Origin of the sequence: Thermaerobacillus caldiproteolyticus (assembly GCF_015326725.1) — a bacterium.
Classification (GTDB): Bacteria; Bacillota; Bacilli; order Bacillales; family Anoxybacillaceae; genus Thermaerobacillus; species Thermaerobacillus caldiproteolyticus.
In genome coordinates this window covers 688,897-804,239 of sequence record NZ_CP064060.1, presented here as the reverse complement: position 1 = coordinate 804,239, position 115,343 = coordinate 688,897, and the positions used below count along the sequence as shown (strand labels likewise).

105 protein-coding genes and 6 pseudogenes (2 of these 111 only partly in view) are annotated in these 115,343 nt (G+C 41.0%); 18 read left to right on the top strand and 93 right to left on the bottom strand.

Going from position 1 to position 115,343, the window contains the following annotated elements; genetic code table 11:
• Nucleotides 1-115: the 3' portion of a DUF2564 family protein gene (locus ISX45_RS04175; RefSeq protein ID WP_181557112.1), read on the top strand. Its footprint begins 146 nt before the window's first position; 115 of the gene's 261 nt are visible here — the last part of the coding sequence; its start codon lies beyond the left edge, outside the window; the stop codon is at nt 113-115.
• A gap of 286 nt (nt 116-401) precedes the next feature.
• Here ISX45_RS04175 and ISX45_RS04170 read toward each other — a convergent pair whose 3' ends face one another.
• On the bottom strand, nt 402-620 hold the full coding sequence (locus ISX45_RS04170) for a zinc-finger domain-containing protein (protein WP_181557113.1): 219 nt from the start codon (nt 618-620) through the stop codon (nt 402-404).
• Between the two features lie 9 nt (nt 621-629).
• Nucleotides 630-1,295 carry a ribonuclease H family protein gene (locus tag ISX45_RS04165; RefSeq protein ID WP_181557114.1) on the bottom strand — a complete coding sequence of 222 codons (666 nt, stop codon included), beginning with the start codon at nt 1,293-1,295 and terminating at the stop codon, nt 630-632.
• Between the two features lie 113 nt (nt 1,296-1,408).
• Here ISX45_RS04165 and ISX45_RS04160 point away from each other — a divergent pair, with 113 nt between their 5' ends.
• The 3 genes from ISX45_RS04160 to ISX45_RS04150 all read left to right on the top strand — a co-directional run bounded on the left by ISX45_RS04160 (nt 1,409) and on the right by ISX45_RS04150 (nt 3,453).
• Nucleotides 1,409-1,897: a VUT family protein gene (locus ISX45_RS04160; RefSeq protein WP_194520029.1), complete on the top strand. Its 489-nt coding sequence runs from the start codon at nt 1,409-1,411 to the stop codon at nt 1,895-1,897.
• A 219-nt stretch (nt 1,898-2,116) separates the two neighbouring features.
• Entirely contained in the window at nt 2,117-2,527 is a 411-nt protein-coding gene (locus tag ISX45_RS04155) for a reverse transcriptase-like protein (RefSeq protein ID WP_181557115.1), read from the top strand.
• Nucleotides 2,524-3,453: a DMT family transporter gene (locus ISX45_RS04150; RefSeq protein WP_194520028.1), complete on the top strand. Its 930-nt coding sequence runs from the start codon at nt 2,524-2,526 to the stop codon at nt 3,451-3,453. Before ISX45_RS04155 ends, ISX45_RS04150 begins: the two co-directional genes overlap by 4 nt.
• A gap of 30 nt (nt 3,454-3,483) precedes the next feature.
• On the opposite strand, the gene ISX45_RS04145 is transcribed toward ISX45_RS04150, so the two are convergent.
• Both ISX45_RS04145 and ISX45_RS19400 read right to left on the bottom strand, forming a co-directional pair.
• A complete protein-coding gene (locus ISX45_RS04145) occupies nt 3,484-3,759 on the bottom strand; it encodes a DUF6123 family protein (protein ID WP_181557117.1) in 276 nt (91 codons plus the stop codon).
• A gap of 210 nt (nt 3,760-3,969) precedes the next feature.
• Entirely contained in the window at nt 3,970-4,146 is a 177-nt protein-coding gene (locus ISX45_RS19400) for a divergent PAP2 family protein (RefSeq protein ID WP_228485620.1), read from the bottom strand.
• 348 nt (nt 4,147-4,494) lie between these two features.
• On the opposite strand from ISX45_RS19400, the gene sspL reads away from it, so the two are divergent.
• On the top strand, nt 4,495-4,632 hold the full coding sequence (gene sspL, locus ISX45_RS04135) for a small, acid-soluble spore protein L (protein ID WP_181557118.1): 138 nt from the start codon (nt 4,495-4,497) through the stop codon (nt 4,630-4,632).
• Between the two features lie 84 nt (nt 4,633-4,716).
• On the opposite strand, the gene acnA is transcribed toward sspL, so the two are convergent.
• Nucleotides 4,717-7,428: an aconitate hydratase AcnA gene (acnA, locus tag ISX45_RS04130; RefSeq protein ID WP_181557119.1), complete on the bottom strand. Its 2,712-nt coding sequence runs from the start codon at nt 7,426-7,428 to the stop codon at nt 4,717-4,719.
• A gap of 204 nt (nt 7,429-7,632) precedes the next feature.
• Here acnA and sspO point away from each other — a divergent pair, with 204 nt between their 5' ends.
• Nucleotides 7,633-7,782 carry a small acid-soluble spore protein SspO gene (sspO, locus tag ISX45_RS04125; protein ID WP_181557120.1) on the top strand — a complete coding sequence of 50 codons (150 nt, stop codon included), beginning with the start codon at nt 7,633-7,635 and terminating at the stop codon, nt 7,780-7,782.
• A 377-nt stretch (nt 7,783-8,159) separates the two neighbouring features.
• On the opposite strand, the gene ISX45_RS04120 is transcribed toward sspO, so the two are convergent.
• Nucleotides 8,160-8,420 carry a hypothetical protein gene (locus ISX45_RS04120; RefSeq protein ID WP_181557121.1) on the bottom strand — a complete coding sequence of 87 codons (261 nt, stop codon included), beginning with the start codon at nt 8,418-8,420 and terminating at the stop codon, nt 8,160-8,162.
• 123 nt (nt 8,421-8,543) lie between these two features.
• On the opposite strand from ISX45_RS04120, the gene ISX45_RS04115 reads away from it, so the two are divergent.
• Together ISX45_RS04115 and ISX45_RS04110 are read left to right on the top strand one after the other, a co-directional pair.
• Nucleotides 8,544-8,690 (top strand): small acid-soluble spore protein P, encoded by a 147-nt coding sequence (locus ISX45_RS04115; RefSeq protein WP_015863578.1) that lies wholly within the window; start codon nt 8,544-8,546, stop codon nt 8,688-8,690.
• Between the two features lie 103 nt (nt 8,691-8,793).
• The gene (locus tag ISX45_RS04110; protein WP_194520027.1) at nt 8,794-9,171 is read left to right on the top strand and encodes an alpha-crystallin domain-containing protein; all 378 of its coding nucleotides are present in this window, start codon (nt 8,794-8,796) and stop codon (nt 9,169-9,171) included.
• Nucleotides 9,172-9,266: 95 nt separating this feature from the next.
• Here the strand turns inward: ISX45_RS04110 and ISX45_RS04105 are convergent, their stop codons facing one another.
• The 7 genes from ISX45_RS04105 to ISX45_RS04075 all read right to left on the bottom strand — a co-directional run bounded on the left by ISX45_RS04105 (nt 9,267) and on the right by ISX45_RS04075 (nt 17,010).
• The gene (locus ISX45_RS04105) at nt 9,267-10,592 is read right to left on the bottom strand and encodes a 6-phospho-beta-glucosidase (RefSeq protein ID WP_194520026.1); all 1,326 of its coding nucleotides are present in this window, start codon (nt 10,590-10,592) and stop codon (nt 9,267-9,269) included.
• Nucleotides 10,589-10,918, bottom strand: coding sequence for a PTS lactose/cellobiose transporter subunit IIA (locus ISX45_RS04100; RefSeq protein WP_194520025.1), 330 nt, complete (start codon nt 10,916-10,918; stop codon nt 10,589-10,591). Before ISX45_RS04100 ends, ISX45_RS04105 begins: the two co-directional genes overlap by 4 nt.
• Before the next feature lie 11 nt (nt 10,919-10,929).
• On the bottom strand, nt 10,930-11,664 hold the full coding sequence (gene chbG, locus ISX45_RS04095) for a chitin disaccharide deacetylase (RefSeq protein ID WP_194520605.1): 735 nt from the start codon (nt 11,662-11,664) through the stop codon (nt 10,930-10,932).
• Between the two features lie 25 nt (nt 11,665-11,689).
• A complete protein-coding gene (celB, locus tag ISX45_RS04090) occupies nt 11,690-13,036 on the bottom strand; it encodes a PTS cellobiose transporter subunit IIC (protein ID WP_194520024.1) in 1,347 nt (448 codons plus the stop codon).
• An 18-nt stretch (nt 13,037-13,054) separates the two neighbouring features.
• On the bottom strand, nt 13,055-13,357 hold the full coding sequence (locus ISX45_RS04085) for a PTS sugar transporter subunit IIB (protein ID WP_194520023.1): 303 nt from the start codon (nt 13,355-13,357) through the stop codon (nt 13,055-13,057).
• A gap of 172 nt (nt 13,358-13,529) precedes the next feature.
• Nucleotides 13,530-16,208 (bottom strand): sigma-54-dependent transcriptional regulator, encoded by a 2,679-nt coding sequence (locus ISX45_RS04080; protein ID WP_194520022.1) that lies wholly within the window; start codon nt 16,206-16,208, stop codon nt 13,530-13,532.
• A gap of 157 nt (nt 16,209-16,365) precedes the next feature.
• The gene (locus ISX45_RS04075) at nt 16,366-17,010 is read right to left on the bottom strand and encodes a cell wall hydrolase (protein ID WP_407649747.1); all 645 of its coding nucleotides are present in this window, start codon (nt 17,008-17,010) and stop codon (nt 16,366-16,368) included.
• A 275-nt stretch (nt 17,011-17,285) separates the two neighbouring features.
• Here ISX45_RS04075 and ISX45_RS04070 point away from each other — a divergent pair, with 275 nt between their 5' ends.
• Nucleotides 17,286-17,720 (top strand): DUF2621 domain-containing protein, encoded by a 435-nt coding sequence (locus ISX45_RS04070; RefSeq protein ID WP_194520020.1) that lies wholly within the window; start codon nt 17,286-17,288, stop codon nt 17,718-17,720.
• Between the two features lie 32 nt (nt 17,721-17,752).
• Here the strand turns inward: ISX45_RS04070 and ISX45_RS04065 are convergent, their stop codons facing one another.
• The 3 genes from ISX45_RS04065 to ISX45_RS04055 form a co-directional block, all read right to left on the bottom strand.
• Complete coding sequence (locus ISX45_RS04065) at nt 17,753-18,235, bottom strand: CcdC family protein (RefSeq protein WP_181557129.1); 483 nt, start codon at nt 18,233-18,235, stop codon at nt 17,753-17,755.
• Nucleotides 18,236-18,293: 58 nt separating this feature from the next.
• Nucleotides 18,294-18,653: a response regulator gene (locus tag ISX45_RS04060; RefSeq protein WP_220129566.1), complete on the bottom strand. Its 360-nt coding sequence runs from the start codon at nt 18,651-18,653 to the stop codon at nt 18,294-18,296.
• Between the two features lie 101 nt (nt 18,654-18,754).
• On the bottom strand, nt 18,755-19,462 hold the full coding sequence (locus ISX45_RS04055) for a cytochrome c biogenesis CcdA family protein (protein ID WP_194520019.1): 708 nt from the start codon (nt 19,460-19,462) through the stop codon (nt 18,755-18,757).
• A 181-nt stretch (nt 19,463-19,643) separates the two neighbouring features.
• Here ISX45_RS04055 and ISX45_RS04050 point away from each other — a divergent pair, with 181 nt between their 5' ends.
• Nucleotides 19,644-19,832, top strand: a complete 189-nt coding sequence (locus tag ISX45_RS04050) for an aspartyl-phosphate phosphatase Spo0E family protein (protein ID WP_181557131.1) — start codon at nt 19,644-19,646, stop codon at nt 19,830-19,832.
• Between the two features lie 15 nt (nt 19,833-19,847).
• On the opposite strand, the gene ISX45_RS04045 is transcribed toward ISX45_RS04050, so the two are convergent.
• From ISX45_RS04045 to yneA, 8 genes are all read right to left on the bottom strand, one after another.
• Nucleotides 19,848-21,632, bottom strand: a complete 1,785-nt coding sequence (locus ISX45_RS04045; RefSeq protein WP_194520604.1) for an ABC transporter ATP-binding protein — start codon at nt 21,630-21,632, stop codon at nt 19,848-19,850.
• Nucleotides 21,632-23,380: an ABC transporter transmembrane domain-containing protein gene (locus ISX45_RS04040; protein ID WP_194520018.1), complete on the bottom strand. Its 1,749-nt coding sequence runs from the start codon at nt 23,378-23,380 to the stop codon at nt 21,632-21,634. Before ISX45_RS04040 ends, ISX45_RS04045 begins: the two co-directional genes overlap by 1 nt.
• 117 nt (nt 23,381-23,497) lie before the next feature.
• Nucleotides 23,498-23,710 carry a YneF family protein gene (locus ISX45_RS04035; protein WP_181557133.1) on the bottom strand — a complete coding sequence of 71 codons (213 nt, stop codon included), beginning with the start codon at nt 23,708-23,710 and terminating at the stop codon, nt 23,498-23,500.
• A gap of 84 nt (nt 23,711-23,794) precedes the next feature.
• Entirely contained in the window at nt 23,795-24,232 is a 438-nt protein-coding gene (sirA, locus tag ISX45_RS04030) for a sporulation inhibitor of replication protein SirA (protein ID WP_194520017.1), read from the bottom strand.
• 310 nt (nt 24,233-24,542) lie between these two features.
• Nucleotides 24,543-26,549 carry a transketolase gene (tkt, locus tag ISX45_RS04025; protein ID WP_194520016.1) on the bottom strand — a complete coding sequence of 669 codons (2,007 nt, stop codon included), beginning with the start codon at nt 26,547-26,549 and terminating at the stop codon, nt 24,543-24,545.
• 132 nt (nt 26,550-26,681) lie between these two features.
• Nucleotides 26,682-26,912: a DUF896 domain-containing protein gene (locus tag ISX45_RS04020; protein ID WP_194520015.1), complete on the bottom strand. Its 231-nt coding sequence runs from the start codon at nt 26,910-26,912 to the stop codon at nt 26,682-26,684.
• An 88-nt stretch (nt 26,913-27,000) separates the two neighbouring features.
• Nucleotides 27,001-27,645 carry a YneB family resolvase-like protein gene (locus ISX45_RS04015; RefSeq protein ID WP_194520014.1) on the bottom strand — a complete coding sequence of 215 codons (645 nt, stop codon included), beginning with the start codon at nt 27,643-27,645 and terminating at the stop codon, nt 27,001-27,003.
• A gap of 18 nt (nt 27,646-27,663) precedes the next feature.
• The gene (gene yneA, locus ISX45_RS04010) at nt 27,664-27,969 is read right to left on the bottom strand and encodes a cell division suppressor protein YneA (RefSeq protein WP_181557138.1); all 306 of its coding nucleotides are present in this window, start codon (nt 27,967-27,969) and stop codon (nt 27,664-27,666) included.
• Between the two features lie 153 nt (nt 27,970-28,122).
• On the opposite strand from yneA, the gene lexA reads away from it, so the two are divergent.
• Nucleotides 28,123-28,746 (top strand): transcriptional repressor LexA, encoded by a 624-nt coding sequence (gene lexA / locus ISX45_RS04005; protein ID WP_194520603.1) that lies wholly within the window; start codon nt 28,123-28,125, stop codon nt 28,744-28,746.
• A 186-nt stretch (nt 28,747-28,932) separates the two neighbouring features.
• Here lexA and glnA read toward each other — a convergent pair whose 3' ends face one another.
• The 4 genes from glnA to hflX form a co-directional block, all read right to left on the bottom strand.
• Nucleotides 28,933-30,267: a type I glutamate--ammonia ligase gene (glnA, locus tag ISX45_RS04000; RefSeq protein ID WP_181557140.1), complete on the bottom strand. Its 1,335-nt coding sequence runs from the start codon at nt 30,265-30,267 to the stop codon at nt 28,933-28,935.
• A 62-nt stretch (nt 30,268-30,329) separates the two neighbouring features.
• Nucleotides 30,330-30,710, bottom strand: a complete 381-nt coding sequence (locus ISX45_RS03995) for a MerR family transcriptional regulator (RefSeq protein ID WP_181557153.1) — start codon at nt 30,708-30,710, stop codon at nt 30,330-30,332.
• 103 nt (nt 30,711-30,813) lie between these two features.
• Complete coding sequence (locus tag ISX45_RS03990) at nt 30,814-32,082, bottom strand: methionine gamma-lyase family protein (protein ID WP_181557141.1); 1,269 nt, start codon at nt 32,080-32,082, stop codon at nt 30,814-30,816.
• 13 nt (nt 32,083-32,095) lie between these two features.
• Entirely contained in the window at nt 32,096-33,400 is a 1,305-nt protein-coding gene (hflX, locus tag ISX45_RS03985; RefSeq protein WP_181557142.1) for a GTPase HflX, read from the bottom strand.
• 112 nt (nt 33,401-33,512) lie between these two features.
• Here hflX and ISX45_RS03980 point away from each other — a divergent pair, with 112 nt between their 5' ends.
• Nucleotides 33,513-34,133, top strand: coding sequence for a trimeric intracellular cation channel family protein (locus ISX45_RS03980; RefSeq protein ID WP_181557143.1), 621 nt, complete (start codon nt 33,513-33,515; stop codon nt 34,131-34,133).
• 51 nt (nt 34,134-34,184) lie between these two features.
• Here ISX45_RS03980 and ISX45_RS03975 read toward each other — a convergent pair whose 3' ends face one another.
• The 3 genes and pseudogenes from ISX45_RS03975 to ISX45_RS03965 all read right to left on the bottom strand — a co-directional run.
• Entirely contained in the window at nt 34,185-35,342 is a 1,158-nt protein-coding gene (locus ISX45_RS03975; RefSeq protein WP_194520013.1) for a thiolase family protein, read from the bottom strand.
• 18 nt (nt 35,343-35,360) lie between these two features.
• A complete protein-coding gene (locus ISX45_RS03970) occupies nt 35,361-36,212 on the bottom strand; it encodes a 3-hydroxyacyl-CoA dehydrogenase family protein (RefSeq protein ID WP_194520602.1) in 852 nt (283 codons plus the stop codon).
• Nucleotides 36,213-36,237: 25 nt separating this feature from the next.
• Nucleotides 36,238-37,273 (bottom strand): annotated as a pseudogene (locus tag ISX45_RS03965) (AMP-binding protein); the annotation flags it as partial.
• A gap of 317 nt (nt 37,274-37,590) precedes the next feature.
• On the opposite strand from ISX45_RS03965, the gene ISX45_RS03960 reads away from it, so the two are divergent.
• Nucleotides 37,591-37,743 carry a YjcZ family sporulation protein gene (locus tag ISX45_RS03960; RefSeq protein WP_181557147.1) on the top strand — a complete coding sequence of 51 codons (153 nt, stop codon included), beginning with the start codon at nt 37,591-37,593 and terminating at the stop codon, nt 37,741-37,743.
• 94 nt (nt 37,744-37,837) lie between these two features.
• On the opposite strand, the pseudogene ISX45_RS03955 reads toward ISX45_RS03960, so the two are convergent.
• From ISX45_RS03955 to ISX45_RS19395, 18 genes and pseudogenes are all read right to left on the bottom strand, one after another.
• A pseudogene (locus ISX45_RS03955) lies at nt 37,838-38,678 on the bottom strand (IS3 family transposase); the annotation flags it as partial.
• A 484-nt stretch (nt 38,679-39,162) separates the two neighbouring features.
• The gene (locus tag ISX45_RS03950) at nt 39,163-39,630 is read right to left on the bottom strand and encodes a GNAT family N-acetyltransferase (protein ID WP_194520012.1); all 468 of its coding nucleotides are present in this window, start codon (nt 39,628-39,630) and stop codon (nt 39,163-39,165) included.
• Between the two features lie 414 nt (nt 39,631-40,044).
• A complete protein-coding gene (locus ISX45_RS03945) occupies nt 40,045-40,500 on the bottom strand; it encodes a GNAT family N-acetyltransferase (RefSeq protein WP_194520011.1) in 456 nt (151 codons plus the stop codon).
• A gap of 622 nt (nt 40,501-41,122) precedes the next feature.
• Entirely contained in the window at nt 41,123-42,202 is a 1,080-nt protein-coding gene (locus ISX45_RS03940; RefSeq protein ID WP_194520010.1) for a CaiB/BaiF CoA transferase family protein, read from the bottom strand.
• Nucleotides 42,203-42,217: 15 nt separating this feature from the next.
• Nucleotides 42,218-43,366 (bottom strand): acyl-CoA dehydrogenase family protein, encoded by a 1,149-nt coding sequence (locus ISX45_RS03935; RefSeq protein WP_181557289.1) that lies wholly within the window; start codon nt 43,364-43,366, stop codon nt 42,218-42,220.
• Nucleotides 43,367-43,378: 12 nt separating this feature from the next.
• Nucleotides 43,379-44,938, bottom strand: a complete 1,560-nt coding sequence (locus ISX45_RS03930) for a fatty acid--CoA ligase (protein ID WP_194520009.1) — start codon at nt 44,936-44,938, stop codon at nt 43,379-43,381.
• A 209-nt stretch (nt 44,939-45,147) separates the two neighbouring features.
• The gene (gene spoVK / locus ISX45_RS03925; RefSeq protein WP_181557287.1) at nt 45,148-46,080 is read right to left on the bottom strand and encodes a stage V sporulation protein K; all 933 of its coding nucleotides are present in this window, start codon (nt 46,078-46,080) and stop codon (nt 45,148-45,150) included.
• Between the two features lie 382 nt (nt 46,081-46,462).
• Entirely contained in the window at nt 46,463-46,687 is a 225-nt protein-coding gene (hfq, locus tag ISX45_RS03920) for an RNA chaperone Hfq (protein ID WP_181557286.1), read from the bottom strand.
• 33 nt (nt 46,688-46,720) lie between these two features.
• The gene (gene miaA, locus ISX45_RS03915; RefSeq protein ID WP_181557285.1) at nt 46,721-47,668 is read right to left on the bottom strand and encodes a tRNA (adenosine(37)-N6)-dimethylallyltransferase MiaA; all 948 of its coding nucleotides are present in this window, start codon (nt 47,666-47,668) and stop codon (nt 46,721-46,723) included.
• Nucleotides 47,669-47,841: 173 nt separating this feature from the next.
• Complete coding sequence (locus ISX45_RS03910) at nt 47,842-49,527, bottom strand: methyl-accepting chemotaxis protein (protein ID WP_228485690.1); 1,686 nt, start codon at nt 49,525-49,527, stop codon at nt 47,842-47,844.
• A gap of 171 nt (nt 49,528-49,698) precedes the next feature.
• Nucleotides 49,699-51,054, bottom strand: a complete 1,356-nt coding sequence (locus tag ISX45_RS03905) for an MDR family MFS transporter (RefSeq protein WP_194520007.1) — start codon at nt 51,052-51,054, stop codon at nt 49,699-49,701.
• A gap of 202 nt (nt 51,055-51,256) precedes the next feature.
• Nucleotides 51,257-52,795 carry an MDR family MFS transporter gene (locus ISX45_RS03900; RefSeq protein ID WP_194520006.1) on the bottom strand — a complete coding sequence of 513 codons (1,539 nt, stop codon included), beginning with the start codon at nt 52,793-52,795 and terminating at the stop codon, nt 51,257-51,259.
• Nucleotides 52,796-52,813: 18 nt separating this feature from the next.
• Nucleotides 52,814-53,545 carry a polymer-forming cytoskeletal protein gene (locus ISX45_RS03895; protein WP_194520005.1) on the bottom strand — a complete coding sequence of 244 codons (732 nt, stop codon included), beginning with the start codon at nt 53,543-53,545 and terminating at the stop codon, nt 52,814-52,816.
• A gap of 13 nt (nt 53,546-53,558) precedes the next feature.
• Complete coding sequence (locus tag ISX45_RS03890) at nt 53,559-54,263, bottom strand: polymer-forming cytoskeletal protein (RefSeq protein WP_194520004.1); 705 nt, start codon at nt 54,261-54,263, stop codon at nt 53,559-53,561.
• A 4-nt stretch (nt 54,264-54,267) separates the two neighbouring features.
• Nucleotides 54,268-54,897 (bottom strand): YhbD family protein, encoded by a 630-nt coding sequence (locus tag ISX45_RS03885; RefSeq protein ID WP_181557280.1) that lies wholly within the window; start codon nt 54,895-54,897, stop codon nt 54,268-54,270.
• A gap of 142 nt (nt 54,898-55,039) precedes the next feature.
• Nucleotides 55,040-55,534 (bottom strand): ferritin family protein, encoded by a 495-nt coding sequence (locus ISX45_RS03880; protein ID WP_220129582.1) that lies wholly within the window; start codon nt 55,532-55,534, stop codon nt 55,040-55,042.
• Between the two features lie 459 nt (nt 55,535-55,993).
• Nucleotides 55,994-56,551 carry a DJ-1/PfpI family protein gene (locus ISX45_RS03875; RefSeq protein WP_181557279.1) on the bottom strand — a complete coding sequence of 186 codons (558 nt, stop codon included), beginning with the start codon at nt 56,549-56,551 and terminating at the stop codon, nt 55,994-55,996.
• A gap of 215 nt (nt 56,552-56,766) precedes the next feature.
• Nucleotides 56,767-57,406 (bottom strand): annotated as a pseudogene (locus ISX45_RS19395) (chloramphenicol acetyltransferase).
• A gap of 910 nt (nt 57,407-58,316) precedes the next feature.
• Here ISX45_RS19395 and ISX45_RS03860 point away from each other — a divergent pair.
• Nucleotides 58,317-59,108 carry a GNAT family N-acetyltransferase gene (locus ISX45_RS03860; protein ID WP_194520001.1) on the top strand — a complete coding sequence of 264 codons (792 nt, stop codon included), beginning with the start codon at nt 58,317-58,319 and terminating at the stop codon, nt 59,106-59,108.
• Nucleotides 59,109-59,696: 588 nt separating this feature from the next.
• On the opposite strand, the gene ISX45_RS03855 is transcribed toward ISX45_RS03860, so the two are convergent.
• On the bottom strand, nt 59,697-60,581 hold the full coding sequence (locus tag ISX45_RS03855; protein WP_181557276.1) for a YitT family protein: 885 nt from the start codon (nt 60,579-60,581) through the stop codon (nt 59,697-59,699).
• Between the two features lie 1,245 nt (nt 60,582-61,826).
• On the opposite strand from ISX45_RS03855, the gene ISX45_RS03850 reads away from it, so the two are divergent.
• Entirely contained in the window at nt 61,827-62,798 is a 972-nt protein-coding gene (locus ISX45_RS03850) for an alpha/beta hydrolase (RefSeq protein ID WP_194520000.1), read from the top strand.
• A gap of 20 nt (nt 62,799-62,818) precedes the next feature.
• Nucleotides 62,819-63,367 (top strand): helix-turn-helix domain-containing protein, encoded by a 549-nt coding sequence (locus tag ISX45_RS03845; protein WP_181557274.1) that lies wholly within the window; start codon nt 62,819-62,821, stop codon nt 63,365-63,367.
• Nucleotides 63,368-63,966: 599 nt separating this feature from the next.
• On the opposite strand, the gene ISX45_RS03840 is transcribed toward ISX45_RS03845, so the two are convergent.
• The 4 genes from ISX45_RS03840 to ISX45_RS03830 form a co-directional block, all read right to left on the bottom strand.
• Nucleotides 63,967-64,941 (bottom strand): S8 family peptidase, encoded by a 975-nt coding sequence (locus tag ISX45_RS03840; RefSeq protein WP_181557273.1) that lies wholly within the window; start codon nt 64,939-64,941, stop codon nt 63,967-63,969.
• A 672-nt stretch (nt 64,942-65,613) separates the two neighbouring features.
• The gene (locus ISX45_RS19390) at nt 65,614-66,336 is read right to left on the bottom strand and encodes a TGS domain-containing protein (protein WP_228485618.1); all 723 of its coding nucleotides are present in this window, start codon (nt 66,334-66,336) and stop codon (nt 65,614-65,616) included.
• Nucleotides 66,329-67,018 (bottom strand): HD domain-containing protein, encoded by a 690-nt coding sequence (locus tag ISX45_RS19385; protein ID WP_228485617.1) that lies wholly within the window; start codon nt 67,016-67,018, stop codon nt 66,329-66,331. The genes ISX45_RS19390 and ISX45_RS19385 overlap by 8 nt, the downstream gene beginning before the upstream one ends.
• Nucleotides 67,019-67,087: 69 nt before the next feature.
• Nucleotides 67,088-67,315: a hypothetical protein gene (locus ISX45_RS03830; RefSeq protein WP_181557271.1), complete on the bottom strand. Its 228-nt coding sequence runs from the start codon at nt 67,313-67,315 to the stop codon at nt 67,088-67,090.
• Between the two features lie 102 nt (nt 67,316-67,417).
• On the opposite strand from ISX45_RS03830, the pseudogene ISX45_RS03825 reads away from it, so the two are divergent.
• Together ISX45_RS03825 and ISX45_RS03820 are read left to right on the top strand one after the other, a co-directional pair.
• Nucleotides 67,418-68,546: pseudogene (locus ISX45_RS03825) on the top strand (IS110 family RNA-guided transposase).
• 368 nt (nt 68,547-68,914) lie between these two features.
• The gene (locus tag ISX45_RS03820) at nt 68,915-69,547 is read left to right on the top strand and encodes a LysE family transporter (RefSeq protein ID WP_194519999.1); all 633 of its coding nucleotides are present in this window, start codon (nt 68,915-68,917) and stop codon (nt 69,545-69,547) included.
• Between the two features lie 719 nt (nt 69,548-70,266).
• On the opposite strand, the gene ISX45_RS19380 is transcribed toward ISX45_RS03820, so the two are convergent.
• The 39 genes and pseudogenes from ISX45_RS19380 to ISX45_RS03625 all read right to left on the bottom strand — a co-directional run.
• Nucleotides 70,267-70,449, bottom strand: a complete 183-nt coding sequence (locus ISX45_RS19380; RefSeq protein WP_228485616.1) for a hypothetical protein — start codon at nt 70,447-70,449, stop codon at nt 70,267-70,269.
• A 259-nt stretch (nt 70,450-70,708) separates the two neighbouring features.
• Nucleotides 70,709-72,058, bottom strand: a complete 1,350-nt coding sequence (locus ISX45_RS03810) for a YeiH family protein (protein ID WP_194519998.1) — start codon at nt 72,056-72,058, stop codon at nt 70,709-70,711.
• A gap of 884 nt (nt 72,059-72,942) precedes the next feature.
• Entirely contained in the window at nt 72,943-74,766 is a 1,824-nt protein-coding gene (gene mutL, locus ISX45_RS03805) for a DNA mismatch repair endonuclease MutL (RefSeq protein WP_181557266.1), read from the bottom strand.
• A 13-nt stretch (nt 74,767-74,779) separates the two neighbouring features.
• The gene (mutS, locus tag ISX45_RS03800) at nt 74,780-77,365 is read right to left on the bottom strand and encodes a DNA mismatch repair protein MutS (protein WP_194519997.1); all 2,586 of its coding nucleotides are present in this window, start codon (nt 77,363-77,365) and stop codon (nt 74,780-74,782) included.
• Between the two features lie 84 nt (nt 77,366-77,449).
• Nucleotides 77,450-77,995 (bottom strand): outer spore coat protein CotE, encoded by a 546-nt coding sequence (locus tag ISX45_RS03795; RefSeq protein WP_181557264.1) that lies wholly within the window; start codon nt 77,993-77,995, stop codon nt 77,450-77,452.
• A 377-nt stretch (nt 77,996-78,372) separates the two neighbouring features.
• Nucleotides 78,373-78,801, bottom strand: coding sequence for a YlbF/YmcA family competence regulator (locus ISX45_RS03790; RefSeq protein WP_181557263.1), 429 nt, complete (start codon nt 78,799-78,801; stop codon nt 78,373-78,375).
• A 1-nt stretch (nt 78,802) separates the two neighbouring features.
• Nucleotides 78,803-80,392, bottom strand: coding sequence for a tRNA (N6-isopentenyl adenosine(37)-C2)-methylthiotransferase MiaB (gene miaB / locus ISX45_RS03785; RefSeq protein ID WP_181557262.1), 1,590 nt, complete (start codon nt 80,390-80,392; stop codon nt 78,803-78,805).
• 175 nt (nt 80,393-80,567) lie between these two features.
• Nucleotides 80,568-81,434, bottom strand: coding sequence for a 2-oxoacid:ferredoxin oxidoreductase subunit beta (locus ISX45_RS03780; RefSeq protein ID WP_181557261.1), 867 nt, complete (start codon nt 81,432-81,434; stop codon nt 80,568-80,570).
• Complete coding sequence (locus ISX45_RS03775; RefSeq protein WP_181557260.1) at nt 81,434-83,173, bottom strand: 2-oxoacid:acceptor oxidoreductase subunit alpha; 1,740 nt, start codon at nt 83,171-83,173, stop codon at nt 81,434-81,436. The genes ISX45_RS03780 and ISX45_RS03775 overlap by 1 nt, the downstream gene beginning before the upstream one ends.
• A 219-nt stretch (nt 83,174-83,392) precedes the next feature.
• Nucleotides 83,393-84,316 carry a dipeptidase gene (locus tag ISX45_RS03770; protein WP_194519996.1) on the bottom strand — a complete coding sequence of 308 codons (924 nt, stop codon included), beginning with the start codon at nt 84,314-84,316 and terminating at the stop codon, nt 83,393-83,395.
• Between the two features lie 83 nt (nt 84,317-84,399).
• A complete protein-coding gene (gene spoVS / locus ISX45_RS03765) occupies nt 84,400-84,660 on the bottom strand; it encodes a stage V sporulation protein SpoVS (RefSeq protein WP_027408762.1) in 261 nt (86 codons plus the stop codon).
• A 131-nt stretch (nt 84,661-84,791) separates the two neighbouring features.
• A complete protein-coding gene (locus ISX45_RS03760) occupies nt 84,792-85,586 on the bottom strand; it encodes a TIGR00282 family metallophosphoesterase (protein WP_181557258.1) in 795 nt (264 codons plus the stop codon).
• Between the two features lie 84 nt (nt 85,587-85,670).
• Nucleotides 85,671-87,236 (bottom strand): ribonuclease Y, encoded by a 1,566-nt coding sequence (gene rny, locus ISX45_RS03755; RefSeq protein ID WP_181557257.1) that lies wholly within the window; start codon nt 87,234-87,236, stop codon nt 85,671-85,673.
• Between the two features lie 417 nt (nt 87,237-87,653).
• Nucleotides 87,654-88,094: pseudogene (locus ISX45_RS03750) on the bottom strand (recombinase RecA); the annotation flags it as partial.
• Nucleotides 88,095-88,503: 409 nt separating this feature from the next.
• Nucleotides 88,504-89,121 (bottom strand): annotated as a pseudogene (gene recA, locus ISX45_RS03745) (recombinase RecA); the annotation flags it as partial.
• Nucleotides 89,122-89,623: 502 nt separating this feature from the next.
• Entirely contained in the window at nt 89,624-90,868 is a 1,245-nt protein-coding gene (locus tag ISX45_RS03740) for a competence/damage-inducible protein A (RefSeq protein ID WP_181557256.1), read from the bottom strand.
• 30 nt (nt 90,869-90,898) lie between these two features.
• Nucleotides 90,899-91,477, bottom strand: coding sequence for a CDP-diacylglycerol--glycerol-3-phosphate 3-phosphatidyltransferase (gene pgsA / locus ISX45_RS03735; RefSeq protein ID WP_181557255.1), 579 nt, complete (start codon nt 91,475-91,477; stop codon nt 90,899-90,901).
• A gap of 56 nt (nt 91,478-91,533) precedes the next feature.
• A complete protein-coding gene (locus ISX45_RS03730; RefSeq protein ID WP_181557254.1) occupies nt 91,534-92,409 on the bottom strand; it encodes a helix-turn-helix domain-containing protein in 876 nt (291 codons plus the stop codon).
• A gap of 36 nt (nt 92,410-92,445) precedes the next feature.
• Nucleotides 92,446-93,237, bottom strand: a complete 792-nt coding sequence (locus ISX45_RS03725; RefSeq protein WP_181557253.1) for a DUF3388 domain-containing protein — start codon at nt 93,235-93,237, stop codon at nt 92,446-92,448.
• A gap of 195 nt (nt 93,238-93,432) precedes the next feature.
• A complete protein-coding gene (locus ISX45_RS03720) occupies nt 93,433-93,681 on the bottom strand; it encodes a DUF3243 domain-containing protein (RefSeq protein WP_181557252.1) in 249 nt (82 codons plus the stop codon).
• Nucleotides 93,682-93,752: 71 nt separating this feature from the next.
• Nucleotides 93,753-94,469, bottom strand: coding sequence for an elongation factor P 5-aminopentanone reductase (gene ymfI / locus ISX45_RS03715; RefSeq protein WP_194519995.1), 717 nt, complete (start codon nt 94,467-94,469; stop codon nt 93,753-93,755).
• Between the two features lie 40 nt (nt 94,470-94,509).
• Nucleotides 94,510-95,802, bottom strand: a complete 1,293-nt coding sequence (gene yfmH / locus ISX45_RS03710) for an EF-P 5-aminopentanol modification-associated protein YfmH (RefSeq protein WP_181557250.1) — start codon at nt 95,800-95,802, stop codon at nt 94,510-94,512.
• 1 nt (nt 95,803) lies between these two features.
• A complete protein-coding gene (yfmF, locus tag ISX45_RS03705; RefSeq protein ID WP_181557249.1) occupies nt 95,804-97,084 on the bottom strand; it encodes an EF-P 5-aminopentanol modification-associated protein YfmF in 1,281 nt (426 codons plus the stop codon).
• A 155-nt stretch (nt 97,085-97,239) separates the two neighbouring features.
• The gene (locus ISX45_RS03700; protein WP_194519994.1) at nt 97,240-98,199 is read right to left on the bottom strand and encodes an ABC transporter permease; all 960 of its coding nucleotides are present in this window, start codon (nt 98,197-98,199) and stop codon (nt 97,240-97,242) included.
• On the bottom strand, nt 98,200-99,246 hold the full coding sequence (locus ISX45_RS03695; RefSeq protein ID WP_194519993.1) for an ABC transporter permease: 1,047 nt from the start codon (nt 99,244-99,246) through the stop codon (nt 98,200-98,202).
• Nucleotides 99,246-100,772, bottom strand: a complete 1,527-nt coding sequence (locus ISX45_RS03690; RefSeq protein ID WP_181557246.1) for an ABC transporter ATP-binding protein — start codon at nt 100,770-100,772, stop codon at nt 99,246-99,248. Before ISX45_RS03690 ends, ISX45_RS03695 begins: the two co-directional genes overlap by 1 nt.
• A gap of 366 nt (nt 100,773-101,138) precedes the next feature.
• Nucleotides 101,139-102,224 (bottom strand): BMP family lipoprotein, encoded by a 1,086-nt coding sequence (locus tag ISX45_RS03685; protein ID WP_194519992.1) that lies wholly within the window; start codon nt 102,222-102,224, stop codon nt 101,139-101,141.
• Nucleotides 102,225-102,308: 84 nt separating this feature from the next.
• Entirely contained in the window at nt 102,309-103,040 is a 732-nt protein-coding gene (locus ISX45_RS03680) for a GntR family transcriptional regulator (RefSeq protein WP_181557244.1), read from the bottom strand.
• Nucleotides 103,041-103,604: 564 nt separating this feature from the next.
• Nucleotides 103,605-105,908, bottom strand: coding sequence for a DNA translocase FtsK (locus ISX45_RS03675; RefSeq protein ID WP_407649745.1), 2,304 nt, complete (start codon nt 105,906-105,908; stop codon nt 103,605-103,607).
• 103 nt (nt 105,909-106,011) lie between these two features.
• Complete coding sequence (locus tag ISX45_RS03670) at nt 106,012-106,236, bottom strand: YlzJ-like family protein (RefSeq protein WP_181557241.1); 225 nt, start codon at nt 106,234-106,236, stop codon at nt 106,012-106,014.
• The gene (locus ISX45_RS03665) at nt 106,233-106,973 is read right to left on the bottom strand and encodes a ClpP family protease (protein ID WP_181557240.1); all 741 of its coding nucleotides are present in this window, start codon (nt 106,971-106,973) and stop codon (nt 106,233-106,235) included. The genes ISX45_RS03670 and ISX45_RS03665 overlap by 4 nt, the downstream gene beginning before the upstream one ends.
• Before the next feature lie 115 nt (nt 106,974-107,088).
• Nucleotides 107,089-108,756, bottom strand: coding sequence for a ribonuclease J (locus ISX45_RS03660; protein ID WP_181557239.1), 1,668 nt, complete (start codon nt 108,754-108,756; stop codon nt 107,089-107,091).
• A 476-nt stretch (nt 108,757-109,232) separates the two neighbouring features.
• On the bottom strand, nt 109,233-110,105 hold the full coding sequence (dapA, locus tag ISX45_RS03655; RefSeq protein WP_181554877.1) for a 4-hydroxy-tetrahydrodipicolinate synthase: 873 nt from the start codon (nt 110,103-110,105) through the stop codon (nt 109,233-109,235).
• Nucleotides 110,106-110,110: 5 nt separating this feature from the next.
• Nucleotides 110,111-111,358: an aspartate kinase gene (gene dapG, locus ISX45_RS03650; RefSeq protein WP_181554878.1), complete on the bottom strand. Its 1,248-nt coding sequence runs from the start codon at nt 111,356-111,358 to the stop codon at nt 110,111-110,113.
• Nucleotides 111,359-111,385: 27 nt separating this feature from the next.
• A complete protein-coding gene (gene asd / locus ISX45_RS03645) occupies nt 111,386-112,432 on the bottom strand; it encodes an aspartate-semialdehyde dehydrogenase (RefSeq protein ID WP_194519990.1) in 1,047 nt (348 codons plus the stop codon).
• Between the two features lie 134 nt (nt 112,433-112,566).
• Entirely contained in the window at nt 112,567-113,166 is a 600-nt protein-coding gene (locus ISX45_RS03640) for a dipicolinate synthase subunit B (RefSeq protein WP_194519989.1), read from the bottom strand.
• Nucleotides 113,167-114,069, bottom strand: a complete 903-nt coding sequence (gene dpaA / locus ISX45_RS03635) for a dipicolinic acid synthetase subunit A (protein ID WP_181555234.1) — start codon at nt 114,067-114,069, stop codon at nt 113,167-113,169. It lies immediately after the preceding gene.
• Between the two features lie 140 nt (nt 114,070-114,209).
• Nucleotides 114,210-114,449: a YlmC/YmxH family sporulation protein gene (locus ISX45_RS03630; protein ID WP_181555235.1), complete on the bottom strand. Its 240-nt coding sequence runs from the start codon at nt 114,447-114,449 to the stop codon at nt 114,210-114,212.
• A gap of 182 nt (nt 114,450-114,631) precedes the next feature.
• Nucleotides 114,632-115,343: the 3' portion of a M16 family metallopeptidase gene (locus ISX45_RS03625; RefSeq protein WP_194519988.1), read on the bottom strand. 533 nt of this gene lie beyond the right edge of the window; the window shows 712 of its 1,245 coding nt (coding positions 534-1,245); its start codon lies beyond the right edge, outside the window; its stop codon occupies nt 114,632-114,634.

The following is a 115,343-nucleotide window of genomic DNA, read 5'->3' as shown; positions in this document are numbered from 1 at the left end:
CGCACAACTTGCCCGCGCCCGCAGTGAAGCAACTGGCGTTGACGAAGAGTTTCTTGCCCGGTGTGAACAGCAACTGCAACAAGCGGAACATCAATTAAACGAAGCCCTACGGTAATATGAAAAGCGGAAGTGGTCCGCCTAGCCGCCATGGGCAAATGTTCTTCACCCGAAAGACGGCTTACCCTCTGAGGAAGAAGGGTATTTACGAACTACCAAACTGGACAATCAAGGAAAGTAAAGGCGCCGCAGGTAGGATACTCTTCCCCCCCTTTCCTCCATAGAAAGGCTGACAGTCCAAGAAGAGAAAAAATAAAGCCCTGGACAATGACAAAAAAGAGAATCATCACATCTTTTTCAAAAAGGGATCTCGTTTAGCGTGAGATCCTTTTTTACTTGCTGCACTATTCAACTGAACGAGAAGAAGATTCAAGTAGCATCTCTCCATATTGTTTCATCATTTCACCAACGGTACAATGATTAATGCAAAACGATTGGGCGTACGTTTTCCCCATTTCTTTGCGAAACGTGCTTTTTAAGAAACATCCTTCGCAATACATATGGTGAAGTTCATTTAGTTTTGCTAATATTTCTTTTCTCTTGTTTGCTTTCTCTTCTCTCATTATTTGCTTCTACTCCTTCTTTCCAAGTTCCATCGTGCTTGCGATTGATTTTCCTTCTAGCGCTTGACGAGCGAGCTGATCCGCTTCCTTATTTTGTTTGCGAGAAATCGGCTCGTAAACCGGCTGAATGCCTAACTCCGCCAACTTTGCTTCAATACGATCAAGCCATGCATTATAATCGTCTTCAAAACATGGCCACATTCCCGAAAGCTGATTAAGTACAACATGAGAATCGCCACGGAATACAACCGGCAAATGATGGACACCCAACTCTTCAAGCATTTGCACTAAAAACCAAAATGCCGCATATTCCGCTTCGTTGTTCGATTTTAATTCATCAAGCTGGCGATTGGCGCGAAAACGATATTGATCGTTGTTTTGTTTATAATAAATGACGACACCGACGCCCGATTGCAGCGTTTCATTGTCAAAGCTGCCGTCAAAATACGCAATGACGTCGTGTGGCTCAGTTTCTAACTCTTTTTGTAATTTAATCAACTCTTTTTTCGTCCATGTCACATGTTGGCGGTCAATAAATGTTAACTCTTTGACACGCCCAGTTTTCTCAAAATCTTCAGCAAGAAGAAGCGCCTGTTCGACCGGAAGAAGGTCCGAAGTTAACACTACTTCTTGCTTTTTTGGTGTAACATATACCCATCGAATCATGACATCCACATCGTTTCATCCTTCCACGACAAATTCCTCTACCGTACATTTACGTTTATGCAGTTATAATGACAATCGTTGCTTATATTTATTATACAATACAGAGGGGAAAAACATGTGGAATGAATGCCTCGGGTTATCGCAATGATGGTGACGTTTTCCCTTGTATTGCTCATCTATCACCTTTTTGGCCTCCTAGGATTGTTTGGATCAGGGTTTCAACTGTCGTCGCTAATATACAAGTTGAAAAATTCGGATTAACAGCAATGCTCGACAATATTTATTATGTCCGGTACTTCATTTCTTGCTACACAAATATTTTAAGCGAAAAATATAGTAAAAAGAGACTTAAAAGCGGTTTTGTCTCGGATTTTTACGCCCATCTCCTTAACTGTCATTATGCAGCTTACCTTAATTATATTAACCGCATGCAAATGATTATGCGCAACTCATCGCTTGAAACAATTTTTGCCCTCCTGCCGCGAATTGCGCTTGAAGAGTGTATGCGCTTTTCTTGTGAGTCAGTGGATGTCTATCTTTTTCATTGGTTCAAAGAACGCTTTCTACGCGATGCACAGTTTTGGATTCGCAATAATGAAAGCACACAATGACAAGTCAGCTTATCGATACACTAATTTTTACTTCTATCGCATTTTTCGATGTATTCCAACGAACGAATGATGGAAAATTTTTTATATACTCTCAAATAGACCGTTACTCTTTGTGCACTCCCTTTGTTTTATAGCAAAACGATTTCCGAAAAAAAGATATGTAAATTTTTTGATAACTATGGTACACTACCATTAGTTTTCATATTGGAGGAGTAACTATTGATCGAAGTATATATTGATGGCGCAAGCGCCGGGGATCCAGGGCCTTCAGGGGCAGGAGTGTTTATTAAAGTTAACGGAACGGTCGAGCGATATTCGATTCCTCTTGGTGTGATGTCAAACCACGAAGCTGAGCTCCATTCTCTCATCAAAGGACTGGAAATTTGTCTTGAAAAAGGATATCAAGCCGTTTCATTTCGCACCGATTCCCAATTAGTTGATAGGGCGATCGAAAAAGAATATGTGAAAAACAAAACATATGCACCGCTGTTAGAACAGGCTCTTGCACTATCCAAACAACTCGATTTGTTTTTTCTCAAATGGATACCAAGTAAAGAAAACCGTGTCGCCGATGAACTGGCGCGAAAAGCAATCCAACAATTTCAAAAAACGGGGGAGAGAAAGAGTTGAACAAACAGTGGATAGCGGATGTAAGCCTTCTTGCTGTGACATTCGTTTGGGGAGCCACATTCGTTGTTGTTCAAAACGCCATTTCATTTCTTGAACCGCTCTCATTTAATGCGGTACGCTTTTGGCTAGCCGGTTTGTTTTTGTTATTGTGGCTTTTGTTGTTTTACCGCTCACTTCTTACACAATGGAGCTCCTCTCTCTTGCGTGCCGGGGGATGGATGGGGCTTTGGCTATTTAGCGGTTACGCGTTTCAAACGATTGGGCTTCTGTATACAACATCATCAAAAACCGCGTTTATTACCGGTCTTAGCGTTGTGTTAGTGCCGCTATTTTCATTTCTTTTTTTAAAACAAAAACCGACGGCTAACGCTGTGTTTGGCGCACTTATCGCGACGGCCGGCTTATATTTTTTAACAATGAATGGCGGCGAATGGTCGATGAATCGCGGCGATGTGTTTGTGTTCTTTTGCGCGATTTCATTTGCCATGCACATCATTGTGACCGGAAAGTATTCATCGCGTTACCCGACGCTGTTGCTGACGGTGATACAAATTTTTACCGTTGCCATCATGTGTTCCGTGTTTGCATTCTTGTTTGAAGATGGAACACAAATGTGGAACGTGGCGGTTTTGCGGCAACAAGAAGTATGGACGGCGTTAATGATTACCTCTTTGCTAGCAACAGCGCTTGCGTTTTTGATTCAAACCAAATTCCAAAAATACACGACAGCTGCACGCGTCGCGCTTATTTTTGCGATGGAGCCGGTATTTGCTGCGATCACTGCATACATATGGGCTGGAGAACGACTTTCGCCCGCTGGCATCATCGGTTGTATCGGCATTTTATCCGGCATGATTTTGTCAGAGTTTCGGTTTTCATTGTCTTTTGGAAAACGGTTATCAACAAAGCGGCACCTGACACGATAAAATCCTCGAAGCAATTAGCCTCGAGGATTTTTAACGGCCCACAAATCCTTTTTCTTTCATAAACATTAGGACCTGCTCGCGTGTGATTGTTTGTCGCTGGGTTAGCTCTTCAAGTAATGATAAGTAAAAACTTCCGTCAAAGTGCTTTTGAATTTTTAACGTCCACTCTAACGCCATAATCGTTAGCCAATCGTTTGCCCCCGTATACTGTTGGCCAAAGCGAATAAAATTGCGTGCATCCTCGCCTAAGCGAAATCCTTTGCTCGCTAAAAAATCGAAATATTGTTCTACCGTCTGCTTTCCCATACTCCCTCTCCTGAATGAGATCTTCGCTACCATCTTAACGCATTTTTAACGCTATAGCTAGCCATTTTTTGCATGTACATAAGTAAGAAAGCGCTCCTGTCTTCATCCCTAGTAAACCCCCGCCAATGACTTTGATCGGCTGATGACCAAGACACTCACGAATCCGTTTTTTTGTCTCTCGTACACCATTTGTTTCGGATCATTTTCCAATCATTTAGTCTCTTCGGCTAAATCCATGTTTAGGTGAATCGCCAGCTCTCCAGCCTGTCTGCGCACTCCTTGCGCACATATATCACAATGAAGCCAAATAAAGCGGCTAATGCGAATCAATGGTAAGACAATAAAGGTTGCAAGTGAAGTAGCTCCTGCAGAATGGGAGCTCGGCATTCCTCCGTTTCAAAAAAGTGATCATTGCTAACGTCCCCGTCTCACATTTCTTTGACGAGATTTTTTTAAGCTGTGCAAGCGCGATTGTCCATAATGCTGTTTTTAAGCCCGGTTCATGCCTCCTTCTCCTTTCTCAAACGGTCATTTAATCAGTGTCTAACTTCAACGGCTGCCTCCTCTTTTTCTTATTGTTTAGCTTCAGACACCATCAGCTCGCGCCTCTTCGGTGCCGCTGCGGCAGGCGACAGTCTCCGCAAAAGTCCTCGATAAGCAGGGGTCTTTCGCTGTTCTTGTGATGTAAACATATTTTTTCACAAAAAGGCAACACTATCCTCGGAGGTGAGTGCGATGGCGAAAAATGGCGGCAAAAATCGTGGAACAAAAGCACCCGGTGTGAATCCACAAGGATTCGGGCAAGATGCGACCTTTACTCCCGATCCGAAAAGCGAACTCGAAAATGCAGCGAAAAAAAGTAATACAAAATAAGATCAATTAGGCAATATGCATAAACTTTAACAATCAAACAAGCAGGCAAATAAATTGCCTGCTTGTTTGATTTCTGTTTCTCTATTATTTTTTCAATTTTTCCCGCAATACCATTTGCAAAATACCGCCGTGGCGATAGTAGTCGATTTCGACTTCGCTGTCGAAACGAACTAATACTTCGAACTCTTTCGTTTCTCCTGTTTCTGGATTTGTAGCGGTTACTTTTACATAATCGCGCGGTTTGACGTTTTCGTCAATGTGCACTTCGAACACTTCTTTTCCTGTTAATCCTAATGTTTCTGCATTTTCCCCTTCTTTAAATTGAAGCGGCAATACACCCATTAGGACAAGGTTCGAGCGGTGAATACGCTCAAAGCTTTCGGCAATGACGGTCTTAATTCCTAATAAGAATGTACCTTTTGCTGCCCAGTCGCGGGAGCTTCCCATTCCATAGTCTTTACCAGCGATAACCACAAGACCTGTGCCGTCTTGTTTGTATTTCATGCACGCATCGTAAATGGACATCACTTCGCCTGTCGGCCAGTACGTTGTGTAACCGCCTTCTGTTCCTGGCGCAATTTGGTTGCGAATGCGAATGTTCGCAAACGTACCGCGCATCATGACCTCATGATTGCCGCGGCGAGATCCGTATGAGTTGAAATCTTTTGGATCGACGCCTTTTGATATGAGGTACTGACCAGCTGGTGTATTTTTGCCGATCGAGCCGGCTGGTGAAATATGGTCAGTTGTGACGGAATCACCGAATTTTCCAACAACTCTCAAGCCTGTAAGCGGCTGTACTTCGCGAACGTCTGGAGATAGTCCTTCAAAGAACGGCGGATTTTGAATGTATGTGGAATCCTCGTCCCATTGATAAAGCGGCTCATCCGTTGTTTCGATCGCATTCCAGCGCTGATTGTCATCGAACACGCGCTCATATTCTTTGCGGAACAGTTCTGGTGTTACCGTTTGTTTGACGACTTCTTTGACTTCTTCCATGGATGGCCAAATGTCATTAAAGTACACATCATTGCCATCTTTATCTTTGCCGATTGGCTCATTTAATAAGTCAATATCCACCGTACCGGCTAGGGCATACGCCACAACAAGCGGCGGTGAAGCAAGATAGTTCCCTTTTACAAGCGGATGAATGCGACCTTCGAAGTTGCGGTTACCAGAAAGCACACTTGTAACAAGCAAATCGTTTTCCGCAATCGCTTTTTCTAGTTCAGGAGCTAACGGTCCTGAGTTACCAATACATGTCGTACAGCCATAACCGACAATGTTAAAACCGATTTGCTCTAGGTATGGAAGCAAGCCGGAGTCTTTTAAGTAGCCAGTAACTACTTTAGAACCCGGTGCGAGTGATGTTTTTACGTATTTTGGAACTTGTAATCCTTTTTCTACGGCTTTTTTCGCCACTAAACCAGCACCGATTAATACATATGGATTTGAAGTATTCGTACAGCTTGTGATCGCCGCGATGGCAATTGCTCCTGTTTTCATCGTCACTTCTTCGCCATTCAAAGTGACCGTGATTTGTTTATCAAGATCCGCTTCTGTTAATCCGAAGCCTTGGTTTCCTTGCGGCGCTTTCACCGCTTCACGGAATGCCTCTTTCATTTTGGAAAGCGGAATCAAATCTTGTGGACGTTTCGGACCAGAAAGGTTTGCTTCGATTTCAGAAAGATTGATTTCTACCACATCAGTGAAAATAGGTTCTTCCGCATCTGGCGTATAGAATAAGCCGTTTGCTTTACAATATGCTTCAACGACTTGAACATGATGCTCATCGCGACCTGTTAAACGTAAATATTCAAGCGCTTCTTCATCCACCGGGAAGAAACCACATGTTGCTCCATATTCTGGCGCCATGTTCGCGATAGTCGCACGGTCAGCAAGCGGCAATGTCGCTACACCTGGCCCAAAGAATTCAACGAACTTGCCCACAACGCCTTTTTTGCGAAGAACTTGCGTAACTTTTAAGGCAAGGTCCGTTGCGGTTGTACCGTTTGGTAATTTTCCGGTTAAACGTACGCCAATTACCTCTGGTACTGGGAAGTAAGAAGGCTGTCCAAGCATTCCTGCTTCCGCTTCAATTCCGCCGACTCCCCAGCCAAGAACGCCAAGACCGTTAATCATCGTCGTATGAGAGTCCGTACCGACTAATGTATCCGGGAACGCTTCATATTCGCCGTTTTCCCCTTCAATGGTATGAACAACATTGGCTAAATATTCGAGGTTTACTTGGTGAACAATTCCCGTCGCTGGAGGAACAGCACGATAGTTGTTGAACGCTTTTTGTGCCCATTTTAAAAACTTATAGCGCTCTGCGTTGCGCTCAAACTCTAGGTTCATGTTGTACTCAAGCGCATCATCCGTTCCAGCTTTATCGACTTGCACAGAGTGGTCAATAACAAGGTCAACCGGAATTTCCGGATTGATCTCATATGGGTCACCACCTATATCTGCCATCGCTTTGCGCATCGACGCTAAGTCAACGACAGCTGGTACGCCTGTAAAGTCTTGCAAGATGACGCGTGATGGCTTAAACGGCACATCGATGTCTTTGAGTTCAGACGTTCCCCATTTTGCTAGGTTTTCTACATGCTCTTTCGTAATGACACGCCCGTCTACTTGTCGAAGTACTGATTCTAATAGCACTTTAATGGAATACGGTAAACGGGAGACGTTGCCGATCCCTGCTTCTTCAAGCGCTTGCAAACGGTAGTAATTATACTTTTTACCGCTTACTTCAAATGAAGAACGGGCTTGAAATACGTCTTGTTTTGCCATATGTATTACCCCCTCATACAATACTATACTATTTTTTCGAGCGAAAGTCGAAAAAATAGAATGAATTCTCCCAAAACCCGCAAAATTGTTACGCTTTTATCTTATTATAAGGGGCCATGCATTGTAAATAATAAATCCGCTCTTTCTTTTGATAAAAGAATAAATTCCCCTTCCCGTCACAAACTAGTAGCGGAGGTGAAGAGAATGGCAAAACGTAAGGCCAATCATGTCATTCCAGGGATGAATGCCGCAAGTGCGCAAGGGATGGGAGCAGGCTACAATGAGGAGCTGGCAAATGAACCGTTAACAGAGGAACAGCGCCAAAATAATAAAAAAAGAAAAAAGAATCAATAATACTTTTGTCATCTAGCATAACCATAGACGCCCGCATAAGAAAAGCGCCCTATTTCGTCTAAAAACTGCCACGTTCTATAGGCAAACAGCGAAATGCCGTCATCCTCACTCCCGAGATGGGCAAATGCCCTTTACTTGCACTTCGAGGGAGAAGGTTATTGATGCCAGAACGGCTTAAAGCATCACTTTTCAGATCATGCTTTAAGCAAATTCTGCATGGATGTTTATTCAAAAATCAAACTAGTTGGCCGCCGAGCTAGTCAAAACGACCGAAGAAATTTCCAGAAAGCGTTGCGGGCCAGTCCAGACAGCGGTTCAAACTTTATACTTCTTATTAACAATAAGGGAATGTCTCCATACAGGACATTCCCTTTTTGTTATTCTATTTCATTCACTTCGTCAACGATCGCTTGTAAATCGCTACGAAATTGTTCGAGTTGAGCACGTTGCTTTTCGGAGGCGACTTCAAGAGCATTGTTAATTTGTTCGAACGCTTCATTCACTTCTTGTTTTAAATGTTTCAACTGACTTCCATAGTCAGCACGGTCACGTACTAAATGATCGTACCATTCTTTTGCTTCCATCGTCCCTTGCTGCGCTGCTTGAAACGCCTGTTGTTTGTCTTTATGATACGGCATGTCTGTTCACTCCTTCGCAAGTTGCATTCCGCATTTATTATCGTTTCAAATGCGGCACAAATTATACCGCGAATAAACAGAGAAAATGCTGTTATCCTAATGAATAGAAGGAGGAAGATCAAAATGACGAATAAAAATACAAGTACAGATATGCGAAAAAATGCACCAAAAGGTGATAATCCCGGCCAACCAGAACCTTTAAGCGGATCAAAAAAAGTGAAAAACCGCAACCATACGCGTCAAAAGCATAATTCCAGTCACGATATGTAATGGAAGATTTTTTCTACAACTCCCGCCGCGAACGCTTTCAAATGCGATGCATATGATAGAAAATAGCCATTCTATCGGTGAATGCGGAGGGAGTTGTTATAGAGTGGAAAACGATAAAAAGTCTGAATTGGAACAATGGCTTGAGGCATTATGTAGCGATCCATTTTCCAGCATTTTAGACGAGACGGTATTTCGTGTCGATGTATTTGAAACGGAAACCGAATATATCGTAGAGTCAGAGCTTATCAACTGTACAAAAGAGCAAATATTCGTCACATGTGAAAACGATGCTTTAATTATTCAAGTACACGAAAACGAAAACATTAATAAACAACGGGTCGTTCATTTGCCGTTCCCTCTTCTGAATAAAAACATTCGTGCTTATTTTACATCGCCTATTTTGGAAATTCACATCAGCAAAGAAATAAGCGCGAATCATCCCAATCGTTATATGATCACTATTCATGAAATAGATTTGTAAAGCTCTTCGAAATAAGAGCTTTTGTTTACATAATATTTTTATGGTGTAAAAATTGCTCTGCCGTTTCGGCAGAGCAATTGAATGTTACGAGGTTTTCACCCTTTAAAAAACTGCGGTAAATACTCTTTATGAGCTTCTAACATTTCATCTAAAATTTGTTTAGCAATCGTATCTGATGGAACAAGAGGGTTAATCGTCATCGCCACAAGAGCGGTATTATAGTCACCTGTTACAGCTGCCTCCGCAGCGACTCGTTCAAATGACTTAATTTGCTGAACAAGTCCTCTTACTGCGACTGGAAGATCACCAACCGCAATCGGTTTTGGACCTTCTTTTGTAATCACACAATTCACTTCAACAGCTGATTCGTTCGGAATACTGGCAATCGCTCCATTATTTTGCGTATTCACTGGCTGAATATCGCGCTTATCATTGTAAATCGAGGTAATGAGGCTGCATGCAGCATCGCTATAATAAGCACCTCCCCGCTTCTCAAGTTGCGGCGGTTTGATATCAAGATTCGGATCTTTGTACAGCTCAAATAGCTCGTCTTCTAGCTTTTTTACGACTTCCGCACGCGTGCCAACCGTTTTTTCTGCTTCCATTTCTTCAGCGAGCATTTTGCTCGTTTGGAAATAGTAGCGATGATACGGGCACGGAAGAATTTTTAATCCCTTTAAAAAACCGGGTTCCCAACCAAGATCGACGATATTTCGCATCGTGATCCCAGACGCTTCACCGCTTGTTAATCGATCAATCAATTCCTCTGTCATATTGTTACCGTCTACATAGATATTTACCCCAAATACCATATGGTTAAGCCCGGCAAAATCAATATGCACACGACGAGCATCAACACCAAGCAGTTTGGCGACTCCCATGCGCATCCCGATTGGCACATTACATAAACCGACGACTTTTTTATAGTTGCCGTAACGCAGTACCGCTTCTGTCACCATTCCTGCTGGGTTCGTGAAATTGATGAGCCATGCGTCTGGACAAAGCTCTTTCATATCCTTAATAATGTCAAGAATGACTGGAATCGTTCGTAACCCTTTAAACAATCCGCCCGGTCCGTTTGTTTCTTGACCAATAACGCCATATTTTAATGGAATTTTTTCGTCTTTCATGCGCGCCTCAAGGCGACCGACGCGAAATTGTGTCGTGACAAAATCTGCTCCTTCTAGTGCTTTGCGTCGATCAAGCGTCAAACGAATGTCCATCGGCACGCCTGCTTTTTTGACCATTCGTTTCGCTAGTTCGCCGACAATGTTTAGTTTTTCCTCTCCCTCTGGAATGTCAACGAGCCATAACTCACGGACGGGAAGCTCATCATACCGTTTGATAAATCCCTCAACTAATTCAGGTGTATAGCTAGACCCTCCGCCGATGGTGACAATTTTCAATCCTTGTATGCTCATATTTTTCTTCCCCCTTTGTTTTGCAATGACTCATATAAATCAACAAACTCAGCGGCCAGCTCTTTTAGCGTGATCGCGTTCATTAAGTGATCTTGCGCGTGTATCATCAACAAAGTGACTTCTTTTCGCTTCCCATTCGCTTCGTTTTGAATGAGCGAGGTTTGGACATGGTGAGCAGCATTTAACTCTTCGCTTGCCTTTTGCAGATGGTTCCTTGCTGTTATAAAATCTCCCTTTTTGGCGGCAGCAATAGCTTCCATCGCATGACTTCTCCCGTTTCCGCCATGAAGAATGAGTTGAAACACAATTTCTTCATAAGTTTCCATATCCTTCTCTCCTACGTATGTTTTAATTCGCGATAAGTGATGAGTTCGATGTTTCTTTCTGAGATTGCCTGACGTATCTCTGGATCAGTTAAAATCGCTAGTTCGTTGATACGCCCAAGACAATACGAGCTGCCTATTTGTAATGGAAGGTCAATGTAAGCAGGATGGCACATGATTTCTGCTGTTTGCCCGTCGCTGATTTGATTGACCAATGATAAAAAATATTCCTTTGTCAAATCGTTACCGTAAAATTGATGAATAAACACATCCACCGTCTGTAAATCAAACATATCCGTAGAAGGTACAGGCCGAGCAGGCAAATGGTGCTGCTGAGCAAGTTTTTTTACAATCGGAAATACCTTCTCGTGAGCATGAACATGATGATGGCTATCGATATGAGTCGGCGTTAGTCCAAGTGAGAAAAATTTTTCAAGCTGAGCCGTTAATTCCCTCTCAATCTCATTGATATCCGCATGAAGAAGCTGTTCATCGCGCTTACGAAATTCACCGTTTTCATTCACTAATGATGAAACATCGGAACAAACGGGTTTTCCGCATGTTAGCACAAAATGAATTCCTACTCCTAAATCTGGATTCTCTTTTGCCAGCTGGGCGGCATGTTCCGCCCCCGGCATATTCACCATCATCGTCGTAGATGTCACGACTCCATGTTGAAATGCTTCTAAAATCCCTAAATTAACACCTTTGGAATAACCAAAGTCATCCGCGTTAATAATGCATCGAATCGACATCGTTCTCGCCTCACCTTTGCTATGTCATCGTTGAATCCATTTTTGCGTCAGTGATATCGCCTTCTTCGGCTACTTTTTGTTTGTCCCACATCGCAAAAAACGGATAATAAATCGCTAAAGCAATCAAGAAATTAATAATTTGCAAAATACTACCAGATATTTTCCCTCCTGTTGCTAAATAACCGCTAATAATCATCGGTGTCGTCCACGGTACCGCCACTCCGCTCGGCTTGGCAACAAGACCTGTCGCCATCGCTACATAAGAAATGATTGTCAACACAATTGGCACAAGAATGAACGGGATAATGAGTAACGGGTTCATCACGATCGGCATGCCGAACGTAATCGGTTCATTAATATTAAAAATGCCTGGCGCAATCGAAAGACGTCCAAGACTTTTCAGCTGCTGACTTCGTGAACGAAGCAACATCGCCACTGCAAGCGCCAATGTCGCTCCAGAACCACCAATATAAATCCAAAGGTCAAAAAACTGCTGAGTAATGACATTCGGCAAATCTGCGTTCGGATTCGCTTGGAAAACCATCCGATTTTCGTCCATGAGCGAAAGCCAGATGGGACCCATGATGCCACCGACAATTGCCGCTCCATGCAAGCCGACAGACCAAAGAAGCTGAACAAGGAGCACAGCAATAATCGCTCCAAATAAACTGCCGCCTAAGGTGCTGAGCGGTTTGTTTAACAATACGGTAACGATATTATGGAAGCTTTCAAACGGCGTGAGTTCTAAAAGTAAACGGGATACCCAAATAAGGCAAATGACCGCAAATCCCGGAATCAGTGCAACAAATGAGCGAGATACCGCTGGTGGCACTCCGTCTGGAAGCTTAATGACGATATTTTTTTGAATGATTTTTCGATAAATCTCCGTTGAAATAAGTGCCAAAATCATTGCGACAAACAATCCTTTACTGCCAACCCATTGCACTGGAATACCGCCGCCAACCATTATCGTCTCTTTGGAACCTTCAGGAACAAAAGGCACCTTATAAGGAGTCGCTAGCAAAAACGCTGCAAGTGAAATCGCGCCGGCCGACAGCGCATCTACCTTGTATTTTTCGGCAAGCCGATAAGCAACCCCAAAGCTAACGACAAGCGCCATAATATCAAAGGTGGCTCCAACGGGATAAAGAAGCTTTTCCAGCCACTTTTCTCCGAATATTCCAGCCATAAATTCGTTATAGCCGGGAATTGGAAGGTACCCAAGAATCAAAAATAAAGAACCAATAATTAATAATGGCATCGCTAAAATAATTCCATCACGAATCGCTTGAAGATGTTTTTGTTCAGCGATTCGACCGGCGACTGGCATGACATATTTTTCTAACACACTGATAAACGCATTCATTCGCCCGTCCCCCCTTTTTTATTGTTTTAATCGCAGCGCAAATTCAAGAACACCTGCGCCATTGACACGTCCGTAATCCGTTGGGTTAATGACATCAACGGGAATACCGCGCGCTTCGCCTTCTTTTTTAAATTGCGACAGCTTGTAACGAACTTGCGGTCCAAGCAGCAACACATCAGCACGATCGAGATGTGCTTTTGCTTCATCGGCAGAAACCGCCCAAATGTTTGCTTCGATGCCTTTTTCTTTAGCAGCTTGTTGCATTTTTGTTACTAACAAACTTGTCGACATGCCAGCGGCACAAACTAATAAAATGTTCATCGAATCATTCCCCCTTATGAGTTCTCACTAACATACTGCTGCAATATTCATGCCAAGGTGCAAAAAAAGCGTGCGAGTAAGCATAAAACATCAGTGTGTTATAAAAACAGAAATTGTTTTTGAAAACGTTTACAATAGTGTTCGGAAAAAACAAAGAATCATATATTGTGTGTTAACAATTTGTTTTACAATATTCAAAAAATTTCATAATATAACACAGCTCATCCTTAGTAATGTTGACACGATATTTCTTTTCAAGAGAATGCAACTCTTTTTTCACAAGATGATATAGCCACTCGTTCTCTTTTATATATTTTTCCTTTTGTTCATATTGAACAGAATTGTCGCCTGCGATGAGACGGTCAAGCATACAGCACGTATGAAGGACCATCCCGATCATATCGTGAGGATGGACATTGATTTGCAGCTTCTGCTGAATGTTTGCAAAACAACAGCGAATCGCAGCAATCCCTTCGCTTGCTCGAATACGTTGAAGATGATTGGTCAGTATTTCAATCATTTTTGTATATGTTTCTTCTATATCAATCAGTTTTTGAATTGATTTGATAGCCCGTAAACTTAACACCTCTTCAATATAAAAATATGGGGTTTTACCTAAAAATGGGACATTACTAATCACACATAACAAGCGGTAATGTTTTTCAATTTGAGACAACCTCATCTGCATATCTTTTTCACTAGCGACATGAATCGGAATGATATCTACAAACTCATTATCAAAATGCAAATACGTCTCAAGCACTTTTTTTATCGCTAAAGCGCTTCCTTTTCCGGTTACACAAGCAGTAATAATTACAAACTTTTCTTGTTTTTGCTCATCTCCATTCCATAGTGGGCGGTTTACATAAAATGGGGTAACATTTTTCACATCTTCATAAATTTCTTCGAGCGAATAGCCTACTATTGCTTTCCGCGCTGCTTCGAGAACGTGTGGGGTGCTAATGGCGGATACGACTTTCACAGGAATACCAACCTCTTTTTCTAGCAGTTCTCCAAATGTAGTAAGCGAGCCCATATCAACTAAAAGAAGAAGACCTTTCTTCGAAGCGATTTGTTTCACAAGCATTTTGGCTCGTTCAAATATTTCTTTGGGCTCTAAATGCAACGGCATATCAATCGCTTTCACGTGATCGGTGGCAAGCAAATGGTTGGTGACATCGGCCATTGCTGCGGCTGCTCCGTTTCCATGCATCATGACTAAAATGGACACATGTTCTTCATGATCGTTGATTGCTTCATTATCCAGCACAAAAAACATTGTTAGAAAACTGGCTTCATCAATGGGAAGGTCAAGCCCCGTATGTTCTTCAATCATTTTCATGCAATCTAAAGCAAGGTTAAATTCGTTTTTGTACATCATTCGTACTTTATTGAGATGCGGGTTCATAATCTTTTTGCCGCTTTGAATTCGCTGAATCGATGTTTGAATATGCAAAGCAAGACCATACACGACTTTTTTCGCAAACCGTTTACGAAGGGCTCTTTCTGCCTGCTGGATTATCGTTTCCGCTAATTGAATGATCGGCGGATCAATAATTTTCGCTAAGTCATTGCCAGTATGAATGCGCCTGTTTACTCCTTTCATATATTGGGTAAAATAATTTTCCACATCAATTTCCATTAAAAGTTCAAGCTCATCATCATTTACACCATGCGCCTTCAGCTCGTTAAACTTTCTTTCAATGCTTTCGTATATATTTTGGTAGTCTGCCTCGTTTGGTTCAAAACTCATCTCTTCACGATCCGGAGAAAAAATATAGTAACGATATTGAAAAACAAGAGATCTTGCTTGCTTTTTGGCAATGAAAAGACCTTCTTTTATATAATGAGGTAAATCCGGGCTATTAATTTGAACTTTCTCCTTTTTCGCTGTGACATAATCGGCATATGCTTTGGCACACGCTAGCTGAATGTCTGCTTTTAATTGGCCAACGTTATTCGGACATGGATAGCATAAAAACGCTCGAACCGTATTAGCGGAAACGTAAATTTCTTTTCCTAATCGAATCGCTTCCTCTCTGAAAAAATGAAAAATTAAGTGACATCGTTCTTCTGTCGTTCGTTCTCGCAACGGAGGCAAATAAATATTCATCGGGATTCTACGCCGAAATGTGGTTAGTAGACTCGATTCCGGGTTTTCCGTCGTCGCACAAATAAGCAATACATTCGCACTTCGCACTGTCTCCGTTTCTCCTAGCCGGCGGTACACCCCTTTATCGATAAAAGTAAATAGCATTTCTTGCCCCTCAGCCGGCAGCCGATGTACTTCATCTAAGAATAAAATACCGTTGTTTGCTTTTTCAATGAGCCCTTTTTGTTCAGCCGCTCCAGTGTATGCTCCTTTTTTGACGCCAAACAGTTGGCCAAGCAATAATTGCGGATTATTGGCGTAATCGGCGCAATTAAATGCAATAAATGGAGCATCTTGTGAACATTTACGAATTTCGATGGAAAACTCATGAAGAAGCTCGGCAAACATTGATTTTCCGGTCCCTGTTTCACCGAGGATAAGCATATGCATTCCTTTTGGAGGATAAAGAATCGCTGCTTTTCCTTGTTCGACAGCGATCGCTAAACTTGGTTGATGATACATTAGTTCATCCAATTTTGTTAAAAACATCTCACTGGATTTTTGTCGCACAACGGAAAAAAGAACAGGTCTTCCATTTCTTTTTTGTACTTTTCCCTTCTTCCACAGCTTGTTTAAATCGCTACTGACGTTGGCGCGGTCTAGCTTCAATATGCTCGCTAGCTGTTGAGCACTAATCCACTCGTTGTTGCTCGATGTTAACTCCTTTAATTTTTCATAGACGATATCAATCCGTTTCACATCACACTCTCCCCTATCAATTATTGTTTACTAGACAGTCAGTAAAAAGCTGTTTTCTTCTCCATCTCTTTACTATTTTATTGCCAATAATAAAAGAGGATGCTCCTTTATAAAGGAACATCCTCATCAATGGTTTATCATTAAGCAAGCGGCATGTTTACTTCGCAAACACATGATGACCGATGCGAATCGTTACCGGTCTTGAAAGAATCCATTTGTCTTTAGTGATTTTTGGATTGTAGAAGTAGAGGGAACCGCGGCGATCTTTTGGAAATAACGCTAATGCTTCATCGACAGCCGCATAATCTTGTTTCGTTGGCTGAATGCGAGTCAGCTTTCCTGTTTTCACAGGTACAAATGCATAGCCTGTTTTCGTTTTTTGATAAATCACGCCTTTAATGCTATTAGGAAATGCAGGGTTTTTTACACGATTTAAAATTACTAAAGCTACTTCTACTTTTCCGGCGAACGGTTCACTTGAGCCCGTTTCCGCTTGAACGAGCTGCGCCATTAATTTCCGTTCCTCCGCCGTAATCGAAGGTTTCGCTGTTGATACTGTCTTGGTTGCTTTCACCGTTACAGGCACTTTTAACGTTTCGCCAGCGAAAATTTGATCACTTTTCCGTTTGTTTAACGTTTTTATTGTGGAAATCGTAGTTTTATATTTTTTAGCAATTTTATAAAAAGAATCACCTTTTTGTACTTTATAGTATGTATACGTCGTTGCCGCATTCCCTTGTTGTGCTGTAAACGCTCCAACCATACAGCAAACTACTGCGAGTGTTGAAAAGACTTTTTTCATCATTTTGTCCTCCTCATAGTTGCTTGTTGGCTCTCTCGTTGGCATTTCCTAGATTAGCATGTTCATAGACGCATATCACTGGTCGGAATTACCATTTCATCTCTATGACATATGCAAACACATTGATAGATAAGGGATCACGGCTCTTCTTTACAGTTCTATTACAGTTTCGTAACAATCAACGACATATCAGCCAAAAGCAGCCCTTCTTGCCAAACATAGCTATTTTCGCGATAATGATTGATAGAGATGGAAGTTTGCGTTGAGGTGAAAGTATGTTAACAGGTTGGTTTCTTTGGTTTATTTTGTTTTGGGTCGTCTTTTTGTTGATCACGATGTCAATTGGTGGTTTTTTTATGTTTCGCAAATTTTTAAAGAGATTGCCGAAAGCAGATGGAAAGTCCGAATTGGACTGGCAGGAATATTACATCGAACAGACACGGCACTTATGGGGCGATGAGGAAAAAGCGCTTCTTGAAGATTTAGTAAAGCCTGTACCAGAGCTGTTTCGCGATGTTGCCCGGCAAAAAATCGCCGGCAAAATCGGCGAACTAGCCCTTCAAGAAAATGCATCCTGTATTACAAAAGATTTAGTGATCCGCGGCTATATTATCGCCACACCTAAACGCGATCATAAATTTTTAGTCAAAGCCTTGAAAGAAAAACAAATTAATTTAGCCCCTTACGAACATTTGCTCCAAAGCAAATAAAAAGCGGTGGCATCTCGCCTCCGCTTTTCTTTTTACGTTGACCATATCGTTGGATTATGATTAAGCTGTCTTTCTAATTTTTTGTAAGAAATATACATAGCAACTCGCCACGGCACAATCATGGAAAACGCCAGCAAGTAAAACATCCCGCTTAATTGACGATAATCAATCGTTCTTCCTAAATATGATTTTAAGCCAAGGCGAATGACGAGTAAGCTAATTAAAATCCACACAAATGCTTTTGAGCGTTTTAAATAAATGTGTCCATCTTTAATTTCAAACTTTGATGTTTTAATGAGAAAAATAGAGAAAAAAGCCCCTAGCACAATTGCTTCTAACAGCTCACCTTTTGTAACTCGAAACGGTGGGTCTAAAAACATAAGTGCACCTGTGCTCATAAAAATGGGAGGTAAAATAATTTTTCTTGCATTTGTCGGCCTTTTCGACGCTTTCAATCTCACAAATAAAATGAACACTGCCATACACACTGCGATAATTGAACTAATTATTGCCACAATCATCATCCTTTACCATTAATTTACTCATTGGTATACTTTTTATTATTATGCATCGCTACATTAACGCGCGATTCACTGCTTCGATGACGCGACTTTCTTCAAACGGTTTGACGATAAAATCAATCGCCCCTGCTTCGATCGCTTCCACAACCATTTTTTGTTGCCCCATCGCTGAACACATAATAATTTTTGCGTTCTCATCCTCGCGCTTAATTGCCTTTACCGCTTCCAATCCGTTCATAATGGGCATTGTAATATCCAAAGTAACGACATCGGGTTTTAATGTTCGATACAGCTCCACAGCTTCCTGCCCGTTTTCTCCTTCCCCGACAATCTCATGATTTGCTTTCCTTAAAATGTTCGATAACGTCATTCGCATAAACTTTGCATCGTCTACAATGAGTATTTTGGCCATGATCATCCCCCTACTCAGCTAAGAATCATATGTGCATAACGGGTCGTCGGTCCTATCAAACAATGTAACGAATTTGACGATGAAATTCAACTTGCCGGAACTTAAAAGCCGGTGAATCCCCCGAAAATACTTGTTGTATAAACAATAATTTTGGTCATCCAGTCAAAAAATAATACAACTCCCATCACGATCATTGTATATCCGCCTACTTTCACGATTTTGACATGATGGCGACGGATCCACTGCATCTTGCCAATAAAAAAGGAAAGAAGAAAAAACGGGATAGCAAATCCCAATGAATACGCTAACATATAAATCATTCCTGAACTTGGGTTCGTTGCTGCTAGCGCGATGACAGATACTAAAATCGGCCCTGTGCACGGCGTCCATCCTGCAGCAAAGGCCATACCAATCAGAATCGAACCGACATAACCGGAAGGCCGCTTCTGGAAGGAAAAACGTCGATCTTTCATCAAAAAGCTTGGCTTAAATACTCCAACAATGACAAATCCAAAAAAGATAATAAGAATTGCACCAATCTGGCGAATAAAATCTTGATATTCGTTAAACCACTGACCAATGAACGATGTACCGAACCCGATCGAAATAAAAATAAACGAAAAACCAAGCAAGAAAAAAAACGTATGTAACAAACTGCGCTTTTGTAACATCGCATTCTCCGATTGTAACTCTGCGACCGATACGCCGGTAACATATGATAAAAACGCTGGATAAAGCGGCAAACAGCATGGCGAAATAAACGACAAAAATCCGGCTCCAAATGCCAAAAAAACATTGACATCAGTCATGTTATTCAGCTCCTAAACTCTTTTTTATTTTCATTTTACCAAAAAAATGAGTACCTTGGTGATACTTCGATTGAATTATCTAATGGTGAAACAAGAAAAATAGTTATTTCTCTTTTGAATTAATTACCAAAATAGTTTACAATACCTATATAATCCTTGAAAAGAAAGGACTTGACCTCTCGTGTCAAAGCAAAAAATTCTTACACTCATTGAACAAAAACGGAATGAGTTAATAGAAATCGTTGCGAAAAACGGCTTAAATGCAACGGTCACACTTCAATTAAGCCAAGAGCTAGATTTGTTGTTAAATCAATATAACGAATATAAGTTTAAGAAGAAAAAACGCTCCTCCCCTCACTGGCAAGAGTGAAAAAGCGCTTTTTCCTTATACATATTCTTCAACATCCGTTAGCCCGTTTTGCAATAAATACATTTTATAGTAAAGTCCTTTTTGCGCCAATAGTTCTTGATGCGTCCCTCTTTCAACAATTTCACCGCGATGAAGAACGAGAATTTGGTCAGCATCTTGGATGGTGGACAAGCGATGGGCAATCGCGATCGTTGTTCGTCCTTTTCGCATGTTGGCAAGCGCCTCTTGAATTGCTTCTTCCGTTTCTGTATCAATATTGGCTGTCGCTTCATCAAGAACGAGAATTTTCGGATTCATCGCTATCGTGCGCGCAAAAGCAATTAATTGCCGTTGTCCGCTTGAAAAGGTAGCGCCCCGTTCAACGACTTGATGGCGATATTGTTGCGGAAGTTTTTTAATAAATTCATCCGCTTGCACGAAACGTGCAGCTTCAACAATATCTTTATTGGTTAAGTCGCGATTGTACATGCGAATGTTCTCTTCGATCGTGCCGTAAAACAAAAACGGATCTTGCAAAACGAGACCGATATTCTTGCGCAGTTCTTCGTTCGAATAATGACGAATCGATACACCATCAATGAGAATATCGCCGCGGTCAAATTCATAAAATCTCATGAGCAAGTTAATAATCGAGCTTTTTCCACTTCCGGTATGCCCAACTAACGCTACTGTTTCGCCTGGTTTTGCGATAAAGGAAATATGCTTTAATACATCGCGTTTTCCATCATAAGAAAAGCTGACATTACGAAATTCAATCGTCCCTTTGGAAATTGTTGTGCCTCTTTCTTCTGCCGCTCCCGGTGCTAATTCTGTATGGTCAAGAAGTGCAAACACGCGCGCACCGGAAACGATCGCTTGCTGATATAACGACAGACGCATCATCATTTGAGTTACCGGTTCAAAAAAGCGCTCCAAATAGTTCACAAAGGCATACAGCACCCCGATTTCTACCGGGCTTTCCATTGCAGAAATACCGAAAAAACTGAGCACGACAATAATCGACAAAATGTACACAACATCAATGGCTGGTCTTAAAAGCAAGCCATCAATTTTAATATTTTTCATCCCTGCTTCATAATGTTTGTCATTAATCATCGCAAATTCTTGACGCAGCCGCTTTTCTTGACGAAATACTTGAATGATCGCCATTCCCTGCAGTGATTCATTCAATTTCGCATTCAATTCGCTTAATCGTTCGCGCATTTCTTTGTAAAAAATCGGACTATAATGGCGATACAGTTTCATAATCCACAGTATCACCGGCAAAATAAATAGACAATACAGCGCCAGTTGAACATTTAACAAAAACATCGCGATAAAAATCCCAATCACAAATACACCGTTTTGAACAAAGCTAGAAAGCACACTCACAAACATGTCTTGAATCGCTTCCGTATCGTTTGTGACGCGCGAAACGATGCTTCCTCCCGGCGTTTGGTCAAAATAGCGCATTCCAAGCTGATGCACTTTTGTAAACACGTCGATACGCAACGATTGAATAATATTTAATGCTAGCTCTTGAAATTTGACAAGCTGGAAATACGTAATGACCGTTTTGGCGACAAGCACCCCTAAGTATGCGCCAGCTATCCAAAGGAGCGGGCGTGCCTCAAGACGACGCGGCGTTAAATAATCGTCAATAAACACTTTGACTAAATACGGTCCAATAAGTTCCCCTGCCGTTGCAAAAATCAATAAAATAAACGCAACGATCGCCTCTGTTTTATAACCCTTTATGTAGGAAAGCAATCTCCATAATACTTGCCGTTGCTCTTTCGGAGTTAATAATTTGTCCATGATTACCCCCCGTGTTCGACTAATGATTCCAGCTGCTGACGATAATACATATCGCGATACCAGCCGCGCTCATTCATCAGCGTTTCGTGTGTTCCCATTTGGGCAATTTGCCCATTGTCTAAAACAAGAATCAAATCGGCATGTTGAACCGCACTTAATCTGTGTGAGGCAATGATCGTTGTTTTACCAGCACGATTTTCTTTTAAAGCGGATAAAATCCGTTCCTCCGTTTTTGCATCAACAGCCGACAATGAGTCGTCAAGAATAAGAACTTCCGGATTCATTAACAGCGCACGTGCAATGGAAATGCGCTGTTTTTGGCCGCCGGAAAGGGACACCCCTCTTTCACCGACGATCGTGTCATAGCCGTCGGTAAACTGTTCAATATCTTCATGAACACTTGCTAATTTCGCCGCTTCAATAATTTTGTCCTCGCTCGCTTCTGGACAAGCAAAAGCAATGTTTTCTCTAACGGTTACTGAAAATAAGAAGTGGTCTTGCGGCACATAGCCGATGGAAGCGCGCAATGCATTTCGTTTGTATTGGCTAATTTCATGACCAGCGAATCGAATCTGTCCATCATATTGATCAAATTCACGAATCAGCAGCTTTAATAACGTTGTTTTTCCTGTTCCTGTTTTTCCGACGAGGCCAAGCGTTTGACCGCGCTTTAACGTAAAAGAAATATGTTGTAACACAGGAGCTGTTTCGTTTGGATATGTAAATTGCCTGATATCGTATACAATATCCCCTATCGGCGGTGTGGAAATCGCATTTTCTACCTCTTGTATTTCCTCTTGTTCGCTCAACAAGCTCCGAACGCGATCGTAAGAGGCACGTCCCCGTTCGACGATGTTGAACAACCAGCCAAACGCCAGCATCGGCCAAATTAAAATGCCTAAATACGTTGTAAACGACACGAGTTGCCCAATCGTTAGCTCCCCTGCTAACACCATTTTCGCTCCAAACACGACCGCTAAGAAAAAAGACAGGCCAACAATAAACGAAATCGTCGGATCAAACAAGGCATCAATTTTTGCAACATCCATATTTTTGGAAACCACTTTATTGGATTGCCTGCGAAATGATTCAACATCTTCTAGTTCATAACCAAACGTTTTTATCACTTTCATTCCGCTAATGCTTTCTTGTACTTTATCGTTTAACGAAGAAAACGCTTCTTGTGCTTTTAAAAACCGCTTATGGAGTAACGTCCCATAATGACTTGTTGCCAATGCCATGAACGGCATCGGAATTAAGCTAATGAGTGTTAACTTCCAGCTAATCGTAAACGCCATGGCGATCAAAACGAAGCTTCCTAACGTTAGTGAGTCAACAAGTGTCAATATACCGTTTCCGGCCGTTTGTTGAATCGCCTGTAAATCGTTTGTCGCATGTGCCATTAAATCGCCAATCCGTTTTCTCTGGTAAAAAGAGGATGACATTTTTGTAAAATGCGCATACAGTTCATTGCGAAGTTGACGTGATAGCTTCACCGCAGAGCCGAAAATTAAAATGCGCCACAGATATCGCAAACCATATAGTGCTATAGCGATAATAAGCAAAATCCCAATCCATTGACCGAGATACGCTTTCGTCATCGTTCCGTTCTTAATGTGGTCAATGATAATGCCAATGACTTTTGGGGGAACCATCTCTAATAATGCAACGATTATCAATAAGATAATCCCAGTAATGTATGCCTTTTTCTCTTGATAAAAAAACCACATTAAGTCTTTAAATACTTTCATAACGTCTCTCCCATCCATAACATCTTGAAAACGGGCTAAATTATTGTAACAAAAATAGAAAAATTTTGAAAGTTTTAGTGAAATAAAAAGACACTCAATCGAGTGCCTGTCCAATATTTATTTTAGTTGGTTGTTCATTGCCTTCATCATTTGATTAATTTTCTTTTGCGATGGCGTCATTCCCATCTGCATCATCATCATGCGAATCATTTGTTCATTAATCGGTGGATTTTTCTTTAAGTAGTTCATCATCGTTTTGCGGGCAATGAAAAATCCTAGCGCTGTTCCAGCGATAAGCGCTAGAATGCCAACGAGAATCGTCGTCAACATACTTTTTCCTCCTTCATGTTGTCTACCTAACAGTGTACTAAACAATGTGTTATTATACAATATTTCCCCGTAAAAATCTTTTATTTACGCAAATTTTCTGCTGCTTTGAGAAAAATTGAGCCATTGATAATGACAAAACTGTGTGTCAACAGCTAAAAAATAAGGAGAAATGGTAGCCAACGCATGAAAAATAGGACGGACGATTGCATCATTGTCTGTCACAAGAAGCAGACGGCGCTTTTGAACAATCAATAATGCTTCCTCATTTTCCTCTCCTTTAAAAATCAACATATTTCGTTCTAAGTTTTTCTCTACTTGTCCAGGAAAATTCTCTTTTAATCCCATTTCAATTCTCGAAAATGAAATACGTTCCGTAATAAAGGCAACTTGTTTGTCACAGACGTTTTTAAACGTCGCTTTGGCATATTGATGTTCACGCAATAGTTCGACGATTTTTTCTGCGCGAGGATAATATTCGTTTCCTACTTCCTCATTGAATAAATAAATCCAATACCGAATCATCTCCGTCCCCCATTTCTTTTTTCTCTTATCTTCATTATAAAAAAAGAAACAGGAAAAACTTGTCTATTAGCGTAAAAATTCACCACTAATTTTGTCGATTGCTAGAAAAACAGAGGTGAGCGGTTAACTCCGAAGGAAAATGTTCTTCCGCTGGGGAATAGTTACATTTCGACTTTGGAAGGCTATTTTCCGCTAAAAGTCGCGAGCTGATCTAGAAATAAAAAAGCAGAAGCGGTGCTTCTTCTATTCCTGAAACGCGTTGAGAGATCTAAAAAAGCTGCCTCCTGATCAGAGACAGCTTTTCCAACGGTTATTTGTTTAGTAATGCTTTGACACGTTTCACAACGTTTTCTACCGTAAATCCATATTCCTCCATAATTTTTTCACCTGGAGCCGAGGCACCGAAGCGGTCAATCGCTAAAATGTCACCTTCATCGCCAGTGTAGCGTTCCCAACCAAGAGAAGCAGCCATTTCAATTGCTAAACGTTTTTTCACTGCAGGTGGTAACACTTGTTCTTTATATTCGTTCGGCTGTTTCTCAAAGCGATCCCATGATGGCATGCTTACAACGGAAACATGAATTCCTTCTTCGGCTAACGCTTTTTGCGCATTCACAGCAAGACTTACTTCCGAACCGGAGGCAAGCAGTAAAGCTTCTGGAGCTCCATTTGCTGCTTCCGAAACGACATAAGCACCTTTTTTCACGCCTTCATAGGCCCGTTCAGCTGTATTCGGCAATGTTGGAACATTTTGGCGTGTTAGCACTAACGCAGTTGGTTGATTCGTCGATTCAACAGCTAAGCGCCATGCCGCTGCCGTTTCATTCGCATCAGCCGGACGAATGACGGATAAATTTGGCATTGCTCGAAGTGACGGCAACTGTTCGATTGGTTCGTGTGTTGGACCGTCCTCTCCTACAGCAATACTGTCATGGGTAAGAACGTATGTGACCGGCAAGCCCATCAGTGCGGCAAGACGAATGGCAGGACGTAAGTAATCAGAGAAAACAAAGAACGTGCCTCCAAACACCTTCACTCCGCCATGAAGCGCCATGCCGTTCATCGCAGCCCCCATCGCAAATTCGCGAACACCGAACCAAATGTTGCGGCCCTCATAGCTTTCCGGAATCAAGTTCCCTGCTCCTTTAATAAGTGTTTTGTTGGAACCGGCTAGGTCAGCAGAGCCTCCAATAAATTGCGGAACCGCTTTGGCAATAGCATTTAGCACTTCTCCTGAAGAAGCGCGAGTGGCTAGACTTTTCCCTTCTTCATAAACTGGTAAGCTTTTTTCCCATCCTTCTGGCAATGTGCCTTCAATTGCTAACTGTAACTGTTGCGCCAACTCTGGATAAGCCTTTTCATATTGCGCAAACAATTCGTTCCATTCTGCTTCTTTTTTCTCTCCTGCTTCTTTCACGACTTTGCGGAAGTGCTCATACACCTCTTCCGGTACATAAAAATCTTCTTCGAACGTCCATTTGTACGCTTGTTTTGTCAATTTTAACTCATCGGCACCGAGCGGAGCACCGTGGACATCAGAAGTACCCGCTTTATTCGGCGATCCGTAACCAATCGTTGTTTTCACTTCGATCAATGTCGGACGAGTTGTGTCCGCTTTCGCTTCCTCCAATGCTTTGGCGATCTCTTCAATGTTGTTGCCGTCTTCCACGCGTAAATATTGCCAACCATACGCTTTAAAACGTTGTCCAACATTTTCTGAGAACGAAAGATTCAATTCGCCGTCCAGCGAAATATCGTTTGAATCATAAAGAACAATAAGGCGACCAAGCTTTAAATGTCCGGCTAATGAAGCCGCCTCAGAAGCAACTCCTTCCATTAAGTCACCGTCACCGCAAATCGCGTATGTGTAATGGTTAATAATTTCAAAATTGTCTCGATTGTATGTAGCCGCTAAATGTCTTTCCGCCATCGCCATCCCGACTGCCATCGCAATTCCTTGACCGAGCGGCCCCGTCGTCGCTTCTACTCCCGGCGTATGACCGTATTCCGGATGCCCCGGTGTTTTGCTTCCCCATTGACGGAACTGTTTAATATCTTCCATGGAAACATCATAGCCGCTTAAATGAAGCAAGCTATACAAAAGCATGGAGCCATGGCCTGCTGATAACACAAAGCGGTCGCGGTTAAACCATGTTGGATTGCTCGGGTTATGATTCATAAACTTCGTCCAAAGCGTATATGCCATTGGTGCAGCACCCATCGGCATTCCCGGATGTCCGGAATTTGCTTTTTCAATCGCATCAATGGACAATGTACGAATCGTCGTAATGGCTAATTGGTCAATCGTATGTTCCATTCGTCTTCATCCTTTCGTTCAAAAACGTTCTATCAACACTATCATATAGAAAAGGAGGAAACATGTACAACTATTGTTTTGAAAAAAGAAAGCATCTGTATGCGTAAGATGCTTTCTTTTTCACTATCGTTATTAATGAAGCCGTCTTTTTTGACTCTCTTTTAGTTTCTTTGGGGTGACATCGTTTCCGTTCGGATCAATGATCTTAACGGAATGAAGCGTATCGGTCATGGCTTTGCGAAATGCTTGTAAATACTCTTGGCGAAGCCGCTGTTGTTCTTCGCGCTCCGCTGCTGTCAAACCTACCGTTTTAGATTTTTTTGCCAGCTCATTAATCCGTGATAATTTTTGCTTCGATAACATTGTTTCACTCCATATCATTGATATGCTCTTATCTTACTAGAGAAATCGAAAATTGACAACTGCTTTGCTTCTCCATCTGCTGACAGTTCTATGTGCCTGACTGAACGTATTCTTGATATCGGCGATGAACAGTCGCCTTCGAGACGTCATAGCCGAATCCACGCAACGTTGCGGCAATTTCCGCAAACGTCAGACCGTTATGGCGCAAACGGACAATTTCTTCAACTGGGAGCTCGATTCGTTCTCTTCCAGCATGTTCTCCAACATGCTTTAAGTTCCGCTCCGGTCGGTATCCTCTTTCAATCGCTTTTTTCATGCCTCGTTTAATTTTTAAGTTATGTATTTTACGTTGATATTCTTCAACAATGCTAATGATATCGAGCACCATCGAATCCGCCTCGGATAATTGCATCTCTCCGTTATGGCTGATCGTATATATTTTGACCCCTTCTTTTTGAATACAGTGCAACAAAGCAATTCTTGCATGCCCTCTTCCTAATCTTGTCTCATCTTGAATGAGAAGCGCATCGATTCGTTCCTGTTTTAGCGCAGCCAGCAACTCTAAAACCCCGTCCCGCTCAATTTCATAGCCGCTCGCCTGTTCAGTAATAATTTTAACGACTTCAAATCCATACCGTTCAGCGAGGCGCTCTAATTCTTCCCGTTGCCGCTCTAACGATGTTTCTTGCGCCTCTTTCGTTGTGCTTACGCGACAATAAATAATCGCTTTCACTTTCGATCATCTCCGTTGTTATTTGCTTACTACTAGCGGGTCATCTGCTTTTGATTTTAACACAGGAATAACCAACTTTTCACCCGCCATAATTTGTTGGCTCGACAAATGATTCACATCGATGACCCATTCAATAAACTCATTGGTTGAAAGCTGATGTGATTTCCGGTATTTATTTGCTAATTTCCAAAGTGTATCGCCGGGTGTGACGGTGATTTCTAGATAATCTTCTTTATGAATCGGTTTGCTTGCATACGCAAATCCAGCTAATAACATAAATGAAAGAATCGAAAAAACAATATAGTGAGCAAGCTTTCGTTTCATCGTTTATCACCTCATAAGAATATTTGTTCGCCTTTGTGCTTTTATTATAATCAAGAACATTTGTTTGTGTCAATAGATTTTCGAACTTATGTTTGTTTTTTAATAATGAACATGCTATAATGTAGGCAAACGATGAGGTAAGAGGTGTATATGATGACAAAGCTATCAAAACGGCAGCAGCAAATATTAGATTTTATTAAGAAAGAGGTACAGACGAAGGGATACCCTCCTTCCGTTCGTGAAATTGGTGAAGCTGTTGGACTTGCCTCTAGTTCAACCGTACACGGACATTTAGCAAGGCTTGAAAGCAAAGGGTATATTCGACGTGATCCGACAAAACCGCGCGCCATTGAAATATTAGATGCTGATTTTACTTCCTCGATGCAAAAAAACAATGTCGTCAATGTTCCTATCATTGGCAAGGTGACAGCCGGACAGCCAATTACTGCCGTTGAAAACATTGAAGACTATTTTCCGCTCCCGGAGCGCTTTGTTTCACCGGAAGATCATGTGTTTATGCTTGAAGTGATGGGAGACAGCATGATTGAGGCAGGCATTTTAGATGGGGATTACGTCATTGTACGCCAACAACAGTCAGCCAATAATGGAGATATTGTTGTAGCAATGACCGAGGAAAACGAGGCAACCGTTAAACGCTTCTTTAAAGAGCAAGACCATATTCGTTTGCAACCGGAAAACCCTCATTTAGAGCCGATTATTGTCCGTGACGTGACAATTCTTGGAAAGGTCATTGGAGTTTACCGTATGATTAACTAAAATCAAGAAAAGTGCAAGCGCACCTATTTCACTATCTTGACTCCCACGATGGGCAAATGCTCTTCACTCGAAAGACAGTTGACCACCTGATATAGATGGAGTAAGACAGTTTTCTTTTAAACTTTATACTTTTCTGACCTTACAAAAAAGGCTATCTCGTTCAATACGAGATAGCCTTTTTCTTTTTTAGTATAACTCCATATATTGGTCGCGTTCCCATTGGTGAACAGCGGTACGGAACATATCCCATTCGATTTCTTTTGCTTCGACAAAATGTTCGAATAAGTGTTTCCCTAATGCGTGAATCATGACTTCATCTGATTTTAAGTTTTCCAATGCTTCTGCTAATGTCGCTGGTAAATCAACGATTCCTTCCTCTAAACGTTCTTCTTTTGTCATGACGTAAATGTTACGATCAACCGGAGCTGGAGGAGTTAATTTGTTTTTAATACCGTCTAATCCAGACGCAAGCAGCACCGCCATGGCTAAGTAAGGGTTTGCTGAAGGGTCAACGCTGCGCACTTCAATGCGTGTGCTCATGCCGCGTGAAGCTGGGATACGAATGAGCGGGCTTCGATTGCGTGCAGACCACGCTACATAACAAGGTGCTTCATATCCTGGCACAAGACGTTTGTAAGAGTTAACCGTTGGGTTTGTCACAGCTGTAAAGTTTGGTGCATGCTTTAATACGCCGGCAATAAATTGACGAGCGATATCGCTTAATTGCAAATCGCCGCTTGGATCGAAAAACGCATTTTCGTCGTTTTTAAATAAGGACAAGTTGCAGTGCATTCCTGAACCGTTCACACCGAACAATGGTTTTGGCATAAAAGTTGCGTGTAAACCGTGCTTACGAGCCACTGTTTTCACAACAAGCTTAAATGTTTGAATATCGTCGCATGCTTTGACGGCATCAGCATATTTAAAGTCGATTTCATGCTGTCCCGGCGCTACTTCGTGGTGAGAAGCTTCAATTTCAAAGCCCATTTCTTCTAATTCTAACACGATATCGCGACGGCAGTTCTCTCCTAAGTCCGTTGGGGCTAAGTCAAAATAACCGCCATTGTCATTCAATTCAAGCGTAGGATGACCTTTTTCATCGAGCTTGAATAGGAAAAACTCTGGTTCTGGACCTAGATTAAACGCTGTAAAGCCTAAGGCTTCCATTTCTTTTAACATTCGTTTCAAGTTGTAGCGCGGACATCCTTCAAACGGAGTACCGTCTGGATTGTAAATGTCACAAATGAAGCGAGCCACTTTTCCTTTTTCCGATGTCCACGGAAAAATAACAAATGTATCTAAGTCAGGATATAAATACATATCGGATTCTTCGATGCGGACAAACCCCTCGATAGAAGAACCGTCAAACATAATCTTGTTGTCTAATGCTTTCTCCAATTGGCTAATTGGAATTTCCACGTTTTTGATCGTGCCAAGGATATCCGTAAATTGCAAACGAATATACTTGACGTTTTCTTCTTTCACAATACGCAAAATGTCTTCTCTCGTGTACTTTGCCATTATAAAACTCCTCCCCGGTTCATCGTCTTAAATATTTATGTGAAAAACAAAAACAAACGCTATTAATGGAAAAAACGAGCGATATCTCCTTGGCGAAGCGATGCACGATTAAATCGCCCTGCTTGCATCAATTCCGCCCGTAATACATTCCGCAATTCCTCGTCCGATAGCTCTTGTTTGACTACTTTTTCGACCTTTTCTGTCGGCTCATGGGAAGCTGTCGATTGACGAGAAGCGAAAATTTGTTTAATGCCGGCTAAGTTCACTCCTTGATCGATTAAGTCTTTAATTTCAAGAAGGCGATCGATATCATTAAACGAAAATAAGCGTCGATTTCCTTCTGTACGTGCAGGAGAAACTAATCCGTGTTCTTCGTAATAGCGGATTTGACGAGCAGACAACTCAGTTAATTGCATCACAATGCCAATCGGAAACAACGGCATGGAACGACGAATGTTGTTGCTACTCACGTCAATTCCTCCTTATATTAGATTATTTTTATTTTACATCATGTAACATATTATGTCAATTGAATGTTATATTTTCTCACACGCCAATGAGCTGTTTTTCTATCAATTGGTCAATAGCGGTACAAATCGCGATTTTGACATGTGAATACGTCAATCCACCCTGAACATAAGCGACATATGGCGGACGAATCGGACCATCCGCCGTCAGTTCAATGCTAGCCCCTTGAATAAACGTTCCCGCTGCCATAATGACGTCATCTTCATAGCCCGGCATGTAGTTCGGATACGGAGTAAAATGCGAATTTACAGGTGATGCAAATTGAATGGCTTGGCAAAATGCGATCATTTGATCCGGATCATCGAATTGCACCGATTGAATTAAATCCGTACGTTTGGCGTTCCATTTTGGGTGTGTATTCATGCCGAGACGCTCTAGCATTGCTGCTGTAAATACAGCGCCTTTTAACGCTTGACCAACAATATGAGGAGCTAAGAAAAAACCTTGATACATTTCTTGTAAACTATATAATGATGCCCCTGCTTCGGCACCGATTCCCGGAGAGGTCATTCGATATGCGCACGCTTCCACGTATGCTTTTTTCCCAACGATATAACCGCCTGTTTTCGCGAGACCGCCACCTGGGTTTTTTATGAGTGAGCCGGCGATTAAATCGGCGCCAACGTGGCACGGTTCCTTGTCCTCGACAAATTCTCCATAGCAATTGTCAACAAATACGACGACATCCGGTTTGATGGCTTTGACAAACTCAATCATTTCTTTAATTTCTGCGATAGTAAACGACGGGCGGGTTGCGTATCCTTTTGAACGCTGAATGCCGATCATTTTTGTACGTTCATGGATGGCGCGTCTGACCGCTTCAAAGTCCACTTTCCCTTCTTTTGTTAATGGTACGCTTTGATAGCCAATATGAAATTCTTTTAGTGAACCAACCCCGCTGCCGCGAATACCGACAATTTCTTCCAATGTATCGTACGGCTTTCCCGTAATGTAAAGAAGCTCATCACCAGGACGAAGAATGCCAAATAACGCAATCGAAATCGCATGTGTCCCAGAGATAATTTGCGGGCGCACAAGCCCTGCTTCACCGCCAAACACATCGGCATACACTTGTTCTAGCGTATCACGCCCTGTATCATCATATCCGTATCCTGTCGACGGGATAAAATGGGCATCGCTGACTTTATGGCGGCGAAAACTTTGCAAGACGCGATATTGATTGTCATCAATTCGTTCATCGATTTCTTTATGAAGCGGTGCGATTTGTGCTTCTACTTCTTTCACAATTGGTGCGATTTTTTTCCCATGTCGTAAATGCTGAAACATAAAACAACCCTTTCTAGTTTTGATATTTTCTTAACTGTCCGTTAAGCGGATGTGAAGGCAATATATATCCTTTGCATTCGTACATGCCGCTTTGTTCATTGTAATGTAAATCGCGCAAAATCGTTTCTGCTTTCAACTGAGCGAGCAGCTTGCCTTCAAAACTTGGAATAAATACATAATAGCAATCCATTAAGTCAATTACTATTTTTTCAATAAATTGGCGGAGTTGTTGTAAATCATTTGGATCTAATGCGCTGATCGTTACCGAAGGCGTTTGGGCACCCGGCACAAAATCAGGATGGATCATATCACGTTTATTATAAACGGTAACAATCGGAATGGATGACACATCAAGCTCGTCCAATAGCTCATAAACTGTCTTCTCATGATGATAATAATCAGGGTTCGACGAGTCAACGATATGTAAAATTAAGTCAGCCTCTTTTACTTCTTCGAGCGTCGAGCGAAAGGCAGCAACTAATGTCGTCGGCAAGTCTTGAATAAAACCAACGGTATCGGTTAAAAGTGTCGTGTAGCCGCTCGGAAGTGTCAATTTTCGCGTTAGCGGGTCAAGTGTCGCGAACAATAAATTTTCTTCAAATGAATCCGCATCTGTCAAACGATTGAATAACGTTGATTTACCCGCATTCGTATAGCCGACGAGAGAAATTTGAAATACATGATTTTTTTTACGGCGCTCACGGTAACGTTCGCGATGTTCGGCAACCAGTTTCAACTGCGCCTTGATTTCATCAATCCGACGGTAAATATGGCGGCGATCTGTTTCAAGTTTCGTTTCCCCCGGACCTCTTGTTCCAATTCCACCACCAAGTCGAGACAGCTCTGTGCCTTGTCCGCTTAGACGCGGCAATAAATATTCCAACTGTGCCAACTCGACTTGCAGCTTTCCTTCCTTTGATCTAGCACGCTGGGCAAATATATCTAAAATGAGTTGCGTCCGATCGATGATTCGAGCTTCAAGTTGGCGAGAAAGATTGCGGTTTTGACTTGGCGACAATTCGTCATTAAAAATAACGACATCTGGGGCGAATTGTTCCACAAGTCGGCTGAGCTCTTCCACTTTCCCTTTTCCGATATAAGTAGCTGGGTGGATCGTCTCGCGCTTTTGTGTAACAACCATAACGACATCGCCATTCGCTGTATGAGCAAGCGATTTCAATTCTTCCATTGAATAGAAAAACCGTTCATCATCTACATGAGGCAGTTGGCAACCGACTAAAATGACTTTTTCCCGCTCGTTTGTTTGTCTCTCTCTCAATCCAACACCTTCTTTCTTTTGGACGAAATGAATCTTCATTAATCATAGCAAATCTCGCACAAAATCGCTATATTTCAAAAATGATGATTGATTTTCAAACGCGTTCCTCATAAAATTTTTACAGTGAAACGAAGTAGAAAGGGCTACGCGTATGACATGGGAAGTATTAAGCATTATCGGCACCGTTGCTTTTGCGATTAGCGGAGCGATTGTCGCAATGGAAGAGGAGTATGACCTTCTTGGTGTCTACATTCTTGGTATTGTGACCGCGTTTGGTGGTGGAGCGATTCGCAATTTGCTCATCGGCGTTCCTGTCTCTGCGTTATGGGAGCAAGGAATGCTGTTTCATGTGGCGCTGTTTGCTATGACGATCGTCTATTTATTTCCTCATAAAACATTGATACATTGGAAGCGCTGGGGAAATTTCTTCGATGCGCTCGGGCTTTCAGCCTTTGCCATTCAAGGTGCGCTTTATGCTGTGAAAATGAACCATCCGCTAAGTGCAGTAATCGTTGCCGCGGTATTAACGGGAAGCGGTGGCGGCATTATTCGCGATGTGCTTGCAGGACGAAAACCTCTTGTACTTCGTGCAGAAATTTATGCTGTATGGGCAATTGTCGCCGGCTTAGCAGTCGGTACAGGGCTGGCTGATTCACCTATTCGGCTCTATATGTTGTTCATCGTTGTTGCGGTATTGCGCATTTTATCGTACACGTATAAATGGAAGCTGCCGAATCGATCGTTACAAAAAGAAACAAGCGAGAACATGTAAGTAAAATCATCCAAAAACCGGCGCGGAAGAACTTGCGCCGGTTTGTTCATTTTACTCATTTTGTACACGTTCAATAATCGTTGCTGTCGCCATGCCATGCCCGATACAAATAGTTAATAGACCGTATTTAGCTTGTCTTCGCTCCAGTTCATGAATAAGTGACGTCATTAATTTCACGCCTGTTGCCCCTAACGGATGACCTAAGGCGATGGCACCTCCGTTGACATTGACTTTCGAAAGCGGCGCACCGATTTCCTTTTGCCATGCTAAGACGACAGGAGCAAACGCTTCGTTAATTTCCACAAGGTCAATATCATCAATCGTTAGTCCTGCCTTTTGTAATACTTTTCTCGTTGCTGGAATAACGCCATCAAGCATGTACGTCGGGTCAGAGCCGACGACCGTTTGCGCGATGATTTTCGCTTTTGGTTTTGCTCCTAATTTCTGTGCTGTTTGACGCTCCATTAATAATACGGCTGCCGCTCCATCACTCATTTGGCTAGCATTTCCTGCTGTAATTTTTCCATCTTGCTTAAAAACGGGTTTGAGTGAAGCTAATGCTTCTAACGACGTATCTTTGCGAGGTCCTTCGTCAATTGTCACCGTAATAGCGTTTCCATCTTTATCAATTCCTTGGACAGGCACGATTTCTTCATCAAATATTCCTTGTTCTTGAGCACGAATCGCGCGCCGATGGCTTTCATACGCATACTCGTCTAACTGCTCACGCGTCAAACCATACTTTTCGGCGATAAGCTCTGCGGAAATGCCTTGATGGACAAACTCGTATTTTTCGTGTAACGACAGCGGGATCGTCCGTTCGTTTCCGTCGCTTAATATCGGTACTCTTGTCATACTTTCGACACCGGCAGCAATCGTGATATCCATATCTCCTGATCGTATCTCTTGTGAGGCAAAATGGATAGCTTGTTGGCCGGAGCCGCACATCCGGTTAATTTGTACAGCCGGCACTTCGATCGGAAACCCCGCTTCTAACGCAGCGAGACGTCCGATATTATATCCTTGCTCAGCAATCGGAGTCACGCAACCCATCACAATATCTTCCACGAGAGATTTCGCAACTTGTGCTCGCTTTACAACTTCATCCAAAACAACAGCAGCAAGGTGGACGGGATGAACCTCGCGAAACATACCGTTTCGTTTCCCGACAGGGGTGCGGACCGCTTCAACAATGACAACTTCTCTCATACTCGGCTCTCCCTTTCTTTATTCGTTGTAGGTGTAAAATCCTTTTCCTGTTTTTCTTCCTAAATGTCCGGCTTCGACAAGCTTTCGTAACGTTTGAGGTGGACGGAATCGATCCCCATACGCCTCTGCCATATTTTCACTGACAAATAGCATCGTATCTAAGCCGACTAAATCAGCCAGCTCAAGCGGTCCCATCGGATAATTCAAACCGAGGCGGACGGCTTTGTCGATATGCTCGGCTGATGCCACCCCTTCTTCATACATGCGAATGCATTCAATCATATGTGCGGCAATCGCCCGGGTCGTGACAAACCCTTGCATATCTTTGACGATGACGGTTTCCTTGCCGATTTCTTCGGACAACTGTTGAATCACTGCAATCGTTTCTTCCGATGTCGTCATCCCTTTTACAATCTCAATTAATTTCATCACTGGAGCGGGGTTAAACCAATGCATGCCGATAACTTTGTCTGGGCGTGTCGTCGCAGCGGCAATAGCGGTTATGCTTAGTTCCGATGTATTTGTTGCTAAAATCGCCCCGCGTTTCGCATAGCGGTCCAGCTCTTGAAATACTTGCTTCTTTAACGATAAATCTTCCGGCACTGCTTCAATAACGACATCGGCATTTTTCACCGTTTCTTGCAAATCTGTGCTTGTTTGAATACATTCAATCGCTTGTTTCGCTTCTTGTTCCGATAATCTCCCTGCTTTAACAAAACGAGTGAGGCTTTTTTGAATCGCGGCTCTTCCTTTTTCAAGAGCCTCTTCAGAAATGTCATATAAATAGACGGTTTTATTTCCCATTGCTACAGATTGGGCAATGCCGCTTCCCATCAATCCTGCGCCAATGACAGCAACTATTTGTACCATCATCATTCCTCCTATTGATCACGCATTATTGAACATTAGAAACATATTCACGCAATGGCTCGCGTAGTTTTAATTCCAAAAATTTTCTGACAATCGTTTTTGGAATTTCGTCCATAAATACAACGTCATCAGGCTGCCACCATTTTGCAAATTACGGTCGTAAAAAGTCATAGAGCTCCCCTTTTGCCATCGTCTTTCCTTCTTCGATGACGGCACAAGCGATTGGGCGCTCTCGCCACTCAAGATGCGGCACAGCGATGACCACCGCTTCCTGTGCCATTAAGTTATTTTCTAAATCAACAGAGGAAATCCATTTCCCACCGTTTTCGATGATATCTTTTATGCGATCGACAATTCTTACAAATCCTTCTTCATCGACTGTAACCACATCGCCTGTGCGCCTGTGTGTAGCAAGCCGTCACGAAAGGCTTCTTTGCTGCGCTCGTCATCATAATATTCAGCAGCAATCCATGCTACGCAAGCATAATTCTCCCATTCCGTTCCATCCCATTGCACGTCACCATCTTTCTCAATCACTTTCATCGCAACACCCGGGACAAGAAATCCTTGTTTCGCCCAAACCTCTAATTTTTATTCGTCATTGGATAGCATTTTAAACAGGAAAGAATGACAAAAGGATTCATTCCTTCATCCCGTAGGCGTGTACAAACGGTATTTTTCTTCAACCTCGCGAATCATTCTTTTGGTGCTGCTGAACCACCGCATAAAATACGTTTCAACCTGCTTAAATCATAGTTTCCTTTTTCCAGCTCAACTTAACAATCCAAGCCACATCGTCAGCACTCCCGCTGTAATTGTCACTTTTTCCGTTTCGATTAATTCCGCAAGCAGTTTTGGTGTAAACGCTGGTTCAGGCATCACTAATGTCGTGCCAAACCATGTGGCAGCAAACGGAAGCCCCCCTGCGTTTGCATGAAACATCGGCGCAACCGGAATAGCGACATCTTTGCAAATAGTGCCGCACTATCCGTTAATCCATGCTCCATGCTATGTAACGCAATGCCGCGATGGGAATACATAACTCCCCTTTTTGGATTTCCAAAAATAATAGAACATGTGAAAGGAGAAGGCAGAACGATATTTTTCTGCCTTCTTAATTCTATTCTGTAAGCGCTTTTATAATTCCTGCTTACATAACACCTCACACGCCACTCCGTACTCGTTTTCTTGTTCAACTCCCATGGAAGAATGAATTCACTTCCATCATCTGTGATGAAGCTCACTTCATCATTGGCTAACGGAGCAGTATAATTCAATAACAAATAATCAGCATTCGCGGAAAATGATAAGAGTCCAATCAAACTGATAAAAAGTCCCGTATTATAAACTGTAGGCTAATAAATGGAGGTGTCATTAAATGAGTGGTGGAGGATATGCAGGTGGTGGCCTTGCATTTATCGTCGTTCTGTTCATCTTATTAATCATTGTTGGTTGTGGCTGCTTTGGCGGTTTCCGGGGAGGATATGGCTTCGGCGGTGGTTATGGACCAGGATCTGGATTCTGGTACTAAACTAACCCTTCTTATGAGACTGTCAAGCTTGTAGCCAATTAAAAGAGGCAGGGTGTACAAAACCTTGTCAAGTAGACAATGAAAAAAAGAGTATTTAAGCTGCGGTCTTTTCTCTATATTCTATCAGGGAAAGGCCGTTCAGTTTTTCTTGAAAACGACTGTGACTGTAAAAATGAAGATACTTAGCCTGATAAGCCTGTTCGATCGTTTTTGGGCGCACTCAACACAACTTCTCTGTCTTTCAATGTAAGAAGAAACATTCGATACATACATAAGCAATTTCCCCTTCGAGAATGACTTCCTTGAATCTTGAGTTCTTTGAGCTGGTTCTCATATGATTTTATTGTGTATAGAACCCTTGGCCTGAATAAAGAAGAACATTCTTGTCAAACGGCTTTCCATCCAATTGTTTCATTGTATTCCATGCCCATTCAAGATCATTTCTTTCAGATAACTCCCACGCAACAATCTCATTGTTATATATCTAAAACGTTATATATCTAAAACCGCAGACAAGTAAGAGTATCTCCTACACGCACATAAGTAATATCCGTTACGAGCTTCTGGAACAGATTCTTGGCACAGAACTCGCGGTTTAGGACATGAGGAAATTCCACAGATCCTCTTCATCCGTAGAAAGGTCGTTTCTTGCAAATCATCGATTTTATACCTAGCTCTCTCATAAAGGTCGCACACGCTTATGATTTACCATAATCTCTTCTCTGGATAATGCCCTTGTCATTCAGTTATATCCAACGTACGGATGTAACTGATGAACAGACCATATATATTCTTTCAGCAAAAAATCTTCTTGATCTTTTGGTCTATTTTTTGCGTCACTTGTCATATCCGGCTTTTGAAACCTCGCCAATTTTGAGTAACCATGCAAGTGAGTGCCTTTTTCGCAGTTCATCAAAAATAAGAAACCTTTCCGCTGCTCTTCGTCTTGATATCGTTCCATCCCTTTCACCTGATTTTTCATTTAGAACATACTTTACTTAGAGAAATATTTGTCATTTAGCTTCAATTCTTTCCTTCAATGCTTTGCTTTGTTCTTCAATTCCTTTGCGGATTGCTCACTATCCATTGCATCTTTATTGTTACTTTCGTCACAAAATTGATAACATCACGTTCTTTTGCCTCTCGAACCTTCTCAAGAGCCTTCAATGTCTTCTTCTCGTCTTAGTGATTTTAACCCTTTTAGCATATCTGATACATCAACATCCGCTTTTACTTTTAGTCCACCTAATTTGCTTGACTCTCTCACTTCTGCCAGATCGCAACACCCCTTTAACATTTTTTAATGACTTTGTTAAATTTCATTGTTGATTCTTGACTAAAAAGAAAAAGACCACTGTATGGCGGTCTTTGGTTGTTCTTATTCCATTAAAGCTCTCGTTCCGGAAGAAAAATTACTCATTACAATACTTTCTCCATATCCAGCATTGGGGAAAATCCAATACTTTCATAGATTCTCCTTCCCTGTGAACTGGCCCATAGTCGAGCTCTTTTTGCCCCTCTCTCTTTTAGCCAAGAACAGACTTCTTCCACCAATTGAGAAGCCAAGCCTTTTTTTCGGTGATTGTTTATTGTATAAACACAAATTACCCAACCAAAAAGAGTTTGCTCTTCACTTAGAGGAGTGGCATATTCCATTCTAATAAGTCCCCCTGCACACGCCACAATATTTCCATTCTCATCAATCGCAACCCTAAAACCCAGATTATTCTCTTCACTCTCCTTAATAAATAAGTTTCTAACTTCGTGAACACGTTCAATGTTTGGTATAGGTATACCATCCTTTTCTCCCATCTCACATGCCATTTTAAACCAATATTCTGCAAGCAACGGAAGTTCACTTTTTGTTGCCCATCTTGTTATATACATCACATATTCCACCTGTATATTCTTAATTTCACTTAGATATTGATATTCAATATTGTTTCTTTTAATCCTCCTTCTTCAACCAGACTGATCCATTAGTTAAAGCAGAAAATAACCCTCATTTCTTTAATAGATTATTTAAAATAAAAAACGCCACCCCGATTGGAGTGACGCCCTGCTTCAAACAAAATATCCATGACACAATCATAACACGTCGAAAACAAAAAAATCTGTCGTCTTTCTGTCATTTTTCTTTCAGTCCTCCGTCACTTTAATAAGCTTTGTAAAATTTCAATGTGGATTTTTTAGATATATGAAAAAGACCGTCGTAAAAATTGACGGCGATGCTTTTTCTTATCTCTTTTCATTTACATGATTCTCGTTACTTGAATAATGTATCTTCAAAATTTGGCTTTATTACTTAAAAGGTTTCTCCAATTCCCAATATAACATTTCACCTTTAGCAGAGGTTCTTTCCATTCTCACCTTTTCAAGAACCCTGATGGATGCAACGTTGTCTTCTAAACATTCAGCAATAACTTTCTCTACTTGTCCAGAAGAAAATGCCCAATCAATTAGTCCTTGAACTGCTTCTGTTGCAAAACCTTGATTTTGTGCAGTTGGAATGATACCGTACCCTATCTCCACTGTCTTCTGGTCATTAGGTTTTCCCTTGAATCCAATATCACCAATAACTTGATTATTCTCCCTAAGTATGACAAACCAAACCCCCCAACCTTCAACGGAAGAATCTCTCTTTAACTGCTCCAAATACATTTCAATATGAGGTCCCGTATCATATTGATTGGATAATTTATAGTAATTTTCTAAAGTACACGGAACAATTAATAAACGTTCAGTATTAATTTCCAAAACTCTCCCCCCAAAAAAGTTTCTTGCTTGATTTTATCACATACATTTTTATTAAATAATATTACCCGTTAGCCAACCATGAAGCAGCCTTCACCACGGATGATGGAAGTTCATTCGTTCTTCCATGGGAGTTGAAGAAGTAAATTTAGTAAACCACGCTACATAAATAGCACCTAGAATAAGCACTATGCAAGTAGTGGTCCTAATAACCGTGATGTAATCATCATAAGAGAAACCCCTTTAAGAGCACCCCCTATACATCATTTAGTTTCGTGGGGGAATGTATTGTAATTCCCTCCTATTCCCTATTATTCTATATGTCATACTCCACACACTATGTTGTATAGGGGGTGAATCATAATGCCAAATGGAAACTCTAATAGACCTATTCGCGTACCGGCCACCGACTCCGAAACAGGGGGGAGGAAATGGACGTGGGGCACTTGACTTTGTAACGGGCGCGTTTGAAAGGTTAAGCAGTGGTCCCAGTTCCTCCGATTATGCATCACAGGTGTGCCAAACGATACCATGTTCCATTCGTAAATGACTTGCTTTTTTGAAAAAATGTTTCTGCTCTTTCAGGCATTGTGGAAATATTCAGCGGAGCATCCATCATCGTCATTCACTCCTTTTGCCATTTTTCAATGATCTCTTGTCGATGCTCATCTAGCTGCGGCGCCTGCTTCCTCTTTGTAAATATCTGATCATCATAACGGGTCGCAACATCAATCCGCTCTTTCGTAATATGAATCATTTTTCGATAGTCCTCTTTAGAAAACCATGCTTTCGCCTCTCCTGCCTCCAAAACCGGAGTGAGACAGCAATCGACAGTTTGGCTAAATTCAATCCATTCTGGAAGCGTTTTTGTTTTAAACCATTGTACGATTTCCTGAAAAACGGGATTTTCTTTTCTGGCAGGGGAATGATGGTAGTTGATCCATTCCGGTTTCCCGGCAGCAAGGCAAAAGTTTTTCCAAAATTTCTTTTCAAGCGCGGCTAGACTCATGTATCGCCCGTCTTTTGTTTCGTATATATAATAAGAAATAATCGTTCCGGCAAGCTGTTCAATTCCGTTTTTCTTTCCGGTATAATGCTCGATAACAAAATGGCTGTTCATCATCGCCAGCAGCCCATCTAGTAAAGAAAGGTCGATGTACATTCCTTTTCCCGTTCGCTCGCGGTGATAAAGCGCGGCAACAATTTGCTCGACAGCTACGATGCTGCCGATCAAATCGGCGAATGTAAGCGAAGGATGAACTGGACGTCCTGTTTTGTCTTTCAGCTGAGCCAATACACCGGTTACTGCCATATAGTTGAGATCGTGACTGCCGAAAGAGGCCCATTTTCCCTGTTGTCCATAACCGGTAATAGAGCAATAAATAATCGCTTCATTGATCAAGAGAACGTCCTCATAAGCAAGTCGAAGCCGGTTCATCACTCCCGGACGAAAACTTTCGATGACGATATCCGCCTGTTTAATAAGATCTTTAGCGATTTGTAAGTCGGCTTCCTTTTTTAAATCGAGAACAATGCTTTTTTTGTTTGCGTTATTTGCTTCAAATAGATAAGCTAGCGAGCGCCCCAAATCGCCGGTCGGTGGTTCAACTTTTACGACTTCAGCGCCTAAATCGGCTAAACGAAGGCTTGCAAACGGACCGGGAAGGTAGTGAGAAAAATCAATGACTTTAACGCCTTCCAGCAAACCATCAGCTCCCTTCTAGACTAAATCGAGGTTTTTTGCAATAATCATTTTCATAATTTCGTTTGTTCCAGCGTAAATCGCGCTGACCGGAATGTCACGGTATCGTCTAGCAATCTCGTATTCTTCCATGTAACCATAGCCGCCATGAAGCTGCATACTTTCAGCAGCCACACGTTTTGCCATTTCGGTAATCCACCATTTGGCCATCGATACTTTTGTTACGACATCTCGCCCAAGTATATGTTGTTCAATGACATCATCGAGAAACGTTCTTCCTAACGCGATTTCTGTCGCCATTTCCGCAAGGCGAAACTGAACAGTTTGGAACTCGCTAATTCTTTGTCCAAACGCCGTTCGCTGTTTCACGTATCGTTTCGTTAAGTCAAACATCACCTCTGCCGCTGTTTGCGCAGCAATCGCCACAACAAGCCGTTCTTGTTGCAGCTTTTCCATTAAATAATAAAATCCTTTTCCTTCTTCACCGAGCAAATTTTCCGCTGGAACTTTCGCATCAGTGAAAAATAATTCTGCGGTATCTTGGGCGTGCAGCCCGACTTTTTCTAATTTTCTGCCACGCGTAAATCCGGGGGTATCGCGCTCGATAACAAGCAAGCTAATTCCTTGATGGGCCGGTTTGGCGTTCGGATTTGTTTTACAGACGACGATGACTACATCGGCATGAATGCCGTTTGTAATAAACGTTTTTTGTCCGTTGACAATATAGAAATTGCCATCTCTGATTGCCGTTGTAGAAATCCCCGCTAAATCAGAGCCGGCCCCAGGCTCTGTCATCGCAATCGCTGTAATGATTTCACCGGAGACACACTTCGGCAACCATTTTTGTTTTTGCTCTTCTGTTCCATAGGCGGCAATATACGGAACGGCAATATCATTATGCAAACCAATTCCGACCATGCTTGAACCAACTTTCTCTAATTCCTCGTTGATAACGACAGAGTAAGCGAAATCGGCGTTCAATCCGCCATAGGTTTCATCGACCCAAGGACAGAGAAAGCCATTTTCCCCCATTTTCGTCCAAAACGCTCGCGGAATGATTCCTTGCTTTTCCCATTGCGAGAAGTACGGGTATGCTTCTTTTTCTAAAAATTTGCGAAAAGCATAACGAAACATGTGATGTTCTTCGCGTAAATAAGCGGCCGTCATTTCTTTCCTCCTCTACGATGACGTTGCTTTTTTCATTTGTTCACGAAGCAAAAACTTTTGAATTTTCCCGCTTGCGTTACGCGGCAATGCGCCAACAAAGTAGTAAGCACGCGGCCGTTTGTAAGCAGCTAGTTTATCGCTGTTTTTACAAAACTCTTCTAACTCTTCTGCTGTTAAGTGCGGATCTTTTTTCACGACAAACGCGACAACTTTTTCTCCCCATGTTTCATCTGGCTCTCCAAGAACGGCGACATCAAGCACGCCTTTATGTTCATATAAGACATCCTCCACTTCGCGCGGATATACGTTTTCACCGCCGCTAATAATCATGTCATCGACACGGTCAGCAACATATAAATAGCCGTCCTCGTCCATATATCCTAAATCTCCAGAATGGTACCAGCCTTTATACATCGCCTTTGTGGTGGCTTCTTCACGATTGTAGTAACCGATCATCATGCACGGACCTTTCACAACAATTTCCCCCACCTTCCCCGGCGGCAATACGTCATCCGGGTCGGACGGTCCTTCCTCTCTCGGCTTTACGATACGAATTTCGTGGTTTAAGCAAGCACGCCCCGCAGAACCGGCTTTTGTCAATTGTTCATTTTCAAATAAAAACGTCACCGCAGGTCCCATTTCGGTCATTCCATATGCTTGAATTAAGTCGATTCCTAATCGTTTCTTACATTCTTTTACAAGGACTGGAGCCATGGGAGCAGCGCCGTACAATCCGACACGAAGCGATGACAAATCATAGTCTTCAAGCCTCTCTTGCAAAAGCATATTCCACATTGTCGGGGCGGCAAAGAAAACGGTAATGTTTTCTTGTTCAATTACACGCAATACTTGCTTCGGATCAAAATGATGGAGGATGATGTTTGCTGCTCCGGCATGAACGCGCGGCAAGAAACAGCAATGCAATTCTGCGCAGTGGAACATCGGAGCGCTGACAAGCCCGCGATCTGTATCGCGAATGTGCATTACTGAATTACAAATAAGACTTTGTTCGATCATATCGCGATGGCGATGCATCACTCCTTTTGGCCTTCCCGTTGTCCCACTTGTATACATAATCGCGTAAATATCGTCTTCTGATACGCCGATGCGGGGAGATGTTGCTGGAGCTTGTTTGACGCGTTCGTGGTAATTCATTGCATAGTTTGGTGTGTCTTCGTCAATGTACCAAAACGAAATGTGAGGGAATGTTTCGTGAATGCTTGTTATGTGCGGCTCAACCGCTTTTTCAAATAGAACGATTTTCGGTTCGGCATCGCTAAAAATGTAAGCGATTTCTTTTTCCTTCAACCGAAAATTAATCGGATTAAAAATCGCTCCGATTTTGGCGCAAGCAAAAAAAGTCGTTGCCAATTCGCTCGTATTAAACAGAACAGTGGAAACGCGATCCCCTTTTCTCACGCCGGCCTCGATCAAGGCGTTGGCCAATCGGTTTACTTCCGTTTCCCATTGTTCATATGTGTAGCGAAGTCCTTTGCTGACATCGACAAGCGCTTCCTTCTTCGGAAATTTTCGTACCGTCTGTGAAAATACTTCACCAATGGTTACATACAACTTTCTCTTCCCCCTTTACCGTTTCATCGTATAAAAGAGCCATTACCATCTTATCGAGAAGGGAAAACGAATATTACACAATCGAATATCTATTTAAATTATTCCGAATGTTTAATATGCACCTTCCCTCATTTATCAAATTCTACGTACCAGCGAAAAATCCTTTTATACAACAAAAATAAGGAAGGTCATAAACAAACCCTCCTTTCCTATGAACCGACGATTAGATCACGGTCACGAATAAGCATGAGTTCTTTTTTATCGTAACGTCCTTCATGTAACAAGCGTACCGCTTGTTTGCGAATTGCTTTTTCGATTAAGTTTCGCACATAGCGACCATTACTAAACTTTTTATGGTTTTTCGCTTCAAGCAACTCTTCAATATGGTAATACAGTTTCCGTTCCGCTTCAAACGTAAATTCATACTCGCGCTCGCGCAACATTTGTTTGGCGATGTTCACTAATTCATCCACGGTGTAATCAGGAAACTCAATAATTAATGGAAATCGCGACGGTAGTCCTGGATTTAAGGAAAGAAAATAATCCATTTCTGCTGGATATCCGGCAAGAATGACGACTAAATCTTCACAATAATCTTCCATTCCTTTTACAAGGGTGTCGATCGCTTCTTTTCCAAAATCTTTTTCCCCTCCGCGCGCCAATGAGTACGCTTCATCAATAAACAAAATGCCGCCGCGAGCCTTCTTAATTAAATCTCTTGTTTTATTGGCTGTATGTCCGATATATTCTCCCACTAAATCCGCACGCTCTGCTTCGATAAAATGTCCTTTTGAGAGAACATTCATTTCGAAAAACAATTTTCCTAATAAACGCGCCACCGTCGTTTTGCCTGTGCCGGGATTGCCTTTAAAAATCATGTGCAGCGCTTGTCTGTTTGACTTCAAACCATTCTCTTTTCTTATTTTATTAATGTATAACCACGCATAAATTTCTTTAATAATTTTTTTGACGTTTTCTAATCCGATGAGCTGATCTAATTCTTTTTGAATTTCTTTTAACACAATATGTTCTTCGTAATTAAATTGCTCGTTCCGCTCATCTTTTACTAAATGACTGCTATTCTTTGAGTTTAAGACGATATTAATTTGTCCTTTTGCCTTATTCATCGTTAATTCTGACAAAGGAACGTCACCTCACTTTAACAATTTCAGTCCTTGGGCGCATATCAAGATTACATTCTTCGATATACGTTCCATCCCGTTTGTAAACACTATATACCATATCCCCTTTTCGTTCCTTATCAGTATACGTACATCATCGCGAATTCGTGACAATCGCCTAGGAACAAGGAAACGACGACACATTCCGACATTCACTGTCTATTTTTGCGCTTTCCCGAGAAATATTTTTTGTATATTGTATTCGTCCACATTTGTTTTTACGAATAAAAAAAGTATCCGCCTTTCACAGGCAGATACTTTGAAACATGTATACCAATGATAGAGAAATTGCCTTCCATATGAATTCCTCTTTATCTAGGCAACTCTCCGCTTTTTGTATCGTTTATTCAGTTTCAAACTGAACATTCTTTTCTGGGGCAAACGTAGAAATAGCATGCTTATAAATAAGCTGCTGTTTGCCTTGTACTTCCAAAAGAACCGTAAAATTATCAAACCCTTTTACAAAGCCGCGAAGTTGAAAGCCATTAAGCAAAAATACAGTTACTTGTGTGCCATCCTTACGCAATTGGTTTAAAAATTGGTCTTGAATGTTAATTGAATTTTTCATGAATCGTCCTCCTCTTTTCTCTCTACCTACTTTTTATATATTCGCTTCTAATCGAAGCTTTCCTGCTATGTAACGCAAAATTTCCTCGGTTTTCTCCGCAAAGGCTGAGAGATCGGTCATATCAAACCATTGGACAGGCATTTTATTGCGAAACCATGTAAGCTGTCGTTTCGCATAACGACGCGAATTTCGTTTTAACTGTTCCACTGCTTCCTCCCAAGACATGTGTCCATCTAAATATGCATAAAATTCCTTATACCCGATCGCTTGAATCGATTGGCAGTCGCGAATTCCCTGCTCATATAAGGATTTTACCTCTTGAAGCAATCCTTCAGCGATCATTTGATCAACCCGCTCGTCAATGCGACGGTACAATTGCTCCCGCTCCATTGTTAACCCAACTAATGCGACGTCATAAAGAAGCTCGGGAGTTTGTGTTTTTTGCCATTCCGTCATCGTTTTTCCCGTGCAATGGTAAACTTCTAGCGCACGGATGACACGACGTACATTATGTGGATGAATTCGCTCTGCGCTTTGCGGATCGATTTTTTTTAACCTTTCATGAAGGGTCATCCCCCCTTTTTCCTCAGCGATACATTCTAGATGACGGCGATACGTTTCATTAGAAGGAGCATCAGAAAAACGATAATCGTAAATCACGGATTGTATATAGAGACCGGTTCCGCCAACGATCATTGGCAAGTTTCCACGCCTCGTAATCTCGCGAATTAACGGGCGAACGAGCTGCTGAAATTCAGCAACAGAAAATGATTCATCCGGCTCTTTAATATCAAGCAAATGATGCGGGATTCCTTCCATTTCTTCCGGTTTGATTTTCGCTGTACCAATGTCCATTCCTTTATAAATTTGCATCGAATCGCCGCTAATGATTTCCCCATTTAACCGTTTCGCAAGTTCGATGCTCATTTTTGTCTTCCCTACAGCCGTCGGACCAATAATAACAACCAATTTCTCTCCCATAAACGAAACCACTACTTTCTATACAGTTGTGTAACACTTATTTATTATACCCAAGCATAGCAAAAAATATCACGATGTTTTCTACGAAACCATTAATCATAGAAAGCAATAAACAAAGATACATAAAAGGATCCCGCCTACAGGCAAGATCCTCAAGTGAACAAACCATACCATTATATTTTGAATTTCTGAACGAGGTGTTGTAAGTCTTCCGCCATTTTGGATAGCGAAACAGAAGAGGAAGAGATTTCCTCCATGGAAGCTAATTGCTCTTCCGTTGCTGCTGATACTTCTTGCGTTCCTGCAGCCGCTGATTCGGCGATGTTACTAATCAATTGCATAGACTGAACAATTTGCTCGGCCCCTGCAGACAGTTGTTGGACCGAGGAAGAAACTTCTTGGATTTGTGCCGCCACTTCATTAATGGCTTCTTTAATTTGACCAAATGTTTTCCCGGCTGTATGAATAACATGAATTCCATTCGCTGTTTCTTTTGTCGCTATTGCCATCGATTGAACGGCTTCATTTGTTTCTTGTTGAATCGTCGCAATAAGCGCCGAGATTTGTTGCGCAGATTCCGCCGATTGCTCCGCTAATTTTCGAACTTCATCTGCTACGACAGCAAAGCCTCGTCCGTGTTCACCTGCCCGTGCTGCTTCAATCGCTGCGTTTAATGCCAACAAATTCGTTTGCTCCGCAATCCCTGTAATGACTTCAATAATTTTCCCGATTTGTTCAGAACGTTCTCCTAGCCCTTTTACAACGCTTGCTAAATTCGTTACCGTTTCGTTGATGGAGTTCATTTGATCAACAGCTGTTCGAATCGTTTCTCCGCCTTCTAACGCTTTTTCTGAAGTATTTCCAGCGATTGCGGCTACATTTTGAGCCCGCTCAGCAATGTGGTGAACACCTTTTGACATGATTTGAACCGTTTCCGATGTTTTTTCTACGCTTTGGACTTGTTTTTCTACTCCTAAAGCTACATCCTGCATTGTTACAGCAATTTGCTCGGTCGCTTTGCTTGTTTGTTCTGCGCTTGCTGTCAACTGCTCAGACGATGCTGCTACCTGCTCTGCATTCATCACCACTTCTCGAATTACTTCTCGCAAATGTTTCGCCATTTGGTTAAATGATGTTGCTAATTCACCAATTTCATCTCTATTTTTCACCTTAATTTCAGCACCTGTAAGATCTCCAGCAGCAATTTGTTTTGCAGCTTCCGACAGCGCCATCACAGGACGGGAAATGATCTGGCTAATATAAAAAGCAACGAATGCACCGACTAACATAGCAACAAGTCCATAAATAATGATCCAATTCTGAATAGATTGCGCTCTTAAAGTGGTTGAACGACTGCCTTCGTCTAATGAACGTTGCTGCAATTTTGTTAATTGATCAGCCGTTTCGTCAAACTGCTTCATGATTTCTCGACCTTTTGTAGCAACTAATTCCGTATAGCGTTGTACATTATTTTGGCGTTTTAGTTGAAACACTTCTTTCCCAAATTGGTAAAATTCCAGTTCCAATTGATCTAAACGTACAAGCAGCTCCTTTGCTTCGGTTTGAGTGAGCGTTTTTGCTAATTCATTACTTAATTGTCCATATTCATCATGAGCTTTATTAAAGTTTGTTAATGATGTATCGTCACCAGTAATTAAATACCCGCGCATACTTCCCTGTTCTTGCTTAATGATAGTTTCCAATTCTTGGACTGACACTAATTTTTTTACTTTATCATCAACTAAGTTTATATAACGATTGTCTATTAATTTAATTTCATAATAAGCCATCGCAACGATTACAGCTAAAATAGCTAAAACAGCCGAAAACCCAGCAAACAACTTTTTTCTTACTGTCATCTTCACAGCGAGGTCCTCCATTCACCCATATCTTTTTTTCTTCAAGCAACTCAGACTTTGTTGAAACATGAATAGAAAGAAACCAACTAGGCGAAAACCGTCAAATTTTTTAAAGATTCCTTCCTATTCTATCTTTTTTATCGGAAAAGAGCTATTGAGTTTTTCCATGCTTTATTGAATCATTTCTTTGCCTTCCGCGATATTTTTCTTGTTTGTTGTTGGCTCATCTTGGATCAAAAAGGATGTCAATAAGGCAACAAGACTGCCGGCAAATCCAAATAAAAATAAATGGTGGATTCCAGTCATAAAATCAACCGCTTTTGTTAAGAATGCTCCCATAATCGTGACCCCGATCGCGGTTCCGATATTCCGGCAAAACATGAAAAATGACGTGGCAATTCCTTTTTCATGCGCCTTCGCTAACTGTTGTGAGCCGATAATACCGACAGTCGAAGTAAGACCGAACGACAATCCTTGAATGAACATCACAAAAAACACATAAAAGAAACCATGATGTTCATTTAAAAGTGCCAGCAATAATCCACATATCACGAGAAGAAGGTTGCCGATGATCAATAAGAAACGATAGCCATATTGTAAGATCCATTTTCCGGCTGGTACAGCGGCGATCATCCAGCCAATCGATGCCCCAAGAAGAGCAACACCGCTTACAAATACAGATTGATGTGCGATATTTTGTAAAAATAGCGGGATGTAGCTCGATGTTCCAAACAGTGCAACACAACTGACAAACCCATTGATATTCATCCATTTCAATGTTTGATGATGAACTAACGATAACGGAACAAGAGGCGAGACTTGCTTTTTCTCATACATATAAAAAACAACAAGCACCAATGCTCCAATGACAATGTAAATCCATTGGTTGCTTTTGACAACCGTAACAAGCAGAAGCAAGCTAATCGCCAGCGCAAACAATACAGCACCGATATAGTCAATCGCTGCTTTTTTGGGCTCGTACACTTCCTTATACGGCAACAACGTCAATAAAGAAAGAAGACAAATCGGAATGTTGACATAAAAAATCCAGCGCCATGACATATACTCCACGAACAAAGAGCCTAATAGGGGCGCAAGAACAGCAGAAATCCCCCACATCGCGGTAAAAAATGCTTGAATTTTTCCGCGCTTTTCAACAGGAAATAAATCTCCAGCAATAATCGCAGGAAACGGCATCATAAATCCAGCGCCAATCCCTTGAATCGCACGGAATATAACAAGTTGTATCATGCTTTGTGACATCCCGCAGAGGAGTGACCCGATTAAAAAGAGTCCAATTCCAAAGCTAAACACTTTCTTTCTACCAAAAATGTCGGATAGTCTCCCTGCGATTGGGGAAAGAACGGTCGTCGTAATCATGTATGAAGCAAACGACCAAGCATAAAGCGAAAAACCTCCTAATTCCTTTGCAATAATTGGCATCGTCGTATTCATAATCGTCGTATCCATCGATGCCACTAACATCGCCAGAACGATGCTTACCATAACCGAAGTCCGACTGTTCACGTTATGTATCCTCCTCTTTTTCTCTGTTATTGGAATATTTTATTTTACATGATGAATTTGTTTTTCTACAAAAAAAATGCTTAAAACATTCCTCAGAAAAAAAGAGCCCCTTCTATTTATTATAGAAAGGGCTCGGACTATTTTTGGATCCGATCTTTCGACTAGATATATGACGCCTCGCTGAGATAGATGAAAAAATATATTAATTTACATTTTCTTCATTTGCTTTAAATGATTGTGTAGTGTAAGTCATCGTTAATCGGTCATTCGTCATGAAAAACACAAATAAAAACGTAAGCAATGCCGGAATAAGGCTCCACATAAACGTATGAGCAATGGAAGAAGATAACGCTGCTGTGATTTTTTCAAGCACAGGGGCTGGAATGTGCGCACGTGCTTCCGGAGAAAGAATCGCTCGAGGATCTTGAACATTCATGCTTTGCACTCCATGCGACATTCCCTTAAACACGTCAGTTAATCGATCAGTAAACAGATTTCGTTGGATGATCCCAAATATTGTAATACCAATCGTCATTCCAAGTGACCGTAAAAAGGAGCTAGTCGAGCTAGCCGCTCCTCTTTCTGTTTCTTGAAAATGGTGGATCGCCGCCATCCCTAATACGGAAAAAGAGGCCCCAATCCCTAATCCCGTAATAATCATATACCACGTAACCGTAAGGCGTGACGTTTCGGTCGTAATGGTGCTAAGCAAAAACATACCAATCACAAACACCGCTGTAAAAATGATCATGACGTTGCGGTAACTCATTTTACTCGCCAAAAACCCACCTAATTGCGCAGATACGGTCGTCGCTAACATCATCGGCAACAAAATTAATCCAGAATTCGTTGCCGAACCGCCCGTCACCCCTTGAATAAAGAGCGGAATGTAGACAGTTGCGACAATAAATGTTGCTCCAGAAAAAAAGCCAACAAGATTGCTGGCGGCAAACAAACGCTTTCTAAACATATGATAGGAAACAATCGGCTCTTGTGCTTTCGCCTCCACATAAAGAAACAGCAAAAATAAAACAGCAAAAGCAGAGAATAAACTAATGATGATATGAGAATCCCATTCATATTTATTTCCACCTAGTTCAAGGGCAAACATTAAACATACAATCGCTGGAACGAGCGTCATAACTCCCAACCAATCAATTTTTTGCTTCGTATGTTTCGGTGACTCGCGATAAAAAAAGGCCAACAATAAGAATGATAGAAAACCAAGCGGGATGTTAATATAAAACACCCAGCGCCAATTCAAATAATCAGTAATATAGGCACCGAGCAGCGGACCAAATATACTGGACAAGCCAAATACCGCACCGAAAAGACCGCCCATTTTCCCTCGTTGTTCCGGCGGAAAAATATCAAACATAATCGTAAACGCAATCGGAACTAGGGCACCGCCACCAATCCCTTGAATTGCTCGAAAAATGCTAAGCTGTACAATGTTTTGGGCAATACCACATAACATCGAACCAATTAAAAAGACGATTAATCCAAATATAAAAAACCGTTTTCGCCCGTACATATCCGATAGTTTTCCAAAAATAGGCATACCCGCCATCTCAGCAACCATATAAGCGGATGTAACCCAAACAAACTTGTCAAGTCCTCCTAAATCAGCGACAATCGTCGCCATCGCTGTCGCAACAATCGTATTATCCATGGACGCCACGAAAATTCCTAATAATAAACCAACAACAATCCATCCGATTCTCGGTTCTTTCCTTTCCATAACAATCCCCTTCTAAATTTATATTTTTTTGCTTTCTCTCACCGTTGCTTTTTCATCTTGTTGAAAACTTTCTTGATATTCTACAAGCTCTATATCGCAGCCGGGACCAATGACGATGTGGTTGCCTCTTACGATTTTGGCGTTTGTATGCTCTAAATAAATCTCATCTCCTTCAATCGTTTCTACCCATAGCTTTGCCGAATCATGAGACAATCGTTTCAGAAAATGAAGAACATTAAATACCTTACTCTTTGTAACACGAATTGTTTTTCCACCAATTTCAGCAATGCGGCTATCTGCGACATGAAGATAAAGATCAATGTGTTCGGCATTTAACGTCTTGCCAACCTCAACAACTCCTTTTACAGAAAAAGAGTCCGCTTCACAATCATGGTCTATCTTTATTTCCCCATAACCATGAATCGCTCCACCCACTAAATTTTCACTAATACGAACCACTCCGCGAAGGTTTAAATCCTTTATGACAGAATATCCATGTATATCCATCTCACCAAAAATTTTTATTGATCCTACTTCAGCATTCCCTCTTATATTTGCTTGACCGAAAACGTCTACCGTCTTCGCTTCGACATTTCCGCTTACATTAGCATTTCCAAATACCTTCCATTGATCACAACGCAAGTCACCATTGATTGTGCCATCTCCACGAATTTTTACTTTGTTGAACGTTCCTCCAGAAGTCATGGCCGAGCCATTCACCGTTAGATGACGCGGATGATGATTTCCCATAACTGTCTCTCCTTCATATTTTTTTATAGCTGCCGACTTTCGCTCCTTTATCACATTGAAACGCATCTTTATATTCAACAAGCTCTATGTCGCAACCAGGACCGATTGTCACTCGATTGCCTCTGACTACGTTCGCTTTTGTATGTTCTACATAAATCTCGTCCCCTTCGATACTTTCTGCAGTCAATCCGACATGAAGAAATAACTTTTTAAAAAACGTCATTCCTTGTTGTTTTACTTCAATCTTCTCCCCTCCAATTTCTTTTGCTCGGCAATTTCCGAACAGTTTGATATGAATGTTTCCCGCATTTAATAATCCTCCGATCGTAAAACTACCGCTTGCATCAAACACTTCTGCGGCACAATCTCCAACGATTTCCGTTTCTCCATGAATGCACACTTCTTCTGCCATTACATTCCCTTTCACGTCCCCTCTTCCGTGGAAACGAATTTCTTTACACTCTATGTCGCCATGAATGCTGGCATTTCCTTGAATTTTAATCTGCTCCGATCGCAATGTTCCGATCATATGAGCCCGACCAGATATGTGCGTAACTTTCGCTTTCACATTTCCGTGAATCGTGGCATTTCCTTGAATGTTAAAATCAATACAATCAATGTCACCGTGCAACTTTCCATGTCCAGCGATTTTTACTAAGTTGTAAACTCCTCCTGAAGCATTACCAACACCTGCGATTACTAAATCCGGCCTTTCCACCTGTTTATCCCTCCGAAATTTTCATTTTTAATTCCTCTATACAACTTGGTAAATGAAGTCGGACGACGACTTTAACCCCTTCTTCAAAGTACACATCGCTTCCATTTGCAACTAACATCCATATCGATATCCCCATCTTGCGTATGAAAAGTAACTCACAACTTCGTCCTTGAATCTTTGAGTAATGATTCTCTAATACATCTAATAAAAGTTTTCCCTCTTCTAAACTCACGTCTCCTGTTTGAAGAAGTTTTTCAAGTACATACATTTGTAATAGTTGTGCAAACGAAAATGCTCCCTGTTCTCCTTTTTGTTCTATATAAAAACGAAACGTCGTTAACGAAACAATGTTGCGTTTTGTGAATTCCTCTTTACTGAGAGTAATTGCCGCAGGATTAGGAGAAAACATACTCGCTAATTCATCCAATGATAAATCATCTTTCATATTTTTAATTTTTTCTATTCTTGATAGTATTTTTTCTTTCGGAAAAAACGTTTCTTGCCCTGTAAACGTCGATTTTCGAATGAACCATTCTTCAGGAATTAATTTTTTTCTCTTCCATCGGTAAAGCTGTCCATAAGAAATCCCTGTTAATTCTAATAATTCTTTTTTCGAAATTAACTCTTGTTCCATTTTTGAACACCCCCTTCACGATAAAAATGTAACATAACAATGTTACGTTGTAAATAAAAAAATACAAACAGGAACTCCATTGTGTGCAAAATTCCCATTTGTATTATATTCTCACTATATGAGAAAACCGCGATTTGCGTATTTAGTGTGGTTTCAAAATCAAAAAACCAAAACGAATCGCATGTTCGATTTCGTCCGTAAACGCTTTGAAAAATACATCTCTTATAAGAGGATCTTGAGTTAATAAATAACTATTTCGGTATTCCTCATAAGCTTCTAATTCATCTTTATAGGCTATTTTAAGACCTTCTTCATAAGAGTGAAACGTTGTTTTTTCTACATTGTAAACAGGCTGTTGACCTGTAAGATTGATGTAAAGTTCGGTAAACTGCTTTAAATGAATTTTTTCATCTTCTAACGCATGGCGAATATCGTTTTGATGCTGTGCATTTGGTGCCAATCGAATTAGTCGAGTGTAAAAATCAATCGCTGCCGCTTCGGACTTGATTGCGTCAAGTATAGCCCGAAAAACTCTTTGCGACTTTCCCCCATGATTTCTTTCCAAAAAGCTATTTTGTTGTACGCTATAATAAGTAGAATAAGGATTATATCCGTATATTTGATGATAATGGTACAACCTTCTCCCCCTCCTTCTTGTCAATATCCGTCAGTTTATGCTATGAATCACATTAAAATAGGTGTACGTCCATATGAATGAACGTCTTACGCCTAATCAAGTGTTACCAATTTAAAAATAAAGCGCAAAACCTTGGTATAATAAGGGTTTAGCGCTTATATGTTTACCTCTTCTGTTTCATTAACGACTGTCGTATCTTAACAGAATAATTGATTTTGCACTGAATTCCAGCAATTTTGTTAACTCAAACGCTAAAAAAACCATACATCTTCATGATTTTTTAACGCTCCCGGTGCGGTCATTTGGTGGACACATAATCAAGTCGAATGACTCCTCCTTCTTTTTATTTGGATTCATCCATCTCTCTGACTGATAAAACAGCGTATCAAATGAACAAAAAAGAGCCTTCTCAAAACAATCAGGCTCAGCTTGCCAATAAAAGTTATCCCCGCAGGATAACTAAGATGTCCGATAATCCATCTGAATTCGAATTTTTTCTTTAGCTTCGTAGCCTGCAAGTTTTTCGCATAGATATAATCCTAAATCAATTGATGAAGAAACACCTCTTGCTGTGATAATATTTCCTTCATCAACAATTCTTTGATCCAAAACAGTGCAATATTTTTTTAGATCGTTAAAAGCATTCGGATGTGTAGTTGCTGTTTTCCCTTCCAAAAATCCTGCACTTCCAAGAAGCAGAGCCCCCGTACAAACGGAAGCTTTTAATTTGCAAGATTCCGACGTTTTAAGCCATTGAATAAAATCATTATCCTCAACCAACTTCCTAGTACCAAATCCACCTGGAACAATAATGATATCATAATTTTGGAGGGATTGTCCCACTTTTGTAGGCGTAAAACGCAGACCCGTACCATCTTTTACTTCTTCAGAATATGAACAGACATCCCACTCTAAGTCTGGTATAAAACCCATTGTTTTTAGTCTAGTTACTGAGTCATAGACACCAACAAAATCTAAAGCCGTTACCCCTTCAAAAATAATAAAAGACACCTTCATCTTCTTCTCCACCTTTTGTTACACTGTCGTTCATTGAATTAAGAAAACCAGCAATATCTTCAATGAAACCCTTTAAATAAAAAAACGCCGCCCCGATCGTGGTACAACGTATGATCTGCTTCACGGGGTTCGTCATTTAAAAATCTCAACATAAATTTTGGCTCTTTTCGCAAGTGAAACCACAAACTAAATCCATCAATAAATATAAAAAATTTTTAGGCTTTATTATTCGTTGACCATTCTACAATGCCATCGAATAAATTTAATGAATAAGGAGTTTTCCAATCTGAACGATAAGATATATTCTCCATAATTGCCTCAACATTGTTATCAACACTTTCGGCCTCAATCAGTTGAACATAATTTGGTACAATATTGTTTAGAGATTCATAATATCGTTGATGCGATGCCGCAATTCCTAAATGTTTTTCAAAATTACCTCTTTTGCGAGATATATCATTTTCTTTACGATGTCTCAAATTTTCGTGATTAGTAAAAAGGTAAAAATATTTATCAGGAAACCCGATTTTCTTTTCAAGAATTTTTTTTTCGATAAAAATCTGCAAGGAACTCCAAACTTTGATTAAATACTTGAAAATCAAAGCACCAATTATAACTAAGCGGCTGAAAAATATCTCCATCAAAAATCACTATATCGTGTGTAATGAGTTTTTCTTGAGCAATCTGCCAACGTTCAACTTGACGTTCAACATACCAAGTCCGGCTCTCGACTTTGGGTCGTTCAAATAAAAAATTCACCTCCGGAATAATGTAAGCATGGTATCTCTTTTCAATTTCGCTACACGTTGTTGTTTTTCCGACTGCACTTGCACCTTCTAAGCAAATCAAGGGCATAAAAAACACCTCCTATTTATTTTATTCTTTTTGATATACACACCCCCTTCTTCCACTAACACTCCGCTCATTAATGTAATATCGCAAATCACGATTTAAGGAAGAAAACAGACAATCTTTTCATGCATCGGATACATCAACATCCACTTTAACAACCAATCCGTTTCACTCGTTCATGCCTGTCATGCCCAACATCTCCTTTTATAGAACGCCGCTCTTATGAGTGACGCCTAACCAATCTATGGACAATATCATCGTTAAAGCAAGGGGCCTTCCGAATCCTGATAAAAACCTACCACTATTTCTTAACCTGCAAACCATGCTTTTCTTTTACCTCTTCTAACAATAAAGTTCCAAATTTGATTTACATTAGTACTAGCCCAATATATCCGTTAAAAAGACGTTCATCCATTGGACATTCCAGTCTCAAATACTTTTCGATACCTCTTTCCTTGGTATCTTTTAAACTATTTTCTGTCTTCAAAATTCAAGCATAGATGCAAGGTTTTTCTAAATGCTGCAAACACACTATAACAAGTAATAAACATCGATTGATTTAAAGTAGAATTAAGTTCCCTTCACCTCGAGTATCTTGTATTGCTTCATCCACTAGAAACGTTTTTTGAATGTTCCATTATTACTTGATGTTTCATTTTTGGCTTACAAAATTATTGAAATAATTCTATATCTTCCTCCTTCACAAGGATATCTAAGTATTTCCGGATAATTATGAAAATCATAAGCTTTATTCAATGTGAGTTGTTTCAATTTATAGGTAATCCGCTCCTCCTATTATTACTGTATTTAACAAATTACATAAAAAATGAATTACACACTTCATATTTTATGTATAATAATTCATAAAAAACAAAAATTACTTAATTTTTGTCAATACGGATGGTGAGTTGAATTGGAAGAATTAAAAGATAGTGAATTTAAAAAGGTATTACCGTTAGTAAGCAACCATGCACAGACTTGTCCAACATTTTGTTACTCTGTCTTGAATTGTATTATCCCAGGAGTTGTTTATGTAGATAACTCAGAATGTCCGCAATCAGTGTTAGTCGGAACAAAGTCTGGTATTTATTTTATTGTTGGCGATGAAACTAACAATAACTTTAATCATTCACTCCAAGCGTTTTATATAAATAAAGTACAGGAAAAGAAAGCTCGATTTACTTTATTTTCGTCCGCTAAAAAATGGGATAAAGTAATCAATAAATTATTTGAAGACAAAACAATACAAATGAAAAGATACTCATTTGCTTTTAGTCCGAATCAATATTCTTTTGAACAATTACAAATTCCCAAAGAGTTTACTGTAACAAGAATAGACGAAAATACGATCAAAAATAGCTTTGAATTTACTCATACCTACTATGAAGAATACTGGGGGTCCGTATCAAATTTTCTTGCAAATGGCTTTGGGTATTGTGTTTTACATAACGAAAGAGTTGTGAGTGAATGCACATCGATATTTGTTGGTAATACAATAGCTGAAATTGATATTGCAACCCGCAAAGAATATAGAGGGAATGGTTTAGCTTCTATTTCTGCTAAGGCATTTATTGATCATTGCTTAAAAAATGATTTTATTCCAAGATGGGACTGTGACGTTAATAACCTAGCCTCAATAAAGTTAGCAAAAAAATTAGGGTTCGATACCCCTACCGAATACTCGATATTTGTTAGAAGAATGTAGTTCTCTTATTCACCGTCCAACAAACGAAAGAAATAATGAAGAAGAATGCTAAAAAAAGACCGATTAAATCGGTCTTTTTTCGGTGATCTAAAAATCAACACTGAAATGTAACAGAAGCCTTACCAGCCAATATCCTTTAGATCTTAGATTTCGCCATGGCTCGGCCCATTGAACTTGATTGAGACAGATGTGTTTTAATGCAATTTTTGTTAATTAATGGTTAAATATAGCCGAATGTTTGACGGAGTATGTGGTTCCGATCTCTTCTAAATGGTATCGTTCAGCACCCTTCCGCAAAATGTTGTAAGACATGCTTCGGCCGATTGCTTTATTACATCCGTTACCACTTTTGATGAGATATTCTTCATCACCTTTTCCTTCTGCTATATACCATTTGAGTTACCGCTTTAATTGAAGGGCATTTAAAAGCCTTCTATATAAGCGTGTATAACATGTAAAAATTGCGAATATCTAAGTTCTATCTAAAATAAGCGAGAAGACACCCACTTATAATGTGCAGGGGAGGATTACAATGAAATTAGGAGTAGTTCAATGGTAGTTTTGTTAGTAATTTAGGAAAAAGACACATCAATGAATATCTCTTTTCTTAAAACGTCCGCCACGTACTTCAGCCATATCTGCTATAGCTAAAAAAGCATTCGGATCATTTTCCTCGACAATTTCTTTAAGTTTTGCTTCCTCAAGACGAGTAATTACACAAAATATCACTTTTTTATCGTCACCAGAGAATGCTCCTTCTCCGCTCAAATATGTAACACCGCGCCCTAATCGGTTCATAATGGCGTTCCCAATGGTTTCAGGGCTATCACTAATAATCCATGCCGATTTTGATTCATCTAATCCTTTAATGACAACATCAATCGTTTTAAAAGCGATCACATAGGCTAAAATTGAATACATCGCTCTATCCCAAGTAAAGACAAACCCGGCAGCACCAAGAATAAAAATATTAAAAAACATGATGATCTCGCCAACGGAAAAAGGGAGTTTTTTGTTCATGAGTATAGCGAGTATTTCAGTGCCATCCAAAGCGCCACCATAACGAATGACGAGACCTACTCCTATTCCGAGAATCATTCCCCCAAAAATGGTAGCTAATAAAATGTCTTCTGTGAAGGCGGGAACAGGATGAAACAGAGAGGTAAAAATGGATAAAACGGTAATCCCAAACAATGTGGAAACAGCAAAAGTTTTTCCAATTTGCTTATATCCCATAAAAAAGAACGGAAGGTTTAAAAGAAAAATAAAAATTCCAAGACGCAAACCCGTAATATGCGAAAGCATAATTGAAATGCCTGTTATTCCCCCATCAATAACCTTATTAGGGACTAAAAAGATTTCCAGTCCTACTGCCATTAGAACAGCACCGATAAAAATGGCAGTTGCCCTTTTAACGATTTTAGCTTTAGATAAGCGTTGATGTTGAATCTGTACCTTGCTCAGTTCAGTCAATTGTGTTCCTCCTTTTTATAGAATAATTCTGTACATTTTATTATAGCAAAAATTTATTATGATGTTAAAAATGTTGCACATGCGATTCTCATCGCTTCCTTTTTGTACATTTATTCCCGCTACCGTGCTTTCACTGGGAATTTCCAGCGTCTCTTCCATTTCTACAGTTAATTCAACAGGTGATTCGCAAAATCCCAATTATGTTTATAATCGCTTCGACAAGATGATTGAAAAGACAGAAGTAAGGAAAATTCGTTTCAACGATTATTCTTCAGTCGGTGGAATACCCGAAAATCGTTTCTAAACGTCTTGGCCATTCATCTATCGAGATGACCGTGGACATCTATCCTCTCGTTACTCCTGATATGCAGCTACAATAGTACAATCATGTTGAAAGAGCACTAAGAACTTCACGAAGTCAAGCGGTGTGATCAAAATATGGTCAAATCACAAAGAATAAAGCGCAAAGTCTTAGGATAATAAGATTTTTGTGCCTATATGTTTAACATCACCCGCTTGATTAACAACTTTCGCATTTTATTTTGCGCTGAATTCAAGCAATTTAACTAACTCAAACATTGTACATCTTCATTATTGTTTATCATATGTGTGGTCAATTCGGTAGTCACGTGCTCAAAAAAACAGGAGTCCTACTCTTCCCTTCTTTTTCCTAAAAAATTTTACTCATCTCTTTCAAGATTTTCATTTGGCTTTAAAGTTCATCGTAACTCCAAAATATTGAGATGCCATTGTAAAACAAATAAATGCACACAGCTCACTTATTTCCTGATCACTAAATTTCTTTTTTATTCAAAAAGACAGGAAAAACCCGGTCATAGGCATCTTTCCGTTCCTTACTATGCGGCCGTTGATGGGGGAACCCAGTATAATTCCTGCTTATTTAGAACTATAAATGAGAAATATAATTGTCTGAATTGATGTATCAAAATAATGTTTCTAAAAGAGGATTGATTTCGTGATTCATTACATGTTCCGTAACTAAATTAAAAATCATGATAGTATTCTCTCCTTGGTTTTGGTCACTGTATATAATTTACAAGGCGGTGGGCTTTTATGGGCATGATTCATACGTTATGTGTTTGGCAACACGTTCTTATTTGCAGAGAAGTTACATTTTTTGAAAAAGGTAATTATAAAAAGTTGACTTCAAAGCAATAATCGGAATATATTATTATTATCATTATCGATAATAATAATAATAATAATAATAAAGGGGAATTTCAAATGATTGAACAATCTATTTCTTTTGAAAGCAGTGGTAACGTATTAAGAGGGACGCTATCAATGTTAAATGAAAAAAAACAAAACTATCCTGCTGTTTTGATTCTTTCTGGATCAGGTCCGTTGAACCGAGATGGTAACGATGCAAAAGGAAAGTTACAATTGAATTTGTATAAGCAATTAGCATCATTTATCACTTCATTAGGTTTTATTACTTTACGCTATGATAAAAGAGGAATTGGCGAGAGTGAGGGAGATTATTTTTCAGCAGGAATGTGGGATCTCGTCCATGATGCAAAAAGCGCTGTCCAATTTTTAAAAAACCATCCATTAGTGGACGATCAGCGAATTATTGTATTAGGGCATAGTGAAGGAACCACGCTTGCAGTAGCATTAAACACAATCGAGCGAATACATGGACTTATTTTGCTAGCTGGTGCAGGGGAACGGTTACAAGAAGCGTTATTAAGACAAAGAAAACTCGCTTACCAAGCATTAAACAATCTAAAAGGGATTAAGGGAAAGCTTATGCGAATGTTAAATATTGAACAAAAAAATGAGAAAAAGGCAGAAGCACTTTTTAATAAAATATTGCAAACAGATAAAGATGTCATAAAAGTTCAATTCCGGAAAATCAATGCAAAATGGTTTCGGGAGCATTTACAGTATGATGTTCTTCAATATCTCGAAAAAGTAGAATGTTCAACTTTAGCGATTACAGGGGATAAAGACATCCAAGCGAATCCAGAAAAATTAAATAGACTGCCGAAATTAGTGAAGGGAGATTTAGAGTATTATACAATAAAAAATATGGATCATGGGCTAAAGAAACAAGAGGATGAAGTCAATATTTTAAAAATAAAAAAGATATATAAGGAAAACGCGAGTAAACCATTACATGATGAGCTGTGTTTTTATTTACAAAAATGGTTAAATGACCATTACAAAAGTGAACAATCGTCACTTATTGAATAAAAAACGATGAGGTGCTTTATATGAAAGAAACAAAAGCAGATCTTATTTTACATCCAATTCGAATCCGGATCATTCAATCACTTATTGGTGGGAAACGTCTAACTGTGCAAGAGATGATGGAATTTCTCCCAGAAGTTCCACAAGCCTCTTTATATCGTCATTTAAAAAAACTAGAAGAAGCAGAATTGATTAAAATCGTTGAAAAAAGAAAAATACGGGGAACGATTGAAAAAGTTTATGCTTTGCCAAATGAGTCAAGTGGATTGACAAACGAAGATTTGCAGTCATTGAGTCGTGAAGAACATATGAACATATTTATGAGATTTATCGCAAATATTTTAGCAGATTATGAAAGATATTTAAGCCGAGAGGAAATCGATTTAGTAAAAGATGGAGTGGGCTTTCGGCAAGCCCGATTTTATGCAAGTGATGAAGAGTTTTTCCAGTTTGCTAAAACCGTTAGTGAGGCGATGAAAAAGTTAATGAATAACAAACCATCGCCACAACGCAAAAAAAGAATTTTCACTTCGATTACCATGCCAGAATCAGAAGAAAGAGTAAAATATTAATAATTTAGGTTCTTTTCCAAATATAGCAGTGGATAAAATACACCAAAAATCCACTCTTTTTTTAGGTAAGTGCTCATGAAGCACTTGCCTTCTTCGTATGAAAGGACAGATGTTCCAAGTTACATTTCAGAAATAGTTAGCAAAAGGTTTGAAGCAAAGAAAAATCTTATCTTCAATTTGAAAAATGAATATTTTTGAGCATCTTCTTGAAGAGGGCTTCATCTTTGATTAAGAGTCAGCATTGTGGGAATTTGAGGTGAATGACGGTGTTTAATTTATCGTCTATCCTAATCGGCTCCGAACATGCAGGACCACTCATTTCGCCGATAAGTTCAAACATGGGCTCGCCTCCTAAATAATACTACGCAAAAAAGAAAAACCCCTGCCAAACAGCGGAGATTTAATTAAACGCCAAATTGTTCAATCTCTTTCATAAGTTGTTCCGTACCCTTCTACCCGCCTGCGCACAAAAATTCCTACTTTTTCAAGGGGGAACAGATGAAAGAAGTCGTTGCCATTACTTTCATCTTACTTGCAGTAACACTCTTTCTTATGTGAATACCGCAGTTTATTTAAAATCAAAAACTTCAAATTCTGTTTTATATGCTTGAGACTTGTGTTTTTTCATAATGTCTGCTTAAAAGATTCGGTGCTGTTAAGTAAACGAGCCCGTTTCCTTCCAATGCTTTCGGAAAGCCTAGCGGCATTGTACGTTTGATTAATTGAGCATAGAGCTCAGGCTCTGTAAGATTTCGTTCAAATTCTTTCTCAGATAATTGCTTGATTAAAGCCAAAGCTCCCGAAACATGAGGAGTTGCCATTGATGTACCACTAAAAACAGCGAATTTTCCGCCTGGAATAGTGGAAAGAATTTTTTCTCCTGGTGCAACAACATCAATTTCCTTATTGGAATTTGTAAATCGTGATATTTGACCATCGAGGCTGATGGCTCCAACTGAAATAACTTCATTGTAGGCTGCTGGATAAGAAAGTTCTTCCGTTCTTTCGTTTCCGTCTCCTTCATTTCCTGCTGCACATACAACTAAAATATTGTTTTCAACAGCTCTTTTGACTGCTTGATGTAATTCCGGCACATCGGAAGGGCCGCCTAATGACATGGAGATAATATCTACTTTTTGATCTATCGCGTAGTTAATTGCATTTACAATCCATTCATATTTACCAGTTGCTGACCCCGGGTTGTTTGGATCATTTGCCAACACTTTTAAAATTAATAGTTTTGCTTCAGGGGCAACACCGACTACACCTTGATCATTTTCTGTTGCAGCGATTGTTCCAGCCACATGTGTTCCGTGACCGTTATAATCTGAATAATTATCAACATCACCGTTATCATCTGTAGTGAAGTTTCTACCGCCAATAATTCTATCTTTTAAATCAGGATGGTCTCTATCACATCCAGTATCAATGACAGCAATCACAATGTCTTTTCCTCTTATGCCTTCTTTCCAAATCTCAGGTGCTTGTACCATATTGACGCCTTCAGGGATTTCCTTTACACTCTCAAGCTTTTCTTCAATCTTAAACGGAATCAAACGAATAGTATTTTCCATACTAATCCCTCCTAAAAAATTAAATGGCTAAAACAGGTACAACTCCACCAACAATCGAAGAAACAATCTGAACTTTCTGTAAATAAATAATATCATAAACATGTCCCATAAAATAGATTCTTTAGTCTATTTTTTGATGATTTGATTTATAAGCCAAAAGTTATACGAGTTTTATTAGAAATCTGTAAACTACGGAGCGAAATTTCTTCCTCTTGAATCCATCATTAAATGAAAATGTCACCGAATTTTTCATTCTATCAGCTATTTTTTCTTCGATTGGATTGTGTCAAACAGGTATTCTCTCAAGTAAATAAGTTTAACTCTGCCCTTCTCTTTTAAAAAACAATTGGGTTACGTCTAAAACGTTATCTATGCCATATGACCTATTTTTTCCAATAATAGATGTTGCTTATCATCAACCTTGATAATGACGTTACGTGCAGGATTTGTATATTAAATATCTATGGAATTACTTAATATAGAAGGTTTAACATTGTAGACTGCTGTGTGTTTTTTATCTTAACTATGAGGAATTGAAACTCATCATACCTATTCCAACCAGTTTCTAGCGCAGTCAAGTTCTTAATCTTGACTATAAGGATTCAAAGCTTCCCATTCGCATCTGCATAAGCAGCAAGAATAAAAGCCCTTGCATAGCGGTCTTTTCACACGTTAGTTGAACAATGCTTCATTAATTGCTTTAATTGCTTTAGAGGTATAAGCATAATTTAGCCAATTTGAATTAAGCATCTCTCTATTTGCTGTAATTACTTCTACAATATCCATATCTTTTAATGCTGTATTAATTGGTTTATACTTACCGTTCACTTTCGCAAGAGACATCCTTTTTGCTAAAGAAGGATTTAAAATGAAAGCAAAATCAAGTGCTGTTGAACCTTCTGGCAATAAAAAAATATCCATCTTAGGTGTAAAAACAGCAATTTCTCTTTGAAATAATTCAAATGAAGCCAAATCATAAAATTCAATTGGATTATTAGAGATTGACTTTACAGCATTGATTGAGTTTCTTAATAGCGTTGAACTTACATTCCTTATTTCTTCTTGGGATAAATCATCTCGCAATAAGTGAAATATCCCTTTTTCATTTGAAGCCCTATCAGATTCTGTTTGTATAGTGACTTTGACCTCCATACCATTAATTATTACCTTTGTTTTAAGGTATCTTGAGAAATTGCTTTTTTCGATTGCGATGTTATCTTCAAACTGACCTTTTATCGGTTTAAACAAATTATGCAGAATTCCCAAAGTAGAATAACAGTTAATCGTTGAATCGGTAACAATTTTTACACTAAATAAATCAGATAACGAATGACCTTCTTGCAAAAGAGAATAAGCCTTGTATAGAGGCATTCTATCCCAATCCACTTTAGCCACAAACGAAATAACCGTTACTTTCCAAATTCTCTTTACACTCATGAAAAAGCTTTATAAAAACGTTGGTATAGCTATTTATTAGTTTTTTCATTTTTTTATATTTTGGGGGATTAAGATAACTAAATCCCAAATCCTCTAATTCATCTTGAATTTTAAGTAGACCCAATTTCTTAGCTAAAGGAGAAAATAGAATTAAAGTCTCGTTCGCATAGGGAACCTTCTTTTCAACCTTTTTCACAGCGAGAGTTCTCATGTTATGAAGTCTATCTGCAATTTTTATAATTGCAACTCTAATATCCTGTTCAGACGCTGTCAGTAGTTTTTCAAAATTAATTGCATTATATTCATCCTTCTGCAAATTACCTCTTGTTATTTTTGTTAGCCCATCTACTATTAATGAAACCTGTGGACCAAAATTCCTCTCTATATCAGATAGCGAAGTATTTGTATCTTCAACAACGTCATGTAATAATGCTGAAACGAGTGATATGATATCAGCTCTATAGTCAATTAGGATTTCACAAACAGTTAATGGATGAATGAAATATGGTTCTCCAGTCGCTCTCTTTTGTCCTTGATGAGCTTCTTCCGCAAAGCTAATTGCTCTTTTTAACAACTCAATATGACTTTCAGATAAGTAATTGGATTTTTTAAGTATCCTCTCCTTAATTATATCAACCAACTGCATCCCCCCCAGTTTTTCGATAATTATAACAACTAAGATATAATTTTCCAACACACATTTACATTTTTATCCTACCCTTCTAACCGTTAGCTGAACAAGAAAATCAACAGCATTCTTTAACACAGCCAAATAATAAAAACATCCATGAGTAATTTTACTCCCCACCCATGCATGAAAATCCATCATTCCTTCCCATAATGGATATGAACGCAAACAGTTTTGAAAGACGTTCTCTTTAATGGTGGTTCGACCCTGTAATAAAAACTGTTTGAGTCCATTTGGTGTTCCACCCATTGTCAGCCCTTTTCGTGTGAAAAGGTGACTGCGAACAGAAAAATGCCTAACGTGCAAATGGACTCCCTGTTTGCGAATTTATGGATGGAAGGAGTAAGTATCATGGATGTTCTTTATCATCGTTGTGCGGGATTAGATGTCCATGCCGAAACAATTGTCGTTTGTGCGCTTCTTGGAGAAGAAGAACACATTCAAAAGGAAATCGAAACATTCCCTACTTTCACGAAAGACTTGTTTCGTCTTCTGAAATGGTTAGAGGATCGTGGTGTCACTCATATTGCGATGGAGAGTACGGGCGTTTACTGGAAGCCTGTGTTCAATATTTTGGAAGATTACTTTGACATTACACTTGCCAACGCTCAGCGAATCAAAAATGTACCGGGGAGAAAAACCGATGTTTCCGATGCAGAATGGATCGCCAAATTGTTGCGTTACGGATTGATTGAGAAGAGTTTCGTCCCTCCTGAGAACATTCGAGAATTACGGGATTTAACTCGCTTACGCAAAAAATGGATCGGGCAGTTAACCGCGGAGAAAAACCGCATTCAAAAAGTGTTGGAATGTTCCAATATCAAGTTAAGTTCCGTGATTTCGGATGTATTTGGTGTATCTGGGCGAAAGCTACTGGAACGTTTAATGAAACAGGGATACATCGAAGAAACCGAAGGCGATGCTTGCATTCACAGGAGTATGAAGAGGAAAAGACAACAAATTCAGGATTCTCTCTTTGGTACATTGACCAACCATCAACTGTTCATGATTCGCCAATCGTGGAAGCACATCGAATCGTTGGAAAGTTTACTTCGGGACATCGAAGAACGAATCAACCAACTCTTACAAGTATACAAACAAGAGATGGAGCTTCTTGTGACCATACCGGGGGTCAAGAAGGAGACCGCTGCCGTGATTATCGCTGAAATCGGAGTCGATATGGGACAATTTCCAACGTCTCAACACCTCGCTTCATGGGCGGGAGTCGTGCCGGGAAATCATGAAAGTGCTGGAAAACGAAAAAGTACCCGAACGACGAAGGGGAATCCGCATATCAAGTCGGCGTTATGTGAGACGGCTTGGGCTTTGTCCTCGATGTAGGAATCAACGTTTGGCAGCGAAATATTGGTCATTGGCGGCACGCAGGGGAAAGAAAAAAGCACTCGTTGCGATCGCGCACCGAATGCTTACCATCATTTACTGCATCATTTCTCGAAAAGAACCGTTTCGAGAGCAGTAAATAAATCAGTATAACCAAAAAGGTTCAGAAATATACGAGATACCTAAAAATAAGGTAGCTCTGCTTTCCTATTGCCTTTTTTTGGTCATTAATAGGGTATCCAATTTGATTGTGGGGTATACCGCTTCAGCCATGGTTAATTGATTTTCACAGAAAAAGGGTGAAAATCAACATCCATATTTAACAAATGGGAAAATAAAAAACACCACCTTGATCGGTAGAGCAGCAAGTAATCAAATAGCATAAAGTTGTTTAATGAAGAAAAACAAAGTCGCTGAAGATTTTATACTTTGATTCACAATATTCTGTTCTTGCTAACTGAAAATTTTTGTATAATTCAAATATATAAATTTTCTAGAGGTGTGCTTATGAATATAGAAACATGGTTAACCGTTTTAAGTGTCGGTATACTCATTGTGTTATCTCCCGGCCCCCAATGGGCTATCACCATTAAAACTAGCTTATCTTCGAGAGAATGTGGTTTCTATACTGTTTTAGGAATGTGTACCGGGAGTATTGCTCATATTACATATTGCTTATTAGGAATAGGTGTGATCATTTCCCAATCGATTTTATTATTTAACGTTGTGAAATGGATTGGAGCTGTTTATTTGATTTATTTAGGATTGAAATCACTCTTTACCAAAAAACAACAGAACGATTTTCTGGATAAAATTAATAATGTTTCTAATCAATTAACTAGGTGGAAATCCTATCGTACGGGTATGCTAACAAGTTTGTTGAACCCAAAAGCGACTTTATTTTATCTGTCTTTGTTTACTCAAGTTATACAACCTGGGACTTCAATCTTTGCACAGTTGTTTTACGGTTTTTCGGTTGTAGAAATCGAAATGATATGGTATTCACTCATGGTTATTTTCCTTTCCCACAATTATATCCGAAAAAGATTTATGGCGATTTCCACATGGGTGGAACGCATTTCCGGTGCCATTCTTGTCTTATTAGGAATTCGTCTTGCCATTTCAAAACCAAACAGCTAATCATTTTTTAGTTTTGAAACAACTTTTTGTTGCTGATTAAGATATTTAAACTATTTCATGGAATATTAGACCATTAATGATAAACACCGTCCGGTAATCCGAACGGTGCTTTGTATGGTTATTAAATGACTTTATTGTTACTGAACAACAGGAGCTCTGCTTCAACAAAATCTCCACGATACTATCATAATACGTCTAAACAGAACTATTCTGTCACCTTTCTTCCAAAAGTCTGCCACTATTTTAAAATATTTAATCAAAAGTTTACTAAGAAGCTGTGATTGGGTGAATATTCATCAATACCACTTCGATGAACATATACTGTTTCTGAATTTACATCAACATCTGCATCTATATCTGCAAGGTCATACCTATTCACTCGCTGTGAAGAAACAGATTTTTCGATAGTCAATTGTAAACTTTTATAATTAACTCCTTTTTATTCGCCATATTTCCTTAAACCGGTTAATAAATTGATTCTTGGAATTAATATATTCATAAATAATGATCTAAATTCTTATCAAAAAGATTTGAAAGAGCATTGATCCAAATTAATTTTTCGTGTTCCAATGAACCTCCTTTTGAAACTATTGAATGTAAGATTACTCCCCATTATCAAACATGATTTACTCGAGTTTGCCAACTAAAGCTCTTATCAACAATCCAAACTATTCTAAGATTGAGCAGGAATCAGAGAAAATGGCGAAAAGTCAACAGGATTAAAGCATTCCCCATTTTCGTTCATATTCCACTCTTAATATATAATCATCCTTGTTGAACCCGTGACTGGACAAAATATCGAGCGCTTCGCCAAAATCATACGTATCCGTTTCCATTATAATTTTGTTCTTTTTTCCGTAAACAATCCAATGATCATGCGCTTCCTGTAAAAGGTCCATCATGCAGGCAATCCTCTCCAAACGAACCGATAGAAAAGCATTGAGCTCTCTGACGGAGCGGGAATTCATTTGGTGAGTATGGAGCGACTTTTTTAAAGGCATTACATGACGAGGAAAAATCTCAAAAATAAAACAAATTTTCTGCTTGCAAGTGCATTGATTCTTCTTCATCGCTTCCTCCGTAACATTCATGTTTATCTAAAGGAAAGAAGGGGCTATGAAGAGGTGCACTTTCTTCCATAGCCCCTTTCTTTCATCAGTATTATAGATTTGCCCAGTAAGAGCCCAAGAGAAGAATGGACAGAATGTATCCCAAAACTACGTTCACCGCAACCCCCGAACTGAATGCGACAAAAGGTTTCCAACCAACCGATGTCAATTGTTTGAAGCGGGTTGTCAATCCAATCGATAAAAAGCAAAAAGTAAAAGCCCATGTTCGCAATTCTTTGATCGGTGCAACAATATCCGCATTAATCACATCAGCGTTGGCTGTTGAAACGCTGGCAAGAATGATGGTCACAATGGCTGAAGCGGCAAAAAAGCCAAGCACAAACTTTGGAAACCGACGCCATATTTCAGAGGCATCTGCTTTTGTTCCTTCTTCTTTCTTTTCCCACCGAGTGATAGAAATGAATGCAAGAATAAAGCACCAAACACCAATAAATATGTCTCGTCCAACAACCTTCATGAGTGTAAACGCCGTGAGCGCTTTATCACCAAATGCACTGGCTGCCGTGATTCCTGCGGCATCGGCAAATTCCGATGTGCCGATCCACGCTCCTGCCGGTCCTGCTGGTATTTTGAGCCATTTTATCATAAGTGAGAGAGCAAAAATCATGACAATCGCCCAAATCACAACAAGTGATATCGAAACAGAAACGTGCTCTTTCTTTGCTTTTATGGAGCTACCTACAGCGATCGAAGCAGAGACACCGCATATAGAACCTCCTGCACCCAATGTGGCTGCAAATCGTTTATCCAAGCCTAGCTTAGATCCGACGAAGTAGATGGTAAAGAAAGTAACCACAGCAATAATCGTCGCCTGTAGAATAGCAACAGGTCCAGCTTTTACAATAAGCGTAAAAGGAAGTGTCGCACCAAGAAGCACAATACCTACTTTCACGTAAAATTCTGTTCGCAATGCTGCTCCAAACCAGTCGGGAATCGGAATAATATTACTAATAACAAGCCCTATAGCAAGGGCAATGAGCGGCGCTTCCAAAGTATATCGTTGCGCCCATTCCCATGAACTAAAAATATTAATCAATACACTAAGTACAAATAAAACGATAAATCCAGAAATAAATTGACTAAGTTTAACACGCAAAAAAGATACGGCAATGGAAAATAAAATTAAGAAAGTGATAAATAAAAGAACAATGGATCCAAAATTATGACTTAATGCAGTCGTTAAAGTATGAATGTCCCCCCATTTAGGAATCTGTGCAGTAAGCACTTTAATAGAATTTCCCGCTGACCAAAAGGCTACGGCCAAAATGACCAGAAAAAGACCAATCCATACAGCCCACCAATCTTCTTTTCTAATGAATTCCGCCCATCCGCTTTGAATAGTCGGCAATGCTCTTTCATCTGATAAATTCGTTTTAAGCATCCATTAACACCCCCTTATCAATTTGGAAAAGCTTTAATTCGATGTAAGGTCCATTGCATCGTTTGTCTTTGGAATGATAAATTTTTCTTTCAAAACACTAAAATAATTTAAATTATACCTATATGTTTACTGGGATTAAGTGCAGCAAAGAATGTTCCACCATCGGATCACTCCTCTCATTTTTTTCAATAAAAATGAGGACTTATTACACGCTTGTCGTGTACATTTAAACTTTGATTGGATTGGCGCTTGCACTTTTTTAAAGTGAAGTATAACATGATCGCGCACTGAAATCAACATAAAATTTAGAATAGATAAAAAATTAATTTCTATCTAATATATATGATGAATACGTGGTATTAGAATTTTATCAACCTTATACGGAGCGTACAACCGGCCAGGCACGTGACCGTGTTTGATGTTAGGATATTTAATCTTTAGCACTCGTTATTTATCGTGTATTTTAGCGTGTGGGACAAGTTATCACCGACGGTCATCCCTTGCGCGAAAGTAGGAGGATCTTTAGAAAACCGACGATGCAGGCAATTGTTCAGTTGTTTGCGTACATGCAGGTGGTGGCCCGATCGTTGACATATAAACAGCAACGATTGTGAAGAAATTTAAGTGGTGGGAAGGACATTTATATATAAAAAGTAATTCACCAGCGATATGGTGTGAAAACGAATCTGATTACAATTATTTATATGATCCCAGAAGGCGGGCCATTTATCCATCAAGATGACCATGAACCGCTGATGTACAACAAAAATCATCCGCCCGTTTTGAAAGAGCACTGAAAAACTTCAAGAAGTTAAAGCATATAGACAAATGACAAAAAATACAGCGCAACTCCTTGATAGAACAAGGGTGTTGCGCTGATGTCTTTACATTACCCGCTTAAACATTTTCTCCAGTTCGTAGGTCGAAAAATGGATGATAATCGGACGGCCGTGCGGACAGGTGAACGGGTCGGATGTTTTCCGAAGTGATTCCAACAGAGCAAAGATCTCGTCATTTCGCAAATGATGATTTGCTTTTATTGACTTCTTGCAGCTCATTAGAATCGCTGCTTTTTCGCGCAGCTGTTTGATGTCGACCTTTTTCATCGTTACTACTTGCTGTATCATTTCTTCAATAATTTCCGCTTCTTCTCCTTTCGGAAACCATTGTGGATGTGAGCGGACGATGAACGTATTGTGGCCGAATGGCTCTAAGAAAACACCGCATTGGGCCAGTTCTTCACGATGGGCGTCAATAAGTACATATTCATCCGTCGGGTATTGGAACGTCAGCGGGACAAGCAGTTCTTGTACCTCGTTCGTTACTTCACCGACCTTTTCGCGGAAATATTCGTATTTAATCCGTTCTTGGGCAGCGTGTTGGTCAATGATGTAAAGTCCGTGTTCATTTTGTGCCAAAATGTAGGTGCCATGCATTTGTCCAATCGGGTAAAGCGGCGGAATTCGATCTTCGATTTTTTTTTCTTCTTCTATTTGCTCATGTACGGAGGCTGTATCATCATAATCCATCTGTTCCTGCTCTGTTTCATAATCTTCTTCTACAGCTGAAAAATCGGGCTCTTTTTCGTCTGGCAGTATCGGAACAACCGTTGTCGGGACAGCCGGTTCTTTTACTACATGTTCAAATGTAAATGTGGGCTGTTCCGCTTTTAGTTTTTCTTTTGGTTTTTCCGGACGATGAAGCGTCATAGCCGGGATAAGTGTACGTGATTGAAACGCCTGGCGAATAGCTGTTTCCACTAACTCATTTAATTCAGCTTCTTTGCTGAAACGAACCTCGAGCTTTGCTGGATGAACGTTCACATCGACTAAAATCGGATCCATGCGGATGCTTAGAAACGCGATCGGATAACGGCCAATCGGCAATAGCGTATGGTATCCTGATTCGATCGCTTTCATAAGCGGAATGTTCCGCACATAGCGCCCGTTAATAATTGTTGAAATGTAATTTCGCGAGGCGCGCGTGACTTCCGGCAGCGAAATGTAACCATCAATCGTAAAATCAAGCGATTCGGCATGAAGCGGAATCATGCTTTTCGCGATGTCCATGCCATAAATAGCCGCTAACACTTGGCGAACATCGCCATTGCCATTTGTATAAAGAAGTTGTTTTCCATGGTGGCGCAATCGGAACGAAATGTCTGGATGAGCAAGAGCGAGCCGATTGACCACGTCGGTAACGTGCCCAAGCTCTGTATGAACCGTTTTCATATATTTCAAACGTGCGGGCGTGTTGAAAAACAGATGGGATACCGTAATGTCCGTCCCTTTCCGGCTGTTTGTGCGCTCGTGCTTGATCAGCTGGCCGCCTTTCAGCACCACAAGGGTGCCCGGTCCATGGCCCGTGCTCGTTTTCATTTCAACTTCGGATACGGAAGCGATACTTGGAAGCGCTTCGCCGCGAAAACCGAGCGTGCGAATACGAAACAAATCATGCTCATCTTTAATTTTGCTTGTCGCATGCCGTTCAAAGGCAACAAGGCAATCCTCTTCTTCCATTCCTTCTCCGTTATCAATGACACGAATTCTTGCAAGCCCGGCTTCTTCAAGCTCGACTTCAATGACCGTGCTGCCGGCGTCAATCGCGTTTTCGACGAGCTCTTTGACGACGGAGGCGGGGCGCTCGACGACTTCCCCCGCAGCGATTTTGTTGGAAAGATGGTCATCGAGCTTGCGAATTTTCCCCATTGTTTCGCCCCCTTTACTTCAGTAATTTTTGAATTTCATATAATTTATTCAGCGCTTGAAGTGGTGTCATATCAAGCAAATTCAAAGATTGGATCGATTTGATAACCTCTTTTTCTTTTTTCGAGAGAGACGGCTCTTTCGGGCTTGTCTCTTCGACAAACATGCTTAACTGCTCAAACTGCTCGTTCTTCTTTGTCGTCATATCAGTTGACATCTCGGATGTTTCGCGATGTTCCAATTCCGCCAAAATCTCTTTTGCACGCACGATAAGGTCGTGCGGCAACTCTGCCAATTCAGCGACATGAATACCGTAGCTTTGATCGGCTGGACCGTCTTCAATTTTATGGAGAAATACGACTTTTCCGTGTTCTTCTACGGCGCTGACATGAACGTTTTTTAGCTTATGCAACGATTGCTCAAGTACCGTCAGCTCATGATAATGGGTGCTAAATAATGTTTTGGCACCAATGTTATTATGAATGTATTCAATGATCGCCTGTGCCAAAGCCATACCATCGTATGTTGACGTACCTCGACCAATTTCATCAAATAAAATGAGACTGTTTTGCGTCGCATGAACAATCGCATTGCGTGCTTCCAACATTTCGACCATAAATGTACTTTGACCGGAAATTAAGTCATCAGCTGCACCAATTCGTGTAAACACTTGGTCAAAAATAGGCAGCACCGCTTCTCTTGCCGGAACGAAGCAGCCGATTTGCGCCATGATTGCCGTCAAAGCAATTTGCCGCATATACGTACTTTTTCCCGACATATTCGGCCCTGTAATTAATAACATTTCCCGCTCTTTGTTCATATAACAATCGTTCGGAACGTATACTTGAGAGCCAAGCACTTTTTCAACAACCGGATGGCGGCCGTCTTGAATGAACAGTTCACGGTTGTCAGAAAAGCATGGTTTAACATAATGACGCTCTTCACTTACGGTCGCAAAACATTGCAATACGTCGAGCTGGCTAATCGTTTTCGCTAATGTCTGCAAGCGCGGAATGAATTGCTTCACTTGCTCGCGAATATCAACAAAAAGCTCGTATTCCAGTTCCATGCTTTTTTCTTCCGCTTCTAAAATGAGCGCTTCTTTTTCTTTTAATTCTTGGGTAATAAACCGCTCAGCGTTCGCAAGTGTCTGCTTTCGCTCATAGCGCCCTTTCGGCAATAAATGAAGGTTCGCTTTCGTCACTTCAATATAGTAGCCAAACACGCGGTTATAACCGATTTTTAGTGATTTAATCCCCGTCAATTCCCGCTCTTTGCTCTCTAACTGAGCAATCCATGATTTTCCGTTACGGCTTGCGTCCCGAAAACGATCGAGCGTTTCATTGTAGCCGTCTTTAATGATGTTTCCTTCTTTGACAGATAGCGGCGGATTATCTTGAATCGCTCGTTCAAGAAGATCGACAAGCTCGGTGCACGGGTCAAGTTGTGACGCTAGCTCTTGCGCATCTTCATTGTTCAGATTGGCGACAATGTCTTTTAAAGCTGGTATTTGTTGAAGTGATTTTTTCAATTGAATGAAGTCGCGCGCATTGACGTTTCCATATGCGACACGTCCCGCTAATCGTTCTACGTCATATACTTCGCGAAGAAGCGTACGCAATTCTTGACGTTCAAAATATTGATTCATCAGCGTTTCAACCATGTTTAAACGCCGCTCGATCTGTCTTCGGTCTAACAGCGGACGGTCCAACCACTGCTTTAATAGACGTCCTCCCATCGCTGTGACCGTCTCATCTAAGAGCCATAATAGAGAACCTTTTCTTCCTTTCGCCCGAATCGTCTCTGTTAATTCTAGATTTCGCTTTGAATATAAATCGATTTTCATATATTGATCGACTTGATACACTTGAACGGGCTGCATGTGGTCAAGGCTTCGCTTTTGCGTTCTGATTAAATAGTTCACTAATCGCGCGAAGGTAATTTTCAATTTCTCTTGTTCCAAAGCGCAGGCAATCGGTTGAAACGCTTCAGGAAGGGTAACCTCTTCCTCATAGGAGAGCGTCACATCATAGCGTTCCTTCATGTTTTGACGCCATTTTTCCGGAAGTTGCGAAGAGATGACCACCTCTTTTGTGCCGATTGCATACATTTCATTCATCACATCTTCGAACGAAGATAGAAGGGTAATTCGATTTTCTCCTGTGGATAAATCTGTGTAAGCAAACCCATATGTACCATCTTCAAATGCTGTTAACGTGGCCAAATAGTTGTTCTCCTTATCAAGAAGCCGCTTTCCTTCCATAACAGTGCCCGGTGTGATAAGCTGAACGACTTCGCGACGAACGACGCCTTTAGCGGTTTTCGGATCTTCGACTTGCTCGCAAATTGCGACTTTGTATCCTTTTGCAATAAGCTGCTCAATATATCCTTGCGCCGAATGGTATGGAACACCGCACATCGGAATGCGTTCTTCTGCCCCGCCATCACGGCTAGTCAACGTAATTTCTAACTCTTGCGCCGCTTTGATGGCGTCATCAAAAAACATTTCATAAAAATCTCCTAGACGAAAAAATAAAAAGGCATCTTGATATTGTGCCTTAATGTCCAAATATTGCTGAATCATCGGCGTATACGTTGCCATGTTTCTCCTCCAACCCTAACAATCTCACTTTTTTTATTATAACAAGGGATAAAAGAAAAAACTAGGAAGAAACGCTTCCTAGTTTTATTCTTCATCACCAAGAAGTAAATCTGGACTTAAATCTTCCAACTCTTCATCATCGACATCATAATCAAAGTCATCTTCTTCACCGCGTCCATCTGGGTGAATGGCTACCCACACTTTCGTTTCACCAATCACTTCAGCGATAAATTCTCTTTCGACTTGTACGACAATTTTGTTGCCATTTGGAGAAATCGTGCATTCTAAGCAATTTGGCTGTTGGATGACACGCACAACAATATCGGTGTCATCGCTAATGATGTCCTCATCATCGCGATATTTGAGTTTGACGACATCCGTATACGAGACCGTTTCTGTAACGACCTCTGTTTTTGTATTATTTTGGTATGAATACCATACGTTAATGTCGTAATGCCCGTAAATTTCGACGGTTCTGTCGCTTTTTTTTGCGTCATAGCGATGATTAATAATCCAGCAGCCTAAAATGCTTGACGGACGATTTGGAGCGGTAATGGTGTGAGTCGATTGTGTGAATTTGCGCCCTTTTCCAACAACCGCTTTTGAAATAATCTCTCTGTATTCAGACATACGAGCAAACCCTCCTCAAATGAATCTTCACTTCATCCTATGCATGACTTCGCCTAATGTGCACATAAGTTTATAAATCATTCCGTATAGTTCATTGTATGCGGGGTTGCTCCATTATGTGCCTATTTTTTCAACGTCAAGCGGCTTCGCTTTTATCTGAATAAAAAAGACGCTTTGCCTAACGACGATGGGCAAAGAGGTTTGGTTGTTGGACCGCAAACTGCTTAAATCATCTCTTGGCAAGTTATGCTTTGCATAAGGTTTGGTTTGTATGGATGTATAGTCAAAAAAACAAAACTGGTTGAGAGGGGAAGTTAGACAATGTTCTTTTAATAAAAAAAGACGCCCCTATTAAAGGAGGCGCCTTTATCGTTAACTTAGTGGCAGCCGCAGTCGTGGTTTCGCATTTGTGCACCAGTTTCTCCACGCAACAAATCGCCGCCTGTGGACGTAATGATTTCATCGGTGACCGTCTTTGAAATGGTAGAAGCGACTAGTTGAAGAAGATCATTCACTTCTAGCTGAGATTGTTTAAATTCATCGACGATCGGAATTTGTGAAAGCTCTTCGTAAATCTCGTCAATTTCGGCTTCTACTTTTTTCAAAGCTTCATGTTTGCCATAGTGTTGAAGATTAACGGCTTGCTTTTGTAATGATTTAATTTGCTGAATCATGGTACGCACTTTTTCGTTTTGATTAATTTTTTCTTCCGCCCGCTTAAAAAAATCGACTTCTTCCGTTTCGGCAATCATTTTCGCCAGTTCTTTTGCGCGTGCTAAAATGTCATCTCTCGTATATTTGGCCATTTTATTTCACCTCAATCGCTTCTTCTACCATTTCCCCGTTTAATGTCCATGTTTTCGCTTCAGTAATGCGCACTTTGACAAGTTTGCCGATCGCTGATTTCGGACCAGTGAAGTTGACAAGCTTGTTTTTGCGTGTATAGCCAGCAAGCACATCTGGATTGTTTTTGCTTTCGCCTTCTACTAATACTTCGACAACTTTACCTTCATATTCCTTCAATTTCTTCGCAGAAATTTCATTAACAAGCGCATTTAAGCGTTGCAAACGCTCTTTTTTCACTTCCATCGGCACATTGTCCACCATTTTTGCAGCTGGCGTTCCTTCGCGCGGTGAGTAAATGAACGTATAAGCAGAGTCAAACTCCACTTCGCGGTATAGAGATAACGTTTCTTCAAATTGCTCATCGGTTTCGTTCGGGAAGCCAACGATAATGTCGGTTGTTAGCGCGACATCTGGAATTGCCGCTTTAATTTTGCGAACAAGCTCTAAATATTGCTCACGCGTATATTTGCGAGCCATGAGCTTTAAAATTTCAGTGCTTCCCGATTGAACTGGCAAATGGATATGTTCAACGAGATTGCCGCCTTTCGCTAACACTTCGATTAAGCGGTCGTCAAAGTCGCGCGGATGGCTTGTTGTAAAACGAATGCGGGCAATATCAATTTTGCGAAGCTCATCCATCAAATCGCCAAGGCCATATTTCATATCGGTAAAGTCTTTGCCGTATGCGTTCACGTTTTGGCCAAGAAGCGTAATTTCTTTATAGCCTTGCGCCGCTAAATGACGCACTTCTTGAATGATGTCTTCTGGACGACGGCTGCGCTCTTTTCCTCGCGTATACGGAACAATACAGTACGTACAGAACTTGTCACAGCCGTACATGATGTTGACCCATGCTTTAATGTTGCCTTTGCGTACTTTCGGAAGGTTTTCGATGACATCTCCTTCTTTTGACCATACTTCGACAACCATTTCCTTAGACATGTATGCTTCTTTTAAAATGTAAGGCAAGCGATGAATATTGTGCGTACCAAAAATCATGTCGACATATTGGAACTGTTTTAAAATTTTGTTGACGACTGATTCTTCTTGAGACATACAGCCGCAAACGCCAAGTAACAGATCCGGATTTTTTTGTTTCAATGGCTTTAAATGACCGATTTCTCCGAATACTTTGTTTTCCGCATTTTCACGAATCGCACAGGTATTTAACAGAATAACGTTCGCATCTTCTGGCTGGTCAGTTGGCTCATAGCCTAACGCCATAAAAATACCAGCCATGACTTCTGTATCATGCTCGTTCATTTGACAGCCATATGTGCGAATATAAAACTTACGGCCGATTCCCATTCCCCTGAACTCTTCTGGAATGGTGAAATCCTTATGATACTTGACTTCTTCTTTCCCACGTTTTTTTGCTTCTTTTAAGCTTGGTGGGATAAAGACCGTTGAAAAATATTTTTCATAGTCTTTGCTTGTTTTTTGTTTTAAACGGTTTAAATTTTCTCCTGCATCCAAAGCGGATTTTTTGTCCGTTGGATGATCAGCTGTTTGAATGTGTCCTGTTTGTTCTAAACGTTGTTTTTCGTTCATAACAATCTCCTTTCTATAAAAAAACGAATGTCTCGTTTCATATACACATTATCATAGTATATAATTTGTGACAATTTTAAACAATACTTTTCTTGTTCGAATTCATTTCGAACAGTTCATCATAACAAAATCACTCCCAATCAGGCAATACCTGATTGGGAGTGAATGATTTCCATTACATAAATTCAGAGATTAATTCATCAAATTTCTCTTTGCTTAATTGAAGATCGGCATGGGCAAGCGGAGTTTCACTATAACCATGAATTAAGTCTTGGTACGATTTTTGTTCTTTATTTTGATAAATGAGCCCTGTTACTAAGCCTTTATGTTTCATTAACGTTTGCATTGCTATGTCGCGATCAGATGGATCGTACCCTTCAATCGTGCTTAAGTTGACTAAGTTTTCTTTGAACCAATCATAAGTGTTCACTTTATTGTAAGTGACACATGGGCTAAATACGTTAATGAGAGAGAATCCTTTATGTTTAATACCTTCTTCAATTAAATGTGTCAATTCTTTTAAGTCGCTCGAGAAGCTTTGGGCAACAAATGTCGCACCAGCGCTAAGCGCCATTTCCATAATGGAAAGAGCTGGTTCAACAGAGCCCTGCGGCGTACTTTTTGTTTTAAATCCAACATCGCTTCGCGGTGATGTTTGTCCTTTGGTTAAACCGTAAATTTGGTTATCCATAACAATATATGTGATGTCGATGTTGCGACGAATCGCATGAATCGTATGCCCCATTCCAATCGCAAATCCGTCACCGTCACCGCCGGCGGCAATGACCGTTAAATCACGGTTTGCCATTTTGACACCTTGAGCAATCGGTAGCGCGCGCCCATGAATGCCGTGGAATCCGTAAGAATGAATGTAACCGGAAATACGACCAGAACAACCGATACCAGAAATAACAGCTAATTGATGTGGCTCTAAACCAACGTTTGCCGCGGCGCGTTGAATCGCTGCTTGAACGGAGAAATCGCCACAGCCTGGACACCAGTTCGGTTTCACATTGTTACGGAAATCTTTAAATGTCGCCATTATTGAAACAACTCCTTGCATTTTGTATGAACTTCGTGCGGTAAGAATGGGTTGCCGTCGTATTTTAATACGCTATAAATTTTATCAGCATGTCCCACATTCATTTTTAAGAGGTTCGCAAGCTGTCCCGTTGCGTTATGTTCCACGACGACGACTTTTTTCGCCGATTGTACTAATGGTGATACTTCCTCTGTCGGGAACGGATGAATGAGACGAATATGCGCATGGTTCACTTTTAAGCCGTCTAATTCTAGACGACCGATAGCCTCTTCAATGGCTCCGCGCGTAGAGTTAAAACCAATAATGAGCAAGTCCGCTTCCTCATGTTTCACGTTTTTATGGACTGGCGTATTGAAGCGAACATGTTTTAGTTTACGTAAACGTTTATCCATTTGTGTTTTTCGGTTTGCTGCTACTTCAGACGGTTTTCCTGTTTCATCATGCTCAACGCCCGTTACGTGGTGAATGCCGTTTGGCATACCAGGCAGCACGCGCGGTGAAATGCCGTCTTCTGTCACTTCGTATCGTTTGAAGTATCCTTTATTTTCAAGCTGTGGAAGTTCTCCTTTTACTAATTTACCGCGACGAATTTCAATTTTGTCATACTCCAGCGGCTCTACCGTTTGTTTACCAAGCGAAAGTTGCAAATCCGATAGAACAATAACTGGGCATTGATATTCTTCAGCAAGGTTGAACGCTTCTACCATATCGTAAAATGCTTCTTGCACCGTGCTTGGCGCCATGACGATTTTCGGAATTTCTCCGTGCGTTCCATAGATTATCGCCATTAAATCCGATTGTTCTTGTTTCGTTGGTAATCCTGTACTTGGGCCGCCACGCTGCGTATCCACAATCACGACTGGCGTTTCCGTAATCCCCGCAAGACCGATCGCTTCCATCATTAAGGAAAGACCCGGTCCCGCTGATGCAGTTAATGTACGTACGCCCGCATAGTTAGCACCAATCGCCATCGTACAGGCAGCAATTTCGTCCTCAGTTTGGATAACCGCACCGCCTAATGCAGGAAGCTTTTTAATTAAGTACTCCATAATTTCGGATGCTGGAGTAATCGGATATGCAGCCATAAAGCGGGCACCGCCAGCAAGAGCGCCTAACGCAATCGCATCGTTACCAATCATGTACATGCGCTTTTTTCCGTCTGCTTTTTCTAATTTCATCGTTTGGATGCTATCGCCAAGTTGCTCTTTCATAAATTGAGCGCCTGCTCGAATCGCTTCCATGTTTTTCTCAACAACTTGTTGCCCTTTGCGACCGAAAATTTCCTCCACCACTTCTTGATAAACGCCAATATCAAGATCAAGTACGGCACTTGATGCACCGACCGCCACCATGTTTTTCATCAACGATGTCCCTAAATTCGTTGCAATATCTGTAAATGGAACCGCATACAATGTCACGTTCGATCCTTCCGGAATGGTCGGGTTAAACTTCGAGTCTGCAATGACAATACCTCCATCGCGAAGCTCGTGAAAGTTAAAATCGATGGACTCTTGGTCAAATGCTACTAATATATCAAGATCGTCGGCAATCGAACGAACTTGTGTTGTGCTAACACGAATTTTATTGTTCGTATGGCCGCCTTTAATACGAGAAGAGAAATGCCGATAGCCATACAGGTAATAACCCAGGCGGTTTAATGCAATGGAGAAGATTTCACCGGTACTTTCAATACCTTCCCCTTGTTGTCCTCCAACTTTCCACGAAAGTTGACTAATCATTTCTTACACCCCTTTAAATTGCGTCAATGATAGCATGTGTTCTACGATTATAAGTGTAGCACTTTTCCGATAAAATCACTAGAATTTCAACTTGTGATTTTTTAAAAAATTTCATCATATGGGAATATACTAAACATATAGGAATATACTAAACGATTTCATTCTAGACCCATCAAAAAGAAAATGCAACCCTTTACGAAAAAATTATTCTTTCCTACTCTACCGCGGCAAGTGTTCATAGAAATTCCGAAAAAGAAAACGTTCCACTTCCGTCTCAGAATAATGTTTTTGCAGCTCATTCACTAAATTCTCATAACAGCGGACATTTTCAAGTCCGGCTACCGTTTCTTCAATTCCGTCAAAATCGGAGCCAAAACCGACATGATATTCCCCTCCAAGAGAACAAACATGCTCTAAATGGCGAAGCACATCCGAAATCGTTGCTTTTTCTTTTTCTTTCTTTACAAAGTATGGGACGAACGTGATTCCAATCATACCATTTTTATGAATCAACGCACGAATTTGTTCATCGCGTAAATTGCGGGGATGCGGGCATAACGCATATGTATTTGAATGAGATGCAATAGGAAATCGCGCCATTTCGAGAACGTCCCAAAACGCTTTTTCCGATAAATGTGACACATCGACCCAGCAGTTCGCTTCGTTCAGCTGTGTTACTACTTGCTTGCCAAATCGAGTCAAACCGGCACCTCGCTGTTCCCATGCTCCATCGGCTACAGAATTCGCCCAATTCCATGTAAGACCGACCGATGAAACCCCCAGACGAAGCAATGTTTTTAGTTTAGCAAGGTTTGTCCCAATCGCCTCGCATCCTTCAAGCGTTAACATCGCGCCAATCTCGTTGTCTGCTAATGCCTTAATCTCTCGTTTCGACTGAACAAATTTCATATTTGGAAAACGATTGATAATCTGTTCAAAAAAAATGTCAATCATTTCTAAAGCGGCTGTAAAACGGGCTTCCTCGGGGACATTTTCCGGTATGTAAATCGCAAAACATTGCACTTTGGTTTTCGCTTCGACAAGCGACTGAAATGTGACATGGAGACTTTTTCCATCTTGAAACGATAGGGTTCGATCCATCCATAGCTTCATTAATGCATCGCAATGAGCGTCAAAAATCATAATGATCCCCCTCAAAATGAATAAAATAACCTGCTTGCTGTACGGAAACTGCAAACAGGTTACATGCATATCATGTCACTAAATTAGCGAGGTTCGACGATTAATTTAATCGCTGTACGCTCTTCACCATCAATGATAATATCCGTAAATGCAGGAATACAAATAAGGTCAACTCCACTTGGTGCCACAAACCCTCGTGCGATAGCTACTGCCTTAACGGCTTGGTTTAATGCACCTGCGCCAATGGCTTGAATTTCGGCAGCTCCTCGTTCACGCAACACACCAGCAAGTGCACCAGCTACAGAGTTAGGATTAGACTTTGCTGAAACTTTTAATATTTCCATTTCTAGTTCCTCCTTAATTCCCCTAATGGTTCATTCATGATAAAGTTTGTTCCATTGTTACTATATTCACTGTTTTCGGGGAGTATTCCTGCTATAATAAAAAATATTTTAAAAAATTCTCAAAAAGTAGATTATTCAAAATAAGGGTGATCATCGTTAATGATAATGCGCTCGATCGCGTTGGCTCGTCCCGTTTTTGGATCAATATCAATCATGACCGCATTCAGTTGTGTTCTTCCCTCGGTCACCTCAAATCGGACGGGAAGGGCTGTCAAAAATTTTCTTAGCACCGCTTCTCGATCAACACCTAAAATTCCATCGTATGGTCCCGTCATGCCAACATCGGTAATATAAGCAGTTCCTTTTGGTAAAATGCGAGCATCAGCTGTTTGCACGTGCGTATGCGTACCAACAACCGCGGAAACTCGTCCATCTAAATACCATCCCATCGCTTGTTTTTCGCTCGTGGCTTCCGCATGAAAATCGACAAAAATGATCGGCGTTCTCTCGGATGCTTCAGCAATCAGTTCATCGGCTTTTTGAAACGGACAATCAATCGCCGGCAAAAATGTCCTTCCTTGTAAATTGATAATAGCTACTTCAAATTGATCAATTTGTACGTATACAATTCCCCTCCCCGGCGCACCAGACGGAAAGTTGGCAGGCCGAACTAGAGCTTTTGCATTGTCAATAAATTCGAATATGTCGCGATTATCCCATGCATGATTACCAAGCGTCACCGCATGCGCTCCCTGCTCGAGAAAACCGCGATATATTTTCCCTGTAATTCCTTTTCCTCCTGCGGAATTCTCACCGTTGATAATAATGACATTAGGCTTATGCTTGTCCTTTAATTTTGGCAGATATTGTTCTACCATTTTTCGTCCCGGTGAACCGACGACATCGCCAATAAACAATAGTTTCATCGTATAACCCTTTCTAAATGTAAAATTCCACTAATTCAAGTTTGGCATAAAACGATAAAAAAATAAAGTGGCAATACCGCCACTTTATTTTGCATATTCAACCGCTCTCGTCTCACGAATTACCGTAATTTTAATATGTCCCGGGTAATCAAGCTCTTCCTCAATTCGCTTGCGAATATCGCGCGCTAATCGATGCGCTTCGAGATCATCAATCGCATCTGGTTTTACCATGATGCGCACTTCTCGCCCCGCTTGAATCGCATAAGATTTTTCCACACCTTCATATGATTCCGCAATTTCTTCAAGTTTTTCAAGGCGGCGAATATAGTTTTCTAACGTTTCGCTGCGCGCTCCCGGTCTCGCTGCAGAAAGAGCGTCTGCCGCTGCCACTAATACGGCAATCACAGAAGTCGGTTCGGTATCCCCATGGTGAGAGGCAATACTATTAATGACAACCGGATGCTCTTTATACTTCGTCGCGAGCTCTACTCCGATTTCCACATGGCTTCCTTCGACTTCATGGTCGATTGCCTTTCCGATGTCATGAAGCAAGCCAGCACGTCTTGCTAACATTTCATCTTCACCTAATTCTGCAGCCATAAGCCCTGCTAAAAAGGCGACTTCCATTGAATGTTTAAGCACGTTTTGACCGTAGCTTGTCCGGAATTTCAACCGACCTAAAATTTTGATTAAGTCTGGATGTAAACCGTGAACACCAACTTCAAACGTCGTCTGCTCTCCAACTTCGCGAATATGTTCGTCGACTTCGCGTCTTGCTTTTTCAACCATCTCTTCAATTCGTGCCGGATGAATGCGTCCATCTTGAACAAGTTTATCTAACGCAAGTCTAGCAGTTTCGCGGCGAATTGGGTCAAATCCAGATAAAATGACTGCTTCCGGTGTATCGTCAATAATTAAATCGATACCGGTCAATGTTTCGAGCGTGCGAATGTTTCGTCCTTCACGACCGATGATGCGTCCTTTCATTTCATCATTCGGTAAGTTGACGACAGACACGGTTGTTTCAGCGACATGGTCAGCCGCACAGCGCTGAATCGCAAGCGACAGAATTTCTTTCGCCTTTTTATCAGCTTCTTCTTTCGCACGTGTTTCTGCTTCTTTAATCATAACAGCAATTTCATGCGATAGCTCTTTTTCAACACGCTCTAAAATAATTTGTCGAGCCTCTTCGCGTGTTAAGCTAGAAATACGCTCCAGTTCCGCTTGCTCTTTTTGAACGAGTTCTTCCACTTTGCTTTCCATCTCTTCAATATGCTGTTGTCTTTTGTTAAGAGAATCCTCTTTCTTCTCTAAAAGCGCCTCACGTTTATTAAGCGCTTCGTCTTTTCGGTCGAGATTCTCCTCTTTTTGCAATAAACGGTTTTCCTGTTTTTGTAGCTCACTTCTTCGGTCACGAATTTCTCGTTCTGCCTCTGTACGAAGCTTATGAATTTCATCCTTTGCTTCAAGAAGCGCCTCTTTTCTTAGCGCATCAGCTTCACGTTTTGCTTCTTCAAGAATTTGGTTCGCAGCCATTTGTGCGCCACCAATTTTCGCTTCCGCAATGGATTTACGAACAAAAAAGCCAACAACTGCACCGACGACTAGGGCAAGCAAAGCGGAGATGACTATGACTGTAATGACATCCATCCATTTCACCTCCTCTTGCTATGAACTTGTTTGTTGCTAAATGAATGTCGGCATGTACATTGTTACAAACGTTTCAATATACAGCACAAAGGCTCTTCACAGTTTCGATGAATCTCTACACAACCGAAGCCAGCAAGTCTTGGTGTACAAAAGTGCTTTTTCTGTATGCCCCCACAGACATTGACTCTTGTTCCACAAGACTTTCATCTAGGGAGATCCGTTACCCCTTTATGCCCGATTCAAGATCCATCTCAATGACTGAGATCATAGATTTCCATAGTTAGTTTTTTGTAAAATATACATGTTAATTTTAAAGGTGGCAAAATTTATTGTCAAGATAATAGGTTGTCCAATAGACAGAATGTTAGAAAAATAAAAGAAGAGACAATGCACGCATTGTCTCTTCTTTTCATGAGCTTATTCATCAAAGATGCTTAATTCTTCTTGCGGCTCTGTATCCGGATCAGATACACGTGCTGGAGAATCGATACCATAATGCTTGCGAATCTCCTGGGCAATCTCCTCCATGACATGCGGATTTTCTTTTAAAAACTGTTTTGCATTTTCACGGCCTTGACCAAGGCGTTCGTCTTTGTATGAATACCAAGAGCCGCTCTTTTGAATGATATCTAACTCTGAGGCCATGTCAATAATTTCACCTTCACGGGAGATTCCCTCACCATACATAATGTCAACATCCGCCGTTTTAAACGGAGGAGCGACCTTGTTTTTCACGACTTTAATTTTCGTTTTGTTTCCGACCATGTCGTTGCCTTGCTTAATTTGCTCAGCGCGGCGCACTTCAAGACGAACAGAAGCATAGAATTTTAATGCTCGTCCACCGGGAGTTGTCTCTGGCATAAACCTATAGATTTACCATCTCTATAGCTTGGACTATATCTTCATCTCCAAATTGGAGAGCCTTGCGCTTCCAGCAGTAGCCTATCCTCTGCTGTACCCTACTCAGTGACAAACGCACTTTTCGGTAGTCTCTACACCTTCCTTACTATAAGTAGTAAGGCTTGGCACGGTATTACCCCTTGAACATGATTGGAGGGCTCCACCGTTAGCACGAAATGACTTCGCACACCCCTAGGCAATCGGGTTCACAAGGTTTTTTTCTTGCTATCACTAGCAAGGGAAACCCAGAGTAAACTCCTTAATCTGCTGAATTACACGTTCTATATTCTGCAGCTCTCTTTCGTGGTCAATCTTGATCAATTTAAAGCTACAGAACCGTGTAAAACTCAGATTAAGCAATTACTCTCTGTTGATTTCCAAACATAACTCCCACTTTTTCACGAATTTGGTTAATGAAAATCGCAATCGTTTTTGATTTATTAATGGCCCCTGATAATTTACGCAACGCTTGTGACATTAAACGAGCTTGTAAACCAACGTGAGCGTCTCCCATATCACCATCGATTTCTGCCTTTGGCACAAGCGCCGCGACAGAGTCAATGACGATAATATCGACCGCGCCGCTTCTCACTAACGCTTCGGCGATTTCTAACGCTTGCTCCCCTGTATCTGGTTGGGAAAGCAACAGCTCGTCAATGTTCACTCCTAATTTTTGGGCATAGACCGGATCAAGCGCATGTTCTGCGTCGATAAAAGCAGCTTGACCACCTAATTTTTGCACTTCAGCAATCGCATGAAGCGCAACGGTCGTCTTACCGGAAGATTCGGGACCATAAATTTCGATAATGCGGCCGCGCGGATATCCTCCAACACCTAATGCAATATCTAACGCTAGTGAGCCACTTGATACCGTTGAAATTTGTCGGTCAGTTTGCTCTCCTAGCTTCATAATGGATCCTTTACCAAATTGTTTTTCAATTTGTTTTAACGCCTGTTCCAAGGCCGCTTGACGATCTTGATTCACTGATTAATTCCTCCTTTTTCTCATCTACTTATACTATACCGTTTTTTCACGTTCCTGCCAAGAAAAAAATCGAACGTTCATTCGTTTTTTCTGTGGTGAAAATAGCAATTTTATCCTAAGGAAATAAAGAGAAAGGGAAGATATGATGATGCGGAATGAGGGGAAAGCAGCCACTATGAACTGTTACCATTTACGCTAACGATGAGAAATGGGAGCTTCCCAACTCCCCGAAGAAAGCAGCTTTTCTCCTCCTTGGGAGCTCCCTGCCCTAGATGTCGACAAAACAGAGTTCTTTCATACCTCGAGTCTTTTACACATGGAAGGGTTAGCTTGGTTTTCGCATTTGTATTTTTCCATACAACCTCTTATATTCAGTTGTCAAAGAATGTTTCATAACAGAAATTATAGCGCATATGTTCGCTTTCGCCAACTAAAATTCATCTCCCACTTCAAACAAAACGTTGTCATCTTTTTGAAGCAGGAGACTTTTTTCAAGATTATACTAGAAAGCAGCTGCAAGTTTTTTTAATACGGCAAAACAGCCGTATTTGGCAGTGCGGGTGCGAATCGTTTCACGGTCACCGCCAAATGTTAAGCTATACACTTCTGTTTCACGTCCATCCATTGCGATCCCTACGTATACAGTCCCGACTGGCTTTCCTTCAAGAGAACTCGGTCCTGCCACTCCAGTAAAGCTAACACCAATATCTGCTCGACAAAGAGTGCGGACATGTTCTGCTAACAGTTTCGCACATGGCTCACTAACCGCTCCGTCTGTTTCTAACACGGAATGAGGAATGCGGAGAACATGCTCTTTCACTTCGTTTGTATAACAGACAATCCCTCCACGTACAACTTCAGAGGCGCCGGAAATGGCAGTCAATTCCGCTAAAAATCGCCCACCAGTAAGGCTTTCCGCTGCGGCAATCGTTTTATTATTCCGCTTTAATTGCTCGATGACTTTTGTAAATAACGTATCATCGTTATAACCGTAAAAGTAATGGCCTACGCGCTCGAGAATCGCTTTTTCTATTTTGTCTAAGCTTTTTTTTGCCTCAACAGCCGAGTGATGTTTTGCTGTTAGACGCAACGTCACTTCTCCGTCTCCTGCAAGCGGTGCGATCGTCGGATTCGATTGACCATCAATGAAATCTTCAATCTCTGTTTCTAGCTGTGATTCTCCGATACCAAAGAAGCGCAACACGCGCGATTCAATACGTTCTTGTCGTTCCAGCCTGTTCATAAGAAGCGGGCGCCCGTATTTCAGAAACATCGGTTGCATCTCTTTCGGTGGTCCGGGAAGAAGCATGTAAGTGATGTCATCGATCGTCACCACCATTCCTGGAGCCATTCCATGTTCGTTTTTCAATACTTCGGCTCCTTTTAGCACAAGTGCTTGCTTTTTGTTATTTTCGGTCATCGTCCGATTCGTGCGGGCAAAATATTCTTCAATCGAACGAAGCGATTCTTCATCGATAACAAGCTCCCGCTGTAATATGCGAGCGATTGTTTCTTTCGTTAAATCATCTTTTGTCGGACCAAGCCCGCCGGTGAAAATAATAAGATTTGCGCGCGTTTGTGCGATTTCAATCGCTTTTTGCAGCCGTAAAGCATTGTCGCCAACGACCGTATGAAAGTACACATTGATGCCCAGCTCGGCCATTTGCTGTGATAAAAATTGCGCATTTGTATTGGCGATTTGTCCAAGCAACAATTCTGAACCAACCGCAATGATTTCTGCGTTCAACAAAAGCGCCCCCTTTGTTTTTTGCCCGTCTTATTTTGAATGTAAAAAAGCATGCTTATTTTTCGCAAAATAGTCCCAGCCAGACCAGATTGTAAATATGACTGCCACCCAAAGCGCTAAATCAGCAAACGGAAATGAGATAAGAGAAAATGGTAAATTATGAAGGAGAAGGGCGGAAATTGCGACGATTTGTGTCCATGTTTTAATTTTTCCAAGCATATTCGCAGCGACGACTTCTCCTTCTCCAGCTAACACAAGGCGCAGCCCTGTTACTGCAAACTCGCGACTAATAATGACGATGACCATCCAAGAAGGCGCATAATGAAGCTCAACAAGAACGACGAGTGCTGCTGACACAAGCAGTTTATCAGCAAGCGGATCTAAAAACTTTCCTAGATTCGTAACGAGCTGATATTTTCGGGCATAGTATCCATCAATCCAGTCGGTTGCCGAAGCAACAATGAAAATCAGCGCCCCAACAAGATGAGAAATAGGGAGTGACTCCGTTCCTATTTGTATACTCCCCCAATGAAATGGAACTAACATTACCACTAAAAATAGAGGAATTAACATAATGCGTGCTACTGTAATTTTATTAGGCAAATTCACTACAAATACCTCCGCTATCTAATCAATATGTAAAAGCCATCTACAAAATAGATGACTTACGATTCTTTAAATATGATTTTGAGCTTTTGGTATACTTCATCTTTTGGATCAAACGGGTACGTAAATGGTTGTCCATTAATTTTCATGTCCACATCCAATGTTCGTCCAATTTTTACGAACACTTCAGATTCTGACGTTAAATCAAACGTCTGTGTTTGCCCGTTTGTTAAATTTCCTCTAAAGAAGAAGTGACCTTTTCCATTAAACACTTCTACCCAAGACGCACCTTTTGAAGTTAATTCGATGGTGAATTGATCTGCATTCGTTAATTCAATTGTTGCTGTGTTCCCTTGTTTCTCGGTGACCGTATACGTTGGAGTCGATGGCTCAGCCGTCTCCTCTTTGCCGTTATCTTTCTGTTTTTTCTCGGTCTCTTTCTGTTTTTCCTTTTCCGTTGCCTTTTCCAACGGTGAATTTTTTGAACGCTCTACTTCTGTTGTCCGATTCATAATTTGTCCTTGTGATTCGCTTCCAGCATCGCGATGCTGTAAAAATAACCAAAGAACCACTGCTATACCAATGATTACAACAGCAATAAGCAATTTCGGAAGCAAATCAATCCATTGTAAACTTTTTGAAGAAATTTGTTGTCTGCTTTTAACACGAGATAACTGTTCCGGCAATTCCTCATGCTGCGATTGAGGAATTTCATGTTTGTACTCCTCGAACAGCTCCTCTGAATCGAGCCCTACGGCTTCAGCGTACTGCTTAATGAAAGCACGTACGTAAAAGTTCCCTGGCATAATGTCATAGTTGCCTTCTTCAATCCCGATAAGATAGCGCTTTTGAATTTTGGTCATATGTTGCAGTTCATCTAAACTAATATTTTTCGCTTCTCTCGCTTCTTTCAATCGTTTACCTAACTCTGTCAACGATAACACCTTCCACCTTTTTATTAAACTTTTTTATTAAAAATCAAAATCAGAAAATCCATCATTGGAAAAGAATGATTGTTGATCAACTACATCATATGTAATCTCTTCTGCTGGATCATTGCGCAATTCAATAATATAATCAAAATCATCAAGTGTATACTCCGTGTGCCGGACAAAAATATCTGGATGCTCGACAACTTTCGTCGCTTGAAGACGCATTAATTCGCGAATGAGCTGCCAATGCCTCTCGTTGGCCCGGCGCGTTGAAACGATGCCATCAATGATAAAGATATTATTCTCATTATACTCGTCTTCAATTAATTGACTGCGCACGGTTTGTTTAATGAGTGTCGATGACACAAACAGCCAACGTTTATTCGCGCAAACACTAGCAGCGACAATCGATTCGGTTTTGCCGACGCGCGGCATTCCACGAATGCCAATTAGCTTATGCCCTTCTTGTTTAAAAATCTCTGCCATAAAATCAACAAGCAAACCAAGTTCATCGCGAATAAAGCGAAATGTTTTTTTATCATCGGCGTCACGCTGAATATACCGTCCATGTCTAACGGCAAGACGATCCAACAGCTTTGGCTGGCGCAGCTTCGTAATCGTAATATTATCCATTGTTCGTAAAATGGAGGCAAGCCGTTCGATTTGTTCGTTATTGTCACAAAGAAGGAGCATACCGCGCCGCGAATCATGAACACCATTAATCGTAACGATGTTGATGGATAACATGCCTAAAAGCGAAGAAATGTCTCCTAATAAGCCTGGACGATTGATATGTATCTCATATTCCAAATACCACTCCTGTTTCCCCATCCCATTTTCCTCCCTTACGGTTAAGGAGCCACGTAGCCTATGATAAGTTCATACTACTATAATATCGAACTGAAACGCAACAGAAAAGGGAACTAAATAGTTAAGAAAAGCAGTGACGAGCATCTCATCACGATGAGCAAATCGCCTCTATAGTTTCTTAGCCATAAAAAAAGAGAGGAAATCCCTCTCTACTTGTTATTTTTTCTGTACTAATTTTACCATCGCGTTGGCAATTGCGTGTTGCTCTTGCTCATCAGCTACGCTCCAAAGATCAGCAAGAAGGCGTTCCTCAGGATTTTTTGGATCGACTTGTTGAGCTAAGTAATCACCAATTTGATAAGCGACATCAGAGATGACCTGCTGATTTAGACCCTGTTGCTGCGCCTGCTCGAGACGCTCACCTAAAAAGTCCTTCCATTGTTCAAAGTTGTCTAATACAGACATGGCTTCTACCTCCTTCATATTCAGCTTCAACGATAGTTTGCCTACTTTTTGCTAAAATATACCCCGTCTCATTAACAATACCATCCTCCATTGACGGAAATGACTTGTCCGGTAATATAGGAAGCCGATTCGGAAATTAAAAACGAAACAGTTTTTGCCACCTCATCCGCGGTACCGATTCTCCCTAATGGAATATCCTCTGCGATCTGTTGCAGCTCCTCATCACTAAATGATCCTAACATCGCGGTTTGAATCGCTCCTGGAGCAATGGCATTGACTCGAATACCGCTTGGCGCTACTTCTTTCGCTAGGGCTTTCACAAATGCATTTTGTCCCCCTTTAACCATCGAATAGACGACTTCGCAAGAGGCGCCCGTGAGTCCCCAAATGGATGAAATGACGACAATATTTCCACGTCTTTTTGCGATCATAGGCGGAAGCAGTCTTTTTGTTAACAAAATAGGACTTGTAACGTGAAGCTGTACCATTTGTTGAACAAGCTGATCACTCATATCAGTAATCAACCCGTAATAACTATTGCCGCTATTATGCACTAGAACATCAATCGGGCGATCAAGCTGTGAAACGAGTGTATCAACACCTGTTGCCTCGGAAAGATCCGCTTGAACAATGGAAACATGAACGTTCGTTAGTTCCGCTTTCAGCTCATCAAGGTGATCGCGATGACGATAATAATGCAGCACAAGACCGTAGCCGTCATGGGCAAGCTGACGAGCAATTGCCGTACCAATTCCTCCACTTGCCCCAGTAATTAACGCATACTTCATTTTAATCCCCCTAAAAAAGCATCCTTCTTAAGAAGGATGCCTAGTTTCTTTCTTTTGGAACAACTTGACAGATAGAAAACTGCGATTCCCGGAAACATTCTTTTGCTACTTGAACGATATCATCTGTCGTTAAAGATTGTAATACAGAAACAGCCTCAAACAAGCTAGCTTCATGAAACGCATACCGCGTAAACTGGTTCGCAATGTATTCTGGCGAGTTAAGCGAACGTAAAAACGCGCCAATTTTTTTCTTTTTCACCCGCTCTAACTCTTCTGTCGTCAGGGATGAATCAAAAAATGTCAGCATCGTCTGCTTTAGTTCTTCTGCTAATCGATCAGGATCACTTGTATCCCCGCCGACAATCGCAAAGCCGAATTGTTGCTCTTCTGTGTACTCATACGCAAACGTCTCGTCAATAAGCCCAAGGCTATACAGCCGCTCATAATGTGGAGAGCTTTTGCCAAATAAATAATCCAATAGCACATTCATGGATAATTCGTGCTTTAATTTGTCTTTTCCTTTCGCTGTTACGTTCGTCCCTTTAAGTCCGACAAGACATTTACTCGTTTGTACATGCATTGGAATGACTTGTTTTTCTTTCGCTACTTCAGCGGGCTCATCATAGACAAAACGCTGAATCTCCACTGCTTTAGGAAATGTTTTTTTCGCTTGATTATCCCGAATTTGCTGCATGATTTTTTCTTGATCGACCGGTCCGACGATAAATAATAACATATTGCTTGGATGATAAAACGTTTCGTAACATTCGTACAACAGTTCTTTCGTGATATTGGAAATCGATTCAATCGTTCCTGCAATATCAATTTTTACAGGATGATTTTGATACATGCTTTCAATTAACCCAAAGTAAACGCGCCAATCAGGGTTATCATCATACATGCGAATTTCCTGACCAATAATGCCTTTTTCTTTTTCGACGGTTTTATCGGAGAAATACGGCGTTTGTACAAAATCGATTAGTGTTTCTAAATTTTTTTCAACATTCGCTGTGCTTGAAAATAAGTAAGCTGTTCTTGTAAACGACGTAAACGCATTCGCTGACGCTCCTTGCTTGCTGAATTGTTGAAACACATCTCCATCTTCTTTTTCGAATAATTTATGCTCTAGGAAATGGGCGATTCCGTCCGGCACCCGCTTCATTTCTGTCTTTCCAAGCGGAACGAATTGATTGTCGACAGAACCGTATTTCGTCGTAAACGTCGCGTATGTTTTGTTAAATCCTTTTTTCGGCAAAATGTACACATCCAACCCGTTAGGCATTTTCTCGTAAAACAGCTGTTCTTGTAATTGTTCGTATACAATTTTCTCCATGTTATTTCGTTCCCTCCATTCCTGTGAGGAAATAAATCGTATCTAGCTCGATATTGTTCGCCACGCGTACGACCTCTTCTCGAGACACGCGGTCGGTTTCCGAAAGCCATTCTTCAATCGGACGTTTTCGTTTGGAAACGACATTATGATAGAGCACTTCCACGAGCCCTCGCGGCGTATCGATGGTTTCGAGCAATTGATTGCGAATGACTGCTTTCGTTTGTGTCATTTCGTCATCGGTAAAGTCGCCTTTTTTCATTCCTTCCATTTGATCGCGAATGATTTGTACCGCTTTTTCATAGTTCACCGGCTCAACTCCTGCCATGACCATCATCAATCCTTTATGGCTTTCTAAGCGTGAAGCAGCATAGTAAGCAAGGCTTGCTTTTTCGCGGACATTGATAAACAACTTGGAATGGGAAAAACCTCCGAAAATGCCGTTAAACACTTGGAGTGCATAGTAATCATCATCTTCATACGTCACATTCGTTCGATATCCAATATTGAGTTTTCCTTGTTTCACATCTTGTTCCTCTTTTACTTCATTCACGTTGGTAATTGTCTTTTTCTCTGTCAGCTGATTGATGACAGGGCGAGTAGTACGCGCCGGAAAAGAAAAATGCGATTGCACCAATTCAAGAACGCGCTCTTCAGGAATACTGCCAATGATGTATAAGTCGATTTCATCTTCTTGTAACGCTTTTTGATAATAGTCAAACAAATTTTCCGGTGTAATGTGATCAACATCCTCCAACTGTCCGTCTGTATGAAGTGCATACGGTTCTCCTTTACACATTTCCTCAACTAGCCGCAAGTTCGCATAACGCATTTTATCATCATAAACGGATTGAATGCGTTGCTTTAGTGAGCGTTTTTCTTGTTCCACGATTTTTTCGACGAAGCGGCCCTTTTCTAAAGCAGGTTGGAGAACAATTTCACTTAACAGTTGCACTGCTTTGTTTAATAGCGGCGTTTGTTCTTTTAAAAACTTCTCATTGGCGACATCAAGGCGAATCGTAATAATATGATGTTCACCTTTCTTCGTTAAATCCACATTCAATGTTGCTCCATATAGCTCATCTAAATATGTTCGTAATTGTTTTGCGCTTGGATACGTCGTTGTTCCGCTTTGCAATACATACGGCAATAGCGCACGAAATGTAACCGTTTCTTTCGATAAAGGTGCTTTCATTTTTAATACAAGCGTATTTGTTTTATATTTGTCCGTCTCAATGGTGTGTACGCGAAATCCTTGGACGGCTCTTACTTTTTCATTGATCAAAGAGACTCCTCCTTTTCAACATCAACATCGATACTTTTATTGTTTACGTTGCAAAGCTTTTTAGTCTTATCATCAATAATACCGTTTAACGAAAATAAAATGCAAATGACGAGCAAAAAAAGAACTCGACAACAAAAGTCGAGTTCTCATAAGAATTATCGTTTTCCTTTAATATAAGGCGTACCTAACGCCTTTGGCGCTTCGGCGCGGCCGATGAAGCCTGCTAATGCTAAAATGGTTAACACATATGGAGCGATTAGCAAATAGACAGTCGGGACATTTTTCAAAAACGGAATCGATTGCCCTACGATACTTAAGCTTTGCGCAAGACCAAAGAACAAAGCAGCCCCCATTGCCCCAATTGGATGCCATTTTCCAAAAATCATCGCGGCGAGTGCCATAAATCCATGGCCGGAGATCGTTGCATGGCTAAAGTCGCGCGAAATAATGGTCGCGTACACCGCTCCACCAATTCCACCTAAGGCACCGCTAATCATGACAGCAATATAGCGCATTTTTGTCACATTAATTCCCATCGTATCCGCCGCCATCGGATGCTCACCAACTGCACGCAGGCGAAGACCAAATGGCGTTTTATAAATGACATACCAAGCAACAAAGGCAAAAACAATTGCAATATAAGACGGAATATAAGTATTTGAGAAAAATAACGGACCAATAACCGGAATATGACTTAAAACAGGAACATCAATTTTATCAAAACCCATTTGAATTTGATCCGTCTGCCCTTTGCCATACATTTTTTTCACTAAAAAGAGCGATAAACCCAGTGCTAAAAAGTTAATTGCCACCCCGCTGACGACTTGGTCAGCACGGAACGTAATCGATGCAACGGCATGGAGAAGGGAAAAAATCGCTCCAACCACCATTGCAACGATGAGCGCAAGCCACGGAGTGAGCTCTCCGAAGCGATCAGCAAACGTTAAGTTGAACACAACGCTGACAAATGCTCCAATGACCATTAATCCTTCTAAACCGATATTCACGACGCCGGAACGTTCGCTAAAGACACCGCCAAGTGCAGTGAAAATAAGTGGAGCTGCAAAGAAAATCGCCGAAGGAATAATAATTTGTAAAACTTCATAAACGCCCACTTATTTTCCCTCCTTTTTGAAACGAGATAGTAATAAACGAATCAAATAACTAGATGCAACAAAGAAAATAATTAACGCGATAACAATATCAACAAGTTCCGTTGGGACGTCTGCACTTGACGGCATCTCAAGCGCCCCCACTTTTAATGCGCCAAACAGAAGCGCCGATAACAGAATACCAAAAGCATTATTTCCTCCGATTAAAGCAACGGCAATTCCATCAAATCCGACACCGGTAAACCCAGCTTTTACAGAAATATTCCCGAAAGTACCGAGACCCTCCATTGCGCCAGCAACCCCAGCAAATGCTCCGGATATAACCATTGCCAAAATAATATTTCTTTTTACGTTCATGCCGGCGTAATGGGAAGCGTGTTGGTTGAAACCAACAGCACGCAATTCGTATCCTTTCGTCGTTTTTTCAAGTAAAAACCACATAATGATGGCACCGATAACGGCTACAATAATGCCGTAATGCAATGTCGAGTAATCCGTAATCGACTGTAAAAATTCTGACTGCAACGAAGCTGTTTCATGAATTTTTTCTGATTTAAAGCCTTGATTAGACAAAACGGAACGAATAATTGCGTTGGATACATGAAGAGCAATATAGTTCATCATAATGGTAATAATGACTTCGTGCACTTTAAAATGAGCCTTTAAAAACCCTGGAATGAATGCCCACAATGCACCGGCAACAGCGGCAGCTAAAATCGCTAACGGTAAATGGATGACCTTTGGCAGATCAAATGCCACCCCTACCCATACAGAAGCAAGCCAGCCGATGATGAGCTGTCCTTCAACCCCGATATTAAAGAGCCCCGTGCGAAACGCAAACGCAACCGCAAGCCCTGCAAGAATATAAGGAGTCGTTTGCCGAATCGTTTCTCCAATATAATAATTGTCACCAAACGCTCCATATAAAAGCGCGGAATAACCAGCAATCGGGTCATAGCCGCTCACAAGCATGACGATTGAGCCGACAAGAACCCCAAGCAACACCGCTAATACTGGAACGAGAAAATTCGTAAGACGACTTGAACTCATTAAGAAACACCCGCTTCCTTCCGTTTACTTCCTGCCATCAATAATCCAAGCTCTTGTTCTGTTGTTTCTTTTGGATCGACGATGGCCACGATTTTTCCTTCGTAAATGACAGCGATGCGATCGCTTACGTTCATGACTTCGTCTAATTCAAACGAAACGAGAAGCACCGCCTTACCTTGATCACGTTGTTCAATCAAGCGTTTATGAATAAATTCAATCGCTCCGACATCAAGACCGCGCGTTGGCTGAGCAGCAATAAGCAAGTCGGGATTGCGGTCAACTTCACGGCCGATAATTGCCTTTTGCTGATTGCCGCCAGAGAGGGCTCGCGCTTTCGTATATTCATCCGGCGTGCGTACGTCAAACTCTTGAATAAGCTGGCGAGCTTTTTCATAAATAGTTTTAAAGCTAAGAATCCCTTTTTTGGAGTACGGCTGCTTATAATACGTTTGCAACACCATGTTCTCCCCGATTGGAAAATCGAGCACAAGCCCGTGTTTATGACGGTCCTGCGGAATATGGCCGACGCCGGCTTCGATGATTTTGCGCGGAGGGAGATTCGTAATCTCTTGACCGTTCAACGTAATCGACCCAGACTCAGCCTTCACAAGCCCCGTAATCGCCTCAATTAATTCCGTTTGACCGTTTCCGTCTACCCCAGCTATTCCAACGATCTCACCAGCGTGAACCGTTAAATCCAAATGATTAACTGCAGTAATACCGCGCGCATCTTTTACGACTAAGTCCTTAATTTCTAACACTGGTTTTCCTAGTTGGACTGGCTTTTTATCTGTTTTAAACTGAACCTCACGTCCTACCATCAGCGCAGCAAGTTCACTTGGATTCGTATCAGCAACATTTAATGTACCAATGCCTTTCCCGCGCCGAATAACGGTGACACGGTCGCACACTTCCATAATTTCTTTGAGCTTATGGGTAATTAAAATAATTGATTTTCCTTCTTTCACAAGTGCCTTCATAATTTGAATCAATTCTTGAATCTCTTGTGGAGTAAGCACTGCTGTTGGCTCATCGAAAATTAAAATATCCGCACCGCGATACAGCGTTTTTAAAATTTCGACACGTTGCTGCATTCCGACGGAAATATCGGAGATTTTCGCTGTCGGATCAACCGCTAAGCCGTAGCGTTCCGACAATTCACGCACCTCTTTTTCAGCGCGTTTAATATCGATCATGCCACCCGTTGTCGGCTCGCTTCCTAAAATGATGTTCTCGGTAACGGTAAACGTGTCGACGAGCATAAAATGTTGGTGCACCATTCCAATGCCGAGGTCATTGGCGACATTCGGATCAGAGATGTTGACCGTTTTCCCTTTAACACGGATCTCGCCGCCATCTGGTTGATAAAGTCCAAATAACACATTCATAAGTGTCGATTTTCCTGCCCCATTTTCTCCAAGAAGGGCATGGATTTCTCCCTTTTTGACTTGGAGAGTGATGTTGTCATTGGCTACGAAGTTCCCAAATACTTTTCGAATATTGAGCATCTCAATTACGTATTCCAAACAAATTCACTCCTTAAATGAGCATATTAAAATCATGAAATGAAAAGCTACAATGTTCCATATTGTACCTTTTCATTTCATGATTTCTCGGCGATACGAGATACCAAGCAGCCCAATTCCACCTCAAAACTACCACGTCTTGTGGGCAACAGCAAAATGCCGCTATCCTAGCTTTAACAGCCAATGTTCTTGACCCACAAGACGGGCTTGTCCTCAGGGGAATTTTGTTTGACCTCAAGTTTCTTAAATCATCACACATCGATGCTTATTCAAGAAGCAAACTGGTTAGGCGCTTATGCCAGACAGTCTGCTTTGAAACATCTTTCATTGTAAAAAGGCTAGCATATCACTAGCCTTTTTATTCAGTTATTTTAATGTCGCTTCAAACTGTTTGTATTCTTCACGAGTTTTTGGTACTTTCACTTCGCCTTTAATGATTTTTTGCTTCCACTCATCAACAGCTTTTAATACTTCTGGCTTAATGTTATCTTGTGTCGGAGCAATGCCTACACCGTTTTCAGGAAGGCCGTACTCGATCGTTTTTCCGCCCGGGAAATCTCCTTCTTTTGTTTTCTTCGCCACGTCATAAACGGCAACGTCAACGCGTTTAACCATTGAAGTTAATGTAACGTTATATGTTTTTCCACCAGCTTTGACAACACCTTCTGGAGCTTGGTCTTTGTCAACGCCGATGACCCAAATTTCGCGATTTGGATCTTTCGTTTTTAAGTCTTTTGCTTCTGAGAACACACCGTTACCAGTCGCACCAGCTGCATGGTAAATAATATCAACACCAGAAGCATACATGCTAGAGGCAATCGCTTTTCCTTTATCGGCTTGGTCAAATGCGCCTGCATACTGTACTTCTACCTTTGCTTTTGGATTAACAGCTTTGACCCCAGCACGGAATCCGCTTTCAAACTTCTCAATTAACGGAATTTCCATACCACCGATAAAGCCGATTTTGTTCGTTTTTGTTGTTAAACCAGCAACAACACCAACAAGGAACGATCCTTCGTTCTCTTTGAAGGTAATGCTCGCTACGTTCGGTTTATTAACAACACTGTCAACAATAGCAAATTTTCCTTTTGGTTTTTGTTCGGCGATTTGTCCAACTGCATCAGCCATCAAATAACCAATTCCATAAATTAAATCATAATCGCTTCGAACAAGTTTGTTTAAGTTAGTCGCATAATCAGAATCGCTTTGAGATTGCAAATAGTCATAGCCGCCTCTGCCTTTTTTCAAGCCATTATCCTCACCAAACTTTTGCAATCCTTCCCAAGCGGACTGGTTGAACGATTTGTCATCAATACCGCCAACGTCAGTTACCATCGCTACACTAAAACCTTTCTTGTCACCTGCTTTGTCACCGTTGTTGGCACACGCACTTAATAGTGTTCCAGCAGCTAGCACAAGCGAAAGAGCTAGCCCAAAACGTCTTTTCTTCATCGCGTTTACCCCCTAATCCATGAAAATGTATACTTTCTTATTATTGAGAAGATCCTGTGTTTCTATGTATGAAATGTCACCCCCTTAAAAATTGATACGCTTCCTTAATACATGAAAGCTAAATTTATCAGACTTAAAATAGTTAATAGAATACAAAACGGGCTCGTCATTTTTATCGAAATGCATTTGTTTTAACACAAGTAATGCCGTTTCTGGTTCACATTGTAAAATGGGCGACACTTTCTCATGATAGCCGAGCGGTTCAATATGGGCCACCGCATATGCGATATCACGATTCGTTTGATTATGTAAGTTTTCAAATAGGGATTCATACTCATAAGAAATACCTTTAGGTAAGTATTTACAAGGAATTTTATCGAGACAATATACAACAGGCTCGCCATCGGCTGTCCGTACTCGTTCAACAAGAAGAATTTCCTCATCCGGTGAGCATTGAAATCGGCGCATATCTTCTTCGGTCGAACCTTGAACCGTAGAAGAAAGAAAAATCGTTCCTGGTTTTCTCCCCGCTTGTTCAATCATATCGGTCACACTACTTAATTGTTCAATACCGGAAGTAAACAGTGGTCTCGCATTTACAAATGTACCGACGCCGTGTCGGCGAATAATGACATTTTCCTCTTCCAAAATGCGGAGTGCTTCACGCAATGTCGCTCGGCTTACTCCTAATTGTTTCGATAGTTCAAATTCGGATGGGAGTTTTTGTTTTTCTTTATAAACACCGGTTTCAATATCATGTTTAATTCGGTCGATCACTTGCAAGTACAAGTGGCGATTATCTGACTTAATGGACATTCCGAAAGCCTCCAATTAGTCACAATTTCACAATTTACAGATATCAGACCTCTGATGTTAGACAATTTAACCTAGTCGAAATTACTATAACACTTTTTTTTTAATAAATAAATAGGAAATAAATATTTTGTCGAAAAAAGCAAAAAAATGATGAAAACGATTTCAATGTGATATTCTTATTTTTTATTAAGATATCCAAAGCACGCTGCAACTACAAATATTATAAGCTAATTAGGAGTAGCTACTCGACGTAAAAACATTTCCAATTCACCCAATATTTCCTCTTTTGGATTATTTAGCTTCAGCGCCTCGCTTTCTGCCAAGCTCACTCCTTTGAGGTGACCGTACCTCTTCAGGTGAGGATTGGCTTTGAAAGCTAATCGCGGCGCTGCCGTTTTTCTTGACTGTCTAGCTCCGGTGACCATCCCCTTGCGACGTTTCGGGGATAGGCCGGTCACCTTCGCTTTTCTTATTTAGCTTGGCTTGTAGCTCCTTTGCTCCGCCGAGATACAAGCTATCGGAAGAACATTTTTCTTTGGAGCTAACCGTCCGCCTCCGCTTTTCTTATGAAGTCTTTGCATTTTCTTTTGAAATGAGCACAGCTCTCGGTTTGCTTCCTTCATAAGGCCCGACAACCCCACGTGCTTCCATCGCATCAATAAGGCGGGCAGCTCGGTTATAACCGATTCGAAAGCGGCGCTGCAACATCGAAACAGAAGCACTTTGCATTTCAATAACAAGCTGTACCGCTTCATCATACAACTCATCGTCAAATTCGTCGCTTTCCTCCACCGTATCATTGAAAATCATTTCTTCTTGATATTGTGCTTTTTGTTGCGAAATCACAAACTTAACGACCTCTTCCACTTCCTCATCGGACACGAACGCTCCTTGCACACGAATCGGCTTGGATGCTCCCATCGGCAAAAATAGCATATCACCGCGACCGAGTAGTTTTTCGGCTCCGCCCATATCTAAAATGGTACGCGAATCCGTCTGTGACGAGACGCTAAAAGCGATGCGGGACGGAATGTTCGCTTTAATGACTCCCGTAATGACGTCGACGGAAGGGCGTTGGGTCGCAATAATAAGATGAATTCCAGCTGCGCGCGCCATTTGCGCAAGCCGCGTGATCGAATCTTCTACATCCGATGAAGCAACCATCATTAAATCTGCCAACTCATCGACAATGACAACGATATAAGGCAGAAGCGGCTGCTTCGCATCGGATTGTTGATTATGACGTTGAATATATTCGTTGTATCCTTCAATGTTTCGTGTTCCCGTATGCGAAAACAGTTCATAGCGTCGCTCCATTTCGCTGACAACTTTCTTTAACGCTTGCGACGCTTTTTTTGGATCGGTAACGACAGGAGCTAATAAATGGGGAATACCGTTATACACGCTTAATTCCACCATTTTTGGATCAATCATCATCATCTTTACTTCATGAGGTTTTGTCCTCATTAATAAACTTGTAATAATGCCGTTAATACAAACGCTTTTGCCGCTACCGGTAGCACCTGCTACTAACAGATGGGGCATTTTATTAAGCTCAGCCACGACTGCCTCTCCGGAAATATCTCTTCCTAATCCTATTAATAATTTGGCATCCGGTTTATAATTCTCCGTCGCCTCCAGCACTTCTCGCAACGAAACAGTCGCTATTTCTTCATTCGGCACTTCGATCCCGATTGCCGATTTTCCTGGAATCGGTGCCTCAATTCGAATATCTTTTGCGGCTAGCGCCAATGCTAAATCATCGCTTAAACTAACAATTTTGCTTACTTTTACCCCAACATCGGGATAGACTTCGTACTTCGTTACCGCTGGCCCAAGGTGAACTTGAGTCACTTTTGCTTTTACACCAAAGCTTTGAAATGTTTTTTCCAGCTTTCGTGCGTTCGCATAAATGTTGGCATGATCTTTTGCTTGATTCGTCGGTTTTGGCAATCGCAATAACTCAAGCGGCGGCAATTGATAATCGGCATTTTCCATTTCGGAAAACGCCATCGGCGGATTTGCTTCTTCTTCGTTGTTTTCTTCCGCCACTTCAGCCACTTGTTCGACCTCTTCTGTCCGTACAGCTGTAAAGTCGGAAATAATCGGCGGAGGTGATAAACGCTCCTCCTCATCTTCATCTTCGTCTTCTTCATCGCGACTCTCTTCGACGTTTTGTTTAGGAGTTTTCGGTACAGATGGTTTCTGTTTTTTTCTCATGGCGAAAAACTGCTTCATATCTGCGACAAACTCACGCCACTGTTGATAAATGAATGAAACAATGAGCGCTATAGCTTTTCCGATCGTATCATGCAGCGATTTTCCGGTAATAAGCACCGTACCAACGATAAAAAGAAGAAAGCAAATCCATTTCGTACCAAGCTCATCAAATAACTGGTAGCTTGCTGCAAATAAAACGGCACCTATCATCCCGCCTCCTAAATCAGTAGACGAATGCTCCCCACGTACTTCCATCCAAAATAATTCCCATGTCGTTCGAATAATGCTTGGATCGACAAATTGTCCTTGTCTGGATAACAAGCGAAATAACGTTTCATGACTAAGCAATAAAAGCGCAGCGCTTATCGTATACAAGCCGATAAAAATTCTATTTACAAAAGAAGGCCACGTCCGTTTCCAAATAAGATAAAGAGCTAAAAGAAACCAAACGATGAACGAAAGCATATACCATTCCCCAAGAAAAAAGCGAGAAAACAGCACAAGCGTCCTTCCGACTAAGCCTAGATTTGCCATCGCAATAACGGAAGCGGCCAGCATCGTAAGACCAATCAGTTCAAAACGGAACGTTTCTTTCCATTGTTGCTTATTTCGTTGTTTTTTTCGTTGTCGTTTACGTTTTGCCACAATTATTCACTCCAATTGACAAACTGGAAAGGCGGAAAAAAGCAGCCAAGTTTGGCTGCTTTTTTTCTGTCTAGTGTTATTATATCATGAATGGACGAGGAATTCATTACGATGTTACAACGGAAAGCGGAAATCTTACTCCCGGAGCGTATTTTTGCTCTAAAAAATGAAATGGATTTGTGCTTAAATTACGCACGATTTCATACTCTTTTGTTTCTGTTTCTTGAACGATAAACGGAATGCCGTCGTAATAAACGATTTTTTGCTTCGTATATTCATCCATATCCGTCTGAAAAATGAGATGTTCTGGCATAATGGTATATAAAATCATTGAACTATTTTCTCTCCCTTCGTTTCGTTAAGATCAATGAGTTCACGCAACTTTTGCATCGCTTGAGCGACGCCGCCTACTTCGTCAATCAATCCATACTGTACGGCGTCAGGACCGACAACATTGGTACCGATATCACGCGTTAAGTTCCCCTTTGAGAACATGAGCTCTTTAAACTTTTCCTCGGTAATTTTCGAATGTTTTGTAACAAAACGGACAACTCGTTCTTGCATTTTATCTAAATACTCAAACGTCTGAGGAACGCCGATGACAAGCCCCGTTAAGCGAATAGGGTGAATGGTCATCGTTGCCGTTTCGGTAATAAACGAATAGTCGCAAGAAACCGCAATTGGCACCCCGATTGAATGCCCTCCCCCTAACACAATGGAAACAGTCGGCTTAGATAGTGAAGCTAACATTTCAGCAATCGCTAATCCGGCTTCTACATCCCCCCCGACCGTATTTAAAATCACGAGTAACCCTTCAATATTTGGATTTTGTTCAATCGCCACAATTTGCGGGATGACGTGTTCATATTTCGTTGCTTTATTCTGGGGAGGAAGCTGGATATGGCCTTCAATTTGTCCAACGATCGTTAAGCAATGAATGTTTGTATCCTGCGTCAATTGCGGAATATTGGTTTGTCCGAGCTGTTGAATCATTGTCGTTACTTGTTCTTCTTTTGATGGTTCTTGCTTTTCCTCTGACTCTGATGCTATATACCGTTCTTTTTCCATTGGTCTACCCCTTTCCTGTCATCATATTGTTAGTATGTTCTATAGATAAAATAAAAATGCTGATGGAACATTTCTATTCCATCAGCATCCTCGGTTGACTTTGAGCACGATCGTATTAAATTTCCATAATAATTGGTAAAATCATCGGCTTTCGCTTTGTTTTTTCAAATAAGAATTGATTAAGTGCTTCGCGAATATTCAGCTTTAACGAAGACCATTCAATAATGTAGTCTTGCATGCATTGGTTCACGATATTGGTGACCATTTTCGTTGCCTCATCAAGCAATGTTTCTGATTCCCTGACGTATACAAAGCCGCGCGAAATAATTTCAGGACCAGCAATAATTTTTTTTGCTTCTTTGCTTAATGTGACAACGACGATTAAAATGCCGTCTTGGGAGAGTAAGCGGCGATCGCGCAAAACAATATTTCCGACATCCCCGATTCCTAAACCATCAATTAAAATGTTGCCATACGGTACTTTTCCGCCAGATCGAGCCTGACCGTTGCGAAATTCAATAACATCTCCTTTATCGATTAAAAACGTCCTTTCTTCAGAAATACCAACCGCTTTGGCAAGATTCGCATGTGCCTTTTGCATGCGGTATTCTCCATGAACCGGTATGAAATATTTCGGTTTCATTAAGTTAAGCATAAGCTTCAGTTCTTCTTGGCAACCGTGTCCGGATACGTGAACTTTTCGCTGTCCGTAAACGACGTTCGCTCCAGCGCGATATAACGCGTCGATCGTTTTGGAAAACAGCAGTTCATACCCAGGCATGACAGAGGCGGCAACAATGACCGTATCTCCTTCTTTAATATTGATTTGTTTATGCGCTTGCTTGGCCATGCGCGCCAATGCTCCCATCGGCTCACCATGCCCGCCGGTCGTTAAAATCAGTAACTCCCGGTCTTCATAACGCTCAATGTCATGAATAGAAATGGTCAGCTTATCCGGTAAATATAAATATCCTAAGCGCACTGCAATATCCATTACTTTATGCATACTTTTCCCGACAATGGCCACTTTCCGTCCGCTTGCCTTTGCTGCATGCAATACTTGCTGGATTCTCGTAATATTGGACGCATAGCATGCAACAATGACGCGCCCCTCTGCATTGTAAACGACATCGGCAATTTCTTGAGCAACGAGCGTATCCGAACCCGTATATCCCGGTTTTTCCGCGTTTGTACTATCGGATAGTAAACATAGTACCCCTTGTTCACCGATTCGTGCCATTTTCCCTAAATCCACTCGGTTCATTCCGTATGGTGTTTGATCAAATTTAAAATCGCTTGTGTAGACGATGGCACCTTGGGAAGTATGGATACTAATTCCAACTGAATCGGGAATGCTATGAATTGTTCGGAAAAACGTCACCTTCGCCTTTTCAAACACCACTTCCGAATCGGAGCGAATTTCAACGAACGGAGCGCTCGAGGTGACTCCGTGTTCCCGTAATTTTTCTTCTGCTAATCCGAGCGTAAGCTTTGTTCCGTACACTGGAGCCGTAATTTTCTTTAGCACATAAGCTATGGCACCTATATGCTCTTCATGTCCGTGCGTCAAAAAAATCGCTTTAATACGCTCTTGCCGTTCAACAAGATAGGTGATGTCAGGGATAACTTTGTCGATTCCAAGCATTTCGTCTTCCGGAAACATTACCCCTGCATCAATGACAAAAATATCATCATCGATTTCAACGACATACATATTTTTTCCAATTTCCCCTACTCCCCCAAGGGAAAACACTCTTATTTTCTCTACTTGTTTCGTCCTCAATGCTACGTCCTCCTATGATGAAACTAACCCGCTCAAAGTCACTTGATTTTATTATAACTGATGTAAGATTTTCAACACAAGACAATTTGTCACAAGCTCTCTATAAATGGAGGGAATGGCAGTTTCTTTTCTCACAGAAGGGTTTAACGTGCCTAAAACCAAATAGCCCTCCAATTTCGCCTAAGAAGAGCCCTCCTCCTGTGGGCAAACAGTGAAATGCCGCCATCTTGGTTCCCTGCAATAGACAATGACCTTCACCCGCAAGACAGCTTGCATCCCGAGGAGTCTGGTTTGATTACAGGGCTCTCAAATACTACATTTCAAGTCATACTTTGCACAAGTTTCGCATCGGTGCCGATTCAAGCAGCAAGCTGGTTGGACACTGGCGGAAAATAAATCCCGTTTCCCATTTATACTTTCTTAATCTTTATAAAAAAAGACCAATCCGCCTTTGCGAGCGGATTGGTCGCGATCACTTATAGCATGTTTAATAGCTTCATCAATTGCACGCGCTCTTGTTCTGTTAATGGAACAAGCGGCAAACGTACAGAACCAACATCTAATCCTTTTAGTTGTAATGCGGTTTTGACTGGAGCAGGACTAGGTGCAGCAAATAAACCTTTCATAATCGGGAGCAATCTTTGGTGCCATTTTGCTGCTTCAGCAAGGTTCCCTGCTTCAAAAGCCGCCATCATTTCTTGCATTTCATTTCCGATAATATGAGATGCAACAGAGACCACTCCTGCTCCTCCGATTGCCATCACTGGGAGCGTCAAGCCATCGTCGCCGCTATATAGAAGAAAATCGTCATCTGTACGCGCGATAATTTCTGTCATCGCATCTAAATTACCGCTTGCATCTTTAACGGCAACAATGTTTGGAATTTCTGCTAAGCGAACAATGGTATCCACACTAATGTTAATAACGGCACGGCCAGGAATGTTATACACCATGATCGGAAGTGACGTGCTTTCAGCAATCGCTTTAAAATGCTGGTAAATTCCTTCTTGGTTCGGTTTATTGTAATACGGTGCCACAATCATGACAGCATCAACACCGGCATCTTCTGCCTTTTTTGTCAGCTCAATCGATGCGCGCGTATTGTTGCTTCCCGTCCCTGCAATAACAGGCACTCGACCGTTGACGACAGAAACAACGTGACGGAATAGAGCCACTTTTTCTTCCGTCGTTAACGTTGGCGATTCTCCTGTCGTACCGGCAATAACGAGCGAATCCGTGCCGTTTTCAATTAAATAATTGACAAGCTGTGTCGTTTTCGCAAAATCAATATTGCCTTTATTATCAAAAGGGGTTACCATCGCCGTAGCGATTTTACCGAATGAAACCAATGTTTTCACTCCTCATTCGAATCGTATTTCACAAATTGTTCTTCAGAGAGATGAAACGCATCATGTAATGCGTTGACGGCTTTCTTTAAATCTTCTTCTTTTACTAATACCCAAATCGTTGTATGGCTATCAGCCGATTGTAAAATTTGAATGCCTTGTTCAGAAAGAGCAGTGACGATTTTGGCAGTGACCCCCGGAACACCAGCAATTCCCGCTCCCACTGTTGACACTTTTGCACACCCTCTTGTCACAACGGGCTCATAACCAATGCGGTGAAGGGCGCCAATCGCGCGATCTGTCATTTCACCAGCCACTGTATAGACGACGCCATGCGGAGAAATATTAATAAAATCAACGCTGATGCCTTCGTTTGCCATCGCTTTGAACACATCTGACTGAAGTTCGTAATGCCCTTCTTTTGCTTGTACCTTTATTTGTGTAATATTCGAGACATGAGCGATACCAGTAACAAGGCGTTCTCTTACATCGCTTCCTTTCTTCGATTTAAGCGAAGAGGTAACGAGCGTTCCCGGTGAATCGGAATACGTTGACCGCACACGGAGCGGCACTTTCGCCTGCATCGCAATTTCTACAGCGCGCGGATGAATGACTTTTGCCCCTTGGTACGCCATATTGCAAATTTCTGTATAGGTAACGACATCGAGAGGTCGAGCATTTTCAACAATACGCGGATCGGCTGTCATCACCCCTTCGACATCGGTAAAGATGTCGACATACTCTGCATTTAGGGCTGCACCGAGAGCAGCGGCGGACGTATCGCTACCACCGCGACCAAGCGTCGTAATATCACCATCTTTTGTTGCTCCTTGGAAGCCGGCGACAACGACAACATCGTATTCTTCTAACGTTTCAAGCAATCGTTCACAACGCATTTCAACAATTTTCGCATTTGTATAATCGCTGTTTGTTCGGAAGCCAGCTTGAGCTCCGGTAAACGCAATTGCCTTAATGCCGTGTTTATTTAGCAGATTCGTAAAAACAACGCTTGAAATAATTTCTCCGCAAGACATCAATAAGTCTTGCTCTCGCTTACTGACATAGGTATCCGTTCCACCAATTAAGCTAAGCAAGGTATCCGTCGCATATGGTTCCCCTTTGCGGCCCATCGCTGAGACGACAACAACTACTTTATACCCGTCTTCTAGCGCTTTTTCAATATGTTTTCGTGCAAAATCGCGTCCGTATTCATCACGGACGGAGGTGCCGCCAAATTTTTGAACAATAATTTTCATGTTAACACCTCGATGTTCAATCATTCATTATTTGACAAGACCTAATTTTAGGAGACTTTCTGCAATTTGTACAGAGTTCCATGCAGCTCCTTTTAATAAATTATCAGAGACAATCCATAGGTGGAACGCGTCATCACGATCTAAATCTTTGCGAATTCGGCCGACAAATACGTCATTTTTTCCAACACAATCAGCCGGCATCGGATATAGTTGTTCAGTTGGGTCGTCTTGCAAAATAACACCTGGCGCATTTTTTAATATGTTCTTAATGTCTTCCGCACTTACGCCTTCTTTTTCAATTTCAATGTATACAGATTCAGAATGACCCGTGATCACCGGAATGCGCACGCATGTTGCGGCGATTTGTAATTCAGGCATGTGCATAATTTTTTTCGTTTCGTTCATCATTTTGATTTCTTCAAAGGTAAAGCCATTATCTTGGAATTTATCAATTTGCGGAACTGCATTGAATGCAATTTGATAATGCTTGCGGTCGGATTTTACCGGTAAAATTTCCGGTGTGAACGGTTCACCGTTAAGAATCGCTTTTGATTGGGCCTTTAGTTCTTCGATCGCTTGTGCCCCTGCCCCCGATACAGCTTGGTACGTGGAAACAATCACTTTTTTCAAACCGAATGCTTGGCGAATCGGTTCAAGAGCCACGACCATTTGAATCGTTGAGCAATTTGGGTTCGCGATAATGCCATTATGCCATTTTACGTCTTCCTCATTTACTTCAGGCACAACAAGTGGCACGTTTTCGTCCATGCGGAACGCGCTTGTATTGTCAATGACAATGGCACCACGCTTAACCGCTTCTGGGGCGAGCGCTTTTGATACAGAGCCGCCAGCGCTAAACAGCGCAATATCAACCCCTTCAAAGCTCTCTGGTTTCGCTACTTGCACTTCGATCTCTTGACCTTTAAAGGTTACTTTTTTCCCTGCTGAGCGCTCCGAAGACAACAACGTTAATGTCCCAACAGGAAAGTTTCTATTTTCGAGCGTTTGAATCATTTGCTGACCAACCGCGCCTGTTGCTCCTACGACTGCTACATGAAAACGTCTTTGTTCCATCGCTCATTCTCCTTCCACCTAATCACTCAATCACATTGTATAAACTGATAGTTTTTATTTTAACATATTAGATTGTAAAGGAGAGAAAAATTTTATATGCCTGTATAAATTTTCTTTTGTTTGATTTTTTATTATTAATCCTCATCACGAAACTTTTCGATGATGACCGGTTGCAGTTGTTTTCCTTCTAGAGCGGCGATGATCGTATCGCGCAAGAGCGACATTTTCGCTACCATCGAATTTGGTTTTGTATGTGGGGCGTCTTGACCAAACGGGATAAAATAAATATTTTTCGCAGCCATTAAACGCATTAAGTTAACACCATTTAAACCTAACGCATCGTTCGTGGAAATGCCCACAACAACAGGACGATGATTGCGCATCGTTGCTTTTGCTGCCATCAATACCGGTGAATCAGTCATGGCATTGGCGAACTTGCTCATAGAGTTTCCTGTCAACGGAGCAATGACCATGCAGTCAAGCGGAATTTTCGGACCGAGCGGCTCTGCTTTGACGATCGTATCAATGATTTCATTCCCTGTCATTTCCTCAAGTTTTTTGACCCACTCTTCTCCGTCTCCAAATCTTGTATTTGTCGTTTTTACTGTATGGGTGACAATCGGTAATACTTCCGCTCCTTCTTGCACTAACTTTTCGATTTCTGGCATAACCGCATCATACGTACAATGCGACCCGGTTAACCCAAATCCAATTCGTTTTCCTTTTAAACTCATTTACAAGTTCCCCTTTCTTTTTTGTAAATCGTTAAATAATAATTGCGAAAGAACATTTGCAATGATTTGTCCCGCTGTTTTTGGAGCCACTACTCCCGGCAGCCCCGGGACGAGCAACGCTTTAATTCCGCGTTTTTCTGCATAACGAAAATCGGTTCCCCCCGGCTTAGATGCTAAATCGATAATTAATGTATGGGCAGGCATCTTCGAAATGACACTGGCAGTGACAATGAGATGGGGAATTGTATTAATGCAAATATCAATATCTCTTACTTCTTTTTCTAAATCTTGTAAATAAAATGGTTGAAGTCCCATTTCTGTAATTCGTGCGATATGTTCGGAGCGGCGTGCTCCTACTTTTACTTTTGCGCCTAATGCCGCAAACGTGCGGGCAACGGTCATTCCAATACGTCCTAAGCCGAGAACGGCAATACGGGACCCGTGGATCGTAAAATCAGTATGTTGGATGACTATCATAATCGTTCCTTCTGCCGTCGGAATCGAGTTATAAATCGCGACATCATCTCGTTCAAATAACAGCACATGTTTGCGATTAACGGCTTTCATTAAGCTGTCTAAATAACTGTTACTAATGCCGGAATAGACCGTACAATGTTTCGGAGTTTTTAGTAACATTTCTTCCGTAAAAGGAATGGGTTCGTTTGAAAACACAGTATCCACTTTTCCTTCTACATTCGTACCGTGAACGGGCAAAATAATGGCGTCTAAATCAACAAAATCAACTTCATTAATGCTGGCTTTTGTAGCCCCTGTAAAACTATGAGCTAATTGGTCGAAACCAATGAGGGTCAATTTCGCATCCAGTTCCGTTAATTTGCGAATGACTTCTAACTGCCTTGCATCTCCACCAATGATAGCGATATGCATCCCCGTCAACATCATATATAACTCACCTTCTTGTTCGAAAACTCGTTTTGACAACTTCTTTTTCTTTCACATCTTATGAAAGAGGCAGAATATAGGTGAATATCCTAAAAAAGAAAAAGCGGTTGCATCTTGAGATGCAACCGCTTTTTGCACTTCTATTCATCAGGAAAGTCAATGATAATCATATCGGCGCCAACTTTTTTTATATATTTCCATGGAACGCGAATTTCGTTTCCTTCTTTGCGAAAGCCGAACCATTTCCCTGTTGGAATGAGCAACGCTTGAATTTGCCCGGTCTGCTCGTTAATTTCTAAATCGGTTTGGCCTAATACCCCTAGCCGTTCCGCACGTCTAACATCAACGATTTCTTTTCCGCTTAATTCGCTTAGCCTCACCATTTGCTCCTCCTTTGTCCCTTTTTACCATTGTAAGAAAAAAACAATAAAAAAATGCCTGCAAGTTATTCTAGCAGGCATTTTTCCAACATCAAACCGAGCAGTTGTCCTGTTACCAGAAACGGAGGTTCGCCCATATCGGCTCTCCGATCGATAAGAAGAAAATCGCGTAATCATATGTGTTAGCTCTGGCGTAGTTCACTTGGCAATTGTCCACTTGGACTAATTAAAGCAAGCGCATAGTCTTCACTAAAAATTTGCTGCGCAAGCTCATTCACTTTTTCTTTCGTCACATTATTAATCTCCTCGATGATTTCATCAAGAGAGCGATGGCGACCTAGCAACAATTCGTTTTTGCCGTTACGGCTCATGCGGCTGTTTGTGCTTTCTAAGCTTAGCATTAAGCTTCCTTTCATTTGCTCTTTACTATTTTGCAGCTCTTTTTCCGTAATTCCGTCTTCTTTTAATTTGCGAATCGTCTCTTGAATTGTTTCGAATAAAAGATCTAGCTGGTTGTTACCAGTTCCCCCATAAATCGCAAGCAATCCCCCATCTTGATAGGAAGAATGGTAAGAGAACACCGAATACGCTAAGCCCCGCTGTTCGCGAACTTCTTGGAATAGACGGCTGCTCATGCTGCCCCCTAAAATGTTATTTAAAATAATGAGGCTGTAAATATCCGGGTGACCAACTGGCAATCCGTTAAACCCGATACATAAATGGGCCTGTTCGGTATCTTTTTGACGAGCTAATTTTTGCGGCTGAAATATTGGTGCTTGTTCCTGGCGTGTTTGTTGTTTTGCTGTGAAGGACCCGAAATATTTTTCGATTTGGTTTATAAAGCTTTCCTTCACATTTCCCGCCACCGAAATTACCACTCGATCAGGAGTGTAG

Excerpts from the sequence above, each read along its gene's own strand:
- ISX45_RS04170 (WP_181557113.1), bottom strand. The coding sequence starts at position 620 with ATGAGAGAAGAGAAAGCAAACAAGAGAAAAGAAATATTAGCAAAACTA.
- ISX45_RS04160 (WP_194520029.1), top strand. The coding sequence starts at position 1,409 with ATGAATGCCTCGGGTTATCGCAATGATGGTGACGTTTTCCCTTGTATT.
- ISX45_RS04145 (WP_181557117.1), bottom strand. The coding sequence starts at position 3,759 with ATGGGAAAGCAGACGGTAGAACAATATTTCGATTTTTTAGCGAGCAAA.
- ISX45_RS19400 (WP_228485620.1), bottom strand. The coding sequence starts at position 4,146 with ATGCCGAGCTCCCATTCTGCAGGAGCTACTTCACTTGCAACCTTTATT.
- sspL (WP_181557118.1), top strand. The coding sequence starts at position 4,495 with ATGGCGAAAAATGGCGGCAAAAATCGTGGAACAAAAGCACCCGGTGTG.
- acnA (WP_181557119.1), bottom strand. The coding sequence starts at position 7,428 with ATGGCAAAACAAGACGTATTTCAAGCCCGTTCTTCATTTGAAGTAAGC.
- sspO (WP_181557120.1), top strand. The coding sequence starts at position 7,633 with ATGGCAAAACGTAAGGCCAATCATGTCATTCCAGGGATGAATGCCGCA.
- ISX45_RS04120 (WP_181557121.1), bottom strand. The coding sequence starts at position 8,420 with ATGCCGTATCATAAAGACAAACAACAGGCGTTTCAAGCAGCGCAGCAA.
- ISX45_RS04115 (WP_015863578.1), top strand. The coding sequence starts at position 8,544 with ATGACGAATAAAAATACAAGTACAGATATGCGAAAAAATGCACCAAAA.
- ISX45_RS04105 (WP_194520026.1), bottom strand. The coding sequence starts at position 10,592 with ATGAGCATACAAGGATTGAAAATTGTCACCATCGGCGGAGGGTCTAGC.
- ISX45_RS04100 (WP_194520025.1), bottom strand. The coding sequence starts at position 10,918 with ATGGAAACTTATGAAGAAATTGTGTTTCAACTCATTCTTCATGGCGGA.
- celB (WP_194520024.1), bottom strand. The coding sequence starts at position 13,036 with ATGAATGCGTTTATCAGTGTGTTAGAAAAATATGTCATGCCAGTCGCC.
- ISX45_RS04085 (WP_194520023.1), bottom strand. The coding sequence starts at position 13,357 with ATGAACATTTTATTAGTTTGTGCCGCTGGCATGTCGACAAGTTTGTTA.
- ISX45_RS04075 (WP_407649747.1), bottom strand. The coding sequence starts at position 17,010 with ATGAAAAAAGTCTTTTCAACACTCGCAGTAGTTTGCTGTATGGTTGGA.
- ISX45_RS04070 (WP_194520020.1), top strand. The coding sequence starts at position 17,286 with ATGTTAACAGGTTGGTTTCTTTGGTTTATTTTGTTTTGGGTCGTCTTT.
- ISX45_RS04060 (WP_220129566.1), bottom strand. The coding sequence starts at position 18,653 with ATGGCCAAAATACTCATTGTAGACGATGCAAAGTTTATGCGAATGACG.
- ISX45_RS04055 (WP_194520019.1), bottom strand. The coding sequence starts at position 19,462 with ATGACTGATGTCAATGTTTTTTTGGCATTTGGAGCCGGATTTTTGTCG.
- ISX45_RS04040 (WP_194520018.1), bottom strand. The coding sequence starts at position 23,380 with ATGAAAGTATTTAAAGACTTAATGTGGTTTTTTTATCAAGAGAAAAAG.
- ISX45_RS04035 (WP_181557133.1), bottom strand. The coding sequence starts at position 23,710 with ATGTTGACGACGATTCTCGTTGGCATTCTAGCGCTTATCGCTGGAACA.
- sirA (WP_194520017.1), bottom strand. The coding sequence starts at position 24,232 with ATGATTCGGTATTGGATTTATTTATTCAATGAGGAAGTAGGAAACGAA.
- tkt (WP_194520016.1), bottom strand. The coding sequence starts at position 26,549 with ATGGAACATACGATTGACCAATTAGCCATTACGACGATTCGTACATTG.
- ISX45_RS04020 (WP_194520015.1), bottom strand. The coding sequence starts at position 26,912 with ATGTTATCGAAGCAAAAATTATCACGGATTAATGAGCTGGCAAAAAAA.
- yneA (WP_181557138.1), bottom strand. The coding sequence starts at position 27,969 with ATGAAACGAAAGCTTGCTCACTATATTGTTTTTTCGATTCTTTCATTT.
- lexA (WP_194520603.1), top strand. The coding sequence starts at position 28,123 with ATGACAAAGCTATCAAAACGGCAGCAGCAAATATTAGATTTTATTAAG.
- glnA (WP_181557140.1), bottom strand. The coding sequence starts at position 30,267 with ATGGCAAAGTACACGAGAGAAGACATTTTGCGTATTGTGAAAGAAGAA.
- ISX45_RS03995 (WP_181557153.1), bottom strand. The coding sequence starts at position 30,710 with ATGCCGTTGTTTCCGATTGGCATTGTGATGCAATTAACTGAGTTGTCT.
- ISX45_RS03990 (WP_181557141.1), bottom strand. The coding sequence starts at position 32,082 with ATGTTTCAGCATTTACGACATGGGAAAAAAATCGCACCAATTGTGAAA.
- hflX (WP_181557142.1), bottom strand. The coding sequence starts at position 33,400 with ATGAAGATTCATTTCGTCCAAAAGAAAGAAGGTGTTGGATTGAGAGAG.
- ISX45_RS03980 (WP_181557143.1), top strand. The coding sequence starts at position 33,513 with ATGACATGGGAAGTATTAAGCATTATCGGCACCGTTGCTTTTGCGATT.
- ISX45_RS03975 (WP_194520013.1), bottom strand. The coding sequence starts at position 35,342 with ATGAGAGAAGTTGTCATTGTTGAAGCGGTCCGCACCCCTGTCGGGAAA.
- ISX45_RS03970 (WP_194520602.1), bottom strand. The coding sequence starts at position 36,212 with ATGGTACAAATAGTTGCTGTCATTGGCGCAGGATTGATGGGAAGCGGC.
- ISX45_RS03960 (WP_181557147.1), top strand. The coding sequence starts at position 37,591 with ATGAGTGGTGGAGGATATGCAGGTGGTGGCCTTGCATTTATCGTCGTT.
- ISX45_RS03950 (WP_194520012.1), bottom strand. The coding sequence starts at position 39,630 with ATGTATATAACAAGATGGGCAACAAAAAGTGAACTTCCGTTGCTTGCA.
- ISX45_RS03935 (WP_181557289.1), bottom strand. The coding sequence starts at position 43,366 with ATGACGGCCGCTTATTTACGCGAAGAACATCACATGTTTCGTTATGCT.
- hfq (WP_181557286.1), bottom strand. The coding sequence starts at position 46,687 with ATGAAAAATTCAATTAACATTCAAGACCAATTTTTAAACCAATTGCGT.
- miaA (WP_181557285.1), bottom strand. The coding sequence starts at position 47,668 with ATGGGAGAGAAATTGGTTGTTATTATTGGTCCGACGGCTGTAGGGAAG.
- ISX45_RS03910 (WP_228485690.1), bottom strand. The coding sequence starts at position 49,527 with ATGACAGTAAGAAAAAAGTTGTTTGCTGGGTTTTCGGCTGTTTTAGCT.
- ISX45_RS03900 (WP_194520006.1), bottom strand. The coding sequence starts at position 52,795 with ATGGAAAGGAAAGAACCGAGAATCGGATGGATTGTTGTTGGTTTATTA.
- ISX45_RS03895 (WP_194520005.1), bottom strand. The coding sequence starts at position 53,545 with ATGGGAAATCATCATCCGCGTCATCTAACGGTGAATGGCTCGGCCATG.
- ISX45_RS03885 (WP_181557280.1), bottom strand. The coding sequence starts at position 54,897 with ATGGAACAAGAGTTAATTTCGAAAAAAGAATTATTAGAATTAACAGGG.
- ISX45_RS03875 (WP_181557279.1), bottom strand. The coding sequence starts at position 56,551 with ATGAAGGTGTCTTTTATTATTTTTGAAGGGGTAACGGCTTTAGATTTT.
- ISX45_RS03850 (WP_194520000.1), top strand. The coding sequence starts at position 61,827 with ATGATTGAACAATCTATTTCTTTTGAAAGCAGTGGTAACGTATTAAGA.
- ISX45_RS03845 (WP_181557274.1), top strand. The coding sequence starts at position 62,819 with ATGAAAGAAACAAAAGCAGATCTTATTTTACATCCAATTCGAATCCGG.
- ISX45_RS03840 (WP_181557273.1), bottom strand. The coding sequence starts at position 64,941 with ATGGAAAATACTATTCGTTTGATTCCGTTTAAGATTGAAGAAAAGCTT.
- ISX45_RS03830 (WP_181557271.1), bottom strand. The coding sequence starts at position 67,315 with ATGGGTGGAACACCAAATGGACTCAAACAGTTTTTATTACAGGGTCGA.
- ISX45_RS03820 (WP_194519999.1), top strand. The coding sequence starts at position 68,915 with ATGAATATAGAAACATGGTTAACCGTTTTAAGTGTCGGTATACTCATT.
- ISX45_RS19380 (WP_228485616.1), bottom strand. The coding sequence starts at position 70,449 with ATGATGGACCTTTTACAGGAAGCGCATGATCATTGGATTGTTTACGGA.
- ISX45_RS03810 (WP_194519998.1), bottom strand. The coding sequence starts at position 72,058 with ATGCTTAAAACGAATTTATCAGATGAAAGAGCATTGCCGACTATTCAA.
- mutL (WP_181557266.1), bottom strand. The coding sequence starts at position 74,766 with ATGGGGAAAATTCGCAAGCTCGATGACCATCTTTCCAACAAAATCGCT.
- mutS (WP_194519997.1), bottom strand. The coding sequence starts at position 77,365 with ATGGCAACGTATACGCCGATGATTCAGCAATATTTGGACATTAAGGCA.
- ISX45_RS03795 (WP_181557264.1), bottom strand. The coding sequence starts at position 77,995 with ATGTCTGAATACAGAGAGATTATTTCAAAAGCGGTTGTTGGAAAAGGG.
- ISX45_RS03790 (WP_181557263.1), bottom strand. The coding sequence starts at position 78,801 with ATGGCCAAATATACGAGAGATGACATTTTAGCACGCGCAAAAGAACTG.
- miaB (WP_181557262.1), bottom strand. The coding sequence starts at position 80,392 with ATGAACGAAAAACAACGTTTAGAACAAACAGGACACATTCAAACAGCT.
- ISX45_RS03780 (WP_181557261.1), bottom strand. The coding sequence starts at position 81,434 with ATGGCGACATTTAAAGATTTCCGTAACAATGTGAAACCGAACTGGTGT.
- ISX45_RS03775 (WP_181557260.1), bottom strand. The coding sequence starts at position 83,173 with ATGATTAGTCAACTTTCGTGGAAAGTTGGAGGACAACAAGGGGAAGGT.
- ISX45_RS03770 (WP_194519996.1), bottom strand. The coding sequence starts at position 84,316 with ATGATTTTTGACGCTCATTGCGATGCATTAATGAAGCTATGGATGGAT.
- spoVS (WP_027408762.1), bottom strand. The coding sequence starts at position 84,660 with ATGGAAATATTAAAAGTTTCAGCAAAGTCTAATCCTAACTCTGTAGCT.
- ISX45_RS03760 (WP_181557258.1), bottom strand. The coding sequence starts at position 85,586 with ATGAAACTATTGTTTATTGGCGATGTCGTCGGTTCACCGGGACGAAAA.
- rny (WP_181557257.1), bottom strand. The coding sequence starts at position 87,236 with ATGGATGTCATTACAGTCATAGTCATCTCCGCTTTGCTTGCCCTAGTC.
- ISX45_RS03725 (WP_181557253.1), bottom strand. The coding sequence starts at position 93,237 with ATGGGGAAACAGGAGTGGTATTTGGAATATGAGATACATATCAATCGT.
- ISX45_RS03720 (WP_181557252.1), bottom strand. The coding sequence starts at position 93,681 with ATGTCTGTATTAGACAACTTTGAACAATGGAAGGACTTTTTAGGTGAG.
- ymfI (WP_194519995.1), bottom strand. The coding sequence starts at position 94,469 with ATGAAGTATGCGTTAATTACTGGGGCAAGTGGAGGAATTGGTACGGCA.
- yfmH (WP_181557250.1), bottom strand. The coding sequence starts at position 95,802 with ATGGAGAAAATTGTATACGAACAATTACAAGAACAGCTGTTTTACGAG.
- ISX45_RS03695 (WP_194519993.1), bottom strand. The coding sequence starts at position 99,246 with ATGAGTTCAAGTCGTCTTACGAATTTTCTCGTTCCAGTATTAGCGGTG.
- ISX45_RS03685 (WP_194519992.1), bottom strand. The coding sequence starts at position 102,224 with ATGAAGAAAAGACGTTTTGGGCTAGCTCTTTCGCTTGTGCTAGCTGCT.
- ISX45_RS03680 (WP_181557244.1), bottom strand. The coding sequence starts at position 103,040 with ATGTCCATTAAGTCAGATAATCGCCACTTGTACTTGCAAGTGATCGAC.
- ISX45_RS03670 (WP_181557241.1), bottom strand. The coding sequence starts at position 106,236 with ATGATTTTATATACCATTATGCCAGAACATCTCATTTTTCAGACGGAT.
- ISX45_RS03665 (WP_181557240.1), bottom strand. The coding sequence starts at position 106,973 with ATGGAAAAAGAACGGTATATAGCATCAGAGTCAGAGGAAAAGCAAGAA.
- dapG (WP_181554878.1), bottom strand. The coding sequence starts at position 111,358 with ATGAAAATTATTGTTCAAAAATTTGGCGGCACCTCCGTCCGTGATGAA.
- asd (WP_194519990.1), bottom strand. The coding sequence starts at position 112,432 with ATGGAACAAAGACGTTTTCATGTAGCAGTCGTAGGAGCAACAGGCGCG.
- ISX45_RS03640 (WP_194519989.1), bottom strand. The coding sequence starts at position 113,166 with ATGAGTTTAAAAGGAAAACGAATTGGATTTGGGTTAACCGGGTCGCAT.
- dpaA (WP_181555234.1), bottom strand. The coding sequence starts at position 114,069 with ATGATGTTGACGGGGATGCATATCGCTATCATTGGTGGAGATGCAAGG.